Raw genomic sequence first — 112,919 nt, forward strand, 5'->3', positions numbered from 1 at the left:
GTCCTCACCGCGGGCGCGACGAACAGCTCGACGCACACCGCGACGGCGACCGGGTTGCCGGGCAGGCACACCACCGGGATCCCGTCGACCCTCCCCAGGCCCTGCGGCTTCCCCGGCTGGATCGCCACGTTCCGGAAGTCCACGCCGGCGGGAGCGAGTCCCTCCTTGACCGGGTCGTGGTCGCCGACGCTCGCCCCGCCCGTGGTCACCACCAGGTCGGCTGACGCGCCGCGCACCGCGGCGAGCACGTCCGCGCCGCGATCGCCGACCGTCCCGAGCGGGACCACCTCCGCACCGAGCGCCTCGAGCGCCGCCGCGAGATACGTGGCGTTCGACTCGAAGATCTGCCCGGGGCCCAGGGCGCCTCCCGGCGCGACGAGCTCGTCGCCCGTCACCAGGAACGCCACACGCGGCCGCCGCGTCACCAACACCTGGGAGACACCGGACGATGCGGCGGCGGCCAGGTGCCGCGGCCGCAGCACGGCGCCGGCCGGCACCACCAGGTCCCCGGGCGCGGCATCCTCACCGGCGCGGCGGATGTGCGCACCGAGCGGCGCCGGGGCGTCGACGAGGACCGAGGTCGCGGTGGCGGCCACCCGTTCCTGCGGGATCACGGCATCCGCGCCGGCCGGCACGGGCGCCCCGGTCATAATCCGCACCGCCGCTCCCGGCGCCACGGAACCGGCGAAGGGGTGCCCCGCGGCCGACTCGCCGATCACCGCGAGCCCGACCGGCGCCGCCTCCGACGCCGTCGCCACGTCCGCGCCGCGCACCGCGTAGCCGTCCATCGCGGAGTTGTCGAAGGGCGGGATCGCGCCGGCGGCCCGCACATCGTCCGCCAGCACCCTCCCGAGCGCCTCCCCCAGAGGGACGGCCTCGAACTCGGGCTCGCGCACCAGCGCGAGGACCTGGGCGAGGTGCTCGGCCGCGCTACGCACGGACGCCGCCCGACACCGGCAGCGAGCGCCACTCGCCGTCGCGCGCATCGATCACCTGGAGCGTCCCGGCGAGCCCCGGCCCCGCCCCCGTGAGCAGCACCACGGCCTGCGAGGCCATGGCCGCCCCCACCTGCCCACACAGCGGGCCGAGCACTCCGCCCGCGTCGCACACCCCGAAGTCCGGCGCCGGCTCCTCCGGGAACACGTCGCGCACGCTGCGTCCCCCCGAGAACACCGTGACCTGCCCGAACCACCCCTGCACCGCGCCCCACACGAGGGGGATGCCCAGCCCGGCGGCCGCATCGTCCACCGCGAGGCGCGAGCCCCACGTGTCGGTGCAGTCGAGGACCAGGCTGTGCCCCGCGAGCGCCTCGCGGGCGGACGATGCGCCGAGCCGGGCGGGCACGGCCGTCACCTCGACGCCGGGCGCGAGGGCACTCAGGCGGGCCGCCGCCGCCGAGACCTTCGCCTCGCCGACGTCGGACGGGCCGAACAGCACCTGCCGATGAAGGTTGGACACGGCCACCCGGTCGCCGTCGATGAGCGTGAGGCGTCCCACCCCGGCGGCGGCGAGGTACAGCGCCGCGGGGCATCCCAGGCCCCCCACGCCCACGATCGCGACGCTCGCCGCGCTCAGCGCCTCCTGGCCCGCGGCCCCGAACCCCGGCAGGGCGCGTTGCCGCACGTATGCGTCAGCTTCCACCCGCGTCACGGTACCGGTCGAGCACGATCTCCACGAGGCGAGGGTGCGGGGCCAGCGGCGCCGTCACGTAGTCGGCACCCGACTCCATAAGCCGCTTCTGGAAGAACCCGGGCGCCAGCAGGAACGACGCGACCGCGACCACACCGTCCTCGCCGTTCGCTCGCGCCTCCGTCACCGCGTCGGCCACCGTCGGATGGATGCCCGCGGCGTAGCCGATGCGCACCGGACCGCCCCACCGCGCGCGCAGCAGCTCCGCCGCCATCGCAGTGTCGGCGGTGCTGCGGGGATCCGAGGACCCCGCGGCGGCGAGCACCAGGGTCGCCGTCTCCGGCACCCCGGCCTCGTGGATCCGGTCGAGCACGATGTCGATGAGGCGCGCGTCGGGACCGAGCGCGGTCGCGGTCGCGACGTCGTCGCGGTCACGGACCGCCTCGGCGATGTCGTGGTAGACGTGGTACCCGCCGGCGAGCAGCAACGGCACCACCACGGCGGCCGTGCCCTCCCCCGGCGCGACCTCCGCCACCACGTCCTTGCAGTACGGGCCGTGGACGTCGACGTAAGCGTCGCGGATGTCGTGCCCGGGCAGTGCGGCGCGCACGTCCTCGACCACCCGCAGGATGGTCGCCTGACCGTCCGCGTCGCGCGTACCGTGCGCGCAGGCGATGAGCGTGCTCATGCCGCGCTCACCGCCAACGCATAGCCGCGCTTGACCACCGTTCTCACCAGCATGGGCGCCCCCGAGTTCTCCCGCAGCCTGTTGATCGCCGCCTCGACCGCGTGCGGACCCGCCTGGGCGCCCGGCAGCACCGCCGCGAGCTGCTCGCGCGAGAGCACGTTGCCCTTCGCCTCGGCGAGCGCACGCAGGATCTCGAGGCCCGTGGGCGTGAGCGGCAGCACCCTCCCGTCGAGCACCGCCGCGGTGGCGCGCATGACGAGCGGCCCGTCCGGTGTGGTGATCCCCACCGCGGACTCCGTGAACTCCTGCACCAGCATGCGCACGAGCGCGCCCAGCCGCCAGCGGTCCGGGTGCTGCACCACCAGCCCAGCCGCCTCGAGCGGGGCCGCCGTCACCGGCCCCACCGCCGCGACCACCAGCTTGCCGGACGCGGCCCGCGCGGCGATCCCCGCGAGCGCGCCACGCGACCTCGCGGTCGCGAGCCACGACTCGGCGGCGGGCGCGGACGTGAACAGCACCGCATCGGCGCCGCCCGCGGCCGCCTGGTCGATCCATTCGTCGTGCAGCGCGGGGTTGAGCGGGGCGCCCCAGCCGTACACCAGGAGGCTCTGCACCTCGGCACCCGCGTCCGCGAACGCCTCGTCGAGGCCGTCCGAGCCGTTGCCGTGGTGCTGGACCGCCACGCGCAGGCCCGCGACGCCCTCGGCCAGCAGGTAGTCCCGCAGCTCCGCCGCGGTCTCCGACTCCGCGACCCAGTCCGCCTCGAGGCCCGCCTGCTGGATCGCGCCGCGCGCCTTGGGACCGCGCGCGATGAAGCGCGCGTCGCGGATCGCGTCGAGCAGGTCCTCGGCGAGGCCCGCCGCGTCGGCCGCCTCGATCCAGCCGCGGAAGCCGATGCCCGTGGTCGCGACCACGATGTCGGGCGGCGACGCGATGAGCGCCCGCGTGTCCTCGATCAGCCGCGCATCGTCCAGGTGCGGGATGGTGCTGAGCGCGGGAGCGTGCCGCACGCTCGCGCCGCGCCTCTCGAGCGCCGAGGCCAGCTCTCGCTTGCGCCGGTCCGCCGTGATGACCATCACGCACCCCGACAGCGGCTCTCCCACCATCGACACGCGGACCTCCCCGTCACTCGCGCCGCGGCGGTGTCGCGGCGATCTGCGAGGCCAGAAGTCCCGGCCCCGCCACGTTTCCGACGACGATAACGGCGGGAGGTTTCACCCCTGTTTCCCCCGCGATAAGAACGATGTCAGCCAGGGTTCCGTGCGTGACGCGCTCGTCGGCCGTGGTGCCCGACTCGACGATCGCGACGGGCGTGGCGGGGTCCGCACCTCCAGCCAGGCCAGCGGCGACGATGTCCGGCAGCGCCGCGACCCCCATGAGCACCACGACGGTGGTCCCGTGCGTCATCGCCGCGACCGAGGTCGCGTCGGCGCCCGCATGCCCCGACGTGACGAGCACCGCGGTCGACAGGCCCCGCTGCGTCACGGGGATGCCCGCGCGGCCCGGCACGGACAGCGCCGACGTCACGCCCGGCACCACCTCGACCGGCACCCCCGCCTCGAGGCACGCGTGGACCTCCTCGCCCCCGCGCCCGAGCACGAAGGGGTCGCCGCCCTTGAGTCGCACCACCGTGCGGCCCGCCTGCGCGTGCTCCACGAGGATCCGGTTGATCTCGTCCTGCGGCACCGGGTGGCGGTCGGGAGACTTGCCGACGTTGATCATCTCGACGTCATAGGGCACGGACACCAGCAGCTCGGTGGTGCCGAGCCTGTCGGTCACCACCACATCGGCCTCCGCGAGCGCCTGGCGCCCGCGCACCGTGATGAGCCCCGGGTCGCCCGGGCCCGCGCCGACGAGGATCACCCGGCCCGCGCCGTCACGGCGCCGCCGGAGGTCGACCTCGCCCGCGTCGATGAGCGCGGCGATCGCGTCGCGCACCGCGCGGATGCGTCGCGGGTCCGGCCTGTCGGTGGAGATGACCCCCACCGCGAGCTCGCCGTGGCGCGACACCGCCGCCTGACGCGCCGTGCCCCGCGACGCGTCGGAGGCGTCGATGCAGAACACCCGCCGCGCCGCGGCCCACGCCGCGACCGCGTCGTTGACGGCCGCATCGTCCGTCGCCGCAAGCACGAACCAGGCGCCGTCGAGGTCGCCCTCGACGACGGCGCGCGCGTCCCACGAGAGGTCGCCGTGCTGCGCGAGCCGCTGCACGTCGTCGCTCGCGTGGGGCGCGACGACGTGCACCTGGGCGCCCTCCGCGAGGAAGCGCTTGATGCGCCGCGAGGCGACGTGGCCGCCCCCGGCGACGAGGACGCGCCGATTCTTGAGATCGAGTCCGAAGAGAGCCGTCACTCGCCACCTGCCAGGTCGATGATCACCTGGCCATTGTCGATGCTGACGGGGTAGACGACCAAGTCCGCGGCCGCTCCGGCGACAGGTTCCTTGTCCATGGTGACCAGGCAGGACCCGTCGAGGAGCGAGAAGACCTGCTTGTAGATCGGCGATGCCACCGTCGGCACGCCGCCGCGGTCGCCGGTGATCCCGCGCGACATCACCTGCGCGCCCGAGAACGGGCACCGGTTCTGCACGGCGTGGACGCTGCCGTCCCACAGGCGGAACAGGGCGATCTGAACCCCCTCGACGAGCGCGGCGACGCCGAGCTCGGGCGACAGGCGGTCGTAGTCGCAGACCACGACGCGGCTCGAGGCGACGGACGATGCGGCGGTGACGGTCATGCGTGGACCTCCAGTCGGGCGGGGGCGATGAGGACCGCGCCCGAGGCGCGCTCCTCCGCGGTGGCGGGGCGGATCTGGCCGCGCTGCTCGACGTAGGCGAGCGACGGGTCGGCCGTGTCGGGCGCGTTGACGAAGCTGGTGAACTGCTGGAGGCGCTCCGGGTCGCTCAGGACCGCCTTCCACTCGTCCTCGTACGTGTCGAGGTGGTGGGCCATGTGGGCGTCGAGCTCGGCGCAGATGCCGAGCGAGTCCTCGACCACGACCCGCCGGATCTCGTCGAGCCCGCCCTCGTACTCGGCCTGCCACGGCGCCGTGCGCTGCAGGCGGTCCGCGGTGCGGATGTAGAGCATGAGGTAGCGGTCGATGTAGGTGAACGCCTCCTCGTCGGTGACGTCCGCGACCAGCAGCTCCGCGTGGGCCGGCGTGAAGCCGCCGTTGCCGCCCACGTAGACGTTCCAGCCCTTCTCGGTGGCGATGAGGCCCACGTCCTTGCCGCGCGCCTCGGCGCACTCGCGCGCGCAGCCCGACGCGGCGAGCTTGATCTTGTGCGGGCTGCGCAGCCCGCGGTAGCGCAGCTCGAGCGCGATCGCCATCGAGGCCGAGTCCTGGACCCCATAACGGCACCACGTCGACCCGACGCACGACTTCACGGTGCGCAACGACTTGCCGTACGCGTGGCCCGACTCCATGCCCGCATCCACGAGCCGCTTCCAGATCTGCGGCAGCTGCTCGAGACGGGCCCCGAACAGGTCGATCCGCTGCCCGCCGGTGATCTTGGTGTAGAGCCCGAAGTCCTCGGCGACCTCGGCGATGACCTTGAGCCGCGCCGGCGTGATCTCGCCGCCGGGGATGCGCGGGACCACCGAGTAGGTGCCGTCCTTCTGCATGTTCGCCATGACGCGGTCGTTGGTGTCCTGCAGCGCCGCGCGGTCGCCGCCCAGCACGTGCTCGTTGTGGATCGAGGCGAGGATGGAGCCGACGGTCGGCTTGCAGATGTCGCAGCCGTGCCCCGCGCCGAACCGCTCGATCACCTCGGTGAAGGTGCGCAGCTCGGCGACGTGGATCGCGCTGAACAGCTGGGCGCGCGACAGCGTGAAGTGCTCGCACAGGGCGTTCGAGACCTCGAGCCCGGCCTTCTCGAGCTCGCCGGCCATGACCTTCTTCACCAGCGGTAGGCACGAGCCGCACGCGGTGCCGGCCTTGGTGCAGGACTTCACCGAGCCGAGGTCGTGGCAGCCCTCGTGGTTGACCGCGTCACGGATGGTGCCCGCGGTGACGTTGTTGCACGAGCACACGGTCGCGGCGTCGGGGAGCTCGAGCTCGGGGCGCTCGACGGCACCCTCGGGCAGGATCCACGCGGACGGGTCGCCGGGGAGCTTCGCGCCGATCATCGGGCGCAGCGTCGCGTAGGCGGACGCGTCGCCGACGAACATGCCGCCCAGGAGGGTCGACGCATCGTCCGTCATGACGAGCTTCTTGTAGTCGCCGCTGAACGGGTCGGAGTAGACCACCTCGAGCGCGCCCGGCGTCTGCGCGAAGGCGTCGCCGAAGGACGCGACGTCGACCCCGAGCAGCTTGAGCTTGGTCGCCGTGTCGGCGCCCAGGTAGTGCGCGTCGCCGCCGAGCAGGCGGTCAACGGCGACGTCCGCCATCGTGTTGCCGGGCGCGATGAGGCCCACGGAGAGGTGGCCGTCGGCCGCCGCAGCGGCGCATTCGCCGATCGCGCTGATGGCCGGATCCGACGTGAGCGACGTGTCGTCGACGAGCACTCCCCCGCGCTCGCCGATGCCGAGCCCGGCACCGCGGCCCAGGTCGTCGCGCGGACGGATCCCGGTGGCGAACACCACGACGTCGACCAGCTGCTCCCCGCCGTCGGAGAACACGAGGGTCCCGGCGTTGCCGTCGCGGTCGGCGCGGACCTCGGAGGTCGCGGCGCCCGTGCGGACGGTGACGCCCAGCTTCTCGATGAGGCGCTTGAGCGCCTCGCCGCCCGAGTCGTCCACCTGCAGCGCCATGAGGCGGTCGGCGAACTCGACGACGGTGCTGGTGGCGCCCATGGACTGCAGCGCACCCGCCGCCTCGAGGCCCAGCAGGCCGCCGCCGATGACGGCGCCGCGGACCGGTCGGTTGAAGAACCGCTGGCGGGTCTCGACCCACTCGCGCAGCCGGGCGACGTCGTCGACCGTGCGGTACATGAACACACCCGGCAGGTCGACGCCCGGCACGGGCGGTGCCCACGCGTAGGAGCCGGTCGCGAGCACCAGGTGGTCGTACGCAGCGTCGCGGCCGTCGGCGAGGCGCACCGCCCGGGCCTCGCGGTCGATCGCGACCACCGGCGCGTCGCGGTGGAGCGTCACGCTGTCGTGGTCCCAGAGCGAGGGCTCGCCGAGCAGCAGGTCCTCGGGGCTCTTGCCCTGGAAGTAGCTGGTGAGCGCCACGCGGTCGTAAGGGGCGTACGGCTCCTCGCCGTAGACCTCGACCTCGAAGCGGCCGTCCGTGTCGCGCTCCAGCAGGGTGGAGACGAAGCGATGGGCGACCATGCCCGCTCCGACGACGACGATGCGCTCGTTGCTCATCCGGGTGCCTTCCCGTCCCGCACCGGAGAGCATCACGCCGACCCGCCGGGTGCGAGGGGCGATGGTGGGGACCACTGCTCCTCGAGGGTAGAAGGCGCTTCGCATGGCGCCCCGTGACGTCAGTCCCGGGCCAGCGTCACCACGACCGCGTCGCCCTCGGCGGCGACGGCGTGGACGCGCAAACCGGGCGCGAGCCCCTCCTTCGGCTCCTTGTCCATCGTCACCAGGCACGCCCCGTCGAGCAGCGAGAACACCTGCTTGTAGATCGGCGACGCGATCGTGGGCACGTCCCCCCGCGAGCCCGTGATCCCGCGCGACATCACCGACGCGCCCGAGAACGGGTCGAGGTTCTGCACGCAGTGGAGCGAGCCGTCCGCGAGCAGGAAGATCGCGACCTGAACCCCCTCGACGAGCGCGGCCACGCCCAGCTCGGGGGTGAGGTCGCCCAGCGCGCACACGCGGGTCGCGGTGGACGATGCGGTGTCGGGAACGGCGGTCATGACCGGACCTCCAGGGTGGTGGGGGCGATGAGGACCGCGCCCGAGGCACGCTCCTCGGAGGTGGCGGGGCGACGCTGGCCGCGCTGTGGGACGTAGGCGAGCGTCGGGTCGGGCTCCTCGGGGGCGTTGACGAACGACGTGAACTGGCGCAGCCGCACCGGGTCGTTGAGCACGGCCTTCCACTCGTCCTCGTAGGAGTCGATGTGGCGCGCCATGTGGGCGTCGAGCTCCTCGCCCAGGCCCAGCGAGTCGTCGACCACGATGCGGCGGATCTCGTCGAGACCGCCCTCGTGCTCCTGCTGCCACGGGGCCGTGCGCTGCAGGCGGTCCGCGGTGCGGATGTAGTACATGAGGTAGCGGTCGATGACCCGGAACACGTCCTCGTCGGGGACGTCCTCGACCAGCAGCTGCGCGTGCACCGGCGTGAAGCCGCCGTTGCCGCCCACGTAGACGTTCCAGCCCTTGTCGGTCGCGATGACGCCCACGTCCTTGCCGCGCGCCTCCGCGCACTCGCGCGCGCAGCCGGAGACGCCCAGCTTGAGCTTGTGCGGGCTGCGCAGGCCGCGGTAGCGCAGCTCGAGCGCGATCGCCATGCCGACCGAGTCCTGAACCCCATAGCGGCACCACGTCGACCCGACGCAGGACTTCACCGTGCGCAGCGACTTGCCGTACGCGTGGCCCGACTCCATGCCCGCGTCGACCAGCCGCTTCCAGATCTGCGGCAGCTGCTCGAGACGGGCCCCGAACAGGTCGATGCGCTGACCGCCGGTGATCTTCGTGTAGAGCCCGAAGTCCTGCGCGATCTGCCCGATGAGGATGAGGTGCTCGGGCAGGATCTCGCCGCCCGGCACGCGGGGCACCACGGAGTAGGTGCCGTCCTTCTGCATGTTCGCCATGACGCGGTCGTTGGTGTCCTGCAGCGCCGCGCGGTCGCCTCCCAGCACGTGCTCGTTGTAGAGGCTCGCGAGGATCGATCCGACGGTCGGCTTGCAGATGTCGCAGCCGCGTCCGGTGCCGAAGCGCTCGATGACCTCGGAGAACGTGGTGACCTCGGCGACCTTGATGGCGTTGAACAGCTGCGCACGCGACAGCGCGAAGTGCTCGCACAGGGCGTTCGAGACCTCGATGCCGGCTTTCTCCAGCTCGGTCGACATGATCTTCTTCACCAGCGGCAGGCACGAGCCGCACGAGGTCCCGGCCTTGGTGCACGCCTTCACCGCACCGAGGTCGTGGCAGTCGTGATCGTTGACGGCACCGCGGATGGCGCCGGCGGACACGTTGTTGCACGAGCACACCCCCGCATCGTCCGGCAGCTCGATCTCGCCCTTCTCGACGGAGCCCTCGGGCAGGATCCAGGCGGCGGGGTCGCCCGGCAGCGCCGCGCCGACCATGGGCCGCAGCGAGGCGTACGCGCTCGCGTCCCCGACCAGGATGCCGCCCAGCAGCGTGGTCGCGTCGTCGGTGAGCACCAGCTTCTTGTAGACCCCGTTGACCGGGTCCGCGTAGACCATCTCGAGCGCGCCGGGCGTGGTGGCGAAGGCGTCGCCGAAGGACGCGACGTCGACCCCCAGCAGCTTGAGCTTGGCCGCCATGTCGGCGCCCGGGAAGGTCGGCGTGCCACCCAGGAGGCGGTCCACGGCGATCTCGGCCATCGTGTTGCCCGGCGCGATGAGGCCCAGGCAGGCCCCCTGGATGCAGGCCACCTCGCCGATCGCGCTGACCGCGGGGTCCGCCGTGAGGCACGTGTCGTCGACCACCACTCCCCCCCGGGCTCCCAGCTCGAGGCCGGCCGCCGCGCCGAGCTCGTCGCGGGGCCGCACGCCGGTCGCGAACACCACCACGTCGACCAGCTGCTCGCCGCCGTCCGCGAACAGCAGGCTGCCGACGTGCCCGTCCTTGCCTGCTCGGATCTCCTTGGTGGCGGTGGAGCAGCGGACGGTCACGCCCATGCCCTCGATCAGGCGCTTGAGCGCCTCGCCACCACCCTCGTCGACCTGGAGGTTCATGAGCCGGTCCGCGAACTGGATGACGGTGCTGACGGCCCCGAGGTTCTGGAGCGCCCCCGCGGCCTCGAGCCCGAGCAGACCGCCGCCGATGACGGCGCCGCGGACCGGACGGCCGAGCGCCGCACGGCGCTCCTCGACCCACCCGCGCAGCGCGGCGACATCGTCCACCGTGCGGTACATGAACACGCCCGCGAGGTCGGCGCCCGGCGTGGGCGGGGCCCACGCGTAGGAGCCGGTGGCGAGCACCAGGTGGTCGTAGGAGACCTCGCGGCCGCCCTCGACGGTGACGATACGACGGTCGCGGTCGACCGCTGTCGCCCGCGAGTCGCGGTGCAGGGTCACCAGCGGGTCGCGCCACAGCGCGGGATCGCCCAGCTGCAGGTCCTCGGGCGACTTGCCCGAGAAGTAGCTGGTGAGCGCGACACGGTCGTACGGCGCGCGCGGCTCCTCCGCGATGACCTCGACGCTGTAGCGGCCGTCGGTGTCGCGCGCACGCAGCGCCTCGGTGAAGCGGTGGGCGACCATGCCGCCGCCCACCACGACGATGTGCTCGGTGGTCATCGTGCCTCCCCTGCCCCCGCGAGCGCGGGGGTCCTGTCCTCGCTCGTGGCGTGCGCCTCGAGCAGCTCCTTCACCTGCGGCTTGCAGTCGCCGCATCCTGTCGACGCGCGGGTCGCGCGCGACACGTCCTGAGGGGTCGCGCATCCGGCGGCGATCGCGTCGCAGATGCGGCCCTTGGTGACGCCGTTGCACTGGCAGACGGTGTCGTCGTCGTCCATCTCCGCGACGCTGCGGCGCGCCGGCCCGGCGCCCGGGATGGGCCGGACGATGAGGTGCGCGGGATCCGTCGGCACCGGCAGCATGCGCGTGTACAGCGCCTGCAGGTCCGTGGCCGTGGCCTTGTCGCCCACCACCGTCGCGCCCACGAGCAGCCCGTGGGAGACCACCACCTCGACGAAGCGGCCGATCGCCGGGTCGGAGATGCGGACGGCGCGCAGCTCGCGCTCGCCGTGGTCGAACTTGCCCGACAGCCCCATCGTCACCACCTCGAGCCCCGTCGCCTTGACGCGCACCACGGTGGTCGTGGGGGCCGGAGCCTCGCCCGCGGCCGTGCCCGCGCCGTCCCCCGCCCACGCCTCGACCAGCCGCGCGGCCTGGTCCCAGCCCTGCGCCACGAGACCCGTCCCGCCCTCGGGCGGCTGGGCGCAGTCGCCGATCGCGAACACCGCGCCGTCCGCGGGCGAGGCCAGGTCCTCCCCCACCAGGACGCCGCGCTCGCAGGGGAGCCCCGCACGCCGCGCGAGGGCCGTCTCGGGGATGGTCCCGGCGCACATGACGAGCAGGTCGGTGAGCACCTCGGCGCCCGTGCCGAGCTCGACCGCGCTGACGCGGCCGCGACGTTCGATCACGCGCGTCACGGAGGTGGTGGTCACCACGCTGATGCCGAGCCGCGCAAGGGATCCCTCCGCGATCTGCGAGGCGGCCGAGCCGAGCTGGCGCTCCATGAGCCGGTCGGCGTGGTGCACGAGCGTCACCGCGAGGCCTCGCGCCGCGAGCCCCGTCGCGACCTCGAGGCCCAGCACGCCCGCCCCGAGCACCACGGCGCGCCGCGCCTTGGGCAGCGCCGCGAGGATCCCCTGCGCGTCCGCGAGGTCCTTGAGCACCGCCACCCCGCGCACCAGCCCGTCCGGATCGGCGACGTGCTGGATCTGCGGGATCCTCGCCGCCGAACCGGTGGCCAGCACCAGGCGGTCGTACCGGTGAAGGGTGCCGTCGGAGGCGGTGACGATGCGCCGCTCGCGGTCGATCTCGACGGCCGCGACCCCCTGGCGCACGTCGATGCGATCGTGCGCCGGCGCGTCGAGCGCGATCCCGTCGGCCGCCGCCTTGCCGGCGACCACGCTCGACAGGAGCACGCGGTTGTAGGGCGCATGCGGCTCGCGGCCCAGGACCGTGAGGTGCGCGTCCGGGATCCGGGTGACCGCGTCCTGCGCGAACCTCGAGCCGACCATGCCGTGGCCGATGACGACGATCCTCATCGCAGTGCTCCCTTCAGGTCCAGATCCCGCACCGCGGCGCGGATCTCGACGGCCGTGACCTTGAACTCGGGCATCGACGACACGGGGTCGGTCGCGTCGTTGGTGAGCCGGTTCGCGCTGCCGACGCCGGCCCAGTGGAACGGCATGAACACCGTGTCGACGCGGATGTCGGTGGTGAGGCGCACCGGCGCCGCCGCCTCGCCGCGCGCGCTCGTCAGCACGGCGACGTCGCCCTGCCCGAGCCCGAGCCGCTCGGCGAGCAGCGGATGCATCTCCACGAACGCCTCGGGCTGCGCCTGCGCGAGCTCCGCGACACGGCGGGTCTGGGCCCCGGACTGGTAATGCTGGAGCACGCGCCCCGTCACCAGGTACGTCGTGGCGCCCGGCCGCACCTCGTCGGCGGGCCCCCGGTGCGTCACGGGCACCATCCGCGCGCGGCCGTCGGGCGTGGGGAAGGTCGACGTGAAGGGCCGCGGGGTGCCCGGGTGGGCCGGCTCCCCGGCGGACGATGCGGGGCACGGCCAGAACAGCTCCTCGCCGGCGTCGAGACGGGCGTAGGAGATGCCGCTGTAGTCGGCCTTGCCGCCCGCCGAGGCGCGGGCCATCTCGTCGAACATCGTCTCCGGGTCGTCGCTGAAGAGCGCGTCGCAGCCGAGGCGCGCCGCGAGCTCGCGCAGGATCCACAGCTCGCTGCGCGCCTCGCCGGGCGCGGCGACCGCGGTGCGGCGGCGGATCACACGGCCCTCGAGGTTGGTCATGGTGCCGTCCTCCTCGGCCCACTGCGTGACGGGCAGGATGACGTCGGCGAGCATCGCGGTCTCGGACGGGACCAGGTCGCACACCACCAGCAGGTCGAGCGCCCGCAGGCGCTCCTCGACGGCGATCGCGTTCGGCGCGCTCACCACCACGTTGCTCCCGTGCACGAGCAGCGCGCGGGGGCCTCCCGCGGTCCCGAGGGAGGCCAGCAGCTGCACCGCCGGCACGCCGGCACCGGGGATGCTGTCGGGGTCGACGCCCCAGACGCCGGCCACGTGGGCGCGCGCCGCCGGGTCGGTGATCATGCGGTAGCCGGGCAGCTGGTCCGCCTTCTGCCCGTGCTCGCGCCCGCCCTGGCCGTTGCCCTGACCCGTGACGGGTCCGTAGCCCGAACCGACGCGGCCGATGAGCCCGAGCGCGAGCGCGAGGTTGATGGCGGCCGAGACGCAGTCGGTGCCCTGCGCCATCTGCTCGACGCCGCGGCCCGTGAGGATGTACGCGCCGCGGCCGCCGCGCGCGGGCGAGGCGTCGGCGAGGGTGCGCGCGACCGCGCGCAGCGAGTCGGCGGGGATGCCGGTCACGGCCTCCGCGCGCTCGGGCCACCACTGCGCCACCGAGCGGCGCACGGCGTCGAGGCCCTCGACGCGCGCATCCAGGTACGCGGCGTCCTGCAGCCCCTCGGCGAGCACGATGTGCAGCAGCGCGAGCAGCACCACCATGTCGGAGCCGGGCACCGGGGCGAGGTGGATGCCGGCGCCGTCGAGGGTGAGCTTCGCGGTGACGGTGGCGCGCGGGTCCACCACCACGAGCCCGCCACGCTCCCGCACGCCGGCCAGGTGCTGGACGAACGGGGGCATCGTCGCCCCCATGTTCGAGCCGAGGATCAGCACCGCGTCGGCGCCCGCCAGGTCGGACAGCGGGAACGCGAGCCCACGGTCCATCCCGAGCGAGCGGTTCGACGCCGCCGCGGCCGACGACATGCAGAAACGGCCGTTGTAGTCGATGAGCCGCGTCCGCAGCGCGAGCCGCGCGAACTTGCCCAGTGCGTAGGCCTTCTCGTTGGTGAGCCCTCCCCCGCCGAACACCGCCACCGCATCGTTCCCCGACTCCGCCTGGAGGGCGGAGATGCGACCGGCGACCAGGTCGAGCGCCTCGTCCCACGACGCGGAGCGGAAGCCGCCGTCGGCGGTCCTCAGCAGCGGGGTCGTGATGCGGTCGGAGGCCCGCAGGACCTCGGCCGAGGTCCAGCCCTTCTGGCACAGCCCGCCGCGGTTCGTGGGGAACTCGCGTCCCGCCACCGCGACCGGGAGCCGGTCCCCGGGGGTCACGGCCAGGGACTGCGCGCACTGGAGCGCGCAGTAGGGGCAATGGGTGGCCACGGCGGCGGCGGCGAGGGGAGCCGCCGCCACCGTGGTCGGCTGGGGGGCCGTCATGTCAGACGTTCCTCATCGCCGCGCCCTTGCGCAGGTAGAACACCCACGTGATGACGGCCATGGCGAGGAACACCACCACGTAGATCTGCAGCGCGGGGACGATGGTGCCCGTCTGCTCCTTGGCGATCTTGTAGATGAACGGGATCGCGAAGCCGCCGAAGGCGCCCACCGCGGAGATGATGCCGACCGCGCCGGCGGCCTGGCGCTTGAAGTCGAGGCGGCTCTCGTCGGTGTCCTCGCCCTTCGCCTTCTGGATGCGGCCGAAGATCGACGGGATCATGCGGTAGGTCGACCCGTTGCCGATGCCCGTCGCCGCGAACAGCACCATGAAGCTGACGAAGAACAGCGCGAGCGACTCGTGCTGGACCCCGATCACCGCCGTGACGCCCGCGATCGCCATGACCACGAAGGCCGCGACCGTGATGATCGCGCCGCCGACGCGGTCAGCGAGCTTGCCCCCGTACGGACGCGACAGCGATCCGATGAGCGCGCCGAGGAATCCCCAGCTGAGCGCGATGTCGGCGCGCTCGAAGACCACCGTGAGGAGCGTGGGGAACGCCGCGGAGTAGCCGATGAAGGAGCCGAAGGTGCCGATGTAGAGGAAGGCCATGAGCCACGTGTGACCGTGCTGCAGCGAGGCCGCCGTGGGCTTCGGGTCCGCCTTCGCCTCGCGCAGGTTGTCCATGAAGAGGAACGCGAGGATCGCGGCCGCGACGGCGAGCGGGACGTAGACGAGACCCGCGGCGGACAGGCCCAGCGCGCCGATGCCGATGACGAGCGGCACGAGCTTCTGCGCCACCGCGACGCCGATGTTGCCGCCCGCGGCGTTGAGGCCCAGCGCCCAGCCCTTCTCCTTGTCGGGGTAGAAGAACGAGATGTTCGACATCGAGGAGGCGAAGTTGCCGCCGCCGAAGCCCGCGGTCGCTGCGATCGCGACCAGCACCCCGAAGGACGTGTCCGGGTGCTGGACCACCCAGGCGAGGCCGAGCGTCGGGATCAGCAGCAGCAGCGCGGAGATCACGGTCCAGTTGCGACCGCCGAAGATCGGCACCGCGAAGGTGTAGGGGATGCGCAGGAACGCGCCGACGCCGGAGGCGACCGCGAGGAGCGTGAAGCCCTGGCCCGCGGTCAGCGCCCAGCCGCCGGCGCCCGCCGTCACCAGCGCGCCCGACTCGTCGAACGTGCCGTACATGCGCACCACGACGATCGACCAGAGCAGCCACACGGAGAACCCGATGTGCTCGGCGACGATGGAGAACACGAGGTTGCGGAACGCGATGGACTTGCCGCGGGCCTCCCAGAACAGATCGTTCTCGGGCTCCCAGCGCTCGATCCACCGGCCCTTGCCGATGATGCCGGGCTCGACGGCCTCGACGGCGGTCTTGTCGGAGATGGTCATGGTCCCTCCCGGGGGACTGAGGTCCGACCGGGGCGGTCGCCCCGCGGGGAATCGGACGCCTCAGACGCTACGGAGGGGAGGTTTCGACCGTCGTCACGTTCTGTGAAACGTGGGAAAACTCTTTCTCACCCGCGACGGAAGGTGACTGTGAGGACGCTCACCGGCCACCCGCGAGCTGGTGAGCGGTGCGATCTACCAGGGACGATGCGCGTCAGGCGCGCTCACCGTCGGCCCAGGCGGCGACGGTGGCGACGATGTGATCGACGTCCGCCGCGGTGTGCGCGGCCGAGACGAACCATGCCTCGTAGGCGCTCGGGGGCAGCGCGACGCCCTCGCGCCGCACCGCGTGGAACAGCCGCGCGAAGGCCGCGGTGTCCTGGCGGGAGACGTCCTCGAACGTCACCGGCGGCTCCGACAGCCCCAGGAAGAACGAGAACAGCGTGCCCGCGCGGCCCACGGCATGGGTGATCCTGCGCGCGGTCAGCGCGTCCGAGACGCCGAGGGCCAGCGCGTCGGCCGTCGCCGTGACGCGCGCGTGGACCTCGTCGGTCAGCAGGCGCATCGTCGCGAGCCCCGCGGCGACCGCCACCGGGTTCCCCGACAGCGTGCCCGCCTGGTACACGGGCCCGAGCGGCGCCAGCTGCTCCATGAGGTCGCGTCGCCCGCCGAGCGCGGCGACCGGGAGGCCCCCGCCGATCACCTTGCCGAACGTCACCAGGTCCGGCGTCCAGGGGTCGAGGCCCGCCGCGACGTCGTGATCGCGCTCGACGCCCCAGTAACCCGCCGGCCCGGCGCGGAAGCCCGTGAGGACCTCGTCGAGGATCATGACGGCGCCCTCGTTCTTGCACAGCGACGCGATCAGCCGGTTGAAGCCCGCGGGCGGACGGATCACGCCCATGTTCGCGGGCGCGGCCTCGACGATGACGGCGGCGATCGACTCCCCGTGCTCGGCGAAGGCCGCGGTGAGGGCCGCCTCGTCGCCGTACGGCAGCACGAGCGTGTCCTGCGCGGCGCCCGGCGTGACGCCCGCGGAGTCGGGCACGCCCGCGGTGGCGAGGCCCGAGCCCGCCGCGACCAGGAGCGCGTCAGAGTGGCCGTGGTAGCAGCCGGCGAACTTGATGAACGTGTGGCGACCGGTCGCGGCGCGCGCGAGACGGATCGCGGTCATCGTCGCCTCGGTGCCCGTGGACACCAGGCGGACCCGCTCGGCCGGCGCGTACCGATCGCGGATGAGCTCCGCGAGCTCGACCTCCGCCTCCGTGGTCGCGCCGAAGCTCAACCCCTTCGCGGCGGCGGCCTGCACGGCCGCGACCACCTCGGGATGCGCGTGGCCGAGGATCGCGGGGCCCCACGACGCGACGAGGTCGATCATCTCGCGACCGTCGGCGTCGACGATGCGGCTGCCGCGCGCCTCCGCGATGGGCACGGGCTCTCCCCCGACGCCGTTCCAGGCGCGCACGGGCGAGTTGACGCCCCCGGGAAGGATCGCGCGGGCGCGCTCGGCGTAGTCGGACACTCAGTTCTCCTTGAGCCAGGCGGCGAGCTCGAGCGCCGCGTAGGTGACGATGATGTCGGCGCCGGCCCGGCGCATCGACGTGAGGGCCTCGAGGTGCGCGGCGCGGCGGTCCAGCCAGCCGTTCGCGGCGGCGGCCTCGATCTGGGCGTACTCGCCCGATACGTGATAGGCGGCGACGGGCACGCGGGACTGCGCCGCCACCTCGGCCACGACGTCGAGGTACGGCAGCGCCGGCTTCACCATGACGATGTCGGCGCCCTCGAACTCGTCGAGCTCCGCCTCGTGCAGTCCCTGCAGGCCGTTGGCCGGGTCGATCTGGTAGCTCCGGCGATCGCCCTCGAGCTGGCTGTCGACGGCCTCGCGGAACGGGCCGTAGAAGGCCGAGGCGTACTTCGCGGCATACGCGAGCAGCGAGACGTCCGTGAAGCCCTCGGCCTCGAGCGCCTCACGCACCACGGCGACCTGGTGGTCCATCATCCCGCTCAGCCCGAGCACGTGGGCGCCGGCACGTGCCTGCGCGAGGCCCATCTCGGCGTAGACCGCGAGCGTCGCGTCGTTGTCCACGCGCCCGTCGGCGGAGAGCACGCCGCAGTGGCCATGGTCGGTGAACTCGTCCAGGCAGAGGTCCGCCATGATGACGAGCCGCTCGCCCGCGGCATCCGCGGCGGCGCGGATCGCGCGGTTGAGGATGCCGTCGGGGTCGACGGCGCCGGAGCCGCGCGCGTCGCGCACCGCCGGGATCGCGAAGATCATGAGGCCGCCCACCCCCGCCTCGACGGCGGCGTCGACGAGCGCCGGCACCGCGGCGAGGGGGTGCTGGGACACCCCGGGCAGCGATGCGATGGGTCGCGGCTCCGCGAGCTCCTCGTGGATGAAGACCGCCCACACGAGCTCGCCGGGATGCGGGCGGACCTCGCGCACGAGGCGCCGCATGGCGGGCGTGGTGCGCAGGCGGCGCGGGCGGTAGGAGGTCATGTGGTCCTCAGTCCTCGGGGGTCGACGCCAGGGCCGCGTCGAGCGCGGCCCTGATGCCAGCGTAGGTGGGAGTCTCGGCGACGGCGTCCACCCGGAGGCCGGCGGCACGTGCGCCCGCCTGGGTGGTGCGGCCGATCGCGATGATCCGCGTGGCGGGGGCCACGGTCGCGCATGCGGCGGCGAAGCGCTCGGCGACCGAGCCCGACGTCAGCAGCACCGCGTCGACCGCGCCGTCCGCGACCGCGGCGACCGTCGCATCGTCCGGCCCGGGGCCGTCCACGGTGCGGTAGGCCTCGACCGGCACGACGGTCCAGCCCTTGCGCTCGAGCCCGCGCTGGAGCACGGGCGAGGCGAGGTTGCCGAGCGGGACGAGGACCCGGCCAGGGCCGTCGGGGAACTCGGCGACGATGCCGCGCGCGTCGTGGCGCTCGGACGGGACCAGGTCGATGGTCAGGCCCACCGACGCGCATACGCCGCGCGTGGCCTCGCCGACCGTGGCGACCCGCGCCGCGGGCCCCGCGTCGCCGAGCGAGCGACCGTGCGCACGCGCCACGCGGTCCATCGCGAGCACCGCGTTGCGGCTGGTCACCGCCATCCAGTCGTACTCCCCCGCCGTCCAGGCAAGCGTCGCGGACTCGAGCGCCGCGGCGTCGGACGGGCCGTCGATCGCGATGAACGCGACGGGCGTGACGTGCGCGCCCTCGGCCGCGAGATCGTCCGCGAAGGCGGTGCGCTCGGCCGTGACGGGCACCAGGAGGCGCCGGCCGGCGAGGCTCATGCGCGGCCCATGAGGCGCTCGGCGCCTCGGCCCAGCAGCGAGAAGCCGCTCGACCGGCCGATCGCGGCGGCCTCGGCGATCACGCCCGAGTTGCGCTCGTTGAGCGCCAGCGCGCCGTCGTGCCCGATCACCCGCGTGTGGAGCGTGAGCCTGCCGGCCGCGACGGTGGCGTGCGCCGCGACCGGTGCGGCGCACCCGGCGTCGAGGACGCGCAACGCCTCGCGCTCCGCGGTCACGCACGCGCGCGTGTCCGCGTCGTCGAGCGTCGCAAGCAGCTCGCGCAGCTCCGCGGGGGCGTCCTCCCGGATCTCGACCGCGAGCGCGCCCTGACCCGGCGCCGGCACCATCGCCGTGACGGAGAGCGGCTCCGTCGCGTCGGCGGAGCGCCCGAGGCGGTTGAGGCCGGCCGCGGCGAGCACCACGCCGTCCAGGTCCTCGCCGATGTGCCCGAGCCGCGTGTCGACGTTGCCGCGCAACGGCCTCACGTCGAGGTCGGGGCGCACCGCGAGCAGCTGCGCGGCGCGGCGCGGCGAGCCGGTGCCGATCCGCGCGCCCTGCGGCAGCTCCGCGAGTGCGCGGCCGTCCGTGCACAGCGCGTCCCGCGGGTCCTCGCGCACGGGGATCGCCACCACCTCGAGGCCCGGGTAGGGCTGCGTGGGCACGTCCTTGAGGGAGTGGACGATGAAGTCGCACTCCCCCGCGAGCAGCGCCTCGCGCAGGGCCGTGACGAACACCCCGGTCTGGGACAGGCCCACGAGCGAGCCGCGGTCGACATCGCCCTTGGTGGCCACCTTGACCAGCTCGACCGTCGCGTCGACGCCCGCGGCGGCGGCCGCCGCCACCACCGCATCGGCGAACTGCCCCGACTGGGCCGTCGCGAGCGCGGATCCACGGGTGCCCAGGCGGAGATTCATGCGCACCAGGGTAACGAAGCGGCGGCGGGAGGTGGGACTGTGGCGGGATGCTCAGCGCCGGTAGCCGGGGCCGCTGAAGACGAGCACGAGCGCGACGAGCGCCAGCCCGAGCGCGACCCACGCGGGCGCGACGTACCCGAGCCCCGCGCCGATCACCACCGCGCCGAGCCCCGTGCCGACCACGGTCGCCGCGTTGAGCGCCGAGTGGGCGATGGCCGCGCCGAGCGACGGCGACGTGTGCGTCGCGTCCATGAGGTGCGCCTGCGCGGACTGCGAGAACACCTGCACGCACGCGCCGAGCGCGACGAGCGCGATCACCACGGGCCAGCCCAGGGTCCCCAGCAGGCCGAGCGCGAGCAGCATCGCGGCGACCCCGATGATCCCCACGCGCTCCGTGAGCACCGGCGAGCGGTCCGTGAGGCGGCCGCCGATGAAGGCGCCCGCCGTCATGCCGAGCCCGAAGAGCATGAGGATCACGGTCACGGCCTCGGACGAGAACCCGTTGGTGTCCTCGAGCAGCGGGACGATGTACGACTGCACCGCGCCGAGCCCCGCGAACCCGACCGTCACGGTCCCGATCGCGGTCCACAGCACGCGTCCGCGCAGCGCCGCGGCCTCGGTCCGCAGGCTCACCCCGGGGGTGCCGCGCACCGAGGGCACGAACGCCCACATGAGCAGCAGGCCGGCGAGGCCCACCGCGGTGACCACCGCGTAGGAGACGCGCCAGCCGGCCTGCTCGGACAGCCATTGCATGCCGGGCACGCCGACCACCGCGGCCGCGGTGAGCCCGTACATGAGCGTCGCGATGACCTTCCCGCGCCGCTCGGCGCCCATCACGAGGACACCGACGTACGTGGCGGAGCCGAGCAGCGCGCCGTGCGGCAGCCCGGCGAGGAACCGGATCGCGAGCAGGGCGCCGACCGAGGGCGCGAGCACCGTCAACGCCGAGGTCGCCACGAAGACGGTCGACATCGCGAGCAGCAGCCGGCGTCGGTTCCACGCGGCGAGCCCGACCATGATCACGGGCGCGCCGACCACGACGCCGAGCGCGTAGGCCACGATGGTCCAGCCGATCATGTCGACCGTGGTGTCGAGCGAGCGGACCTGATCCTGGATCACGCCCGCGGCGCCCTGCTGCGACAGGCCGATCGCGAAGGCCGCGACCACGAATCCCGTGAGCACGAGCGCGGGATGCGGGGCGTGCGCGGTGCGCGGCAGCAGCCACCGCGGCGTGTCGGCCTCGGAGGCCGGGGGCAGGGCGGTCATCAGGACCCCTGGGCGACGAGCCACACCGCGGAGGCGGTGGCGGTCGGGACCACGATCACCGCCTCCGGCCCCTCCACGCGGATCCCCCCGCCCTCGGCGGCGCCGAGCACGCGGATCGTGGCGTCCACCGTCAAGCCGAGCGACGCGAGGTCACGCAGCACGGCCGGGTCCGCATCGGACAGCCGCGCGACGGTCCAGCCGCCGGGCGACGCCTCCGTGAGGTTGGTGCCGTCGAGGGTGACGATGCGCCCGGTCGCGCTCGGGATCGGGTCGCCGTGCGGGTCGCGCGTGGGGTGTCCGAGCGCGGCGTCGATCGCGTCGATCATGCGCGCCGAGCAGGCGTGCTCCAGCACCTCGGCCTCGTCGTGGACCTCGTCCCAGCCGTAGCCCAGCTGCGTCACCAGGAAGGTCTCGAGGAGCCGATGCCGCCGCACCATGTCGAGGGCGCGGCGCTCGCCCTCGACCGTCAACGTGATCGCGCCGTAGGGCTCGTGATCGAGCAGCCCGGCCGCCACGAGCTTGCGAACGTTCTCGGACACGGTCGGCGCGGACACGCCGAGCCGCTCGGCAAGCGCCTTGGTCGTGACGCGCGCGTCGGACCACTCCGTCGCGCTCCACACGATCTTGACGTAGTCCTGCGCCGTGGGCGTCAGCTGCGGCTCGGTCATCGCGTCACCCTTCGCGCCTCGTGCGGCTCGCGATCGCGAACGCGAGGCCCGCCGCGGCGACCACGCCGATGATGACGTAGATGGCGGGGTTGGGCCCCACCTCCTCGTAGACGGTCACGTGCGGGCTGGGGCTCGCGGTCGCGACCGGCCCCGCTCCCGCGGAGGCCGTCGCGGTCGCGCTCGGGGACGCCGAGGCGCTCGCGCTCGGGGACGCCGAGGCGCTCGCGCTCGGGGACGCGACCGGCTCCTCGGGCGCGTAGGTGAAGGCGATCTCGCCCTCGATCGGGTGCCCGTCGCTCGCGACCACGCGGAACGCGAGCGTGTTGTCCCCCGCGACCAGCGCATCGTCCGGCACCGCCGCGGTCACGGTCTGCGTCACGGGATCCTCGATCTCGAGCGCCGTGCGCGTGCCGTCCGGGGCGACGATCGCCAGCTCGTTGCCGATGTCGAGCAGCTGCTCCGTGAACTCGAGCGACACCTCGGCGAGCTCCGTCACCGTCGCGCCGTCCTCGGGCGTCGACGCGACGAGCGCGGTGTGCGCCCCCGCGGGGGCCGCGAGCGCGAGCGCGCCCACGAGCGACGCGAGCGCGGCAAGGATCCTGGTGATGATGCGGGGCATGGGTCGATCCTCCCACGTGGCAGGTTTCACCAGACCTTCACCCGTTGGCCATGCGACATCCAGCGCCACGCAACCGACGGTTCTTCCTGCCCTCCCACACTCGGGGGCGTGAAGGTCGCGCTGGTCGCAGAGTCGTTCCTGCCGCACACGAACGGCGTCACGCATTCGCTGCTGCGGGTGCTCGATCACCTCGCCGCCCGCGGCGACGAGGCCGTCGTCATCGCCCCCGAGGCGCCGGGGGCGCCCACCGAGGTCGCCGGCGCTCGCATCGTCCACGTCCCCGCCGTCGGGTGGCCGGGGTACCGCGACGTCCGCGTCGCGCTGTCGAGCGTGAGGAGGCTCACGCGCCTGCTCGAGGAGCTCCGGCCCGACGTGGTGCACCTCGCCTCGCCGTTCATGCTCGGCTGGGCGGCGGTGCGTGCCGCCGCCGACCTGGGGCTGCCCACGGTCGCGATCTACCAGACCGACGTGCCGTCCTACGCGGCGGCGTACGGGGCGCCGTGGGGTGAGCCGCTGCTGTGGGCGCGCGTACGCCAGATCCACACGGCCGCGGACGTCACGCTCGCACCGTCGAGCGCCGCGATGGACCAGCTCGCCGCGCTCGGGGTCGACCGGCTCGGGCTGTGGCCGCGCGGCGTCGACACCGTGCGCTTCGCGCCCTGGCATCGGGACGATGCGCTGCGAGCCTCGTGGGCGCCGGCGGGCGACCTCGTCGTCGGCTACGTCGGGCGCCTCGCCCCGGAGAAGCGTGTGGGCGACCTCGCCCGCCTCACGCGCATCCCCGGCGTGACGGTGGTCGTCATCGGCGAGGGGCCGGAGGGCGGGCGGCTTCGCCGGCTCATGCCGGATGCGGTCATGGCGGGCTTCCTCGGCGGCGGCGAGCTCGCGCGCGCGGTGGCGAGCCTCGACGTCATGGTCCACCCGGGCGAGCTCGAGACGTTCGGGCAGTCCGTCCAGGAGGCGCTCGCCTCCGGCGTGCCGGTGGTCGCGCCGCGCCGCGGCGGCCCGGTCGACCTCATCGACCACGGGTCGAACGGATTCCTGTACGAGCCGGGCCGCCTCGATCACCTCGAGGCCGCGGTGCGCGAGCTGGTCGCGCTCGAGGACCTGCGGCTGCTGCAGGGCGCGCATGCCCGCATCTCGGTCGAGGGACGCACGTGGCCGCGCGTGTGCGAGGCCCTCACGTGCCACTACGAGGCGGCGATCGCGGCGCGGGCGGTGACGCGATGAGGGTCGCGCAGGTCGCGAACTTCTACGGGCCCCGCTCGGGCGGCCTGCGCACCGCGCTGCAGGCCCTGGGCCGCGGCTACGTGGACGCCGGCGACGAGGTCCTGCGCATCGTCCCCGGCGACGCCGACGGCTCGCTCTCCACCCCGCACGGGCGCGTGCTCACCGTCCACAGCCCGGTGGTGCCGGCGAGCGGCGGGTATCGCGTCATCACGCGGCTCGGCGCCGTCGCCGACGCGCTCGAGGCCTTCTCCCCCGACGTGCTCGAGGTCTCCGACCGGACCACGCTCGCCGCCCTGGGGCCGTGGGCCCGGGAACGCGGCGTCGCGACCGCCTTCCTCGCCCACGAGCGCGTCGGCGGCGTGCTCGACGCCGCGGTGCGCGGCCGCGTCCCTGGGGTCACGGGGCGGCTCGCGGTCGCCCACTCACGGTGGATCGCCTCGCGCTTCGACACGCTCGTGGCCACGACGGCGTACGCGGGTGCCGAGCTCGCTGCGGTCGGCGCGCGGGTCGAGACCGTGCCCCTGGGCGTGGATCTCGAGCGCTTCCACCCGCGGCACGCGAGCGCGCGGGTACGCCGGCAGCACGCGCCCGACGACGTGCCGCTCCTGGTGATGGCCTCGCGCCTGTCGCGTGAGAAGCGTCCCGACATCGCGATCGAGGCGGTGCGGGAGCTCGTGTCGCGCGGCCGTCCCGTCCGCCTGGTGGTGGCCGGGACGGGTCCGCTCGAGCCGCGCCTGCGGCGCGCGGCGCGCGGGCTGCCGGTCGAGATGCTCGGCTTCGTCGCCGACCGCGCGCGGTTCGCGGCGCTGCTCGCCTCGGCCGACGCGGTGCTCGCGCCGGGCCCCATCGAGACGTTCGGCCTCGCCGCGCTCGAGGCGCTCGCCTCGGGCACCCCCGCGATCGTCAACGCGGCGTCCGCGCTGCCCGAGGTGGTGGGCGATTCGGGCCTCGCCGCCTCGGGCACGGGTGCGGGCTTCGCGCGCGCGGTCGAGGAGGTGCTCGCCAGGGACGGGCGCGAGCGGCGGCTCCGGGCGCGGGCACGGGCGGTGCTGTTCCCGTGGTCCGCGTCGGTCGACGCGATGCGCGCGATCCACGCGCGCTCGCTCGCGGGGGCGCGATGAGCGGGCCGCGCATCGTCGCCCTCGGGGACTCGATCACCCTCGGCGTGGGCGACGGCGTCCAGCGCGCGTGGGGCGAGGTGGGATGGGCGGCGCACACGGCGCACGCGCTGGGTGCCGCGTCGTTCCTCAACCTCGCCGCCAACGGCGTGCGGGCGCGCGAGATGCTCGAGTCCCAGGTCCCTCGCGCCCGCGCCGCGAGCCCCGACGTGGTGCTGCTCACCGTCGGCGGGAACGACGTCCTGCGCGGCGACTTCTCGCCGCGCGACGTCGAGGACGCGCTCGGCGCCGCGGTCGACGCGCTCGCCGCGCCGGGGCGGCGGATCCTCACGGTGTCGCTCGACCGCATCGGCCTGTTCGAGCTCGCGCCCCGGCGCGTCGCGGAGGCGATGGCGCGGCGCATCGGCGAGGCGAACGCCGCGATCGCCCGCGCGGTCGCGGGCACCGATGTCGAGGTGATCGACGGGGCCACGCTGCTGGCCTCGCTCGGCCGCCGCGCGTGGCACATCGATCGCATCCATCCCTCACCGCAGGGTCACCGCGCGCTGGCGGGCGCGGCGGCCGCGCGGCTCGCGGCGGACTGGGCGCGGGTGGCGCCCGTGCCCGAGCCGCCGCAGCCTCCCGGCCGTGCCGCGGTCGCGGCGTGGCTCGCCGTCAACGGCGTGCCGTGGGCGCTCAAGCGCAGCCGGGACCTGATCCCCCAGGTGACCATGGTGGTCGCGCGCGAGCTGCGCGAGGAGCGGCGCGCGCCCCGCAGCCTGCCGTAGGACGCGGCGAGGGGCGAGGCCCGCGGCCCCGCCCCTCGCGCATCGTCCCGCCGGCTAGACCAGCCAGCTCTTCTCGCCGACCATCCCGCGCCACCATCGCCCGAGGCCGATGGTCTGGTGCTCGAGCTCCACCCACACGATGCCGAGGATCGCGAGGATGTAGATGATGTGCTCGTCGAGGAACGGGTTGGTCGACGGCAGCATCTGCGTCAGGTACATGAACAGCAGCATGAGGCCGCCCGACCATGCCGCGACCTTGGTGCCGATGCCGAGCATCAGCGCGAGGCCGACGCCCAGGAGGCCGATCATGAACGGCCAGTCGGTCCAGCGCTGTGCGCCGAGGTCCACGAAGAAGTCGTGGAACGGGCTGTTGACGTTGCCGCCGTACACCAGATAGCCCTCGGTGATGGGCGCGCCATTGATCCACGCCTTGTCGCAAAACGCGTCGATCGTGTAGGTCCCGTCCTCCGCCGTGGTGCGGCAGGTCGAGAATCCGAGGCCGAGGAACTTGTCGAGGAACGCCCAGAGGAAGTAGAAGCCGAGCGCGATGCGCGTGACGCTGAGCATCGCCCAGCCGAAGGCGCTTCGGCCCGCCCCTCCCGACGCCGTAGAGGTGGGTTCGGTCGTGTCCATCACTGCCTCCCGTATGAGATGCCGGTGCTGTTCTTGGCGGCGAACTCCTTTGTCCGCTTCGACCACGCTACCCCCGGGATGGGCGTCTTCGCTGGAATGCGACGAGAACGGGGTCCCGCGCCATGGCGCGGGACCCCGTGAGAACAGCCGGGCGGATCAGACCAGCCAGGCGTTCTGCTTGACGAAGGGCAGGCTCCTCCACCACTTCCCGAGCCCGATGGGCTGGTGCTCGAGCTCGACGTACACGATGCCGAAGATCGCGACGATGTAGATGAGGTGCTCGTCGAGGATCGGGTTGGTGGCCGGCCACATCTGCGTGAGGTACATGAACAGGAGCATGAGGCCCGCCGACCAGGCGCCGACCTTGGTGCCGATGCCGAGCATGAGCGCGAGTCCCACGCCCAGGAGGCCGAGCATGAAGATCACGTCGGTCCAGCGCTGCGCGCCCAGGTTGACGAAGAAGTCGTGGAACGGGCTGTTGACGTTGCCGCCGTAGACCAGGTAGCCCTCGGTCACGTGGCCGCCGCCGATCCAGGCCTTCTCGCAGAAGGCGTCGATGGTGAACGAGCCGTCCTCCGCGACGGTGCGGCAGGTCGAGAAGCCGAGGCCCAGCAGCTTGTCGATGAAGGCCCAGAGGAAGTAGAAGCCGAGCGCGATGCGGGTGACGCTCAGCATGCGCCAACCGAAGGCGCTACGGGTGGGGACCGAGGTCTCGGCGACCTCCGAGTTGACTGCCATTGTCATTCTCCTTTGTCGCGGGCCCTGTGGGCCCTGGGCGCTGGGGTAGCGCTTGGTAAGACCGTAAGGGCGCGCCAAGACGCCTGGTAGGGACCTGGGTCCCGACTCGGTGACATATCAACGATATGCGCCCGCGTGTCAGGCGAGCTGAGCGCGCAGGTGAGCCTCGATCGCGGCGGCCATGTCGACCTCGGGGTCGAGCAGCCACTGCACCTGGAGGCCGTCCATGAGGGCGACCAGTTGGCGAGGCGCAGCCTCTGGATCGACGCGCGGAGCGAGCGCGCCGGCGCGCGCGAGGTCGCGGTAGGCCCGCGTGAGGTGAACGACGAGCGAGGCGTAGCGGCGCTGGAAGTACGTGTGCGCAGGATGACCGGGGCTCGCCGCTTCGGCGGAGAGGGTCGCGTAGAGCTCCACCACGCCGCGCTGGGTCGCGTTGTGGCGCGCGGTCGCCACCAGGTGGGCGAGCATCTCGCGCGCCTCGAGCCCCTCGAACGCATCGCCCCCGTCCGCCTCGTCGCGCCGCGTCAGCACCGCCATGAGCAGGTCGGACTTCGCCGGGAAGTGGTAGAGCAGAGCCGGGTGCGTGAGTCCGCAGCGGGCGGCGATCTCGCGGACCGACGTGCCGCGGAAGCCCGACTCCGCGAACGCCGCGAGCGCGGTGTCGAGGATGAGCGCGCGCGTCTCGGCGCCACGGTCGCTGAGCTCGCGGCCCTGCCGCCCCCCGCCTCGAGTCGCCATCGTCACCCTCCCGGCATCCGCACTTGCAACGTTTCGACCCTTCATTTTACCATGTGGTAAAACTTGTCCGCCGAGACCCGCTCGACGTCGCGTGGAAGGACCCGCCATGACCACCGCCTACCTCGACCCCGCCCAGCCGACCGCCGCGCGCGTCGCTGATCTCCTCGCGCGCATGACGCTGCCCGAGAAGGTGGGGCAGATGATCCAGATGCACACCTACGACGGCGTGCCGCACCTCATCGAGGAGATGCACGTCGGGTCGATCCTGCACGCCTCCCCCGAGCGCCTCGAGCTCGCGCACGCCCTCAACGAGGAGTCGCGGCTGCGGATCCCGCTGCTCGTGGGCGAGGACTGCATCCACGGCCACTCGTTCTTCGAGGGCGCGGAGATCTTCCCGACGCAGCTGGGCATGGCCGCCACCTTCGATCCGGCGCTGCTCGAGCGCGTCGCCCGCGCCACGGCCGTCGAGGTCTCGTCGACCGGCATCCACTGGACCTTCTCCCCCGTGCTGTGCATCGCGCGCGACCTGCGCTGGGGTCGCGTCTCGGAGACGTTCGGCGAGGACCCGTACCTGCTGGGCGAGCTCGGCGCGGCGATGGTGCGCGGCTACCAGGGCGACGGGCTGGCGGACCGCACCGCGATCCTCGCGACCGCGAAGCACTTCGCGGGATACTCCGAGACGCAGGGCGGACGCGACGCGTCGGAGGCGGACATCTCGCGTCGCAAGCTCCGCTCCTGGTACCTGCCCCCCTTCGAGCGCATGGCGCGGGCCGGCTGCGCAACCTTCATGCTCGGCTACCAGTCGACCGACGGGATCCCCATCACCATCAACGACTGGCTGCTGGGCGACGTCCTGCGCGGCGAGTGGGCCTACACGGGCACGCTCATCACCGACTGGGACAACGTGGGCAACCTGGTCCGCGAGCAGCGCCTCTACCCGGACTACGCCCAGGCCGCGGCCGCAGCGGTCAACGCCGGCAACGACATGATCATGACCACCCCCGCGTTCTTCGAGGGCGCGCAGGAGGCCGTGCGTCTCGGGCTCCTCGAGGAGTCGCGCATCGACGAGGCCGTCTCCCGCATCCTCACCCTGAAGTTCGACCTCGGGCTGTTCGAGGACCGCCGCGCCGCCGACCCCGCGCGCCAGGCCGCCGTGATCGCCCAGCCCGCGCATCGTGCCCTCAACCTCGACGTGGCCCGCCGCTCCCTGGTGCTCCTCGAGAACGACGGCACGCTTCCGCTGCCGGACGACCGGCCGCTGCGCCTCGCGATCGTGGGCCCCAACGCGGACGACGAGCACACCACGCTCGGCGACTGGGCCGGCGCATCGGGCCAGGCCGACTGGCTCATGGACGGCCACCCGCGCGAGATGATCACGACGGTGCTCGACGGCCTGCGCGCGCTCGCGCCCGCGGGCTCCGAGGTGGCCTACGTCCGGGGCGCGGAGATCATCACCACCGGGCCCGACCCCAAGGGCGCGTACTTCCCCGACGGCCAGCCGCGCCCCCACATCGCGTTCCCCGTCGAGCCCGACGCCGCCATGATCGCCGAGGCCGTCGCGGCGGCGAGGGACGCCGATGCGGTGGTCGCGGTCCTGGGCGACCGCATCGAGCTCGTGGGCGAGGGGAAGTCCACCGCGACGCTCGAGCTGCTGGGCGGCCAGGTCGCGCTGCTCGACGCGCTCGTCGAGACCGGCACGCCCGTCGTCCTCGTGGTGCTCGCCTCGAAGCCCCACGTGCTGCCGGCGTCGGCCGCGCGCGCCGCCGCGGTCGTGTGGGCGGCGAACCCCGGCATGGCCGGCGGCCGCGCGGTGGCGGAGCTGCTGCTCGGCGCGATCGAGCCGAGCGGGCGCCTGCCGATCTCGTGGCCTCGCCACGTGGGCCAGCAGCCGACGTTCTACAACCAGATCGACGCCCAGCACGGATACCGCTACGCGGACCTCACGCAGGAGCCGCAGTGGGTGTTCGGCGACGGCCTGTCGTACTCGTCCGTCGCCTACGCGGACCTGCACCTCGCCGCCTCGGAGCTGGACCTCGACGCCACCATCGAGGCCACCGTCACGGTCTCCAACACGGGCGAACGCCCCGTCCTCGAGACGGTTCAGGCGTACGTGCGCGACGTCAACACCTCCGCCACCTGGGCGGACCGCGAGCTCAAGGGCCTCGCCCAGGTGGCGCTCGAGCCCGGCGCCTCCGCCACGGTGACGATCGCGATCCCGGTGTCCGAGTGCAGCATCGTGAACGCGCGCGGCGAGCGCGTGGTCGAGCCCGGAGCGTTCCAGGTGCTCGTGGGCCCCAGCTCCCGCCTGACCGACCTGCTGGTCGCGGACCTCAACGTCTCCGCCTCGGTAGCGTGAGGCCATGACCGTCCCCGTCCCCGCGCGCGCCGTCGTGGCGCCGCACCTGCGCCGCGCCCGCATCGGCGTCGCGATGATCTTCTTCACCAACGGCATCGTGCTGGGCGGCTTCGCGCCGCGCGTGCCCGAGATCCGCGCCGGCCTCGGCATCTCCTACGGGACGCTCGGCGTCGCGATGGCCATGTGGTCCATCGGCGCGCTCGCGCTCGGGCTGTTCGCGGCGACGCTCATCCGTCGCTTCGGGTCCGGCAAGGTCGCCACGCTCACGATGGTGGTGAGCGCTGGCGCGATGCTCGCGGCGGGGCTCGCGCAGAACGTGTGGGCGTTCGGCGCCGCGCTGTTCGTGGTCGGCGTCACCGACGCCTGGGTGGACGTCGCCCAGAACGCGCACGGGCTCGAGGTGCAGAAGCGGTACCAGCGGTCGATCCTCAACTCCTTCCACGCGCTGTGGTCGATCGGCGCGGTCACCGGCGGCCTCATCGGCGGCGCGTGCGCCGGGCTCGGGATCGCGGTGCCGTGGCAGTTCACCGCGACGCTCGTCATCGTGATCGCCGCGAACCTCGCGGCGTACCCGCTGCTGCTGAAGAAGGGCAGCGACACCGAGGCGGACGTCGAGCAGGGCGCGAGCGAGGCTGCGGTCCCGCAGCACACCCCGCTTCGCCGCATCCCGCTACGTACATGGGCAGTGCTGCTCGCGCTCACCGTCATCGCGATCGGCGGCGGCTGGGCCGAGGACGCCGCCTCCACGTGGTCGGCGTCCTACATGTCCGACGAGCTGCTGGCGGGCGCGAGCCTCGCCGCGTTCGCGTTCGTGGCGATGCAGGGCGCGCAGTTCATCGGGCGCCTGCTCGGCGACGGGATGGTCGACCGGTGGGGCCAGCGCGCGGTGGCGCGCTTCGGCGGCGCGCTGGTCGCGGTCGGCATGGGCCTCGCCCTCGCGTTCCCGTCGCCGTGGGGCACCATCGCGGGCTTCGCCGCGGCGGGCTTCGGCGTCGCCACGCTCATCCCGGGGGCGATGCATGCGGCCGACGAGCTCCCCGGGCTCCGCCCCGGCACCGGGCTCACGATCCTGTCGTGGCTGCTCCGGCTCGCGTTCCTCGCCTCGCCGCCGCTGGTGGGGTGGATCGCCGACCAGACCTCGCTGCGGGTCGGCCTCGCGCTGGTGCCCGTGTTCGGGGTGCTGATCCTGCTGCTGGCCGGCGCGATGGCGCCGCGGAAGGCCGCCACCCCCGCCGTTCGGGACGCTCAGCCCTCGTCGTAGCGCCCCCATCGCGCCGCTCGGGACGCTCAGCCCTCCAGCGGGGCTGATCCCCGGCCCTCGAGAGAGGCGATGAGACCGTCGAGGCCGGCGATGACGGCGCGGGCGGCGTCGGGCTCGCGGTCCGCATAGGTCCCGACGTCCGACGCCAGCAGCGCCGCATCGGCCGCCCGCACCAACGCGCGACCCGCGTCGGTGAGGGTCACGATGCGCTCCCGCCGCGACGTGGGGGACGGCGCCGTGTCGGCGAGGCCCGCCGTCCGCGCGCCCTCGAGCAGGCGGCTCACGGTGCCCTTGGTCAGGCCGAGCCGGTCCGCGATCGCCTGCTGGCTCCCCATCTCCGGACGGGCATCGAGCACGCTCAGCACCATGTACAGGCCCAGGGACACCCCGGTCTCGCGCGTCACCACGGCCTCGGCACGGCGCTCCATCATCGTGGCCGCCTTGCGCAAGGCGAACCACAGCTGCTCGGGCAGCGTCGCATTCGTCTCCATGGCGCCAGTTTACCGCTCAACCGTTTGACATTCAACCAAAGCCGCGAGATAGTTGAGTATCAAACCTTTGAAGTAGGCCGCCATGAACACCGTCATCGTGTTCGACCACCCCTACACCCGGGCCGCATCGGAGAACATCCCCCACCAGCGCAGCTTCACCGCCGCGATGACCGCCGCCGCCGAGCGCGGCCTGGCGCGCGGGGGCCATACGGTCGACCTCATCGACCTGCACGCCGACCGCTTCGACCCCGTGATGAGCGCGGATGACCTCGCGGCGTGGCGCACCAAGAAGGTCGTCGACCCCCAGGTGGCCAACTACCAGCGCCGCCTCCTCGCCGCCGACCACGTCATCTTCGCCTTCCCCATCTGGTGGGAGTCGATGCCGGCACTCACCAAGGGCTTCCTCGACCGCGTGCTCACCAAGGGCATCGTTTACAGCGAACCCAGGAAGGGCCGCCCGTTCACGCACCACTTCGCCGGACTCAAGGGCGTCACCGCGCTCACGGTGATGAGCACCCCCACCTGGATCTATCGGACCGTGTTCGGCAGCCCGATGACCAAGATGATGTTCCGCGGCACCTTCCGGAAGATGGGCGTGCACCGCCTGAGCTGGGTCAACGAGTCGGACCCCGCGGGCCGGACGCTCGAGCAGCGCCAGGCATCGCTCGCCAGGATCGAGGAGCGGTTCGCGCGCCTCGCCTAGCGGCTACAGCTCTACCGACTCCCCCGGCGCGAGCACCTCGAGCGGCACCACCGCGAGCGACTCGACCACACGGGCCACCACCCCGAGACCCACCGCCGAGGCATGCGCATCGTGGATCGCGATCGCCCGCGCCGGCCGGACCGCGCGCACCAGGTCGACCGCTCCGGCCGCGCGGAACCACGGACCGCTCGCAGGCACCAGCAGCACGTCGACCTCCCCGGGAGCCTCGAGCGAGTCGCCAGGGTGGTACACCCGACCGCCGACCAGGTAGCCGACGTTGACCGGGCGCGGCATGTCGGGATGGATCTCCGCGTGCCGCCCACCGTGGACGGTCACGGCGAGCCCGCCCGCGACCAGCGCCTCACCCGGGGCGACCGCCGACACCTGGCCCGGAAAGCGCCCGGCCCACTCCCCGACCACCGGGTCCGGACCGACGACGCGGAGATCGGGACGGGCGGCCAGGGCCGCAAGGATCGCCTTGGCGTCGACATGGTCGGGGTGCTCGTGCGTGAGGAGCACCGCGCCCGTCGCGGCGATGAGATCGGCGGCGTCCGGCGTGTAGGCACCGGGGTCGATGAGCAGCCGCCCCTCCGGCGACGCGATCGAGACGCAGGCGTGGCCGTGCTTGGTGAGGCGCATGGGGCCAGTCCACCACGACCAGGACCGCGCCTCCCGCCAGCGGGACGCTGCGCGCCGCGCCCCGCACGGAACGTCCCGAACCCGACGGGGCGGGGAGTGCGACGCGAGCGGGAATGAATCCGCGACGGTCGCGTTAGTTACATGCGTACGCATATAATCGGCGGCATCGGCCGGGACGCTCGTCCCGGGCCCGGCGGCACTCGAGTCCCCCACAGGAGGCACACCATGCAGTTCGGCATCATGTCCGTCTCGGACATCACCCGCGACCCCGTCACCGGTCACACGCCCTCCGAGGCGGAGCGCATCGAGAACATCGTGCGCATCGCCACCCACGCCGAGGAGGTGGGCCTCGACGTCTTCGCGATCGGCGAGCACCACAACCCGCCGTTCTTCAGCTCCTCTCCGACCACGCTGCTCGCCCACATCGCGGCGCTCACCACGACCCTCACGGTCACCACGAGCACCACGCTCATCACCACCAACGACCCGGTCCGCCTGGCCGAGGAGTACGCGATGCTCCAGCACCTCGCCAAGGGCCGCATGGACCTCATGCTCGGCCGCGGCAACACCGCGCCGGTGTACCCGTGGTTCGGCCAGGACATCCGCCAGGGCCTGCCGCTCGCGCTCGAGAACTACAACCTGCTCCACCGCCTGTGGCGCGAGGACGTGGTCGACTGGGAGGGCCAGTTCCGCACCCCGCTGCAGGGCTTCACCTCGACTCCGCGCCCTCTGGACGACGTCCCGCCGTTCGTGTGGCACGGCTCGATCCGGACCCCCGAGATCGCCGAGCAGGCCGCCTTCTACGGCAACGGCTACTTCGCGAACAACATCTTCTGGCCCAAGGAGCACTACAAGCGCCTCATCACGTTCTACCGCCAGCGCTTCGAGCACTACGGCCACGGCAGCCGCAAGCAGGCGGTCATCGGCCTCGGCGGCCAGGCGTTCATCGCGAAGAACAGCCAGGACGCCCACGACCAGTTCCGCCCGTACTTCAACGAGGCCCCGGTCTACGGCAACGGCCCGACCATGGAGGACTTCGAGGAGATGACGCCGCTGTCGGTCGGCAGCCCGCAGGAGGTCATCGACAAGACGCTCACCTTCCGCGAGGCCTTCGGCGACTACCAGCGCCAGCTGTTCCTCATCGACCACGCCGGCCTCCCCGTCGACATGGTCCTCAACCAGCTCGACCTGCTCGGCGAGCACGTGGTGCCGGTCCTGCGCGCGGAGCTGGAGTCGCGCCGCGACCCCGAGGCCCCCGCGAACCCGCCGTCGCACGCGGACCTGGTCAAGGCCAAGTACGGCGACCAGGCGCCGCGCCAGCCGCGCCCCAACGCCAACCGCGGCGACAACGTCACGGGTGGCTCGCCGTATCAGGACTCGGAGTCCGCGGCGGACTCCTACCCCACCCTCTAGGAGGGACGATGGCCCCCGCACCCGCGACCCGCGCATCGTCGCGAGGCCGAACCCGCCTCGCGAACGATGCGTGGGAGGCCGCGTTCCACGCGCACTCCACGCTCATGCGCCGCTTCACCGCGGAGGACGTGTGGGACGGCCTCACGATGCGCGAGTACGACGTCCTCTACACGCTGTCCAAGTGCGACACCCCGCAGCGCCTCGGTGACCTGGGCAGCCACGTGCTGCTCAGCCAGCCGGGCCTCTCGCGGCTGGTGGACCGGCTGGTGGACCGCGGGCTGGTCGCCCGCTGCGCCGACCCGCGCGACGCGCGCGCCGCGAATCTCACGCTCACCGAGGAAGGCCGCGCGACCCAGCGCCGCATCGGCCGCGCGCACGGCGCCTCGGTGGCGGCGGCGATGACGGCCCGGCTCTCCGACGAGGAGCTCGCGCTCCTCGAATCACTCTCCCGCAAGCTCGCGACCGACCCCGACAAGGACCGACCATGACCGACTTCCGACTCGCGGTGGTCTCCGCCGGCGTCTCCGACCCGTCGTCAACCAAACTCCTCGCCGACCGCGCCACGCAGCGCGTGACCGCCCTCGCCCGTGAGCGCGGCCACGCCGTCACCGTCACCACGATCGACCTGCGCGAGCTCCTTCAGGAGCTTCCCGCCGCGCTGTCGAACCAGCTGCTCGGGCCACGCTTCACCCGGGCCGTGGACGAGCTGCTCGCGGCCGACGCGATCGTCGCCGCCGCCCCCGTCTACAAGGCCGGCGCCTCGGGGCTGTTCACCAGCTTCTTCCAGGTGCTCGACAACGATCTGCTCATCGGCAAGCCCGTGATCCTCGCGGCCACGGCAGGCACCGCGCGCCACGCGCTCGTGGTCGACGAGGAGATGCGTGCGTTGTTCGCCTACCTGCGCGCGCTGCCCGTCCCTACCAGCCTGTTCGCTTCGACAGAGGACTGGACAGACACGGCGCTCGGCACGCGCATCGACCGCGCCGCGCGCGAGCTCGTGCTGCTCATGGAGTCCGGGTTCGCGCGCGCCGTCCGGGACGATGCGTGGGGCGCCTACCAGCACACCTACGGGTCGGGCGGCGGCACCGAGGTCGACATCGACCTGAACTCCGACCTCATGCGGCTCGCGACGGGCGGCTCGCTGCGCCCCGACCCCGACGAGGACCCGTTCGACCCCCGCAACGGCTGACACCTCTCCCCTGGCAGACCGGCCGCTCGCGAAGCAGGATGGACACATGCCTCTCCACGAGCTGCCGGCCATGCCCGAGCACACCGTCGGGTTCCGCGCGACCGGGCTGGTGTCCGCCGAGGACTACCGCGCCGTATTCGATCCCGCGCTCGACCGCGCCATCGCCACCGGCACGCCGGTGAACGTGGTCTACATCCTGGGTCAGGACTTCGAGCGGTACTCGGTCGGCGCCCTGTGGGAGGACCTCCGCCTCGAGGCGCAGCCCCATGACGCGTGGGGCCACCTGGCCCTGGTGACCGACCACGCCGTGCTGGCCGAGGTGGTCCATCTCCTGTCGTTCCTGCTTCCTGGGCACGTCCGTATCTTTGCGACCGCGGACGAGCGCGACGCGATCGCCTGGGCGAGCGGAACGGAGGGATGACCGCGCCGCAGCAGATCCCCGAGCCGGCGCTCGAGGTGGTCCGTTCCGAGGAGCGCGGCCGGTACGAGCTCCTCGTCGGCGGCGTGCTCGGCGGGGTCGCCGAGTTCCGTCTGCGATCGGGACGCATCGTCTTCACCCATACCGAGATCGCCGCGGAGGTCGAAGGCCGCGGCTTGGGCTCGCATCTGGCCCGCGAGGCCCTCGGCGACGCGGCCTCGCGCGGAGAGGTCATCGTCCCGGTATGCCCGTTCATGGCGGCGTACCTGCGACGCCACACGCTGCCCGATGCCGTCATCGACTGGCCGGAGCCGTGACCCGTCTCGACGCCGGTCCGGTCGCCGAGGTCCTCTGCCCGGGCACGGGGCGCCCGCCCGGGCCGGTCGCGGTGGTCCTCGAGGCGCGCGAGGTCCCGCTGGGCGGGCTGCGTGCCATGAGCGTGCGCCGTTCGCTCCCGCAGCGCGGGCTCACCACGATCGGCGCGTGGTGCTTCCTCGACCGCTTCGGCCCGCAGCTCGCCACCATGCGGGTCGAGCCCCATCCCCACATGGGGCTGCAGACCGTGACCTGGCCGCTGGCCGGCGAGATCCGGCATCGCGACTCGCTCGGCTCGGACGTGGTGCTCCGCCCCGGGGCGCTCAACCTCATGACCGCGGGGCACGGCGTGTCCCATTCGGAGTACTCCGTGGGCGAGGGCCCCGTCCCGCTCGACGCGCTCCAGCTGTGGGTCGCGCTCCCCGGCGGGGCGCGCGGCGTCCCGGCAGCGTTCGAAACCCATGCGACGCTCCCGACGCTCGTCCTCGACGGCGGCGCCACCGCAACCGTGATCCTGGGCACGCTCGCGGGCACCCGCTCGCCGGCGACCGCCTTCACGCCGATCGTCGGCGCGCAGGTCGTGCTCGACAGGGACGCCGACGCCGAGCTGCCGCTCGACCCGACGTGGGAGCACGGCATCATCCCGCTGTCGGGGGACGTCGAGGTGCACGATGCGTCGGGGGCCCTGACCACCCCCGACCCGGGCGGGATCCTCTACCTCGGCGCGGACCGCTCCGCCGTGACGCTGCGGTCGCGCGCGGGTGGCACGCTCATGGTGCTGGGCGGCGAGCCGTTCCCCGAGGACCTGGTGATGTGGTGGAACTTCGTAGGCCGCGATCACGACGAGATCGTCGAGGCTTGGCACGCGTGGAACGGCGACGACGGGCGGTTCGGCACGGTCGACGGTCACGGCGACGTTCGCATCCCCGCACCGCCGATGCCCGAGGTGAGGCTCAAGCCACGCACGCGGGGGTGACGTACGGTCGCCTCCTGACGCGGGACAGAGCTCTCCCCCGGTCATGCGGCCACCCGTGGATCGAGCCGCGCGACACCGCCGCGGATCGGAGTGCGGTCGCGGTCCACCGAGGCGGGAGGGATCAACCACGGTCGGCCGTCCCGCAGCTCCAGCTCCCACTCGGTCGAGTGGAGCCGGACGTGGCATCCCGTGCAGAGGAGCACGCCGTTGTCGAGGTCGGTACGACCGCCGTGGTTCCAGAAGTCGACATGATGGACGATGCACCAGGTTGGCGGCGCGAGGCACCACGCGCATCCTCCGTCACGTTCGACGATCGCCTTGCGCTGCGCCGCTGTGAAGAGTCGCCTGCCGCGACCCCAGTCCAACGGGAGGCTGCCGCCGCCGAGCACGACGGGGATCACCCCGGCGTCGACCGCCATCATCCGCATCGTCGCACCGCTGATCGGGCCCGCGATGGAGTCGCACGAACCCGCACCGAGTCCGGTGGCGAGGGCCTCGTAATCAAGGCGCACCACGACCTCGGTGCGCACGCCGGAGCCGGGCTCGTCGCAGCCGAGACAATGCTGGGCAAGCATCACCAGCGCATCGGCGCGGATCTGTCCAGCGGTGCGGGAGTCGCTTCCGGCAACCACCTCATCGTCCTTGCGACGCTGGAAGGCGTCACGCACCTGTGCGTCGAGCAGCGCGATCACGGGTGCCGCCGATGCGGCATCGAGCCGAGCGCGCAGGGTGACCATGCCCTCATGGTCGCGGCCGACCACAAGCTCACGCTGCTGGCGATGGCGCCTCTCCTGCTCCTCGAGCGAGGCGCGATCATGCATGGCGATGGCCTGCTCGCATGCGCGGCGAAGCTCCCGCAACGTCAGCTGCTCCGCCTTCGCCACCAGCGTCGGCTCGAGCATCGCCGGAGCCTCGGCGATCGCATCGAGGGTGCGCTCGAGCACCTCGACCGCGGCGGCGCCGATACGGCCGTCACGGAACGCCCGGCGGACCTGCGGGTGGCGCGACGCTTCCGGTTCGCCGCCTGCGGCGATGAGTCGCTGCGCGCTGCCCTCATCGATCCCGAGCCGCTGGGCCGTCTCGCGGCGCTGCCCCGCGGCCTGACTGGGCGTCGGCGAGGCGAGGGTGCCGCGCGCGCGACGAGACGACTCGGCGGCGCCAGCCGCCACCGCGACGCCGGCATGCCGGTACACCGCCGCCGACGCCTGCTCGAACAGGGAGAGCTCCTCTGCGGACAGCCCCGCGAGGTCACGACCATCGAACCCGCGCAGCGCGCCGAGCGCCGTCGTGAGCGGGGTCGTGGAGAACGCCATGGAGACATTCCACCACCGGGGTCTGACATCGAGGCCCACTCCTTTCCACAGGTCTACCAGGGTGGATAACTCTTTCCTAACTCGGCCTGTGGACATCGCCTCACGCGAGCACGAGCGACATCGCCGCGGACCTCCATCGGCGCAAGCGCATAGCGACGCCGGACGGGAAATCCCTTGCCCACGCCTCTCGCCCTCCTCGGCGACCGCGCCCGGAACCCGCAGCGCGTGCGGCACGTTGGCTCGCCAAGCGACGCTCGCGCGTCGCGCACACCAGGCCGGATCCGCCCAGCGGAGGCCCGTGCCGCACCGACCCCACCCGAGGAGCAACCCACGATGAAGTGCCCCGTCGACGACGCGACGCTCGTCATGTCCGACCGCAACGGCGTCGAGATCGACTACTGCCCGGACTGCCGCGGCGTGTGGCTCGACCGCGGCGAGCTCGACAAGATCATCGATCGCACGGCCGCGGCCCAGGCCCCGGCTCTCCAGGCACGCGACGCACGCGACCCGCGCGACGCGCGCGGGTACGACGACCGCCGCGACCAGCAGCAGCGCACCTACGACCAGCGCTCCTACGACCAGCGCGGCTACGACACCCGCTACTCCAAGCCGAAGCGCAAGGAGTCCTTCCTGTCGGACCTGTTCGACTTCGGTTGAGCCGCGCTCACCCGATCTCGACCAGCGCCCCGACCCAGAGCGCGGTCCGGCTGAACGGCACCTTGTCCTCCGCATCCCAGGCGGCGGAGCCGTCCCGCCCCGTCCATGCGTTGAGGTTGGCGCCCAGGGTGCCCTCGAGCCGACCGCGCACGCCGTGGTCGCCTGGCTCCGACGTGTCGATGCCGTCGAGATCCCATGAGACGGGGAACGATGCGGCCCCGCCGCCGTGCAATCGCGCCTCGGCGTACGCCGGCAGCGCCACCCGTAGCGCCTCGGCGGACGTGCCGACGGGCGCCGCAACCACCCCGAGGTCGGTCCGCACGGGACCCGCCGCGTCGGCGCGCCGCAGCGCCTCGTGCTGCGCCGGCGTCAGGCCGAGGATCCCCCCGTGCTTGGTCGCGGCCCGCAGCGAGAACCGCGGGCTCTCCAGAGGCTCCCACGGCGTCGCACCATCGAGATCCGTCGAGACCATCGGGCGGTACCCCACGGACGGGATGACGTCGACGAAGAGGTACCAGCGGTCCTCGCCGTGCGCCTTGACCATCGTGGGTCCCTCGACCCCGTGCCCCGCGGCGTGGCCCTCGCCGATGCGCGTCTGGACCTCGCGCCACACGGCGCCGGGCTCCCACCACCGCGGCGCGTCCGTGACCTCCATGAACAGCCCGCGCGCGCTCGCGCCGTTGGACTTGGTCACGCGGTAGGTGCGGCCGGCGTGCTGGATCATCGTGGTGTCGATGGTGTCCTCGCCCTGGTCGAGGAGCACGCCGCCGTACGTCCACGTCGACTGCGTGAAGTCCGTCGTCGACCCCCACAGGATCACCTGGTGGTCGCCCACCGTCGAGGTCCAGTAGACGACGAACGCACCCTCGCCCTCGCCGTGGAAGTCGGGCACGAAGGTAGCCTCGGCGGCCCACATCATGCCCATCTCGGGGGCGTCCGCGTCCCGGGCGCCCGACGGATCGAGCGCCACGTCGATCTGCCGCAGCGGCGACCACGTGATCAGGTCGCGCGACTCCCACACGTTCATGCGCGTCGAATAGCCCCGTGACCACCCGGCCCACCCCGCATCGTCCCCGCCGAAGACCCTCAGGTCGGTTGCGAGGATGTAGTAGATCCCGGCATCGGGGCTGAACGTCAGGTGCGGGTCGCGCACCCCGGTGGTGCCGAGGTGCGAGGCGAGCACCGGCTCGCCCCCGTTGAGCGGCACCCAGCGTTCCGGGTCGTCGCCGTCGGACAGGTCCAGGTAGATCTTCTCGGCGTAGCCCTCGGGGTCCTCGAGGAAGTGGACCATGAGGTAGCCGTAGGGCCGCTCGGTCACCGCACGGCCACCGTGACGCGTACGTCCCGCAGCTCGGGGAGCAGCTCCTCCTCGGTCTCCATGTCGAGCACCGGCATGCCGTCCGACGCGACGTGGACACGGCGCACGAACATGTCGCGCCCGGTGAGGCCCTTGTGGTCGGTGCGCGCGTGGAACACGTACAGCAGGTTGCCGTCCTGGTCCTCCGACCACATGCCGTGGCCCGTGCCCAGCTGCATCTCGCCGTTGAACGGGCCCGACTTCTGGATGGGGTGGCCCAGCCGCGTCCAGGCTGCCGGGTCGGTGAGGTCGACCCCCGCGCCGGCCGTCGCCGTCACGAGCCCCGTGGTGTAGCTGTCGCCCACCGTCGAGCCCGAGTAGAGCATCCACAGGCGGCCGTCGCGCACCAGCACGTTGGGCCCCTCGGCGATGACGTTGTCCCACGCATACTCGGGGGCGACGATGCGCACGGGCTCGCTGGTGAGGCGCGTCGGCTCCGCGGGGTCCATCGTCGCGATGAACACGGAACCGAGCATCTGCCAGGCGTAGTAGTGCGCACCCGAGTCCTCGAGATACGTCATGTCGAGCGAGATGCCCTGGATCGGGTTCAGCGGCGAGCCGTCGGCGCGGACCACGTGGCGCGCGGCCGTCCAGTGCTCGGGCACGGTCGGGTCGAGGTGGTTCCCGGCCTCGTCCTTGCGCAGCTGGACGATGCTCGCGCGGCCCGACCACATGTCGGTGGGCTCGCCGTACGAGGGCATGAACAGGATCGACAGCGTTCCGTCGATGAGGTGGATCTCGGGCGCCCAGAAGCAGCCGGTCATGGGGTTGCCGTCGGCGTCGAGCGAGCCGTGGACCAGCAGGTCCACCTCGGCGACGCGGCCGGCTTCGAGCGCCTCGTCGGACAGGTCCTCGATGCGGTCGGCCATGCGGATCGGCATGCCCACCGGCTCTCCGGCGTTGGTGACCGGGTCCATGTGGAGGTCCTTGGTCGCGATCATGAGGAACGTCTGCACGCCGTTGAAGTCGAAGCGGTACACGCTCGGGTCGGCGCGCTCGTCCGCGAAGGGCGTCGGGTAGACGGCCTGCCGCACGCGGCCCTCCACCTCGTACGCACCCGGCACGGAGGTGTCGATCGCGGCGACGGCGGCGGCGTCCCACGCGATCGCGAGCGAGCCGGTCGAGCCGTCGCTGTAGTCGAGCTCGAGGCGCGCGGGCAGGTCCTCGACCACGAGCGCCGCGCCACGGGCGAGCTCGACCACCGGCAGCGGGCGGGCGCCGATGTTGCGGATCGGGCCGAAGCGGATCTCCAGCGCGCGGGCGACGTCGGCGGGCACCGTGAGCGGCGCACCGTGCTCGAGCCCCGCGACGTGCCCCTCCTCCGCCGCCCCCACGGTGGCGGCGTCGGCGAGGTCGGCGACGGTCGTACGGCGGGCGACGCCCGCATCGTCCGTCCAGGACATCCGGTAGGTCCCGGCGTCGGCGTCGTAGATGGCGGCGGGACGATGCACGCCGTGGGTCACGCCGAGGTCGAGCAGGCCGACCTCGGTGAAGGTCAGCAGGTCGGGCGACGTCGCGACGAGGACGCTGGAGCGCTCGCTGCCGTCGGGGGCGCCGCCGCGCGCGACTCGCGTCGCGATCACGCCGAAGCCGCCGTCGCGCAGGCGGAGCAGATGAGGGTCGACGAGCGATCGGAGGATCTCCTCCGTGGTGCCGGCGGGACCGGGCGTCTCGGACACGCGCGCGAAGAAGATGCCGTAGTCGTCGAACAGCGGCTCCCACCCATCCGGCCCCTCGAGCGCGAGATGCATGCTCAGCGCGGCGTCCTCGTTGTTGGCCTCCGCCGCCGTCGTAGGCGCACGGTGGTAGGCGCGGACGCGGCGCTCGGTCAGGTCGGTCACTGGCGCTCTCCTTCGAGTCGGCTGCGGGCAGACTCGCAATTTACATCGTTTACCCGGCGGGCTCAAAAGGACGAGGACCTGATCGCTCGCGCGCCGCCGCCGCGGCCCGCCCCGCGGCCTCGAGCCACCGCTCCGGCTCGGCCATCGCGGCCTCGCGCGTGCCCGCGAGCGTCGCGAGCGACGCCGACCACACCCCGGGATCCGCCGCGACCTCGCCCGCGATCACACCGACCCGCGGGAAGGCCGCGAGCGCGTGCCCGGTGACCTTGCCCAGGAGGGACTGCGCGTCGAACCTCCCCTCTCCGGTGAGAACCAGGTCCGCGGCGGCCCCCGCCGCGTCGAGGCCCGTGAGGCGAGCGATCTCGGGCGCACCCTCCACGAGCGTCGCGCCCCACGCGGAGAGGGCGTAACCCACCCCGCCCGCGGCCCCCGCACCCGGCACGGTCGGATCCGCTCCCAGGCGCGCCGCCACCGCCTCGAGCCGCGCCTCGAGCAGGGCCACCTCGGCCGCGGACGCACCCTTCTGGGGCGCGAACACCGCGGCGGCGCCCGCGGGGCCGAGCAGCGGTGCGCGGACGTCGGTGAGCACCACCGCGCCCCGCGCGGGAGGCCGTCGATCGCCGAGCGCCTCGAGCATCGGCAGGCCGCCGTCGGTCGAGGCCGAGCCCCCGATCGCCACGACGAGCCGCTCGCACCCCGCGTCGAGCGCGCGCGCCATGACCTCGCCCAGCCCGCGCGACGTCGCCCCGAGCGGGTCGAGGCGGGGCATCAGCGTGAACCCCGACACCATCGCGAGCTCGACCACGGCCGTCCCGTCGCGCATCTCCAGGTAGATGCCGCCGACGTCCTGGCCTGCCGGTCCGGTGACGCGCCCCACGGAGCGCGGCACCGCGTGGGGGATGGCGCTCACGAGCGCCCGCAGCGTGCCGTCCCCGCCGTCCGCCTGAGGGATCTGCACCACGTCGTCGCCGCGGCGCGCGGCCCGCCATCCGTCCGCGATGGCGGCCGCGGCGCGATCGGCGGCACAGGTCCCCTTGAACGAGTCCGGCGCGACCACCACGCGCATCGTCAACCCGCCCGCCCGCGCGCTCGCGCGACCACCCGGCCGCGCTGCGATCGCGGGAACCGGTCGAGCATCGCGCGCAGCTCGTCGGCCGTGGCGCCGGAGCCGAAGGCCTCGGTGGCCGGTTCGACCATCACCCCCGCCGCGAGCGGGCCCGCGTCGACGGGGTCGAAGCCCAGCGCGTCGACCAGGGCCGCGACGGCGGCCCGGTCGCGCGCATCGTCGCCCGCGACCGCGATGCCGCGGCGGTCGGGATGTCCGGGAGGATGCGCGAGGTTGGCGAGCTCCCACACGCTCGCATGGTTGAAGGCCTTGACCAGCCGCGCGCCGCGAAGGAAGGTGGCGACGGTCTCGGAGGTCGACGTGGACGGATCGTCGAGATCGGGGCGCGCACCGTCGAGCTCCCACCAGTAGTTCATGGCGTCGACCACCAGCCGCCCCTCGAGCAGCGTGCGCGGCAGCGTGCGGTAGCGCCCGAGCGGGATCGCCAGGATGACCACGTCCGCGGCGCACGCCGCCGCCGGATCGTCCGCGGACGATGCGGTGGTCACCGGGATGCCGGCGTCGCGGCACAGGCGCGCGAGCACCGCGCCGACCCGACCGGCGCCGAGGATGCCCACGGTTCGCGGCGCGAGCGCCGCACCGTCGAGGCCCTCGCCCTCGACCGCCTCGCCCGCCCGCGCATCGTCCACGCGTTCGAGGCTACCCGCGGCTAGAGGCGCTCGATCTCGATCACGGCGTACACGCCGTCCGCGGTGAGATAGGCCAGCGCATCGGCGACCTCGACGCCCGCCGCGTCGATCAGCGCGGCCGCCTCGGCCAGGGTCCAGAGGCGCCCCGAGGGCCACGCGGCGCGGGCGTCGGGATCGGGACGGTCCGCGAGCATCGCCGAGAAGACGAGCGCCCCGCCCGGCCGTACCAGGGCGAACGCCGCGCCGAGCGCGCGTGCCGCCTCCTCGGGGCAGCGACCCACCAGCAGGTCGAGCGCCTCCACCACGTCCTGCGAGCCCTCGGGCACGGGCGGCTCCTCCGCGACGATCGCCTCGTCGCGCGTGAGGAACGCGTGCTCGGCTGGGTCCAGGCCGTGGCCGCGCACCAGGCGCCGCGTCACGTCGAGCGAGTCGGAGCACGTGTCGATGAAGGTCGCGTGCGCATCGATCCCGGCCTCGTGCGCCTCGGCGAGCGCGGCGACGACGGGAAGCGCGGGGCCGCACGCGAGGCTGGTCCACCGCACCTCGCGCGTGAGGTCGATCGCGGAGCGCACCGCGAGCCACTGGAGCACGCGCGCCCGGGCGCGCAGGGCGCGGGCGTCGATCGCGGCGGTGAGGTAGCGCCGGGTGAGCGGGTCGACGGGCGCCCCCGTGAACACGGCGGCGCCGTGAGGGCTCGAAAGCCGCGGTGCGCCGGGCAGGTACACGTTGGGCATCGCGGCCGCCGTGCCGAGCCGCGCGGCCCACTCCAGGAACGCCGGCGACGAGACCGGCGAGGGATGCGCATCCGGATCCGCGCGACCGGAGTCGGACTCGTCGCCCACCACCAATCGCAGAACCCTCAGACCTGACGGATCGAGCGCGGCCCCATTCACCCGCACGTCGCGCTTGGTGAAGCGCTGCGCGGCCCCCTCAGCCGTGTGCACCATCAGAACCTCCGCATCCCCCGCCGGCCGGCGGTCCCCCAGGACGAGACTGCCGACGGGGTGCACCGTCGGCGTTGGCATCACGATGTTATGGCCGCGTCGGCGAATCGGCAACCGGAGCGCGGCGGCGCGAGATGGAAGACCCCCAGAACGTGGGGCTGACGCGTTGTCGGACCCCTGGCGCACAATGGCGTGATGACCGACGACCTCGCCACCAGGCATCCGGACGCGCCTCGCGCGGTAGACCCCGCGCTCGCGCGCCGGAACACGGCGGTGATCTGGGTGCTCATCGTCGCGGCGTTCGTGGTGATCCTCAACGAGACGGTCATGGGCGTCGCGATCCCCCACCTCATGGAGGACCTCGCGATCACCGCGGTCGCGGCGCAGTGGCTCACCACCGCGTTCCTGCTCACCATGTCCGTGGTCATCCCGATCACGGGGTTCCTGCTTCGCCGGTTCCACACGCGACCGATCTTCCTCACCGCGATGTCGCTGTTCGTCGCCGGCACGCTCATCGCGGCCCTCGCGCCGGGCTTCGAGGTGCTGCTGCTCGCGCGCGTGGTGCAGGCCTGCGGGACCGCGATCATGCTGCCGCTGCTCATCACCACGGTGATGCAGCTCGAGCCGCCCGAGACGCGGGGCCGCCGGATGGGATCGATCTCGGTGGTCATCGCGGTCGCCCCGGCGATCGGGCCCACCATGTCCGGGTTGATCCTGAGCGTGCTGCCGTGGCGCTTCATGTTCGTGTTCGTGCTGCCGATCGCGGCGGCGGTGCTCGCGCTCGGCTGGAGGCTGATGCGCAACGTGACCGAGCCCACCGACGCGCCCATCGATGTGCTGTCGGTGATCCTCTCGGCGCTCGGCTTCGGCGGTCTGGTCTTCGGCCTGAGCCGCATCGGCGAGGCCGGCGGCGACGGCGTCCCCGCCACCACCGTCGCGGCGCTCGCCGTCGGTGCGGTCGCGCTCGGGCTCTTCGTCTGGAGGCAGATCGTGCTGCAGCGCATCGACGATGCGCTGCTCGACCTGCGTACCTTCCGCGTGCCCACCTTCGCGGTGTCGATCGTGATGTTCGCGATCCTCATGATGTCGCTGTTCGGGATGATCATCCTGCTGCCGCTGTTCATGCAGGGCGTGCTCGGGCTCTCGGTGCTGCAGAGCGGCCTTCTGCTGCTGCCCGGCGGCCTGCTCATGGGGTTGTGCGCGCCGGGTATCGGACGGGCGGTGGACCGGATCGGGCCGCGCCCCCTGCTCATCCCCGGAGCCGCGCTCGTCGCGGGCGTGCTGTGGACGCTCGCGTTCACCATGTCCCCGGCGACGCCGTGGTGGGCTCTGCTCGCCTGCCACGTGGTCCTGAGCGCCGGGCTCGCGCTGATGTTCACGCCGCTGTTCGCCGCGAGCCTGGGTTCGCTCCCGCCGCACCTGTACGCCTACGGATCCGCCACGGTCTCGACGGTGCAGCAGGTGTCGGGCGCCGCGGGCACCGCGCTGTTCGTCTCGACCATGGCGGCCGTCGCCGCGTCGCGGACCGCCACCGGCGTCGACGAGCTGGCCGCGCAGTCGGCCGGGATCAGGGCCGCGTACCTCATCGCCGCGATCCTCGCGTCGGGCGCGGTGGTGGCCGCGTTCTTCATCCAGCGCCCCGTCGACGCGCCGGGGCCGGGACACGCGGCACACTGACGCGCGCTTGCCGGCAGCCCGCCCGCGAAATGGGGCACCCACGGTCGCTCAGCCGCACCCGCCGCCTCCCAGGGGGCGCTCCCGGTCGCCCGCCCGAGCCAGGCGCGCGCGCCCGCCGGCCGCAGTGCCAACGACCGCCAGCGTCCCATGCGAGGCAGCAGGCTCGCGGAAACGACGCTCAGCGCCCCATGGCGCGCGGCGTGCGGCGGGCCGAGCGACCAACGCCAGACGGCGGACAGCGGACGCCGGACCCGACCGCGCTCAGCTCTCGAAGCGCGTGACCTCGTCGCCGGCGAGCACCGCCGCGACCCGGCGCTGCATCTCGAGCGAGAGCGGCGGGAGCGCGTCCTCGTCGAACCACGCGACCTCGGAGTTCTCGCCGTCCGCCGCATGCGCCTCGCCACTGACGTAGCGGAAGCGGAACGTGAGGTCGAGGAACTGGACCCGATCGCCGTTGGGGTACGTGGCGGGCGCCTGGACGTGGACCCACGCGAGCGCCTCGGGCTCCCCGACCACGCCGGCCTCCTCGAGGCACTCGCGCGCCGCCGCGATCGCGGGCTCCTCGCCGGGGTCGATGATGCCGCCCACGGTGGCCCAGACGTCGAAGTCGGGACGATGCGCGAGGAGCACCTGCCTGATGCCGGCGCGGTCGGGCGAGGGCCGCAGCACCACGGCAGTCGCGCTCATCAGCCACAGCGGATGGGTCCCCACCCGCTCGCGCAGCGCGAGGATGAAACCGGGCGTCGCCATGCGGTCACGCTACCGTGCGCCCGCGCCGGCGCCCAGGGCCTGTCGGGCTCATGCCCGAGCTCACGCTCGACACCGCGCTAGAACGCCCAGCGGCACACGTCCCCCGGCCCGACGCCGGCCACCACGCGCGCCGACATCTCGGCGTTCATCGGCGGCAGCGCGTCGAGCTCGAACCACGCGGCCTCGAGGTTCTCCCCGTCCGCCGGGTGCGGCTCCCCGCTCACGTAGCGGAAGCGGAACGTGAGGTCGAGGTACTGCGACCGGTCGCCGTTCGCGTAACGCATCGCCGGCAGCGCGTGGACCCAGACGAGCGCCTCCGCCTCGGCGACCACGTCCGCCTCCTCGAGGCACTCGCGCGCGCCCGCGGCCGCGGGCTCCTCCCCGGGGTCGATGATGCCCGTCACCGGGGTCCACTGACCGTTGTCCGCGCGCCGCACGAGCAGCACCTGGCGCGCGCCCTCACGATCGGGCGAGGGCCGCAGCACCACGGCGGTCACGCCGGGCAGCCACAGCAGGTCGGTGCCGATCTTGGCACGCAGATCGAGGACGAAGTCGGGCGTCGCCATGCGGCCACGCTACCGTGCGCGCGTCAGGGCGCCGGCGCCTCGATCCTGGTCCACGTCGGATGCTTGGGCACGCGGCCGTCGCCCGACGAGCGCCCCGTGAGGCGCCTCCCGATCCACGGGAGCACGTAGCGGCCCACGTAACGCGCCTCCTCGACGATGCCCGGACGGCTCGCATCGCCCTGCGGCGCGGCGGGCAGGTCGGTCGCGACCCCCATGGCCGCGAGGACGCGCGACGCGACGCGCGAGTGCCCCAACGGATTGAGGTGCAGACGGTCCTCGTCCCAGTAGGCGGCGCGGCGCATCTCCGGGTCGCGGTAGTTGTCGACGAACGTGACGTGCGGGGTCTCCGCGGCGATCGCGTCGATCAGCCCCATGAGGGCGTCCGCCCGGTCGGAGAACGTGCGCCCGCGCGGGAGGCGCTCGGTCGGGTCGGGCCCCGAGAGGATCACGAGCGAGACGCCGGCCTCGCCCGTGAGGTCGACCACGCGACGCGTGAGCGCCTCGATGCGCGCCGCATCCCACCCGGGCCGCATCATGTCGTTGCCGCTGCCGTTGAACGTCATGACGTCGGGCCGCGGGTCGAGCGCGAGCGCCGCGTCGCACTGCTCGGTCGCGATCGGCTCGAGCAGCCGTCCGCGGATCGCGAGGTTCGCATAGTCGACCCCGCCATGCGCCTGTGCGAGCCCGATCGCGACGAGGTCCGCCCAGCCGCGCACCCCTCCGCCGGGCTGCGGGTCGCCGACCCCCTCGGTGAAGCTGTCCCCGATCGCCACATATCTCACGACAGTCGACCCTAGCCCGTCGCGAGCGGACGCCCTGACGAGCCGCGGCACGCGACCACGCCCGCAACCGCGCCCGGAACCGCGGCGCGCGCCCACGCCAGCAGCCGCCGCCCGGGGCCGGCGGTCGCGTCGCGCGCGGCCGCCGGCCCCGGCACGTCATCCCGCCTGCACCTCCTGGACGGGCTCGCCCACGGCGCGGTCCGCGGCGTCGGCGATGGCGAGCTCGGTCGCCCGGGCTGCGGCGTGGCGGCCCGCGAGGTACCCGAACACGAGCGCGGGTCCCAGGGTCGACCCCGCCCCGGGGTAGGTGCGCCCGGCGACCGCGGCGGAGCAGTTGCCCGCCGCGTACAGCCCCTCGATCACGGCACCCGAGGTCGACACCACCCGCGCGTGCTCGTCCGTGAGGAGCCCGCCCTTGGTGCCGAGGTCGCCGAGCACGATCTTGATCGCCGTGAACGGACCCTTCGCGATCTCTCCGAGGTTGGGGTTCGGGCCGTGGGTCGGGTCCCCGTAGTAGTTGTCGTAGGCGTCGTGGCCGCGCCCGAAGTCCTCGTCGACCCCTGCGCGTGCGAACGCGTTGAAGCGCTGGATGGAGGCCTTGAAGGTGGCCTTGTCCACGCCCATCTTCTCGGCGAGTTCCTCGAGGGTGTCCGCCTTGACCGCGACGCCCTCCTCGAACAGCGCCTTCTTCCCCGCCAGGAACGCGTTGTTGAGGTACTTGCGGCCGAACCGCACGTCGAGGACCATCCACGAATGGTTGGTGCGCTCGAGCCCACGCTCGAGCATCGCGTGGCCGAAGTCGACGTACGAGGTCGACTCGTCGACGTACCGGCTGCCCTCCTGGTCGACGACGATCGAGTGCGGCATCGACCGCTCGGACACGATGAAGACGGCCGGCGTCGTGGAGGTGGGCGCGACCGACGGCCCCCACCACGCATCGTCCATGAGCGCCACGTCCGCGCCGTGACGCCGGCCGATCTCGATGGCGGTCCCCGTGTTGTAGGGGTTGCCCGACGAGTGCTCGACGTCGATCCCCTGGTGCTCCTTGCGCCATTCGAGGTTGTGATCGAACCCGCCCGCGCCGAGGTGGACGCCCACGCGGGCGCGGATGCGGCGCTCTCCCTCGGGTCCCGTGACGACGGCGCCCACGCACGCTCCGTCCTCGATCACGAGGTCGGTGAGCGGGGTCTCGAGGCGCACCTCCGTGCCCTGCTCGAACTTCGCGATCCACATGAGGCGCGACGACAGCGACGCCCCGAGACCCGTGAGCCTGCGACCGGCGACCAGGCCGCCGAGCGTGCGGAACACCATGCGCGCCCCGCCGACGAACCCCGAGGGCGTCGACCACGCGCGCGCCAGCAGGTAGGTGTCGCCCGCGAACAGCGGCAGGCCGGCGGGCATGGAGAAGCGCGCGCGCCCCCACCAGTCGCCGAACTTCTTGACGTCGAACGGTGCGGGCTCGACGGTCCGTCCACCCGCGATGCCACCGGGCAGGTCCGGGTAGTAGTCGGGGTACTTCTCGGCGGTCTGCCACACCATGCCGTGGCCCTCGAGCCACGAGTGGACCACCGGCGCCGTCCTCACGAACGCCTGGCGGCGCGCGAGGGACGATGCGGGACCCACCTCCTCCGGGGTTCCCACGCACGCATCGAGGTACGTGAGCACCGCCTCCTCGGAGTCCTCGACGCCGATCTCCTTCATGCCCGGATGGGTCGGCAGCCAGCACCCGCCGCCGCTCATCCCGGTCGACCCGCCCCACTTGTCGGATCCCTCGACCACCAGGACATCGAGCCCATCGTCGGCCGCCGCGATCGCTGCGGACATCGCCGCCGCGCCTGTGCCGACCACCAGGAGGTCGACCTCCTCGTCCCACTGCGCCATGACACTCCCCTTCGAGCCTCAGCACCGGACAACGTTGTCCGGTCGCTTCGGCCGACTCTACCGGACACCTCTGTCCGGTTGAAGGGCGCACGGACTCCCACTGACAGAGGTGAAGCACGGGTCGCGAGGGACCGGCCGTGCGCGTGCCGCAGCCGCATGCGTCGCTCGCGCCCCATCCGTCAGTGGGAATCGAAGGGCGGACCGGCGGGCTCAGCCCATGCGGATCACGAGCGAGCCGCGGGCGCGCCCCGCGCGCAGGTCCAGCAGCGCATCGTCCACCCCGTCGAAGCCATACGTGGTGACCGCGGGCGCGAGGCGCAGGTTCCGCGCCAGTGCGAGGAACTCCGCACCGTCCGCCCTGGTGTTGGCGGTGACCGAGCGCAGATCCCGCTCGTAGAACAGCGAGCGGTCGTAGTCGATCTCGGGGATGGGCGACATGTGGATGCCCGCGCTCACCACCGTGCCGCCGCGCGCCGTCGCGTCGAGCGCCTGCGTGAGGATCGCGCCGACGGGCGCGAACACGATCGCCGCGTCGAGCACCTCCGGGGGCACCGCGTCCTCGCCGCCGACGAAGTCCACCTCGAGCTCGCGCGCGAGCGCCTGGTTGCGCGCGCCGCGTGTGATCGCCATCACGGTCGCGCCTGCCGCCTTCGCGAGCTGCGCGGTGATGGACGCGCTCGACCCGAAGCCGTAGATCCCCAGCACGCCGCCGGACGGAAGGTTGGCGCGGCGCAGGGCGCGGTAGCCGATGATGCCGGCGCACAGCAGCGGCGCGAGCGCGAGCGCCTCGTCGTCGCGCGGCAGCGGATAGGCGTAGGCCTCCGGGACCGTGAGCAGCTCGGCGTAGCCGCCGTCGTGATCCCAGCCGGTGAAGGTCGCCTCGGGGCACAGGTTCTCGCGGCCCGAGCGGCACCAGCGGCACGCCCCGCACGTCCGGTGCAGCCAGGCGACCCCCACGCGGTCCCCGAAGCCGACCGACCGCACCGCGTCGCCCGCGGCGACCACCGTCCCGACCACCTGGTGGCCGGGGACCACCCCGGGACGATGCACGGGCAGGTCCCCGTCGATGACGTGCAGGTCCGTACGGCACACGCCGCACGCCTCCACGCGCACGAGCAGCTCGTCGCGGGCCGGCACCGGCTCGGGCGCGGACTCGCGGCGTAGCGCCCCCTCACGCACCCTCCAGGCGTCCATGGCACACCTCCGCCACCAGTGAAGCACCGCGCGGGCCGGCCTGCCGAGGCCCCCGGCGCACATGCCGCAGACCTCGTCAAAGTTCCCATTGCACGCCCCGTTACATCGTTGTAGAGTCGCCGCGTCGGAGGCGAGGAAGCCTTCGCACCCATCTCTGTCCAACGATGAACAGGAGACGATGTGGCCCTCAGCCGCAGCACACGCCTCAGCCTCGGGGCGCTCGCCGCCACCGCCGCGCTCACCGCCTCGGCCGCCGCGGCCCCCGCATGGGCCGGCAAGCCCGCGCCGGCCCCGACCACCCCCACCTTCACCGACGTCACCGTCCACGACCCCTCGATCGTCACGTCCGGCGACGCGATCTGGGCGTTCGGCTCTCACGGCGCCTCGGCGTACACGACCGACCTCATGAACTGGACCCAGAACTCGGTCGACCTGAGCCAGGACGCGAACAACCCGCTCTTCGACGACGTCTACTCGGAGCTCGCCGAGACCTTCGCGTGGGCCCAGACCAGCACCCTGTGGGCGGCGGACGTGATCCAGCTCGCCGACGGGAAGTACTACATGTACTACAACGCGTGCAAGGGCGACTCGCCCCGGTCGGCGCTGGGCGTCGCCGTGTCCGACGACGTCGACGGCCCCTACGAGGACCTCGGGATCATCCTCAAGTCGGGGATGTGGGACGAGGAGTCCGAGAACCCGGGTGAGATCTACGACGCGACCGTCCACCCCAACACGGTCGACCCGGACGCGTTCTACGACGCCGAGGGCAACCTCTGGATGGTCTACGGCTCGTACTCGGGCGGCATCTTCATCCTCCAGCTGGATCCCGCCACGGGCCTCCCCCTGCCCGACCAGGGCTACGGCACCCACCTCGTGGGCGGCAACCACGCCCGCATCGAGGCGCCCACCGTCCGCTTCGACGAGGAGACCGGCTACTACTACCTGTTCCTCTCCTACGGGGGTCTCGACGCGAACGGCGGCTACGAGGTACGGGTCGCGCGCTCGGAGCACCCCGACGGCCCCTATGTCGACGCGAACGGCCACGACATGTCCACCGTGAAGGGCGCCGAGGGCACCCTGTTCGACGACGACTCGATCGAGCCGTATGGCGTGAAGATCATGGACGGCTACACGTTCACCCGTGAGGTGGGCGATCCCGGCACGGGCGAGGGCACCGGCTACGTCTCCCCCGGCCACACGTCCTGGTACGACGACCCCGCCACGGGCGATTCGTACATCGTGCTCCACTCCCGCTTCCCCGGCACCGGCGAGAAGCACAACGTCCGGGTGAACCGGATGTACATGAACGAGGGCGGCTGGCCCGTGGTCGCGCCGTTCCGCTACGCGGGCGAGCGCGACCGCCGGATCAAGGGCAACGAGGTCACCGGCACCTGGCAGATCATCGACCTCGGCACCGAGATCAGCGCCGAGCCCGACCTGCCGGTCGACGTCACGTTCGCGGCCAACGGTCGCATCTCGGGCGACCTCACGGGCACGTGGAGGCTGTCGGGCGACAGCACCGCGACGCTTCGCACCTCGGATGGGACCTACACGGGCGTGTTCGCGCCCGTCTGGGACGACCAGCGTGAGACGTGGACGGTGGGCCTCACGGTGCAGGACGCGACCGGCGACTCCCTGTGGGGCCGCCAGGTCGACGTCCTCAAGCCCAAGGACGCGGTCGCCGCGGTGGTGGCGGACCTCGACCTGGGCGACACCTCCGCGGTCACGGCGGACCTGACCCTGCCGACCACGGGCACCAGCGGCACCACCCTCTCGTGGGCGTCCTCCGACGAGGCGCACCTGTCCGGCACCGGCGACGTCACGCGCCCCGCCGCCGGAGAGGACGACGCGACGGTGACGCTCATGGCGACCATCGTCAACGGCAAGGTGAGGACGACGGTCGCGTTCACCGTCGTGGTCCTGGCGCGGCCGGCAGCCGTCCAGATCGGCGGCTGGTCCTTCGACGGCGACCTGGCCGACTCCACGGCACACGGCGGCACGGCGTGGACCACAGGCAACCGCATCGACACCACCGGCGGCGACGCCGCCTTCGTCGAGGACGGCGTCTCGGGCCAGGCTGTCCACCTGGACGGCGCCAGCGGCATCCAGCTGCCGTACGGGCTCGTGCAGGGCGACACCTACACGGTCAGCATGTGGCTGCGCCCGTCCGCGCTCACGCAGTACACCACCGCGTTCTTCGCGGCGGCGGACGGCGACCACTGGGTGAGCCTGGTCCCGCGCGGCCACGACGGCGTCAGCCAGAGCACGATGCTGTGGTCCGGCTCCGCGTGGTACGACGCGGGTACCGGCGCGCAGATCCCCGTGGGCGAGTGGACGCACGTCGCGTTCACGGTCGACGGCGGCGACGTCAGCGTCTATCTCGACGGCGAGGCCGCCTTCACCGGCACCGGCTTCCCGAACGTCCTCACCAGCCCTGATGGCCGCTTCGCCATCGGCGTCAACTGGTGGGACACACCGTTCGCCGGCGACGTCGACGAGGTCGCGGTGTGGACCTCGGCCCTGACCCCGGAGGAGATCGCAGCCCTCGCCACGGCCTGATCTCCCCCGTCCCCAGGAGCGGGGGGCGCCTCCCCCGGCGCCCCCCGCTTCGCCATGCTCGGACCCGGGCGCGCAGCCTCCCGGCGCACCGGCCTGCGGTTTGACCCGCCCATTTACAACGTTGTAGGGTCGCGGCAGCCCTCGGCGCGGTCCCCGCCGAGCACACTGTCCGACGACGCACAGGAGCCCTCCGTGACCCGCACCCGAGCCGCCGCCGCGGCCGCCACCCTCGCCGCCGCAACCCTCGCGCTGTCCGCGTGCAGCGCATCGTCCGGCGGCCTGCCCGAGCTCGAGGCGCCCACCTTCGCCGAGGTCACCGTCCACGACCCGTCGGTGGTGACGTCCGGTGAGGAAATCTGGGTCTTCGGCTCCCACGCCGCCTCCGCGTACACGACCGACCTCATGTCGTGGACGCAGCACAGCACGAGCGTCGACGATGCCGACGCGGCGGGCCTGTTCGACGACATCCGCGCGGAGCTCGAGGAGACCTTCGACTGGGCGCAGTCCGGCACGCTGTGGGCGGCCGACGTGGTCCAGCTGCCCGACGGCCGCTACGCGATGTACTACAACTCGTGCCGGGGCGACTCGCCGCTGTCCGCGCTCGGCCTTGCGATCGCCGACGAGGTCGGGGGCCCCTACGAGGACGAGGGCATCCTGCTGCGGTCGGGCATGTCCGACGAGGAGTCGGAGAACGCGGGCGAGATGTACGACGCGACCGTCATGCCCAACGCCGTCGACCCCGACGCGTTCTACGAAGCCGACGGGAACCTCTGGATGGTCTACGGCTCGTACTCCGGCGGCATCTTCATCCTCGAGATGGACCCGACGACGGGGATGCCGCTCGCGGGCCAGGGATACGGCACGCACCTGCTCGGCGGCAACCACGTCCGCATCGAGGGACCGACCATCCGCTACGACGAGGAGACGGGCTACTACTACCTGTTCCTGTCGTTCGGCGGTCTCGACGCCTCCGGCGGCTACGAGCTGCGCGTGATGCGCTCCGAGAACCCCGACGGGCCGTACCTGGACGCCGAGGGCAACGACGCGTCGGCCATCGCGGGCCCGGACGGCTCGTTCTTCGACGACGCGGCGATCGAGCCCTACGGCGTCAAGCTCATCGGCGGCCACGAGTGGGCGGACGGCCCGGGCATCGGCGGAGACGCCGGCTACGTGTCCCCCGGCCACAGCTCGTGGTACGACGACCCGGACACGGGCGAGTCGTTCCTGGTGTTCCACTCGCGCTTCCCCGGCACGGGCGAGATGCACGAGGTCCGCGTCCACCAGATGCACATGAACGCCGACGGCTGGCCCGTGGTCTCGCCCGAGCGCTACGCCGGCGAGAGCCTCGTCGAGGTGAGCGCGGACGATGCGGTGGGCACGTGGCAGGTGGTGACCTTCGACAAGGTGATCTCGCCGCTCGCGCCCACGTCCGCTCCCGCGACGCTCGAGGCGGACGGCACGGTCTCGGGCGGCGTCGAGGGTACGTGGGAGCTCTCCGGCGACCAGGACCTCACCATCACGACGGCGGATGCCACGTTCACCGGGGTCATCACGCCCGCGTGGAACCCGACCGCCGAGGCCTGGACCTGGGGGCTCACCGTCACCTCCGAGCAGGGCGTGCCGCTCTGGGGACGGCAGGACGTGGCGTCCTCATAGGGTGAGGGGGTGACCTCCCCCACCGCCGCATCGTCCCCTCGCGCCATCTTCCTCGACGTCGACGGGACATACGCCCACCACGGCGTAGTGCCCGAGGAGCACGAGCGCGCCGTCCGCGCCGCACGCGCGGCGGGCCACCTGGTGCTCCTCTGCACCGGACGCCCCGTGTCGCTCCTGCCGGAGCGCATCACGGCTGCGGGCTTCGACGGCTACGTCGCCGGCGCCGGCGCGTACGTGGTCCTGGGCGACGAGGTCCTGCTCGACACGCGGTTCCCGGCCACGCTCGCGACGCGTGCGATCGCGGCGCTCGACCACGCCGGGGCCCTCTTCCTGCTCGAGGGACCGCACTCCACGCACGCCCGCCCCGCGACCCTCGCCGCGATGAGCACGCACCTGCCCCAGCGCGGCGAGGCGGCCACCGGGCGCAGCGACATCACCGCGGCGATCACCGCGGCCGAGGACCTCGCCGACGTCGCGTTCGGGAAGATCACGACCTTCCACGCCGAGGTCGCGGTCCACGAGATCGCCGCGGCGATCGGCCCCGAGGTCGCGGTCATCCCGTCGTCGATCCCCGACCTCGGCCCGGGCGCCGGGGAGATCTTCCTCGCCCACGTGCACAAGGCCGTGGGCATCGCCGCCGTGGTCGCGCGGCTCGGCCTCGCACGCGAGGACGTGATCGCGTTCGGCGACGGGCTCAACGACGTCGAGATGCTCGCGTACGCGGGCCTGGGCGTGGCCATCGAGGGCGCGGACGATGCGGTGCTCGCCGCGGCCGACCGCGTCACCCCGGGCCCCGAGCGCGGCGGGATCGCGTCCGCGTTCGCGGAGCTCGGCCTGCTGGGCTGACGGACCCGGGCGGGCCGCGCGTCAGCCCTCGTCCACCGCCGCCCGCACGAGCGCGGCGAGCGCATCCGCACCCACCCCGAGCTCCCTGCCGCGGGCCGCGAGCGCCCTCGCCTCGCCCCTCAGGGCCGCGAGCGCACGCGCGTGATCGGAGACGACCGCGCCGCGCCCGCGGCGCATCTCGACCAGGCCCTCGTCGCGCAGGACCTGATACGCCTTGAGGACCGTGTGGAGGTTGACGTCCAGGGCGGCCGCGACCTCGCGCGCCGAGGGGAGCCGGTCGCCGGCCGCGAGCGTGCCGTCGCTCGCCTGGCGGCGCACATCCGCCGCGATCTGGTCGTAGAGCGGCGACGCCGCCCCCGGGTCAACCCTGAGCAGCATGGGCGTTCTCCGCGGATGCGGCGAGCACGGCGGCCGCGGTGGCGGCGTCGTCGACCGTCACCACGAAGCGCCTGCCGGAGCGTCGCGTGACCTCGAGCGCGGGACCCGACCGCAGCACCACGGCGGTCGCGCCCGGGATCTGACGGATGCCGTAACCGCCGTACTCGGCCAGCCCGGTCACCTCGACCGCCGCGGCCTGGGCGACATCCTCGGCGGGCACCCGCATCCGCACGAGCCGCGCACCGGACGTCACCGTGAGCCCGGCGGCGTCGACCCGGACGGTGAACGCCGTGAACGTCATGAGCAGCAGGCTCACGAGGGCGGCGACGCCCGTGAACACGCCCGCGGCCGCGCCGTCCCCGATCACCCACATCGCGACGGCGGTGACCCCGAGCGCCACGGCGACGAGCACGAGGAAGGCGACCAGGCCGCGTCCCATCTCGGCGCGGCCGAGCCACGCGGCTCGCTGCCCCGCCTCGAGCACGATCGCCTCGGCGGGCGCCGCGGGGCGCCGCGTCCACGGCTCGCGCGCCTGGACGAGCCAGCCCAGCACGCCGACGACGGCGCCGGCGCCCAGCCCGAGCGCGATGACGCCGCCCACGCCCGGCGCCGCGGTGGCGTCCTCGAGGCCGCGTTGCATCACCAGGGACCCGGCCAGCAGCGTGCCGAGGAACACCGAGAGGCCTGCGGCGACCGCCGGCAGCAGGTCGAGCGTGAAGCCGCGCAGCCCGCGCCGGAGCGCCGGGAGCGCGGACGCGCCGAGCACGAGCGGCAGGACGCCCGCGACGAGCGCGGTCATGAGCGGCACCGCCCAGGCCGGCGAGAAGCCGTCCGGACCGGAGCCGCTCCAGTGGGTCGCGACAGGGTCCGGCAGCTCGGCCATGACGGCGAGCTCGACCCCGACCGCCGCGAGGCACGCCACCGCCGGAACCACGACACCGACCACGAGGGCACGCGATACGGCCTTGCTCATCTCAGCCTCCCAGAAAGCACAGTTGTTATAGATGAACTATAACACTTGGGGGGACGGCTCGGCGCGGACCGGACCGTCGCATCATGCCCGGGAAACACGAAAGGCCGCCCCGAAGGGCGGCCTTTCGATCAAGTGCTGTCTCAACACTTCGTGGAGCTGAGGGGACTCGAACCCCTGACCCCCTGCATGCCATGCAGGTGCGCTACCAGCTGCGCCACAGCCCCGTCATCCTTGCGGATTCCGTGCTCTTGAGAGCGAGATAGATACTAGCCCAGATCCTTGACCAAGTGTTAATCGGCCTCGGGCAGCGACTCTGCCAGGGACGATGCGGCGGAGTGGCCGTAGCGGACCATCGACCAGCGGCCGTGCATGCCCTCGAGCACGTTCCAGTGCGCGTGCGGGAGCTTGCCGAGCACCTGCGAGCGGACGTCGAGCCCGAGCAGTGCGAGCGAGCCGAGCATGATCGCGGAACCATGGCTGACTGCGACCACCAGCCGCGCGCCCTCGCATGCCTCGACCAGGCCCGCCGCGACGCGCGCGGCGACGTCCGGCGCCTCGCCCCAGCCGGCGATCTCGGGGTCCAGGCCCCGCATGCGCCGCTCGTAGCCCTCGGGCCAACGCTCGCGCACCTCGTCCCACGTGAGCCCCTCCCACGCCCCGTACGAGCGCTGGGTGAGCCGCGAATCGGGCCGTGCGGGCACGCCCGTCACCGCGGACAGCTCCGCGGCGGTGTCCGCGGCGCGCAGGAGCGGCGAGGTGACGATGCGGTCCGGGATGCCGTAGGCGCCGACGAGCGCCCGTGCGGCGTCCCGGGCGTCGGCCCGCCCCTGGTCGCCGAGCGGCACGTCGAGCGAGCCCTGCAGCCGGCCCTCGGCGTTGAAGGCGGTCCGGCCGTGGCGCATGAGCACGAGGACGGTCACAGCGACCTCCCCGGGGGCGGCGCGCCGACGTTGTGGGCCTCGAGCGACCAGCCGCCGCTCGCCGCGGGGACCAGGCGCGACCACGCGGCGTTGTGGAGGCTGCCGAGCGTGCGGCCCTCGAAGGGGAGCCCGAGCAGCGCGAGCAGGAGCATGCGTCCCGACGAGCCGTGCGCGACCAGCACGAGGTCGCCGCTCACGCGCGCGGACCACTCCTCCGCGGCGACGGTCATGCGCGCGGCCACCTCGGCGTGCGTCTCGTAGCCGTCGAAGTCGGGCTCGTACCCTGCCCGCCAGGCGGCGTCCTCGTCAGGGAAGCGCTCCGCGCGCTCGTGCCCCAGGAGCCCCTCCCACGGGCCGTAGCGCCGCTCCGCGAGACGCGCGTCCCGGTGGAGCGCGACCGGTCGGTCGCCCACGATGATCCGGGCCGTCTCGGCCGCGCGGTCGAGGTGCGAGGACACGACCACCGCATCGTCGCCGAGCGCACGCCACAGGGACGATGCGGCCGCATGGGCCTGCGCGCGCCCCGTCGCGTTGAGCGGGATGTCGGTCGACCCCTGAAGCCGGCCCTCGCGGTTCCAGTCGGTCTGGCCGTGACGGACCAGGAAGATCCGGGTCACTCCCCCAGCCCGAGGTCGATGACCGGGCAGTCCTTCCACAGGCGCTCGAGCTCGTAGTAGCCGCGCTCCTCGTCGTGCATGACGTGGACGATGACGTCGTTGAAGTCGAGCAGCGCCCAGCGTCCCTCGCGCACGCCTTCGCGACGGACGGCATCGGCGCCGAGCTCGCGGAGCTCCTCCTCGATCGCCTCGGCGACCGCGGCGACCTGGCGTTCGTTCGACGCCGAGGCGATGACGAACGCGTCCGCGAGCGGCAGGTGCGCCGAGACGTCCAGCGCGACGATCTGCTCGGCCTTCTTGGCATCCGCGGCACGCGCGGCGGCGTGCACCAGGGCGAGCGCCCGCTCGGTGGCCGTCATCCCGCGTTCCCCGTGAGGTGCCACACGAGCACTCCGAGCAGGAACGCCACCGCCCCGATCACCGCGAGGTGCGCCCACGCGAAGTGGTGCGCGCCCTCCTCGTGCTCCTCGGGAAGCGGGCGCCGGATCGGCTCGGAGAGGGGGACCTCGGTCGCGCTCGGACCGTCGCCGACCTGGCCCGCGGGCGCCGTGCCCGCCGAGGTCTCGCTCGACGCGTAGCCGTGCATGATCTTGGTGAAGTCGGGGACGGGGATGTCCTGCGACGGCGCGTAGTCGGCGACCTCGCGCGGCTGCGCCTGCGCGAGCGGATGCGAGTCCCACACCGTGGGAGCGGACGCCGCCGCCGGCGCCACGGGACGGAGCCCGGCGGGGACGATGGGCGCGCCGCCCGTCGGCGTGCGGACGCCGGCCGGCACGGGTGCCTCCGCGGGCGCCTCGTCCTCCGCGGCGTCCTCGACCTCGACGGGCGCGGCGACGGTCTCGCCCAAGCCGAGAGCCGCCTCCTGCGCCGCCTGCGCGTAGACCTCGGCGGGGTCGAGCGCGTCGGAGCGCTGCTCATCGAGCACGTCGGCGACGTCGCCATCGTCCTCGGCGGCGTCCGGCTCGTCGTGCATGGACAGGTCGCCGTCCTCGGCGGGCGCGTCGACCCAGGCCGGCGCGCGGTGGATCTGCTGCGTCGCGTTGATGCCCGCCATGGCTTCCGCGGTCAGGCGGCGGATCTCGGCCGCAGGGTCCTCGGCGGGAGCGTCCGCGAACGCGGAGTCCTCACGCGCATCCTCGTGGGCGTCCTGCTGCTGCTCGGGCTCGGAAGCGGGCTCGGTGTCCTGCACGGGCGCGACTCCGCCGTCGCCCGTCTCAGGCGAGCGCTCCTCGAGGCGCTGCGCCTGAAGCGAGCCCGGCGGGAAGAGGTGACGGTACTCCTCCGGGATCGCTTCGATGGCGCCGGTGGGGGTCGGTTCCGTGACGAACTCGTCGGTCGGCTCGGGTTCGTCGTCGGGCTCGGGCTCGTCGTCGACGACAGGCTCGTGCGCGGCCGCGACCTCGGCGGCGAAGCCCTCCCACGGCGACGTCAGCTGCACACGGGCGGGCTCGGGCTCGGGCTCGGGCTCGGGCTCGGGCTCGGGCTCGGGCTCGGGCTCGGGCTCGGGCTGAGCATCGTGGACCTCCGCCTCGGGCTCAACCACAGCATCGTCCGCGGCCGGCTCCGCGTCGGCATCGACGTCTACGTCGACCGCCGGCTCGGGCTCGGGCTCGGGCTCAGGCTCGACTGCATCCGCAGGCGCCTCCGGCTCGACCTCCTCGGCGGGCTCGCTGCGGCGCCGCATGACGAGCTCCTGCGCATCGAGCATCTCGGGCGTCATCGCAGGCAGCTGCCCGGTCGCGATGAGCTCCTCCTCGCGGGTCCACGTCTCCATGGGCCGCTCGGCGCGCTCCATCTCGCGGCGCTCCTTGCGGGTGAGCGGCGTGCCGTCGGGGTGCGTGGCGGGTCCTGCGACGGCGGACGGGATCGGGGTGGTCGGCTGGTCCGGGGCGGCCATCCTGGCCTCGACCTCGCGACGCTCTCTGCGCGACAAAGGCCTGCCCTGGTCAGTCATCAAGTCCTCCGTAGTAGAGCCCGTTCACTGCGATGTAGTCGGCCACGGACCGCGGTACAAGGTAGCGGATAGGCAACCCGGCCCTCACCCGGCGGCGCACATCGGTAGACGATATCGCCAGAGCGGGGACCTCCACCAGGATATGCGGCGACGCACTCTCAGCCAACGCATGTCCGGGCCGTGTCACCCCCACGAACGTGGCGAGCTCGACCAGCCTGTCCGGTTCGCGCCACTCGTCCAGGCGCGCGATCGCGTCCGCGCCCGTGATGAAGAACAGCTCCGCATCGGGACGCTGCTCGCGCAGGTCCGCGAGGGTGTCGACCGTGTACGTGACGCCGCCCCGCTCGATGTCGACGGGAGACACGGCGAACCGCTCGTCCTCGGCCGCGGCGAGCTCGCACATCGCGAGCCGATGCGCCGGCGTCTCCGTGTCGTAGCCCTGCTTGAACGGCTGCGCATGCGCCGGGGTCAGCAGGATCTGGTCGAGTCCCAGCCGCGCGCATACCTCCGAGGCTGCGGCGAGGTGGCCGTGATGGATCGGGTCGAACGTGCCGCCCAGCACACCCACGCGAGCGAGGGGCGCGGTCACGTCAGTGGCGCGTGCCGACGCTCCGGAACGCGTACGTCACGAAGAGCAGGCCCATGAGGCCCACGAAGGCGAGCAGGCCGATCGCCTCGGCCGGGATGGGCAGCTCGGTGACGACGTGCGACGTGGTCTCGACGGCCTCGGTGATCATAGGGACTCCTCCTGTTGTCTCCCGCGATTATGGCACCTGCGAAGGCCCCGCCGATGCGCCGCCGGAGGTCAGGGACGGATGTGACCCTCGCCGTACGCGACCCAGGTGGTCGTGGTGAGCTCGCCGAGCCCCATGGGCCCGCGCGCGTGGAGCTTCTGCGTGGAGATGCCGATCTCCGCTCCCAGCCCGAACTCGCCGCCGTCGGTGAACCTCGTCGACGCGTTGACCATGACGGCGGCGGAGTCGATGTGCGCGACGAACCGCTGCGACGCGTCGATGTCGTTCGTGACGATCGCCTCGGTGTGGCCGGTCGAGTAGCGCGCGATGTGCTGGATCGCCTCGTCGATCGAGTCGACCACCTTGACCGCGAGGTCGAGCGACAGGTACTCCGTCGCCCAGTCCTCCTCCGTGGCGGGAACCGTCGGGACGTTCGCCGGCGCGAGGTCGGCCGCCGCATCGTCCGCATGGATGGTCACGCCCGCCTCGTGGAGCGCCTCGAGGATCACCGGAAGGTTGTCCGCGGCGTCCTTGTGGACCAGGAGCGTCTCGGCCGCGTTGCACACCCCTACGCGGTGCGTCTTCGCGTTGAGCACGATCGCGAGCGAGCGCTCGAGCGGCGCCGACGCGTCGAGGTAGACGTGGCAGTTGCCCTCCCCCGTCTCGATCGCGGGCACCGTCGACTCGCGCACGACGGTCTGGATGAGGTCACGTCCGCCGCGCGGCACGAGCACGTCGACGAGCCCTCGCGCGTTCATCAGCACCTTCGCCCCGGCGCGCCCGTACGCGTCGATGGACTGGACGGCGTCGCGCGGCAGGCCGACCTCCTCGAGCGCGTCCTGCAGCACCTCGACGATGACCTCGTTCGATGCGGCGGCCGCCGAGCCGCCGCGCAGCACGGCCGCGTTGCCCGACTTGAGCGACAATCCGGCGGCGTCGACGGTCACGTTCGGGCGCGCCTCGTAGATCATGCCGACCACGCCCATCGGCACGGCCTTCTGGATGATCCGGATGCCGTTGGGGAGCGTCGAGCCCCGCTTTACCTCACCGACCGGGTCGGGGAGCGTCGCGACGTACCTCAGCGCCTCGGCGATCTTCGCGATGCGGTCCTCATCGAGCGCGAGGCGGTCGAGCAGGCCCGGGCTCATGTCGTTGCCAAGCCCCCGCGCGAGGTCCTCGGCGTTGGCGGCGACGATGCGCGGCGCCTGCGCGACGAGCGCGTCGGCCATGGCGTGGAGCGCATCGTTCTTCGCCGTCGTCGTGGCGGTCGCGAGCGCGCGCGACGCGAGCTTGGCGCGCCGGCACGCCTCGAGGACGGCGGATTCGACGTCGGTGGGGATCGCGGTCTCGGTCATGTCTGTCGAGTGTAGAAGCCCCGAAGGTGCCTGCCCAGGCCCGTGTGGCACCATCCCCGCCCCACTCCCTGACACCAGCAACGGAGTTGGTCCCGGGTGCGCGGCGTGTCGCCCGAACACGGCCGCGACACGCCCGCGAACCGGGACTCGATCCGTTGGAAGTGTCGGACAGGGCGGGGCGGGGCGGGTCAGAGCACCACGAGGTGGTCGATGTGGATGAGCTCGCGCGCGTAGGCCTCGCCCAGCACCTCGCCGAGCGCCTCCGTCGACAGCCCCTTCATGCGGTCCGCCTCGTCCGACGAGAAGCCCGCGAAGCCGCGGGCCACCAGCGCGCCGTCCGGCGCGAGCAGGTCGACGGGCTCCCCCGCCTCGAAGTCGCCGCGGATCTCCACCACGCCGGCCGCCAGCAGGGACGCCTGGCGTCCACGCAGCGCCCGCACCGCGCCGTCGTCCAGCACGATGCCGCCGCGGGTCTTGGCGGCGTCCGCGAGCCACTGCAGACGCGTGGTCTCGGCCTTGCCCGTGGGCAGGAACAGCGTCCCCACGTCCTCGCCGGCGACGGCGCGCGCCGCATCGTGCGCCGCCGCGAGGACCGCGTGGACGCCCGAGGCCGTCGCGAGCGACGCCGCCTCGATCTTGGTGATCATGCCGCCGGTGCCCACGGCGGAGCCGCGGCGCGAGATGTCGATGCCGTGCAGGTCCTCCGGACCCGCGACGGAGACGATGCGGCGGGCGCCCGGGGTGCCGGGAGCCGCCGTGTAGAGGGCGTCGACGTCGGTGAGGAGGACGAGCGCGTCGGCTCGCACCGCGGTGGCGACGAGCGCGGCGAGGCGATCGTTGTCGCCGAAGCGGATCTCGTCCGTCGCCACCGTGTCGTTCTCGTTGATGATCGGCACCACGCCGAGCGCGAGCAGCGACTCGAGCGCGCGGCGTGCGTTGCCGTAGTGCGCGCGACGCACCATGTCGTCCGCGGTGAGCAGGACCTGACCGACCGTGAGGCCGAACCGCGCGAACGCCACCGTGTACGCGTGGACCAGCTTGCCCTGACCCACCGAGGCGGCGGCCTGCTGGAGCTCGAGGTTGGTGGGGCGGGCCGCGAGCCCGAGCGGGCCGATGCCCGCCGCGATCGAGCCGGACGTCACCAGCAGCACCTCGCGGCCTTCGCGCCGCGCCGCGCCCAGGACGTCGACGAGCGCGCCGAGGCGCGCCTCGTCGAGCTGCCCGCCCGGTCCCGTGAGCGACGACGACCCGACCTTGACGACGATGCGCCGTGCCTGCGCCACCGCCGTGCGCGCCTCGCTCACATGACCTCCCGGGGGACGGATACCTGCGAGAAGGCTACTCGTCGTCCTGGGAGGGATCGGTCCAGTGGCCGGCGTCGCGCTCGGTCCACAGCTCCTTGCGGGCCTCTGCGCGGGCGTCCATCTTCTCCTTGAACTCCTGGCGCTTCTCCGCGCGCGTGGCGCGGTGGTGACGCTCGTGCTGCTCGATGCGCAGGTCGGAGCCGCGCTGACCGAGGAGCTCGGCGCCCGCCATCATGGTGGGCTCCCAGTCGAACATGATGCCGCCCTGGCGCGGGCCGATGACGACCTCGCAGCCGGGGGTCGCGCCGGCCTTGAACAGCGCGGTCTCGACGCCCGCCTTCGCGAGACGGTCGGCCAGGTAGCCCACGGCCTCGTCGTTGGCGAAGTTGGTCTGCTTGACCCAGCGCTCGACCTTGGCGCCGCGCACCTGGTAGTAGTCCTCCGCGCCGTCACGCACGTGGGTGACGGTGAACCCGGACTCGTCGACGGCCTTGGGCCGCAGGACGATCGGCGCCTTCTCCAGCACCGGCACCTTCGCGCGCTCCTCCGTGACCATCGCGGCGAGGGCGAAGCCCAGCTCGCGCAGACCCTCGTGGCTCACGGCGCTCACCTCGAAGATGGGCATGCCGCGCTCTTCGAGATCCGGGCGCACGATGGCGGCGAGGTCCTTGCCGTCCGGGATGTCGACCTTGTTGAGGATGACGATCTGGGGGCGCTCGGCTAGCGGGACGCCGCTGATCGCCTCGTCTCCCGAGTAGGCGCGCAGCTCCTTGGAGATGATGTCCAGGTCGCGCAGCGGGTCGCGCTCTGTCTCGAGGGTCGCGGTGTCGAGCACGTGCGCGATCACGGAGCAGCGTTCGATGTGACGCAGGAAGTCGTGGCCGAGGCCCTTGCCCTCGGAGGCGCCCTCGATGAGGCCGGGCACGTCGGCGATCGTGTACTTGGTGCCGCCGGACTCGACCACGCCCAGGTTGGGGACCAGCGTGGTGAACGGATAGTCGGCGATCTTGGGGCGCACGCGAGACATCGCGGCGATGATCGAGGACTTGCCGGCGCTCGGGAAGCCCACGAGCGCGACGTCGGCGATCGACTTGAGCTCGAGGACGGCCGACGCCTCCTCGCCCGGCTCGCCGAGCAGCGCGAAGCCGGGGGCCTTGCGCTTCTGGGTCGCGAGGGCCGCATTGCCCAGCCCACCGCGGCCGCCCTGAGCCAGCACGTACTCCGCGCCCTCGCCCACGAGGTCGGCGAGGAACTCGCCCTCGCGCGACTTCACGATCGTGCCGCTGGGCACGCCCAGGCGCAGATCGGCGGCGTTGGCGCCGTGACGCATGTCGCCGGCGCCCTGCTTGCCGTTCTCGGCGGTGCGGTGCGGCGCGTGGTGGTAGTCCAGCAGCGTGGTGACCTGCGGGTCGACCACGAGGATGACCGAGCCGCCCCGGCCGCCGTTGCCGCCGTCGGGGCCGCCCAGCGGCTTGAACTTCTCGCGGTGCACGGAGGCGACGCCGTGGCCACCGTTGCCCGCCGTGACGTGCAGCGTCACGCGGTCGACGAACGATGCCATGAGTGCCTCCTGAAGGCGGCCGGACCGGACGATGCCGCGGGTCTCCCCCGCATCGTCCCCAGCCTAGAGATGAGTCAGGGGCGGTGCCTTGCGGCGCCGCCCCTGACTGGAAAAGCTTGTGTGCGAGGTGCTTACGCCTCGACGATGTCGATGACCTTGCGGCCCCGACGCTGACCGAACTGGACCGCACCGGCGGTCAGCGCGAACAGGGTGTCGTCCTTGCCACGACCGACGTTGAGGCCGGGGTGGAAGTGGGTGCCACGCTGGCGGACGATGATCTCGCCGGCGTTGACGACCTGACCACCGAAGCGCTTCACGCCCAGGTACTGGGCGTTCGAGTCACGACCGTTGCGCGAGGAGCTCGCGCCCTTCTTGTGTGCCATGAGTGTCTCCTCGCTTACTTGATGCCGGTGACCTTGAGGCGCGTGAGGTCCTGGCGGTGACCAATGCGCTTGCGGTAACCAGTCTTGTTCTTGTACTTGAGGATGGTGATCTTCGGGCCCCGCTCGTCGCGGACGACCTCGGCGGTCACCTTCACCTTGGCCAGCGCCTTCGCGTCGGCGGTGACCTTGTCACCGTCGACGAGCAGCACCGGAGCGAGCTCGACGGTCGAACCGGCGTCTGCCTTCAGACGGTCGACCACGACGATGTCGCCCACGGAGACCTTCTCCTGGCGGCCACCGGCCTTCACAATCGCGTACACCATGATTTTTCCTCGTGAAACTCGTTGATGAACCCCGAACGGGGTCAGATTTCCTGCCGCAGCCGCTCCCCAGAGGGCGCAGGCAGGGCCTCAGCGCTCGGCGCGCCGACGTACAAATGTACCCGCTGCACCCGGCCCCGGTCAAACCGGGCGGCCCCTTCGGCGGGTCGCTCCCCGCACCGCACCGACGGTGCGGATCGCGTGGAGCCCGACACGCCGCCGATGGCGTGCACGTCGACGATTCTACCGGCTGGCACTCGACCGCGGACGCACCGTTCGACGCGGGTGCGCCCACGCCATGCGACAACGGTGGGATCCGCACGAGGCAGGCCCGCAGGTCACCACGGCATCGGCTTGGTCGTGCAGAGCGTGGCGTCCTTGAGCTTGGGGTCGTCCAAGGCGCTTCCACGGACGATGACCAGGTTCACACCCACCTTGATGCACGACTTCGCTGTCGTGGAGTCGGGCCACACGGCCACGGTGTTGGCCGAGGGCAGCGGCAGCTTGCCGAAGTTGAGCGTGATCGACTTGCCTGTGTTGTAGAAGGCGTACGAGGACAACGCGTTCCGGTTCACCTGGTTCCTCGACGCCGACTTCGTGGAGGTGCATGAGTAGGTCGCGGACGCACCGATGCTCCACGGCGCCGAGGCGCTGAGCGAGAGCCCGCTGGGCTTGCACTCCTGGTGCCGCACGACCATCTTCGACTCCAGGCTCGAGAGCTTCACCGGGGTCGTGCTCGAGCAGGTGGTCGTCGCCCACACCGCGATGCGCGGATCAGCAACGACGGTCTTGGGCGACTCGACGATGTACGCCTCGTAGGGGCTGTACGGCCGGGCGTAGGCGCGGAACGTGGACGTCATGTTGGCGCCGACGCGGTAGTGGATGCATGCCTTGACGCTCGAGAGGTAGATCGACTGGGTGTGCGACCGGTACTGCGTCACCGTCGTGGTCGTCGAGCTGAACGACGACGACGCCGCTCGCCCCTCGGGCGCCACGGACACGGCGACCACGAGCGTCATCACCATGGCGACGAGCACTGCGATGAAACGCGTTCTGGTGTGCGACATGACTTGGCATCCCCCCTGGTCCGCGCGCATCCGCCCGACCGGCGATCACAGTTGACCGACGTGGCAGATCGAACGGTATCGGCGACGCTCGCGCGATGTCAACGGAGCTTGCCGGCGATCGTGCGAGGTGAGGAGCGCCCGACCGCGGGGCGATCCGAGCGCCGAGGACCTCGCAGGGCGCAACCCCCAAGAAACGACGAGGCGCGCCCCTCGCGGGACGCGCCTCGTGCACAGAAGGCGGCGGACCTACTGGTCGTCGGCCGCCTGCTCGGGCTCCGGCAGGACGATCGGCACGTCGATGACGCGCTCGGCGTCCCCGGCGTCCGTCACGACCTCGTCGTGGTGGTGCGCCTTCTCGGCGGCGGCGGCGATCGAGGCGAGCGTCGCCTTGACGGCGGCACGGGCTTCCTCACGGTCGTCGAGCGCGTGGGTCTCCCCCTGCACCGGGCCGTGGTGCTGCTCGGGCTCGGGCTGCTTGGGCTCCGGCTGCTGCTTCGGCTGCTGCTGGCCGCCCTGCGAGCCGCCCTGCTGCTTCTGCTGGTGCTGCTGGCCGCCGCGCGAGCCGCGCGAACGGCGCGTCTCGGGCTGCTTCTCGCTCGCCTCGGCCACGGGCTCGCCGTGGACCAGGAAGCCGCGTCCCTTGCAGTGCTCGCAGGTCTCGGAGAAGGCCTCGACCAGCCCCTGACCCACGCGCTTGCGGGTCATCTGGACCAGGCCGAGCGACGTGACCTCGGCCACCTGGTGCTTGGTCCGGTCGCGGCCCAGGCACTCGATGAGGCGGCGCAGGACGCGGTCGCGGTTGGCCTCGAGCAGCATGTCGACGAAGTCGATGACGATGATGCCGCCGATGTCGCGCAGCCTCAGCTGGCGCACGATCTCCTCGGCCGCCTCGAGGTTGTTGAGCGTCATCGTCTCCTCGAGCGTGCCGCCCTTGCCCACGAACTTGCCCGTGTTGACGTCGATGACCGTCATCGCCTCGGTGCGGTCGATGACGAGCGAGCCGCCCGAGGGCAGCCAGACCTTGCGGTCCATGCCCTTCGCGAGCTGCTCGTCGATGCGCGACTCCGCGAACACATCCCGGTCGCCCGCGAACTTGTGCAGGCGCGGCATGAGGTCCGGCGCCACCTGGCCCACGTACATGGACAGCGAGTTCCACGTGTCGTCGCCCTGGATGGTGAGCGAGTCGAAGTCCTCGTTGAAGATGTCGCGGACCACGCGGATCGCCATGTCGGGCTCGCCGCGCAGGAGCTTGGGCGCCTTGGTGCCCGGCTTCGACTCGTCGAGGATGGTCTGCCACTGGCGCTTGAGACGCTCGACGTCGGCGCGCAGCTCCTCCTCCGAGGCGCCCTCAGCGGCGGTGCGCACGATCACGCCGGCGTCGGACGGGATGACCTCGCGCAGCAGCTTCTTGAGGCGGTTGCGCTCGGTGTCGGGGAGCTTGCGGGAGATGCCGGTGACGCCGCCGCCGGGCACGTAGACCAGGAAGCGGCCCGCGAGCGAGATCTGCGACGTGACGCGAGCGCCCTTGTGGCCGATCGGGTCCTTGGTGACCTGCACCATGACCGTGTCGCCGGGCTTGAGCGCGAGCTCGATGCGCTTGGCCTTGCCCTCGAGGCCCGCGGCATCCCAGTTGACCTCGCCGGCGTACAGCACGGCGTTGCGGCCGCGGCCGATGTCGACGAACGCGGCCTCCATGCCCGGCAGCACGTTCTGGATGCGGCCCAGGTAGACGTTGCCGGCCATCGACTGCTGCGCCTGGTGCGAGACGTAGTGCTCGACCAGCACATCGTCCTCGAGCACGGCGATCTGGACGCGGCTGTCCTTCTCGCGCACCACCATGGAGCGCTTGACGGACTCGCGCCGCGCGAGGAACTCGGCCTCGGAGATCACGGGGCGGCGGCGCTGGCCGTCGCGCGAGTCGCGGCGGCGCTGGCGCTTGGCCTGCAGGCGGGTCGAGCCCTGGAGCTGGTCGTCGTTCGAGGACGATGCGCCGGTCGAGCCGGAGCCCGACCCGGAGCGCGAGCCGCGGCTGCGGCGGCGCCGGCGACGGGAGCCGCCCTCGCCTTCGCCGTCCGCACCGGAGCCGTCGGCGCCCTCGTCGTCGGCCTCGTCGGACTGCTTCTCGGCCTCGGCCGTGTCGGCGGGCGCGTCCTCGGCGCCCTCGGCCGCCTCGCCAGCCTCGCCGGGCTTCTTCTTGCCGCGACCGCGACCTCCGCGGCGGCGGCGACGGCGCGCCGCCCCGTCACCGTCGGAGTCGTCGTCGGAGCCGCCCTCACCCTGGGCAGGGGCATCGGCCGCATCTGCCGCGGCCTCGACCGCGTCGGGCTGCTCGGCAGCGCCGTCCGCCGGCTTGTCGGCCTTGGGCTTCTTCTTCGCGCTCGAGCGCTTGCGCTTGGGCTTGTCCTCGGCGTCGGCGGAGGACGATGCGGCGGGCGCCGCGGGCTCGGGCGCCGAGAACGGCGACGCCGCGGGCGGCGTCACCGCGACGGGTGGGCCGGCCGGCGCCGAGGCGCGGCGCGAACGGGTGGGCTCGGGCGCCTGGAACAGGGGCGCGGCCACGGGGCTGTCGGGGGTGGTGTTTTCCTCGCTCACGCGGGTACCTCGAATCGAGACCGCCCACACGCGGTCCCGACATCATCGTCGTTCGCGGCTCACGATGCGTGGCCACGGAAGTCTGCTGGTCGCGGCGGACAGCGGCGATGGTGAGCGCCTATCCCCGATTTCCCGCCTCCGGCCTGTAGGCCGGCGAGATCGGTCGAGACTGGCTGCTGCGTCCTTGCTGCGTCTGTCGCGCGGTTGGCGTCCGGTGTGGCTGGACGTCTGACCTGCCCGCCATTGTGTCACAGGCCGCTCGGATCCCGGGCATCCGCGTGTCGGCGTCGCGGATCTGCGCGCCGCCACAACGGCGTGATCCCTGCCAGAGGACGTGCGCCACGCGACGATGCTGGTGCGTGCGGGAGAGCCGGGACCATCGTCCCGATGCGGTCGGCCGCTCTCCGCACTAGTTTCTCTGCTTAAGCAACCTAGGAGGTCCCCGCCCATGGAAGCGCTCGAGCTTGCGCGCTGGCAGTTCGGCATCACCACCGTCTATCACTTCGTCCTGGTGCCGCTCACGATCGGTCTGTCCCTCCTCGTCGCGATCATGCAGACGGCATGGGTCCGGACCGGCAAGGAGAAGTGGCTCCGCCTCACGAAGTTCTACGGGAAGCTGCTGCTCATCAACTTCGCCCTCGGCGTCGCGACCGGCATCGTCCAGGAGTTCCAGTTCGGCATGAACTGGTCCGAGTACTCGCGGTTCGTCGGCGACGTGTTCGGCGCGCCGCTCGCGATGGAGGCGCTGCTGGCGTTCTTCCTCGAGTCGACGTTCCTGGGCCTGTGGATCTTCGGGTGGGACCGACTGCCCAAGAAGCTGCACCTGCTGTCGGTGTGGTGCTTCTCGATCGGCTCCCTGCTGTCGGCGTACTTCATCATCGCCGCGAACTCCTGGATGCAGCACCCCGTCGGCGCCGAGTACAACCCCGAGACGGGTCGCGCCGAGATGACCGACATCGGCGCGGTGCTCACCAACAACACGACGCTGGTCGCGTTCCCGCACGTCATCGCGACGGCGTTCCTGGTCGCCGGCACGTTCGTCGCCGGCATCGCCGTCTACTGGATGGTGCGCCGCCACCGGGAGGCCGCGGATCACGCCGATCTCCCGATGTACCGCACGGCCGCGCGCTTCGGCGCGGTGACGATGATCCTCGCAGGCATCGCCGTGATCATCACGGGCGACGTGCAGGCGAAGCTGATGTTCGAGCAGCAGCCCATCAAGATGGCCGCGGCCGAGGGGCTCGTCGAGACCGAGCAGCCTGCGCCGTTCTCGTTGCTCGCGATCGGCAATCTCGCCGGAGACGACCCCTCCTCGGTGACGCACCTCATCGAGATCCCCGGCCTCACCTCGTACCTGGCGACCGGCGACTGGAGCGCGGAGGTCACCGGCCTCGACGACCTCCAGGAGATCTACGCCGAGCGCTACGGCGCCACCACGCCCGACGGCGAGGAGATCGAGTACAGGCCCAACCTCGCGGTGACGTACTGGTCCTTCCGCCTCATGATCGGGCTCGCGGCCTTCTCCGCGGCGCTCGCCCTGGGGATCCTGTGGTTCACCCGCAAGAAGGGGGTGGTGACGCAGGGCTGGATGAAGATCCTGGCGCTCGTGTCGCTGCCGATGCCGTTCCTCGCCGCCAGCTTCGGCTGGATCTTCACCGAGATGGGCCGCCAGCCGTTCGTGGTCGCGCCCAACCCGACAGGGTCCGATCAGATCATGCTCATGACGCTCTTCGGCTACTCGAGCTCGGTCAGCGCCGGCGAGGTCCTCACCTCGATGATCACGTTCACCGTCGTGTACGCGATCCTCGCCGTGTTCTGGTTCCGCCTCATGCAGCGGTACGCCAGCGAGGGCGCGCCGCACGTCGAGGAGCCCACCGTCCGAACCGACGACGACGCGTTCAAGCCGCTGTCGTTCGCGTACTGAGGAGTCCCCGCTCATGGAACTTGCAGAATTCTGGTTCATCCTCATCGCGGTGCTGTGGACCGGCTACCTGGTCCTCGAGGGCTTCGACTTCGGCGTCGGCATGCTCATGCCGATCATCGGCCGGTCCAACAAGGGCCGCCGCGTGGTCCTCAACACCATCGGCCCCGTGTGGGACGGCAACGAGGTCTGGCTGCTCACCGCGGGCGGCGCGACCTTCGCGGCGTTCCCCGAGTGGTACGCCACCATGTTCTCAGGCTTCTACCTGCCGCTGCTGCTCATCCTGGTCGCGCTCATCGTGCGCGCGGTGGCGATCGAGTACCGTGGGAAGATCAACGACCAGACGTGGCGCACGCGCTGGGACTACGTGATCATCGGCTCGGCGTGGGTGCCCTCCATCCTCTGGGGAGTCGCCTTCGCGAACCTCGTGCGGGGCGTCGAGCTCGACGCCGACCACCAGTACGTGGGGAACTTCTTCGACCTGCTCAGCCCGTTCGCCCTGCTCGGCGGGCTGGTGACGCTGTCGCTGTTCCTGTCGCACGGTGCGATCTTCCTGTCGCTCAAGACGGACGGCGAGATCCGTGAGCGCGCGGAGGCCTTCGCGCGCAAGGCGTCGCTCGTCGCGATCGCCGTCGCGGGCGCCTGGGCCGTCTGGGCCCAGCTCGCCTACTCCCGCAACACGTGGACCTGGGCCGCCGTGGCGCTGGCCGCGGTCGCGCTGGTCGGGGCGTGGTTCTCGACCCTCAAGGGTCGCTTCGGCTGGGCGTTCATCGCCAACGCGATCGCGATCGTGGGGGCCGTCACGCTCATCTTCGGTGCGATGTTCCCCAACGTCATGCCGGCGCTGGACCCGGCGAACTCGCTCACCGTCGACAACGCGTCCTCGACCGACTACACGCTCACCGTGATGACGTGGGTCGCCGTCATCATGACCCCGGTGGTGCTCGCGTACCAGGCATGGACCTACTGGGTGTTCCGCAAGCGCCTGTCGCTCGAGCACATCCCCGAGCACACCGAGCTGACCTTCACGAAGGGCTGACGCTCCTTGAAGCCGCTCGATCCGAGGCTCATCCGTCGGATCGGCCCGGCCCGCCGTTACATCCTCGTGACGGCGGGCCTGGGCTTTCTGACGGCCCTGCTCATCCTCGCCCAGGCGCTGCTGATCGCGCGCCTGCTCGCACCGGTGCTGGCCCCCGCCCCGCTCACGGAGGACGGCCTGCACTGGTGGGGTCGCCTGATCCCCGAGGGGACCCGCACCCTCGCGACGGGCCTCGCCGCCCTCGCCGCGGTGGTGCTCGCGCGCACCGCCATCGCGTGGCTCCAGGAGCGTCTCGCGCACCGCGCGGGCGTGCGCGTGGTCGCCCGGCTGCGCGAGATGGTGGTGGCGCACGTCGCGTCACGCGGACCCCGCTGGGACACGGGCGGCCGCACCGCCCAGGCCGCGACGCTCGTCACGCGCGGGCTCGACGACCTCCTCCCCTACTTCGTGCGGTACCTGCCCCAGCTCGCGCTCGCGCTCACGGTGACCCCCGTGATGATCGTGGTGGTGCTCGGCCTCGACTGGCTCTCTGCGGTCATCGTCGTCGCCACGCTGCCCCTGGTGCCCGTCTTCATGATCCTCGTCGGCCTCGTGACGCAGGAGCGCTCGGAGCGCCACCTCGCGGCGATGCAGCGCCTCGGGGCGCGCACGCTCGACCTCATCGAAGGGCTGCCCACGCTCAAGGCGCTCGGGCGCGAGCGCGGCCCGGCCTCGCGCGTGCGCGAGCTCGGCGACGCGCAGCGCCGCGCGACGATGGGCTCGCTGCGCGTCGCGTTCCTGTCAGGCATGGTGCTCGAGCTGCTCACCACGCTCGCGGTCGCGATCGTCGCCGTGACGATGGGCTTCCGCCTGGTCGCGGGCGGCATCGGCATCGAGACCGCGCTCGCCGTGCTCGTGCTCGCGCCGGAGGTCTACCTCCCGTTGCGCAACGTGGGCATGCACTTCCACGCCTCCGCGGACGGCCTGGCGGCGGCCGATGCAGCGTTCGCGCTGCTCGACGAGGCGGACGCCGCGCCCTCCAGGGCCACGCTCGGCCCGGCGCCCGACCCGCGGGGCCTCCCGCTCACCGTGACGGGCCTCTCGGTCGCGACCCCGGCGGGCACACGCCTGGCGCCGGCCGCGCTCTCGTTCACGGCGTCCCCCGGCACGATCACCGCGCTGCGGGGCCCCAACGGCGACGGCAAGTCCACCGCCCTGCTCGCGCTCACCGGGCTGCTCACGCCGGATGCCGGCGCCGTCAGCGTGGACGGCACGGCGGTGCTGAGCGCCGACGCCGCCGTCGACGAGCCCTCGTGGCTCGCGCACGTCGCCTGGGTCCCTCAACGGCCCGACCTCGGACCCGCCGGGCGCACGCTCTCGCTGGGCCAGCGTCAGCGCACCGCGCTCGCTCGCGCCTTCGAGTCCGGCCGGGCCGTGGTCCTGCTCGACGAGCCCACCTCGCACCTCGACCGTGCCTCCCGCGCCGAGGTCATCGCCGGGATGCGGGCGCTCGCCGACGGCGGCGCCACGGTCGTGGTCGCCACCCACGAGGCGGAGGTGCTCGCCGCCGCCGATGCGGTGGTCGACGTCACCGCCGCCCGGCTTGAGGCGACGGCATGAGCGCGGCACCACGCTCCGACCTCGCCGTCCTGCGCGACGCGATCCGCGACACCGGCGTGTCCCGCTGGGCCGTCGTGCGCGCGGTGCTCGCGGGGACGATGGCGCTCGGCTCCGCGGTGGGGCTCGCCGCCGTCGCCGCGTGGCTCATCGCGAAGGCCGCGCAGATGCCCTCCCCCGCGGACATCGCGCTCGCCGCGACCGTGGTGCGATTCTTCGGGATCTCGCGCGGGCTGTTCCGCTACCTCGAGCGCCTCGCCAGCCACGACGCCGCCCTGCGCGGCGTGGTGACGCTGCGTGAGCGCGCCTACGATCGCCTCGCCCGCTCCGACGCGCGCGTGATCCTGGGCCTGCGCCGCGGGGACATCGTCGCGCGCATGGGTGCCGACCTCGACGCGATCGGCGACGTGCTGGTGCGTGCGGTCATCCCGCTCGCGGTGGCGGTGTCCGTCTCCGCGATCGCGGTCGCGATCGTCGCGGTCATCCTGCCCCCGGCGGGAGCCGTGCTGGCGCTGTGCCTCGTCCTCGCGGGCGGGGTCCCGGCGCTGCTGACGGCGCGGTCGGCGCGCATCGCGGCCGTCGTCGGCACCCGCGCCCGCGCCGAGGTGTCGGCGGCGGCGTTGTCCGCCATGGACGGCGCCACCGAGCACCGCGCCTGGGGCACGGCGCACGAGGCGACCGCCGCCCTCGCCCGCGCCGACCGGGAGGCCGAGCACGCCCACGAGCTCGCCGCCCGCCCGGCGGCGTGGGCCGCCGGCTCCCAGGCGCTGTTCTCCGGGATCGCGCTGGTCGCGCTGGTCGGGCTCGGCGTGCTGGCGGTCCAGGCGGGCGAGCTCGACGGCCCGCTCGCCGCGGTGGTCGCCCTGCTCCCCCTCGCGGCCTTCGAGGCCGTGGGCACGGTGCCGCCCGCGGTGCAGCAGTACTACCGCTCGGCCGCCGCGGCGCGCCGGCTCGCGGAGCTCACCGAGGACGCGGGTGCCGCGACCACGGGCGCCGCCGGTGACGCCGCGGTCCCGGCGCCCGGCGCATCGTCCCTCTCCCTCGACGCGCTGAGCGTCGCCTGGCCCGGGATGACGCCCACGCGGCCCGTGACGGCGCACGTCGCGCCGGGCGAGGTCCTCGCCGTGGTGGGACGCTCAGGTGTGGGGAAGACGACGCTGCTCGCCACCCTCGCGGGCGCGTTGCCGCCGGCGAGCGGCACGGTGCGCGTCGGCGGCGCATCGTCCTCGCCCGCCCTCACCGGCGCGGTGGTCGCGATGACGGCCGAGGACGCCCACGTGTTCGGGACCACGGTGCTCGAGAACCTGCGCGTGGCGCGCGGGGACGTCGACGAGACCCAGGCGTGGGACGCCCTCGCGCTTGTGGGGCTCGACGGCTGGGTCGAGGGCCTGCCCGACGGGATCGACACCGAGCTGGGCGCCGGGGGGCGCACCGTGTCGGGCGGCGAGCGCCGGCGGCTGCTCCTCGCGCGCACGAGCCTCGTGCCGGCGCCCGTGATCCTCATCGACGAGCCCGCCGAGCACCTGGACGATGCGGGCGCGGACGCGGTGCGGGCGATGGTGACCCGGATGCGCCGCGAGGGCCGTACGGTTGTCCTCGTCACCCACGACCTCGCGCTGCTCGACCTCGCGGATTCGGTGGTGAGCCTCGATGACTGAACCGTCCCCCCGCAAGGAGCCCCGCTTGTCGGACGCGATGACCGATGCGATCGTGTCGCTCAACCTCGAGCTCGACCTCGATCACACGCTCGACATGCTGCTGACGGCGCTCGTCGCGCAGACCGGCGCGAAGTTCGCCGCGATCAACGTGCTCGACGACGAGGGCATCAGCGTCGACTTCCACTACACGGGCATGCCCGAAGGGGTGTGGGACCACATCCGGCGCGCACCGAACGCCGTCGGCGTGCTCGGGCAGATCCCCGACGAGGGCACGCTGGTGCTCGCCGACCTCACGCAGCATCCGGCGTTCCAGGGCATGCCCAAGCACCACCCGCCGATGGGCTCGTTCCTGGGCACGGCGCTGCGCGTGCGCGGCAGCGTGTTCGGCTACCTCTACCTCGCGAGCAAGCCCGGCGAGTTCACGCCGGAGGACGAGGCCGCGGTCGCGGCGCTCGCCGCCGCCGCCGCCGTCGCGATCGACAACGCCGTGCTGTACGAGAAGGCGCTCGCGCGCGAGCGGTGGCTCACCGCCTCGCAGGACATCACCACCGCGCTGCTCGCGGATCCGGGCGACGAGGAGGTCTTCGAGACGATCGTGAGGTCGGCGAAGGACCTCGCGGGCGCCGTGAACGTCGCGCTCGTGCTCCCCGGCATGGACGAGACGTGGACGATGGAGATCACCGCCGGCCCGCGCGCCTCCGAGCTGCTCGGGCTCGAGCTGCCCCAGGAGGGGCGCGCGATCGAGGCGATCCGCTCGGGCGAGGGCGTCATCGCGACCGAGCCCCCGGGGAGCATCGTCCTCGAGGCGGTCCAGTCATTCGGCCCCACGATGTACGCGCCGCTGTCGGCCGAGCATCGTCCCGTCGGGCTCCTCATGCTGTGGCGCGACCGCGGCATGCCCTCCTTCTCCTTCGAAGACCTCGAGATCGCGCAGCGCTTCGCGACGCAGGCGGCCATGGCGCTGTCCGTCGCCGAGCTCCAGCACGTGAAGAGCAAGACCACGCTCCTGGAAGAGCGGCAACGGCTCGCGGACGACCTTCACGACTTCGTGTCGCAGGAGCTGTTCGCGACCGCGATGCAGATCGAGTCGATCGCGGGCGACCTCGAGCCGCGGCTGTCCACGCGCCTGCTCCGCACGCTCGACCACGTCAAGCGCGCCCAGCGCGAGGTCCGTGGCGTCATGAGCTCGCTCGCGGGGCACCGCACCTCGGAGCCGATCTCGGAGCGGATCCGCCGCGAGATCGTCATGGGGACGGACTCGCTGGGCTTCGCGCCGCGCATCCAGGTCGACTGGGCGCAGGTCTCCCACGCCATCGCGGGCGACCCGTCCCTGTCGGACGACGTGGTCGCGGTGGTCCGCGAGCTGCTGTCCAACGTGGCGCGCCACTCCGAGGCGACCTCGGTCTACATGGCGATCTCGGGCGACGAGGGACGTGTGGCGGTCACCGTGTCCGACGACGGCATCGGCCCCGGCGGCGCGACCAACCGGCACTCCGGCACGTCGAACCTGGCGAACCGTGCGCTGCGCCGCAACGGCACCTTCACGCTCGCGCCCTCGCGCCCCGGCGCGGCGCGGCCGGGCACGGTGGCGGAGTGGAACGTGGAGGCGGCGGGCCGCTAGCCCTCCGCTTGACACTCACAACGGAGTGAGTCCCGGTTCGCCTGCGTGTCGCGGCTCCCGGCCCGGTCTGTGCCGGCGTGTCGCGCCGAACTCCGTTGCCTCTGTCAGGTGGGGGTCAACCGCGGAAGGAGTGCGCGCGCTTCGCGGTCGCCCACGCGACCACCTGCGTGCGACGCTGCAGGCCCATCTTCGCGAGCACGCTCGTGACGTGGTTCTTCACGGTCTTCTCCGCGATGCCCAGCTTCTCCGCGATCTCGCGGTTGGCCAGGCCCGCGCCCACGAGGTCGAGCACGCGGCGCTCCATCGGGGTGAGGCGGGCCACCACGTCGTCCTCGTGCACGCTGATGTGCTGGCCGTGCTCACGGCCGCTGGCGGCGTCGCGGACGGCCTTGAGGACCTCGTGCGAGTCGGCGGTCTTGGCGAGGAACACGTCGGCGCCGGCGTTGCGGGCCGCGGCACGCGCCTCGTCGTCGTCGTAGCTGGTCAGCACCACGATGTGGGTGTCGGGCAGCTTCGCGCGGACGTGGTTGATGACGTCCAGGCCCGTGCCGTCCGGCAGCCGCAGGTCGGACAGGATGACCTGCGGGCGCACGGCCTCGGCACGGCGCACGGCCTGCGCCACGGTCGAGGCCTCGGCGACGACGGCGATGCCGTCCGCGCGCTCGAGGATGTCGCAGATTCCGCGTCGGACGACCTCGTGGTCGTCGAGCACCAGCACCGTGATGTCAGACATAAGGGAGATGCTACAGCGGTCCTAGGACCCAGGACCTGCGCGACGCGCAGACCAACGCCGCTGGCAGCGCGCGCACCAGTGGGTCGAGCGACCCCCGATGGTCGCGCGGCGCAGCGGCGAGCCGCACCGCGAGCACGGCTCGCCCTCCCGCCCGTACGCCTCGAGCGAGCGCGAGAAGTAGCCCGACTCACCGTTGACGTTGACGTAGAGCGCGTCGAAGGAGGTGCCGCCCTGTGCGAGGGCGCGCGACATGACCTCGCGCGCCGCGCCCAGCAGCGTGCGGGCGGACGATGCGGTGACGGCCTCGGCGGGACGCTCGGGATGGACCCGGGCGAGCCACAGCGCCTCGTCCGCGTAGATGTTGCCGATCCCGCTCACGACCGTCTGGTCGAGCAGCACCTGCTTGATGCCGCGCGTGCCGCGCCGGAGCGCGCGCGACGCTTCAGCGTGATCGAGCGCGGGGTCGAGCGCGTCCCTCCCGATGTGGGCGACCGAGAGGGGCAGCAGCGGGAGCACGGTGCCCTCGCCCCCGGGTCCGCCGTCGGGCGTGGCGACCAGCGGCTCGACGTGGAGGTAGCCGAACGTGCGCTGGTCGAGGAAGTCGAGCGTCAGCGCCGGGTCCGTCAGGGTCAGGCGGGCGCGACAGTGCCGGTGCGGCTCAGGGGCGTCGACGTGGACCCGGAACTGCCCCGACATGCCCAGGTGGGCCGACAGCGCGAGGAGGGGCGCATCGTCCCCGGGTTCGGGGGCGAGCTCGGCCCACAGGAACTTGCCGCGGCGTACGAGGCGCGACAGCGTCAGGCCGCGGACCTCGGCGGCGAACTCGGCGGGGCCACCGGGAAGGAGCCGCACGCATGAGTCGCGGCGGATGTCGACGTCGGCGATGCGCGCGCCCGCGACAAGCGAGGCGAGGCCGCGACGGACCACCTCGACCTCAGGCAGCTCAGGCATGCGGCCGCGTCAGTCGGCGGTGGTGAGGGCGGCGTACGCCTCGGCCGCGGCGTCCTGCTCGGCGTGCTTCTTCGCCGTGCCTGTGCCGGAGCCCTTGGGCTCGCCCGCGATGAGGACCGTGGCGGTGAAGCGGCGCGCATGGTCCGGCCCCTCGCCGGTCACGGAGTACACGGGGCTTCCGAGGCCGCGCTCCGCGCAGGCCTCCTGCAGCGACGTCTTCCAGTCGAGCGCGACGCCCGACGTGGCTGCGGCCGCGAGGCTCGGGCCCAGCAGGCGGAGGATGACCTCGCGCGTGACGTCGATGCCGTGGCTGAGGTAGATCGATCCGAGGACCGCCTCGAAGGCATCGCACAGGATCGAGTCCTTGTCGTTCCCGCCGGTGGCGCGCTCGCCCTTGCCCAGCAGGATGCAGGGGCCGAGCCCGATCTCACGGGCGACGACCGCGAGGGCCCGCTGCGAGACACAGGCGGCCCGCATCTTCGCGAGCTCGCCCTCGGGCAGGTCGGGGTGGGCGTGGTAGAGGCGGTCGGTGACCACCACTCCCAGGACGGAGTCGCCCAGGAACTCCAGTCGTTCGTTCGTCGGGAGGCCTCCGGCCTCGTACGCGAACGAGCGGTGCGTGAGCGCGAGCACCAGCAGGTCGGGGTCCACATGGACACCCAACCTGCTGATCAGGGCGTCAGCTGACTGCTGCCCCGGAATGCTCATACGCTCGCGTCACGCCACCGCGCGCGGGCGTCAGCCCGCGTGCTCGGTGCGCAGCGCCTCGACGTACTGACGCCCGTTGTAGGCACCGCACGTGGGGCACGCAGTGTGCTGCAGCTTGTCGGCCTTGCACTGGGGGCACGTCGAAAGGTTGGCAGCGGTCGTCTTCCACTGCGAGCGACGTGCACGCGTGTTGCTGCGCGACATCTTGCGCTTCGGAACAGCCACGGCTAACTCTCTTTCTCGTCGGTAAAACTCTGGAGTGCGGCCCACCTCGGGTCCAGCACCTCGTGCGCGTGGTCCGGATCATCCGCGAGCCGCGCGCCACACTGGTCGCACAGGCCCGGGCAGTCCGGGCTGCACAGCGGTGTGAACGGGAGGCTCGTCACCACCGCGTCTCGCACCACTTCTTCGAGCTCGAGGTTCTCACCATCGAATCCGAAGACGTCCTCCGAGTCCTCGTCCTCGCCCGCGTTGCGCGCGTCGGGGTACTCGAACAGCCCCTGCACCGGTGCGGCGATCTCCTGCCGCACCTGGTCCAGACATCGTCCGCACTCCCCGATCGCCGTCCCGTTGACGGTTCCGGAGACCCAGATGCCCTCCTGCACGGATTCGAGGCTCAGGTCGAGCCGCACCTCCGCGCCTTCGGGCACCCCGATCAGATCGGTGCCGAGGACCGCGGGGGCCGGGAACACCTCAGAGACGATGCGCTGCGCGCCCGGGCGCCGCACGATGTCTCGAACAGAGAAGGTGTACGGCGAGGGTGCAGGGCGTGAAGTGTGAGCCACACGCGCCTCCTGGTCGTTCCGGTCCGCGGGGACCTCGGCCTCGCCTGTCGGCAGGGCCAGCCCACAACTGTACGCGATGCGGGCGGTTTCGGCCAACCCGGGTGGGCCGGCCGACGGACCATTCTCGCATGCGCGCGTGCTCCGCGGCGCCGCGCCTCGCGCCACGCCTCGCGCCGCCGGATCTCCGAATGGGGCGCTCAGCGTCGCTATCGCGCCACCGCTGCCTCCCTTGGGGCACTCGCAGTCGGCCGCGCCTCGTCCCCCGACACCCGGCGCCCGATGCCCCATGGCGCGCACGCGGCCGGGCGAAGCGACCATCACCGCCCCATTCCGGCGGGGGGCGGGGATGCGGGGGGCGAGGCGCGCTCGGGCCTCAGGCGCGCCCGGCCTCAGGCGCGCTCGGCCGCGAGCGCCGCCGCGACCGCGTCGACCACGCCGTCCGGCACGTACCGGCCGATCGCGCCCCCGTGGCGCGCGACGTCGCGCACGAGCGAGGAGGCGACGTGGCTGAGCGCGTTGTCGCCGGTGATGAACACCGTCTCGATGCCGGTGAGCGAGCGGTTCATGAGCGCCATGGGGCGCTCATAGTCGTAGTCGGCGCCGCCGCGCAGCCCCTTGACGATCACCCCGGCGCCGATGTCCTTGCAGAAGTCGACCAGCAGCCCGTCGACCGCGGTCACCTCGACTCCCTCGAGCGGCTGGACCGCCCGGCGCGCGAGCTCGACGCGCGTGTCGAGGTCCAGCAGCGGCGACTTGGTCGAGTTGTGCGCGACCGCGATCACCACCTTCGAGAACATCGAGCGGGCACGCGTCGCGATGTCGACGTGGCCCCAGGTCATCGGGTCGAAGGAACCGGGGAACACTGCGGTGGTCATGGCTCGACGCTACCGCCGTCGCCCTCGCGCTCCAACCGGGCGGCATAGTGGATCGCCGTCTCGCCGTAGGCCTTCGAGGCGACCGGCTCGAGGGTCTCCGGCCATGGTGCGTCGCCCGCGCGGGACGCCCACTCGAGGACCACGACGCCGCCTTCCGCGAGCCTGTCGCCCACGGCGACGAGCACCGCGGCGAGGTCCTCGCGCGCGATGTCGTAGGGAGGGTCGAGCAGGACCACGTCGAACGGCTCCCCCGCGCGCGACAGGTACGGGCGTACGCGCTCCTTCACCACGGTCACCGCGCCCGCCGCACCCAGATCGCGCACGTTGCCGCGCAGGACGGAGACGGCACGCGCATCGGCCTCGACCAGGGTGGCCGAGGCGGCACCCCTGCTCACCGCCTCGAGCCCGAGCGCACCCGAGCCCGCGAACAGGTCGAGCACCCGTGCGCCGCGCAGGAGGTCCTGGTGGTCGAGGCGGCTGAACACCGCCTCGCGCACGCGGTCCGTGGTGGGCCGGGTGCCGCGCGGCGGCACGGCGATGCGACGTCCGCCCCAGCGGCCCGCGATGATCCTGGTCACGCGACCAGCCTAGGGGTCACGCGTCGATGCGGCGGAGCACCTCCAGGCACGCGCGGGCGTTGTGATAGGGGCACTTCCATGGCCCCATCTTGAGGTCGCCCGTCCCTCCAGACAGCGGCCGGTTGCGCTCGTCGAGGCGCGCGTGCCACTCGCCGTGCTCGCGGTCGACCACGTGCTGCTCGATGAAGTCCCACGCGCGGATCGCGGCGCGCCGGTCCTCGGAGCGCCCGGCGAGCTGGAACGCGTTGAGCCAGCCCACCACGCCCTCGGCCTGCGGCCACCAGTGCCGGTCACGGTCCGTAGGCCCGTCCGGCCCGCCCGCGTAGAGCACCGCGCCGTCCGCGGCGACGCCGTGCGTGCGCACGGCCTCCGCGAGAGCGAGCGCGGCCTCGCGCGTGCGCCACTCGAGGTCTGCGTCCTCGAGCCCGTGCGCGGACAGGGCCTCCCACGCGTCCCACAGCAGCCACGACGTCTCGATGTCGTGGCCGTAGGACACACCGTCGGAACGACGGTCCCAGTCCTCGTCGAAGTAAAGCGCGCAATGCGCGAACGGCGCCTCGGCGACGATGCAGTCGAGCGTGGTGCGCAGGAGCGTCTCGAGCGCCTCCGCCACGGCGGGGTCGACCGAGGCGCGCAGCAGCTCCGTGAGCGCCTCGAGCACGTGGAGGTTGGTGTTCATCGACTTCGGCACGTCGGGGTCGAGCTCCGACAGCGCGGTGCGCTCCGTAGGCGTCCAATCGCGCGCCCGTGCCTCGGCGTAGCCGCCGAACTCGCGGTCGCGTGCGGCGCCGTCCAAGGTCGAGGCGAGCCAGAGGGCCCGCGCGAGCGCGTCCGCGTCACCGGCGACCCTCGCCCAGCGCGCGAGCGCGTACATGGTGAAGGCCTGCGCGTAGATCTGCTTGCGCTCGTCGAGCACCGCTCCCTGAGCGTCGACCGACCAGTACACGCCGCCGAACTGCGCGTCCCACATGGGGCCCGTGAGCTGATCGAGCGCGCGGCGCGCGGTCGCGAGGAGACGGTCGCGCCCGTGCGGAACCGCATCCGCGGCGGCGGAGAAGGTCCACAGGATCCGCGCCGCGAGGACCGCGTGGCGCGGGAGGTCGTCGAGATAGTCCAGATCGTCGCTCACTCCGCCGCGCAGGGTCCCGTCCTCGGCGAAGGCATGCGCCTCCCAGAACGGCAGGATCCCCTGGACCAGCTCGCGCTCGGCGAGGTCGCGCAGGGCGGACAGCTGACGATCGGCGCTGATGGCTTCCGTCATGCAGAGAACTGTAAACGCTGTCATGCGGGACCACGGCACGCGATGACACCGGCGGCGTCACGACCGCGTCAGGAAGTCCTCGCGTTCCGGGTCGAGCAGATCCGCGATCGCGTCCGCGAGCCCGGGATGATCGGCCAGCGTCGGATCGGCGCCCACCAGGGCCGCCGCCTCCGCGCGCGCCTCCTCGATCACCTTCGCGTCGCGGACCACGCGCAGCAGGCGCAGCGAGTTGCGCCCGCCCGACTGCGCGGCGCCCAGCACATCGCCCTCGCGGCGCAGCTCGACGTCCTTCTCCGCGAGCGCGAAGCCGTCCGTGGTGGCCGCGAGCGCGCCGAGGCGCTCGTGCGCGACGGTGCCCTCCTGCGCGTGCGAGACGAGCAGGCAGACGCTCGGCTTGTCGCCGCGGCCCACGCGACCGCGCAGCTGATGGAGCTGGGAGATGCCGAAGTGCTGAGCGTCGAGGATCACCATCGCCGTCGCCGCGGGTACGTCGACGCCCACCTCGATCACGGTCGTGGCGACCAGCACGGGGGCCTCACCCGAGGCGAAGGCCGCCATCGCGTGGTCCTTCTCCTCGGGCGTCAGGCGCCCGTGCATGACGCCGATCCCGATCCCCGCGAGCGCGTCCGTGGCGCGCAGTGCCTCGGCCACGTCGAGAACCGCCGCGAGCGGCGGCCGGGACGATGCGTCGGGCGCCTCCCCCGCATCGTCCGCGAGCGCGTCGAGCGGCGTCTCCTCGGCCTCCTCCTCGGAGTCGCCGTCGATGCGCGGGCAGACCACGTAGGCACGGCCGCCCCGGTCGACCTCCTCGCGGACCCGCGCCCACACCCGGTCGATCCATGCGGCGTTCCCTGCCGGCACCAGGTGGGTGAGGGTCTCCTGCCGGCCCGCGGGCCGGTCCGCCAGGACCGAGGTCTCGAGATCGCCGAACACCGTCATGGCGACGGTGCGCGGGATCGGGGTGGCGGTCATCACGAGCGTGTGCGGCACCTGACGGCCGCGCGCCCGCAGCGCGTCGCGCTGCTCGACGCCGAAGCGGTGCTGCTCGTCGACCACGACGAGGCCCAGGTCCGCGAACTGCACCGTGTCGCCCAGCAGCGCGTGCGTGCCGACCACGATCCCCGCCGCACCCGACGCCGCCTCCGCGAGCGCAGCACGCCGCTCCCGGAACCCCTGCGACCCCGTGAGCAGCACCACGCGCGTCGCGTCGTCTGCCGCGGTGAGCATCCCGCCGTCTCCCAGCGGTCCCAGGAGGTCGCGCAGCGACCTTGCGTGCTGCGCCGCGAGCACCTCCGTGGGTGCGAGCAGCGCCGCCTGGCCGCCGGCGTCGACCACCTGGAGCATCGCGCGCAGCGCGACCACGGTCTTGCCGGCGCCGACGTCCCCCTGCAGCAGCCGCAGCATCGGGGTCTCGCGCGCCAGGTCGGCCGCGATGGTCGCACCCACCTCGTGCTGGCCCGCGGTGAGCGCGTACGGGAGCCGCGCGTCGAGCGCGTCGACCAGACCGCCTGCGCGCGCGGGCCGTGCCGTGGCGGACAGCGCATCGTGATCCGCGCGGCGGCGGGCGAGCGCGGTCTGGAGCACGAGCGCCTCCTCGAAGCGCAGCCTTTCGCGACCCCGCCGGTGATCGGCGTCGCTGTCCGGGACATGGACCAGGCGCAGCGCCTCGAGCAGCGTGGAAAGCCCCCTCCGCTCGCGCAGCTCCGCGGGGATGGGGTCGGGGACGTCGGCCTCCGTGAGCGGGTCGAGCACGGCGCGCACCGCCCGGCCGATGCGCCACGTGGGCACCGCGGCGGCCGCCGGGTACATCGGGATCGGGCGGGAGGCCTCCGCCAGCGCCTCGTCCTCGTCCGCGGCGTCGACCCCCACGATGAGGTAGTCGGGGTGCGTGAGCTGCCGGCGACCGCGGTAGTCGCCCACGGTGCCGGTGAAGAGCCCGCGACGGCCCGCGCGGAGCTTGTCCTCGTGGAGCCGGAGCACGCCCGCGCGCTTGGCGAAGAACGTCAGCTGGAGGGTGTCGTGCCCGTCCGTCACCACGGCCTCGAGCATCGCGCCGCCGCGCGACCGCATCTGCCGCACGGTCGCGGTCCGCACCTGCGCTATCACCGTGACGTGCTCGCCCTCCCGGAGCTCGCCGAGGCGCGTGAGCTCGCCCGGAGCGCCGTAGCGGCGCGGATAGTGGCGGAGCAGATCGCCGACCGTGGCGAGCCCCAGCTTCTCCAGGGATCCGGCGGTGCGGGTGCCGAGGACCTTGCTCAGCGGCTCGTCGAGGCGCCCGGTCACGCCGGCGCCCTCTCCACCCCGATCAGGACAGGAGGCCATTCCTGGCCGCCCCGGTAGACGGCGACCTCGGCGCCGGGCGCCCGGGCCTCGATCGAGGCGCGCGCCTCGTCGGCCACGGACGGGTCGATCCCTCGCGCGAGCACGAGCGTCACGACGTCGGTCTGCGGGCCGACGAGCGCATCGAGGTTGCTGTCGAGCGCATCGCCGGTGCTCTCCCCCACGACGGTCGCGTCGACCGCCGCGCGCATGAGCGCCTCGATGTCCTCTCCCGGCGTCGCGAGCGCCGACGCCGCGACCGCGGCGATCAGGTGCGCCTCATGCGTCGCGTCGATGATGACCAGGTCGGGCTTCCCGCGCTTGTCGGCGAGCTCGTGCGCGGCGCCGCGGAGCGCGGCGTCGCCGGCGATCACGATGGCCTCGGCGCCCGAGGCGTCACGCACCGCGCGGCGCAGGTCGCGCTTGCGCAGCGCGCCCGGATCCGGCACGACGAGCACCACCGCGCCCGCATCCGCGAGCGGCTCGGCGAGGCCGGGGCATGTGGTCAGCGCGACGACGCCCGTGGCGGCGCGGTCCTGCACCATGCTCATCGCGATCGACCGCACCACGATTTGGTGCGCCTGCACGTCCTCGGCGATGGCGACCGCCTGGGCCGGCGTGTCGCTGTGCACGTGGGCATGCAGCAGTCCCATGCCGGAGGTCACGGTGACAGAGTCGCCCACGGCGCGCAGACGCTCGACCATCTCGGCGCGCGAGCCCTCGTCGCGGTCCGCGACGAACATGACCTCGTAGGCTCCGCCATGCTCGTCGCCGTGACCGGGGTGGCCCGGCTGAACCCGACGGTGGCGGTGGCCCGGCAGCTCCCACGCCACCTCGGGGTGGTGCGCGAGCGCGTCGGCGCCCGCGATGGTCTCGGCGAGCATCTCGAGCTGGAGCACGAGCGCGGCCGCGCCGGCGTCGACGACCCCGGCGTCGCGCGCGCTCGGCAGCTGCTCGGTGGTGAGCCGCAGACCTTCCCGTGCGCCGTCGACCGCGGCGACGATCGCCTCCTCGCGCGAGCCTCCGCGTGCCGCGACCGCGGTCGAGGCACGCGCGGCGGAGCGCGCGACCGTGAGGATGGTGCCCTCGACCGGCGTGCCCACGGCCGCGTACGCCGCCTCGGACGAGCGCGAGAGCGCCTCCGCGATCCCGGTCGCGTCCACCGTGTCGAGCCCGCCGTGCGCGTCGACCACCCGCAGCAGGGCGGACAGGTACTGGCTCACGATGACGCCGGAGTTGCCGCGGGCGCCGAGCAGAGCGCCGCGAGCGAACGCCGCGGCGACGTCACGATGCGACGCGTCGGCGGGCAGGCGCGCGATGGCCCGGTTGCCCTCCTGGAGGGTCAGGTAGACGTTCGTCCCGGTGTCCGAGTCCGCCACGGGAAAGACGTTGATCGCGTCGAGGTGGCCCCGCGAGCGGCGGACGGCGTCGAGGCCCGACCCGAGCCAGCGGCGCAGCGCATGCGCTTCGCTCACGGGTCACCTCCGACGCTGGGGCGGCACGGGGTCGCCGCTCGCGTACTATCGTGGCACGGCCCACCGACACCGTGGACATCCCTCCCGGTACGCGCCTCGCGCATCGTCGGGTTTGCCGTGATCCGGGTTCTTCGGTTAATCTATTGCGGTTGCCCGAGCACCCGGGCCCCCAAGCTTTGCGGTCCGGATCACCGGTCCGCGCCAGAAACTAGGAGAACTATCGTGGCTGCCACCTGCGACGTCTGCGCCAAGGGACCGTCCTTCGGTCACAGCATCTCGCACTCGCACCGCCGCACCAAGCGTCGCTGGAACCCGAACATCCAGCGCGTGCGTGCCGTGGTCGCGGGTACCCCCAAGCGACTCAACGTGTGCACCTCGTGCCTCAAGGCCGGCAAGGTCCAGCGCGCCATCTGATGGATGCGCGCTCCGGCGCGTATCGGCGCGGCTGACAGCCGACCCCACCCCGAGACGGGCGTCCTCTCCTCCGAGGACGTCCGTTTTCGTTTGCCCGACCGCAGGCCGTGGCGATGGCGGGGTGACGCGGTGCCGCACGTGCATCGGTCTCGGCTCCGCGGCGGCGGACCCGCCGCCGCCTGGTCCGTCATGCGTGCCGCGACCGACCGCCCCGCCGGATCGGTGCACGAACGCCCCGACATGCGTGTCGGCCGCGCGCGGCGACGCGCCCGCGAGGCAGGCCCGGCCCGAGCTCAGCCGCCGAAGTGGTCCCACCCGAGGGAGTCCGGGACCGCGCCGTCGAGCCGCACACCCGCGAACGCGTCCGTGGTCTCGCCCACGACCGTCCAGCCGGCGGGTACGGCGGACTCCCGCGGGAACACCGCGAGCATGTGGTGGTCCTCGCCCCCGGTGAGCGCCCACGGCCGCGGATCGATCTGCAGCTCGAGCGCCGCGAAGCGCGCGCCCTCGTGCACCGGCACGCCCTCCGCCCGGATGTCGATCCCGACCTCCGACGCGCGCGCGATCCGGGTCGCATCCCGTAGCAGGCCGTCGGAGATGTCCATGAGCGCGGTCGCGCCGTGGAGCGCCGCCTCGAGCCCGGCGCCGATGCGCGGACGCGGACGCAGGAACAGCCCGATGGTCTCCTCGTCGATGCGACGCCCCTCGGTCAGCTGCACGTAGCCCGCCGCGGCCGCGCCGAGCGGGGCGGACACCGCGACCACCTGGCCGGGCAGCGCATCGGCCCTGGTGACCGGCTCGGTGCCGTGCGTCTCCCCCAGCACGGTGACGCACACCGAGACCTCGCGGGCGCCGGACAGGTCGCCGCCGACGACGCCGACGCCGTGGGGCTCGCATGCCTCGCGCACGCCGTCGGCGAAGCGCATCACCCAGTCGGCGTCCAACGACGATGGCGCGGCGAGCGTGATCTGGAGCGCCGTCGGCACGGCGCCCATGGCATCGATGTCGGCGAGGTTCTGCATCGCCGCGCGCCACCCGACGTCCTCGGGGGTCGACCAGTCCATCCGGAAGTGGCGGTCCTCGACGAGGATGTCGGACGAGACCACCAGGTCGCCATCGACCGCGACCACCGCCGCATCGTCGCCCGGGCCGAGGATCTCGGCATCGGACACGGGCAGCCTCGGGGCGAAGGCCGCGATGAGCGCGTCCTCCCCCATCTCGCCGATCGTCGTCATGGGTCAAGGCTACGGGCGGCGGAGGCCGCCGCCGTGCGGGCGGCGGGACGATGCGCGAGCACGTCGCGCTGTCCCCAGAAATAGGGGTGGCCGACCACCACAAATGGGGGCATTCCCGGCATTGACCACGTCCTCGCGACCGCCGATCCTGAGTGGCGCGGGCCGAGGCGCCCGAGTCTCCGGCGGGCACCAGATCCCGCGCTCGCGCCTCCTCCCGCGGGGGGAATCGATCATGCGCACCACCTACCGCGCGCTCACTCTGCTGCTCGTCGCTTTCGCTGCGGTCCAGGTCGCCGCGCTCGCCTGGTTCATGGGCGGAGCGATCACCTGGACCGATGGGGGCGGCACGCTCACGCGCGACCTGATGTGGGGCGACGCCGTTCCGTTCATCGAGGTCCACGGTCTCGACATCGCCTGGTTCGTCGGGTCGGTGATGGTGCCGTGCGCGGCCCTCGCCACCGTCGTGGTCGCCCTCGCCTGGCGCAACGAGCTCGCGATCCTCGCCTCGCTCGCGATCCTCGGGCTCGCATTCGCCGAGGCGTTCGTCCTCAGGGGGGTCGTCACCGGCCTCGCCGCCCCCGCGCTCCAGGGGGCCGCCGTGGTCGCCATCGCGGCGCTCGCCGCCGTCGCTCCCAAGGGAGCGGCCTGGGCCACCCGGAACCGCGACAAGGTGCGCGCGGTCTACGCCCACACGCCGCTCGCCGCCTGATGGCACCTCGGTGGGCCGGGATCGCGCCCCGGCCCACCGCGGCATCAGGCCACCTGTACCACCAGCTTGCCCGCGACATGCTGCGCCTCGAGCCGCGCGAACGCCTCGGCGGTGCGCTCCAGCGGGTACGCGCCGGCGATCACGGGGCGCACGCAGCCCTCCTCGATCCAGGCCGCGACCCTGCTCAGGTGCTCGGTGGTCGGCTCGGTCCCGACCACGACCACGCGGCGGCGGGCGAACGGGCTCGCCGCCTTCGCGGAGAAGATCGCCCACGCGGGGCCGAGCAGCGGCCCTCCGCCCAGGCCTCCGGCCGCGAGGTACACGCCGTCGGAGGCGATGATCCTCTTGAGCCGCGTGAGGCGCGTGGTCCCGACCGTGTCGTAGACCACGTCGAAGACCTCGCCGCAGTCGAGCACGTTTTCACGCGTGTAGTCGATGACGCGGTCCGCGCCGAGCAGGGACACCATCGCGGCGTTCGCGCCCGAGCACACCGCGACCACCCGGCGCGCGCCGAGGACCCGTGCGATCTGCACCGCCAGGTGGCCCACACCCCCCGACGCGCCGATCACCAGGACGCTCCTGCCCTCGCATCCACCGCCGTCGGCGAACCCGCCGAGCGCCGTGACCGCGGCGATCGGCACCGCGGCCGCCTCCTCGTCGGTGGCGCCGGCGGGGGTCCGCGCGATCTTCGACGCCTCCGCGACCGCGAAGTCGGCGCACCCGCCGAAGCCGAGGAAGCCGAACACCCGGTCGCCGACCGCGAGCCCCTCGACGCCTGGACCGAGCGCGTCGACCTCGCCCGCCGCATCGGCCCCCACCACCCGCTGTCCGGGCGAGCGCAGCCCGAAGCTGACGCGCGCGAGCCACGGGTCGCCCCGATAGATGTGCCAGTCCCAGGGGTTGAGCCCGGCGGCGGTGACGCGGATGCGCACCTGCCCTTCGCCCGGCTCGGGAATCGGGATGTCGCGCAGCTCGTGCGACTCGGGTCCTGCGTAGCTGTCGTAGGTGACGGCCCTCATGGGACGCTCACCGCCTTTCGTGGTCCGGCCGCCGAGGGCCGTGGGAGGGTGCGCTTCGCCCCGGCCGCGGCGCGGCCGTGCGGGGCGTGCGGTGACGAGCGGCTAGGCCTGCTCCGCCTCGGGGTACTGGAAGACCGCGTCGAGGGGCACCTCGAGGGCCCGCGCGATCTGGAAGGCCATCTCGAGCGAGGGCGAGTAGCGCCGCTGCTCGATGGCGATGACCGTCTGGCGCGTCACGCCGATGCGTGCCGCCAGCTCGGCCTGGGTCATCTCCCCATGCGCGAACCGCAGCGCGCGGATCGCGTTGGTGACCTGGGTGGACCGGCCCATCACAGCCCGGTCCGGTACGCGTGGATGCGGCTGCCCGCCGCGATGATCCCGGCGAGCAGACCCGCGAGGAACAGCGCGTTCGCCGCCCAGAAGCGGTCGACGTCGAGCATGAGCAGGACGGTCGCGGCCATGCCTCCGAACGAGGCCATCGTGTACGCGCGGGCGTTGCCGATGCGCTCGATCTCCTTGTCGCGCACGTCGCCGTCCTCGAAGTCCGGCTTCTCCCCCGCGACCTCCGCGCGGACGCCCGTGGCGATCGCCGAGGCGATCACGCCGGCGATGATGAGCACGATGAGCGCGCCCCAGGCCCACAGCATCGGCGCGACCCAGGAGACGTCCTCGATCGGCCGGTCCGCCGCCTGCGTGAGGATCACCGTGAAGTACACGATGCCGACCAGCGGGAACACGACGAGCGTGGCCCACACGGTGCGTTCGGTCATGGTCATGGCGACTCCCGATGTCAAAGGTTCTTGACATCTCGAACGTAAGCCGGACTTGACATGATGTCAAGACTTCTTGACACCCCCGCCTGACAGCGGCAACGGAGTTCGCCGCGACACGCCGCGCTCACGGCCGAGAGGGCGCCCCCGCCCCCGCGTGTCGGGACCAGCTCCGTTGGCAGTGTCCAGGCGGGGAGGGTCCGGCGGGGAGGGTCAGGCGTGCACGGCCGCGAGCCACGCCCCGCGGCGCGTCACGCGGGCGTAGGCGATCGCCAGGAACGCGCCGCGGGCGACGTTGAACAGCAGGAACGCGCGCCACACGTCGTCGTTGCGGGGGTCGCCGATCCACGCGATGCCCGCGGCCAGCGCGGGCACGAATACGAGCGCCGCGGAGGCCGCCATCGTGACCGCCATGGCGCGCGTGCGCCCCGATCCCAGGAACACGCCGTCGAACAGGTAGGCGAGGGACGATGCGAGGGGCAGCCACACGACCCAGCCGACATAGCGGTCGGCGGCCTCCGTCACGGACGGGATCGAGGTGAGGACCCCGATGAACGGCCCCGAGGCGACGAGGTACAGGAGCGTGAACGCCGCGCCGATCGCGACGGCGGGCAGGGCCGATGCGGCCACCGCGCGATGGAACGCCGGCACGTCGCGCCGGCCGATCTCGCGCGACACCATCGCCTCGGCCGCGTGGGCGTAGCCGTCCTGGCCGTAGCTGGCGAGCAGCATGAGCTGCATGAGGATCGCGTTGGCCGCGAGGATGTCGGGGCCGAGCCGCGCGCCGTACGCCGTGACGAACGTGAGCACCGCGTAGAGGATCGCGGTCCGCACCAGCAGGTCGGTGTTCATCGAGGCCAGGCGCCTCCACCCCGACCTCAGCCCCCGTCCGCGCCACCGCCGCGCCGCGGCCCGCGTGGACGGCCCCGCCGCGCGCCACCACAGCACGACGGCGACGGCGAGACCCAGCCATTCCGCGATCACCGTCGCGGCCGCGGCGCCGGCCGACGCCCAGCCGAGCCCGCCGACGAAGGCGACGTCGAGTCCCAGGTTGACCACGTTGACGGTCGCGACGATCGCCAGCGGGCGCCGCGTGTCGCCGGCGCCGACGAACCAGCCGGAGATCACGAGCGTGACCAGGGCGGCCGGCACGGAGCCGACGCGGATCCACGCGTACTGGATCGCGAGGTCGCGCACCTCGCCCGCGGGCGCCAGCAGCGCCATGACCGCGGGGACGGCGACCCACTGCGCCGCGAGCGCCCCCGCGCCGAGCGCGAGCGCGAGCAGCGCCGAGCGTTGCGCGTGGGCGACCGCCGCATCGTCCTGCCCCGCGCCGAGCGCGCGGCCCACGAGCGACGTGGTGCCGGTGCGCAGGAAGCCGACGAGCCACATCACCGCGCTCAGGACCGTGGAGCCGAGCGCCACCGCGCCGATGTGCGTGGCGTCCGAGAAGTGGCCGAGCATGGCGGTGTCGACGAGCCCGACGAGCGGCACGGTGACATTGCCGACGATCGCGGGCCACGCGAGCGATAACGCGCGCCGATGCGGGAGAGAGCGGAGCGCGATCACCAGGCGACGCTACACCGCGCCCCGGGGTGTGACCTGGCTCATACCCGGCGGGCACGGGTGCGGCTAGGGTACGGCCGTGCTCGATCCCTTGACGCTGCGTGTCGCGCTGGCCGCCGTGGCGGCGACCCTGCTCGTGCTGTCGTACGTGGGGGTGTACCGGCGCGACCGCTCGAGGTACTCGGCGTGGTGGACCGCGTCGCTCGTCACCTCGGGCGTCGGCACCGCGCTGTACCTGTTCAACGGCACGGACGCCCAGGTCGCCGCCAACCCGGTGGCGAACATCCTGTCGGCGCTCGCCGCCGCCTGCACCTGGGGCGCCGCCCGCTCCCTCAGCGGTCGCGCGACCCCGTGGCGCGCGGTGGCCGTCGGCCCGACGGTGACGGTGCTCATGTCGATGCTCGAGCATCCGTCGACCAACGTCTGGGCGGGCAACGCCGCCCTCTTCGTGAGCATGGCGACGTATCTGTGGCTCGCCGCGTTCGAGATGCGTCGCGTCAGCCGCGAGCGCCGCGAGAGCGGGGGACGCTACGCCGGGTCGCGGGCGGATCGCGCGACGGTCGTACTGGGGATCGGCGTGTGCGCCCTCGCCGCCTTCTACACGCTCCGAGCGCTCCTGTACCTGGTGGTCGGTCCTCACGATCCGGTCTTCGCGTGGACCGTCGGGACCACCCAGACCACGATCGCGCTCATCATCGCGCTCGTGGTGGTGACCTTCACCATGTCGGAGATGAGCCTGGCGGAGAGCGTGTTCGACCTCGAGATCCGGGCCACGAGCGACCCGCTCACCGGCCTGTGGAACCGCGCGGAGTTCGAGCGTCGGGCGTCGGCCCGCGTCGCCGCACGGCGCGGCCGCTCGACCATGGTCGTCGCCGATCTCGACCACTTCAAGAGCGTCAACGACGCGCATGGCCACGAGGCGGGCGACCGCGCGCTCGAGGCGTTCGCCTCGGCCGTCCGCCATGCGATGGGACCGCGCGACATCGCGGGACGCGTGGGCGGCGAGGAATTCGCGCTCCTGCTCGCCACGTCGGACGTGCAGGTGGCCACCGCCCGCGTGGAGGCGCTGCGGCGCGAGTACGGAGAGGCCGGCGATCCCGCCGCACCCGACTTCCCGACGGTGAGCTACGGGGTCACGGTGGTGGCCGAGGGCGACGATCTCGCGTCGGCGCTGCGCCGAGCCGACGCCGCGATGTACCGCGCGAAGCGCGAGGGCCGCGACCGCGTGGTGGTCGACGGCGCGAGCTGACACGGCGGCGTCCCGCGCATCGTCCCGCGACGCCTAGGCTCTCCCCATGGCCCGCCCTCTCGCCCTGCTCGCTCCCGTGCTGGCGACGGCGACGCTCGCGGCCTGCGCGAGCCCCCTGCCCGTGGATCCCGCGCCGTACGCCGCGGACCCGGACTGTGCGCGCGTCATGCTCGCGGTGCCCGACGTGGTGGGCGGGCTCGAGTACCACGAGACCACCTCGCAGGCGACCGCGTCGTGGGGCGAGGACTATCCGTTGGTGATGCGCTGCGGCGTCGAGCCGCCCGGTCCCACCACCGACGAGTGCCTCGCGATCGACGCGTCGGGGGTCGCGGTCGACTGGCTCGTCATCGACGACGGCGACCGGTGGCGCACCGTGAGCTTCGGCCGCTCCCCCGCCGTCGAGCTGCTGGTCCCCAAGGAGCGGGCTCAGGACGCGCTCGGGGACGTCCTCGCCGAGGTGTCGCCGGCCGTGTCGCGCGCGCCGTCCAACGGCCTCGAGTGCCGCTGAGCCCCCTCCCCTCCCCGTGACACTCGCAACGGAGTGAGTCCCGGGTCGGCGGTGTGTCGCGTGGGTGTGGCCACGGATCGCCGGCGTGTCGGTCCGAGATCCGTTGCCAGTGTCAGGGCTTTGGAGCGGTCAGCGCAGCCCGACGGGCCTCTCGAGCGCCACGGTGAGCAGCGTCTCGATCAGCTCGCGGTAGGAGATCCCCGCCGCGGCCGCCATCCGCGGGTACATCGACGTCGTGGTGAAGCCCGGCATGGTGTTGATCTCGTTGACCACCACGCCGCCGGCGTCCGTAACGAAGACGTCGACCCGGGCAAGCGACTCCGCGCCGATGGCCCGGAACGCGCGCTTGGCGTAGTCGGCCACCGTCGCCGCCACCGCGGGCTCGAGCGACGTCGGGCACAGCAGCGTCACCGCGGCCTCGTCCAGGTACTTCGCGTCGAAGTCGTAGAAGTCGTGGTCCCCACCCGTGATGATCTCCCCCGGCGGCGAGGTGAGCAGCCCGCCCGGGGTCGCGAGCACCGCGGTCTCGATCTCGCGCCCGACCACGGCGGCCTCGATGAGCACCTTCGGATCGTGCTTCTGCGCGTCGGCGACAGCGGCCTCGAGCGCGTCCCACGAGGACACCTTCGAGATCCCCATGGACGATCCGGCGCGCGCGGGCTTCACGAACACCGGCAGCCCCAGCGCCTCGATCCGCTCACGCTGCGCGGCCACGCCGTGCACGGGCGTCACCACCACGTCGGGCGTCACGGGCAGCCCCGCGTCGGCGAAGATCGTCTTCATGAACTGCTTGTCCATGCCCGCGGCGGACGCGAGCACGCCCGAGCCGACGTAGCGCGCGTCGACCAGCTCGAGCGCCCCTTGCACGGTGCCGTCCTCACCCCACGGGCCGTGAAGCAGCGGGAACACCACGTCGATCTCGCCGAGCGACCGCATCGTGCCGTCCTCGACCACGCGCCACTCGCGCGATCCCGCCTCGAACGGCGGGAGCACCACGGCGTGCGAGCGCGGCACGTCGGGCATGGCGCCGTCGACGATGCGCCAGTCGCCCGGCTCGGTCGAGGCGAGCGTCCAGCGGCCCTCGCGGGTGATCCCGATGGCGACGACGTCCCAGCGGTCGCGGTCGATCGCGCCCAGCACGCCGCCCGCGGTCACGCACGAGACGCCGTGCTCGGTCGACCGGCCGCCGAAGACGATCGCCACGGTGGGCTTGGCCATCAGTCGACCTCCGCCTTGCGCGGCCGGGTGATGAGCGCCTCGATGACAGCCTCGACGGGAGCCTCGCCCGCGAGCATCGTCACGACGCCGTCGCAGATGGGCACGTCGACGCCGGCCTCGCCGGCGAGCTGCTGCACCGCGGCGGCGGTCTTGACGCCCTCGGCGGTGCCGCGCGTGAGCGCGATCGCCTCGTCGAGCGAGCTGCCGCGCCCCAGGTGCGCGCCCAGGGTGTGGTTGCGCGACAGCGGCGACGCGCAGGTCGCGATCAGGTCCCCCATGCCGGCGAGCCCCGAGAAGGTCTCGGGTCGGGCGCCGATCGCGAGGCCCAGCCGCGTGATCTCCGCGAGCCCTCGCGTGATGACGGTCGCCGTGGTGTTGTGCCCGAAGCCGAGGCCGTCGGTGATGCCCACGCCCACGGCGATGACGTTCTTGTAGGCGCCGCACAGCTCGACGCCCACGAGGTCGTCGTTCGTATAGGGCCGGAAGTAGGACGATGCGGTGGAGGCGGCCACCAGCTCCGCGGCTTCGGCGTCGGCGGCGGCCACCACGGTCGCGGTGGGCTGACGCTGCGCGATCTCGCGTGCGAGGTTCGGTCCCGACACGACGGCGACGCGCTCCGGTGCGAGCGACCACACCTCGGAGAGGACCTCGGACATGCGTGCGTGGGTGCCCCTCTCGATGCCCTTCATGAGCGAGACGGCGACCGCGCCCGACGGCACCAGGCCCGCGAACGGCGCGACGATCTGCCGGACGTGCTGCGCCGGGACTGCGACCGCGACGATGTCCGCGTCCGCGAGCGCCTCCTCGATGTCCGTCGTCGCGTGGATGCCCACGGGAAGCTCGACGCCGGGGATGGAGGCCTCGTGGCGCCGATCGTCACGGACGGAGCGGATCACCTCCGCGTCGCGACCCCACAGCGTGACGTCGGTGCCCGCATCGGCCATGACCGCCGCGAAGGTGGTGCCCCAGGCGCCCGCGCCGAGCACCGCCGCCCGCGTCATCGGGCGGGCCTCCCGTCGCCCTTGGCGCGCATGTCGTACGGCTTCTCCGGCGGCGTCTCCCCACGAATCTCCGCGACCATGCCTGTCAGCGTAGCCATGATGCGGTCGGTGGCCTCGCGCAGGGTGGCGGTGTCGAGATCGCCGCCGCGCAGGTCATCGAGGTCCACGGCGGGGCCGGCGACCACCGTGATCGTCTTGCGCGGGACCGGGTGGATCATCTTGCCGTAGCGCGGCAGCAGACGATGCGCGCCCCACTGGGCGATGGGGACCACGGGCACACCCGTGGACAGCGCCATCCGCGCCACGCCGGTGCGCGCGGCCATCGGCCACAGCTCGGGGTCGCGCGTGAGGGTGCCCTCGGGGAACATCGCGATCATGTCGCCGCGCTCGAGCACGTCGACGGCCGCGTCGACGGCCTCGGCCGCACGGGACGTCCCGCGGTGCACGGGGATCTGGTCGAAGCCGCGCAGCAACCAGCCGATGAACGGCGCGCGGAACAGGCTCTCCTTCGCGAGGATGCGCGGCGGGTGGCCGTTGTTGTAGAGGAAGTGCGCGAGCGTGAGGGGGTCCGCGTAGGACACGTGGTTCGACACGGCGATGAAGCCCGTGTCCATGGGCAGGTGCTCGGCACCGTGCCAGTCCTTGCGGGTCGCGGACGTCAGCAGGGCCTGCAGGGGCCTCGCGGCGTTGCGATAGAAGCGTGACGGAGGGGTGGGCACGGGTTACTCGACCTCCGCCCCGAGCGCCGCCAGCTTGCCGCGGAAGTTCTCGTAGCCGCGGTCGATGATGCCGATGCCCCGCACGGTCGAGGTGCCCTCCGCCGCGAGCGCGGCGATGAGGTGCGAGAAGCCGCCGCGCAGGTCCGGCACCTCGATGTCGGCCGCCCGCAGCGGGGTCGGGCCCGAGATGACCGCCGAGTGCTGGAAGTTGCGCGCGCCGAAGCGGCACGCGACGTCGCCGAGGCACTCGCGGAACAGCTGGACGTGGGCGCCCATCTGGTTGAGGGCGTCGGTGAAGCCGAAGCGGTTCTCGTAGACGGTCTCGTGGACGATGCTGAGGCCCTTGGCCTGCGTGAGGGCGACCACGAGCGGCTGCTGCCAGTCGGTCATGAAGCCGGGGTGCACGTCGGTCTGGAGCGCGATCGAGCTGAGGTCGCCGCCGGGGTGGTAGAAGCGGATGCCGTCGCGCACCACCTCGAACTCGCCTCCGACCTTGCGGAAGACGTTGAGGAACATGCCCATCGTGCGCTGCTGCGCGCCGTGGACGAAGACGTCGCCCGCGGTCGCGAGCGCCGCGGCGGCCCACGAACCGACCTCGATGCGGTCGGTGAGCGCCGTGTGGTCGTAGCCGCGCAGCCGGTCGACGCCCTCGATGGTGATCGAGCGGTCGGTCGACACGGAGATGATGGCGCCCATCTTCTGGAGCGTGTCGATGAGGTCCTTGATCTCGGGCTCGACGGCCGCGCCCTCGAGGTGCGTGATGCCCTCGGCCATCACGGCGGTGAGGAGCAGCTGCTCGGTCGCGCCGACCGAGGGGTACTCGAGCTTGTGCTTGATGCCCGTGAGCCCGTTCGGCGCCGTGAGATAGAGGCCATCCTCCATCTGCGTGACGGTCGCGCCGAACTTCTGGAGGATCTCGAGGTGGAAGTCGATGGGACGGTCGCCGATGCGGCAGCCGCCGAGGTCGGGGATGACGGCCTCGCCGAGGCGGTGCAGGAGCGGCCCGCACAGCAGGATCGGGATGCGGCTCGATCCCGCGTGCGCCGCGATCTGCGCGGCGTCGGCCCGCACCAGGCTGGACGTGTCCATCGCGAGCACGCCGGAGTCGACGTCGTAGTCCACGCCCACGCCGTGCAGGCGCAGGAGCGAGGAGACGACGGCGACGTCCCGGATATCAGGCACGTTGCGCAGGGTCGAGGGCGTGGAGCCCAGCAGCGCGGCCACCATCGCCTTGGAGACGAAGTTCTTCGCGCCACGGACGGTGATCTCGCCCGTGAGGGGGCGTCCGCCGGTCACCCGGATCGAGTCGGTCATGGCGCCTATCTTCCCCCATGCCCGCCGCCCAGGCCGCATCGTGCACGGTCGCTACGCTGACGGCGTGACCGCCACCGCTCTCTTCGCCGGGCTCGCGACGCTCGACATCGTGCAGCTGGTCGACCGGCTGCCCGCCGCGGACGAGAAGGTCGCCGCGCTCGACTTCCAGGTGTGCGCGGGCGGGCCCGCGGCGAACGCGGCGGTGGCCTTCGCGCGCTGCGGCGGCGCACCCACGCTCGTCACCGCCCTGCCGCGTCACGAGCTGACCGAGGTGATGCGGGCGGATCTGTCCCGCTGCGGGGTCGCCGTCGTCGAGGCCGCGACCTACGACGGCCCTCCCGTCACCGCCTCGATCATGGTGACGCGCGCCACCGGGGACCGCGCGGTGGTGTCGCCCTCGGGGGTCGCGACCGGCGGCGGGCTGCTCCCCACGGTGGGGCCGCCGCTCGACGGGTTCGGCGCCCTGCTCATCGACGGCTACTTCCCCGAGATCTCGCTTCCGCTCGCGGCGCGCGCCCGTGCCGCCGGGATCCCCGTCATCCTCGACGCCGGCAGCCACAAGCCGCACACCGACGCCATGGTCGCGGCCTGCGACATCGCGGTCGTCTCGGGCGACTACGCGCCACCGGGCACCTCCGGCGAGCCCGCCGCGGTGCTCGCGCACCTGTCCCGGCTCGGAGTCGGCGCCGCGGTGATCACCCGCGGGGGCCGCTCGATGCTGTACCGGACCGCGGCGGGCGACGGCGAGGTCCCCGCGGTCGCCGTCTCCCCCGTGGTCGACACGCTGGGCGCCGGCGACTTCTTCCACGGCGCGCTCGCGTGGCGCATCGCCGCGCACGGGAGGGACGATGCGCGGCTTCCGGAGGACCTCCGGGTCGCCGCCTCGGTGGTCGCGGAGTCGCTCGGGTCGTTCGGCACCCGCGCCTGGCTGGACGGACGCTAGACGAGCAGATCCGCCTGCGTCCGGGTCGCCGCGACGAGTCGCGCATTGGCCGCGTCCACCGCGTCGACCCAGGCCACCGCATCGTCCTCCGCCCGGCCGGTCGCGACCCTGCGCGCGACCAGCCGCTCGCGCGCGACGGCCCACGTCACGTCGAGGAGCCACAGCTCGTCGAGCAGGGGCCGCACCCGCGGCCAGAGGCCCAGGTAGTTGCCCTCCGTGACCACCACGCGTGCCTCCGCGGGCACGGGGAGCCGCTCCGGGGCCACGTCGTGGATCTCGCGGTCGTAGTCGGGCGCGAGCACCACCTCCCCCGCGCGGACCCGTGCGAGCAGCGCGACGTAGGCGTCGACGTCGAACGTGTCGGGCGCGCCCTTGCGGTCGGTGAGGCCTCGCGCCGCGAGCGCGGCCGCGGTGAGGTGGAAGCCGTCCATGGGGAGGGAGGCGGCCGGCACCCCGTCGGCCTCGAGCGCCGCGACGAGCGCCCGCGCGAGCGTCGACTTGCCCGCGCCCGGGATCCCCGTGAGGCCGACGATCGCACGGCGCTCCGAGGCGAGCCCGGCCGCGCGCGCCACGAGCACGTCCAGGCTCGTCACGGCGCGGTGACGAACACGTCGAACAGCTCCGGGTGGTGCGCGTGCACGAGCACCGCGAAGACGACGGCGTCGAACAGCAGATGCACCGTCACCACGTACGGCAGCGACTTCGTCCGCGCGAAGATCCATCCCTGGACCAGGGCGAACGGGATGGTGATGAGCGGTCCCCACTCGCGGTAGCCGAGCTCCCAGAGGAAGCTGACGAACACGATCGCCTGCAGGACGTTCGCGAGCGCCATCGGGAAGTGGCGGCGCAGCAGCGCGAACACGACGCAGATGAAGAACAGCTCGTCCCACAGCCCCACCGCGTTGACCCCGACGAACAGCCGCGCGATCTCGCCGCCGCCGTCGAGCTCGGGCCAGTTGAGGTACGCGCCCGAGGAGATGAAGTAGAACGGCAGGAGCAGGTACCCGACCGCGACGACCACCGCGAGGTAGGTCCACATCGTGCGTGTCCACCGCCGGCCCGTCGCGACGGGGAACGTGATCGCATCGTCGCGGAAGCCCCACCGGCTGATCGCGGTCGGCACCAGGACGGCGAGCGACAACGCGACGGCGAAGCGCAGCATCCCGGCGTCCGAGAGGTCCGCCTCCAGGGAGATCGTCGCGATGATCACCTGCCCCAGCGCGACGAGCCCCAGGTCGCGCCCCAGGCGGCGGTCCTCGGCGAACCCGAGCGCCACCCCGAGCGCGAGCGCGATGAAGCCGAACGGCGCGAGCGGGGTCGCGTGGAGGAGCACGGCCGCGCCGCACACCAGCACGGCGGCCGTCACGCGAGACGCGGTGCGCGCGTCCGCTCGCAGCATCGGCACCTCGGGTGCGACCGGCGTCATGCCCCGACTCTGCCAGACGCGACGAATCCCGATGACGCATGGGACGGGAGCGCTCCTGGGTGAAGGCCGGGGCAGCCCCAGCCTTCACACCGGAAGACCCGCGTCACATCCACCATCGGGATTCGACGGGACGATGCGGCGGCTACGCCTCGACGGGACGCGCGGCCTCGATCTCGACGCTCGGCAGGTGCTTCGCCGGCAGCGTCGTCGGGCGCCAGGGCGCGCGGGTCGCCTCGAACGCGGTGATGTCCTCCTCGTGCTGGAGGGTCAGGCCGATGTCGTCGAGGCCCTCCATGAGGCGCCAGCGCACGTAGTCGTCGATCTCGAACGGGACCGTGAGCTCGCCGCAGGTGACCGTCCGGTGCTCGAGCGAGACGGTGATCTCCTTGCCCGGCTCGGCGTCGAGCAGCTTCCACAGCAGCTCGATGTTCTCCTGGGACACGACGGCCGCGAGGAGGCCCTGCTTGCCGGAGTTGCCGCGGAAGATGTCCGCGAAGCGGGAGGCGATGACCACCTTGAACCCGTAGTCCTTGAGCGCCCACACGGCGTGCTCGCGGGACGAGCCCGTGCCGAAGTCGGGGCCCGCCACGAGGACGCTGCCGTTCTTGTAGGCCTCCTGGTTGAGGATGAACTCCGAGTCGCCGCGCCATGCCGCGAACAGCGCGTCGTCGAAGCCCGTCTTGGTGACGCGCTTGAGGTAGACGGCGGGGATGATCTGGTCGGTGTCGACGTTCGAGCGACGCAGCGGGACGCCGACGCCCGTGTGGGTGGTGAACTTCTCCATGTCGGTTCTCCTTACGGTCAGACGAGCGCCGCGGGGGCGTCGACCAGGTCGGCGGGGCTGGACAGGGTGCCGCGCACGGCGGTGGCGGCGGCCACGAGCGGCGACACCAGGTGGGTGCGGCCGCCCTTGCCCTGCCGCCCCTCGAAGTTGCGGTTCGACGTGGACGCCGAACGCTCCTGCGGACGCAGCTGGTCGGGGTTCATGCCGAGGCACATCGAGCAGCCGGCGTTGCGCCACTCCGCTCCGAAGTCCTTGAAGATCTGGTCGATGCCCTCGGCCTCCGCCTGGAGGCGGACGCGCGCCGAGCCGGGGACGACGAGCATGCGCACGCCCTCGGCCTTGGTGCGGCCCTGGATGACCTCGGCGGCGGCACGCAGGTCCTCGATGCGGCCGTTGGTGCACGAGCCCAGGAAGACCGTGTCGATGGCGATCTCGCGCAGCGGCGTGCCGGGCGTGAGGCCCATGTACTCGAGCGCGTTCGCGGCGGCCTCGCGGTCGACCTCGTCGGCGATGTCGTCGGGGTTCGGGACGTCGGCCGACAGCGGCAGGCCCTGGCCGGGGTTGGTCCCCCACGTGACGAAGGGCTCGAGGTCCGCGGCGTTCAGGTTCACCTCGGTGTCGAAGACCGCGTCCTCGTCGGTGACGAGCGTCTTCCAGTACTCGACCGCGGCGTCCCAGTCCTCGCCCTCGGGGGCGTGCGGGCGCCCCTCGACGTAGTCGAAGGTGGTCTGGTCGGGGGCGATGATGCCCGCGCGGGCGCCGGCCTCGATCGACATGTTGCAGACCGTCATGCGCGCCTCCATCGAGAGCGCGCGGATCGCGTCGCCGCGGTACTCGAGCACGTAGCCCTGGCCGCCGCCGGTGCCGATCTTCGCGATGATCGCGAGGATGATGTCCTTGGCGGTGGAACCCTCGGGCAGCTCGCCGTCGACGTTGATCGCCATGGTCTTGAACGGCTTGAGCGGGAGCGTCTGGGTCGCGAGCACGTGCTCGACCTCGGACGTGCCGATGCCGAAGGCCAGCGAGCCGAACGCGCCGTGCGTCGAGGTGTGCGAGTCTCCGCACACCACCGTCATGCCAGGCATCGTGAGGCCGAGCTGCGGGCCGACGACGTGCACGACGCCCTGGTCGGCGTCGCCGAGCGAGTGGATGCGCACGCCGAACTCGGCCGCGTTGGAGCGCAGCGTGTTGATCTGGATGCGCGAGGTCTCGTCCGCGATCGGCAGGTCGATGTCGAGCGTCGGGGTGTTGTGATCCTCGGTCGCGATGGTGAGGTCCGGCCGGCGGACCTGGCGGCCCGCGAGGCGCAGGCCCTCGAAGGCCTGCGGGCTGGTCACCTCGTGGCACATGTGAAGGTCGATGTAGATGAGGTCGGGCGCGCCGTCCTCACCCTTCCTGACCAGGTGGCTCTCCCACAGCTTCTCGGCAAGGGTGGTTCCCATCGCGCTCTCCTTCGCCCACGTCGACATCTCATGTTTTGAGACGCTAGTATCGGTCCGTGGACAATCATAGCGGAGTCGGAGTCATTGACAAGGCGGCGGCGATCCTCGGCGCCCTCGAGCAGGGGCCTGCGACCCTCGCCGAGCTGGTCGCCTCGACGCACCTCGCGCGGCCGACCGTGCATCGTCTCGCCCTCGCGCTCGAGCACCACCATCTGGTAGGCCGCGACGCGTCGGGCGCCTTCGTCCTGGGACGACGCTTCGCGCAGCTCGCCGCCTCGGTGAACGAGGACCGCCTCGTGTCCGCCGCGCAGCCCGTCCTCACGGTCCTGCGCGACCGCACCGGCGAGTCCTCGCAGCTCTACCGCCCGCACGGCGACGAGCGCATCTGCATCGCCGCGGCGGACCGCCCCATCGGCCTGCGCGACTCGATCCCGGTCGGCACCACCATGACCATGACGGCCGGCTCCGCGGCGAAGATCCTGCTCGCATGGTCCGAGACCGAGCGCATGCACCGCGGCCTCGCGACGGCGAGGTTCACCGCCGCCGAACTCGAGCGCGTGCGCCAGAACGGCTACGCCGAGAGCGCCGGCGAGCGCGAGCCCGGCGTCGCCTCGGTCTCCGCCCCCGTCTGGGGCGCCGCCGGCACCGTGATCGCCGCCGTGTCGATCTCGGGTCCCGTCGAGCGGCTCACCACCGCCCCCGGGGCCGTCCACGCGGGCGCCGTGGTGGACGCGGCGCGTCAGCTCACCGAGGTGCTCCAGCGCACCGTCATCGCGTAGAGCCACCCCTCCCGCTCCCCCGCGGCGGGCCGCGGTGACCTTGGTCCCTGTCGCGCGCGCGCTGCACGGCCCACCCTGACGGCATGGACGTGGTGGTCTTCGAGTCGCTCTACGGCAACACCGCGGCGATCGCGCGCGCGATCGCCGCTGGGCTGGGCGAGGGAGCCCGCGCCCTGACCACCTCGGACGCCACCCCCGACGTCGTCCGGTCCGCACACCTGGTGGTCGCGGGCGCACCCGTCCACGGCCTGGGCCCGCCGTCGGAGCGCTCGCGCGCCTCCGCGCGCGCGAAGCCGCAGGGCGAGCTGCGTCTCGAGGCGGACCTCGGACACGTCTCCATGCGCGCGTGGCTCGACACCCTCCCGCGCGGCCCTCGCCTCGCCGCCGCGTTCGACACCCGCGTGCGCGGGCCCCTGGGACACGGGGCCGCCACGGCGATCGCGCACGCGCTCGCGGCCGACGGGCTGACGCTGCTCGACGAGCCTCGCGGATTCACCGTGCACCTGCACACGAGCTCCTCGCAGCCCGGCGCGCTGCTGGGAGTCGGCGAGCTCGACGCGGCGCGCGCGTGGGGTGCGCGGCTCCGCGCGCTCGCGGCCGCCGCCTGAGCCACAACGGCGCCGCCCGGGACTAGCCTGGGACGATGCACACGATCGTGGTCTTCGACGGCGAGTGCGGCCTGTGCAACGGCTTCGTCGCCTGGCTGCTGCCCCATGACCGGGACGGCGCGTTCCGGATCGCGGGATCGGCCGGCGAGGTGGGTCGCGCGGTCCTGGACGTCGCGGGGCTGGACCACGATCTCGCCGGCTCGACCATCGTCGTCTGGGACGGTCGCCGCGCCCTCATGCGCACCGACGCCCTCGTCGCGATCGCCCGGGGCCTGCCCTGGCCGTGGCGCGCCGCGGCCGTGATGCGCATCGTCCCGCGGCCGTGGCGCGACTCCGCGTATCGAGCGATGGCCAGACGGCGTGCGCGTCAGCACGCCGACGACCCGGCGTGCGGCGTGCCGCCGGCGCACCTGCGGGAGCTGTGGCGCACGCGACTCGCGACGCTCGAGGACGTCGCTGTCCGCGCGACCTGACTCGGATCAGCGCGCCGCGGCGGCCCGCTCCTCCGCGCGACCGCCGCGAGCGGCGTCGGAGACCCCGCGCTCGCCGCGCCGGTCCGCCCACGACCGATCGACGGTGCCGTTCCGCTCGCCCGCCTTCTTCTGCGCGCTCTTGCCCTGATCCTGGCGCGTCGCGCCGGAGCTCTTCTCGAAGGCATCCGCGCGCTCGGGCTCGCCGGCGGCCTCGCGGCGCTCGGTCGCCTTCGGCTGCGACGTGACGGCGTCGCGCTCGGCGGGATCGGCGGCCTCACCGTCGACGCCCTCCGCATCGTCGCCGTCGGCCGGGGCTGCCACCTCCGGCGAGGCCACCGCCTCGACACGGTCACGGCGCTCGCCGTGCTCGCGGTACTCGCGGTCCTCGCGGTCCTCGCGCCACGCGAGGTGGAGGTCGCGGTAGCGCTCCGCCACGCCCTGGCCGAACTCGCGGCCCTCCGCGTCCGTGGTCGACATCCAGTCGAGGATGTCGCGCAGGCACTCGTGGACCTGGTCGGACACGCCGTGCCCGGTCTCGGCTCCGGCGGCGGCATCGCCCTCGGTCGCCGTGCCGGCGTCATCAGCGTCGACGTCGTCAGCCTCGTCTGCGGGGGCGTCGAGCGCGGCGAGCTCGTCCTCGGACAGGACCTCGGCGACGATCTCGTCGACGAGCGCGAGCGCGTCCTCGTCGGCACCCTCGTCGGTCACGCGACGCGCCTCGGCGAGCCGCTCCTCGGTACCGCCGCCGCCGAGCCCGACGCGCTCGAGCGCCCGGTCGAGCCCGTAGAGCGCGTCTCCCGGGGCCGCGCCGTCCGCGGCGGCGGCGCCACCCACGAGGCCAGCGACCAGAAGCGCGGCCGCGCCTGCCAACGCGGCGCGCACCCGACCCGTGGTCCGGCGGGACGATGCCGGCGCCGGGGGCGCCTCGACGGCCTGGGCGGCGGCGATGCTCGCGAGCGCCGCTCCGGCACGCGCCGCATCGTCGTCCGTCGGCGCGACGTTGAGGGCGCGCAGGGCCTCCAGCTCGTCGGCCACGCGGTCGAGGCCCGCGGGGCGATGGCCGTCGAGCAGGCGTGCGGCGTCGCGCTCGTCGAGGTTGTCGTGCGTCATATCCGGTTCATCGCCGGGCACGGCCGAAGTGTTACACCAGCGATGCGACGGCGGCGCCGAGCTCGCGCCGCAGGACCGCGAGCGCGCGGTGCTGGGTCACGCGGACGGACGCCTCGCTGATGTCCAGCGCCGCCGCGACCTCGCGAGCGGACAGGCCCGCCACGACGCGCATGAGGAGCACGTCGCGCTGCCGCTCCGACAGGGGCGCAAGGATCTGCGAGACCGCCTGGCTCTGCTCGACGAGCAGCGCCTGCTGCTCGGCGCTCGGCACCACGTCGCGCAGCGCGGTCGCCAGCGCATCGTCGTCCACCGCGGCCTCGGGTCGCCGACCGGCGCGCCGGAACGCGTCGATCATGCGCCGGTGCGCGATCGAGAACACCCAGGCGCGCAGGTCGGACTCGTCGCCGACGAAGCTGGCGAGAGACCGGGCGACGTGAAGGAACGTGTCCGCAGCCTCGTCCTCCGGCGACGGGGACCGTCGAGCGGCGAGGTAGCCCCGCACCGGGCCCGCAATCTCGCGGTAGAGCGCGGCCCATGCCCACTGTTCGCCGTGACGCGCGGCCGCGAGCACGGAGTCGAACGCCGGACCGAGGCTCATGCGCGGGCCGCACGCGTGCGGTGGAGGGCGGAACGAGGTCGAGGCATGGCCGCAGACGCTAACACGGCCCGGCCCGAGTCCCGCAATCCGGACGGAACGCCCGGACCGGATCGGCCCGGCACACGACGGCGCCCCGGGACCTGCCGGGTCCCGGGGCGCCGGAGCGGTGCACTCCTACGGCTGATTTGGGGAAAACGCCTGATCGGAGCCGCTCTGGTGGTCGGGCATGGGGGATGCGCCGACACCTCCTGATGTTCGTGATGTCCGGGAGCCCTCCCAGCGACCGTCCCAGTCCTGTGCATCGCCGCCGGACCACCCGCCGTCCCAGCCGTCCGCACCCTGGCGCCACGCCTCGCCGTCGGGCTTCCAGGCCGCCGGCGCCTCGGCCGCGTCCTCGGGAGCGACGCCGTCCGCCTGCGGAGGCGCGACGGGGTCGGGGGGCTCCGCTCGGTCCTCGGCCCGGGACCAGGTGCGAGGCTCCTCCGCCACGGGCGCGGGGGCGACGTCGTCGTCCGCCGCGGGCGCATCGACCTTCGGTGCGGGGATCCGCCTGGCCCGTTCGATCACGCCCGAGTCGAAGTCCTCGACGGAGAAGTCCGGCGCGGAGAAGTCCGCCTCCGCCATCCAGTCGAGCAGGTCCTTCACGCTCGCGCGCACCTCCTCGGACGTCTCGGACGCATCCGCGCGCAGCCGCCGTGCCGCGGCGAGGAGCTCCTCGCTCGCGTCTGCGTCGACCTCGGCCACGCCCGCGGCGTGCTCGACCGCACTCCCGAGGTCTCCCCTGCCGTCGAGCCGCAACGACTCCGCGAGGCGCTCCGCCGGTCCGCCCCGGCAGATGCCGAGGCGCTCGAAGGCGAGGTCGATCTCGTAGAGCGGGTCGCCTGGTGCCGCCGGGTCGGCCGCCGCCGCGCCCGCCGCGACGCCGCCGATCAGCAGCGCGAGCGCTCCCGCCGACGCCGTGCGCGACCGCCAGCGGCCGCCGGTCGCCGCGGACTCGCGACTGAGGGGGATGCGCGAGTCCGCGGCGACGGTCGCGAGGGCGATCCCGATGCGTGCAGCATCGGCCTGTGCGGCACCGGGCGCGAGACGCCGAAGCGCCTCGATCGCTGGGACGGCATCGGCCAGCGCGGCGGGTGCGTCGCCCCGCAGCAGCCTGTCGATGTCCCGGTCCTCGCCGGTGGATCCCCTCACGGCACTGCAATCGCACGCGTCGCCGGAACGGTTACATCCCGGCGTCACACCTGCCGGTCGAGCGCCCTCCTGAGCGCGCCGATCGCACGATGCTGCGCCACCTTGACCGCGGACTCCGACTTGCCGAGCACGTGCGCCGCCTCGCGGACGGACAGCCCTCCGACCACGCGCAGGAGCATGATCTGCCGCTGGTCGTCGCTGAGGCCCGCGAGGATCTCGCGCGCACCGTCGAGGCCGTCGCGCAGCAGCGCCTGCTGCTCGGCGCTGGGCGCGAGCTCGGCGGCGGAGACCTCGTCGGCGGAGCCGGCCGCGGCGACGGGGCGCACGCGCGCGCGCCGATGCGCGTCGACCATCCGTCGATGCGCGATCGAGAACGCCCAGGCGCGGAACTCCCGCTCGCCGCCCTGGAATCCGCCCAGGTTGCGGGCGATGTGGAGGAACGTCTCGGACGCCTCGTCCTCGGGCTCGGGAGAACCCCTGCCGGCGAGGTAGCCGCGGATGGGTCCCGACAGGTCGGCGTAGATCGCCGTCCAGGCCCAGTCCTCTCCTGAGCGGGCGGCCGCGAGCACGGTGTCGAACGCGGGGCCGAGCGTCATGCGCGGGCTCCCGCGGCCTCTTCCACGCGAGGGCACGGCATGGTTCCCGACGCTAACACGGGCACCCTGCGATTGGGCAGACCCGACATTTCCAACGTGGCAGGACGATGCACGAGGTCGCCGGGGAAGCAGAGAACCCCCTCGCCGGCGAGGGCGAGGGGGTTCGGATGGTAGCCCCGACGGGATTCGAACCCGCGCTACCGCCTTGAGAGGGCGGCGTGCTAGGCCGCTACACAACGGGGCCCCTAGCTGCTTCAGTCACCCTTACCGGGCGGCTGGCGCGAGATAAAACTTTACAGCATGGTCCGCGCAGATTCCAAATCCGCGCCCCCGTGCCGCCCAAGTCGGCTTCGCACCAGGGGCGATTCTATCCCTAAGCGCGAGCGGTACACCCATGCGGGCGCGACCCGCCGCGCGCGACGGTCGCGCCAGCCGCCAGCCGCCCGCCGTCCGCACCGGCCGCCCTCTCCCTCCGACCACAAGTCACAGCCAGCGAGCATCCCAGCGAGCACTCACGCGGCAGTCCCGAGTCGACGGCCTCGAGGGCCGTGACTTGGCACGGCGCGCAGAGGCGGCGCACCCTCGCGCGCGGGCGTCACAACCGATCGAGCACTCGACGCAGCGCCGCGACGTCGACCCTGAAGTTCGCGTGCGCCTCATCGCCGATCGATGCGCAGTCGAGGGCGCGGTACCGCTGCCCCGAAGCGATCGCGAGCGTCGCGAAGTACGGATGACGATGTCCGTCGGGCATGAGCTCGACCACCGCGGTACCAGGAGGGCTCGCGGGCGCGTCGGCGAGCGCAGCACCGTGAGCGGCGACGATGAGCTCCGCCGCAGCGAAGTCGTCGAGCGCGAACCGCGATGCGCGGGGATCGTAGAGCTCGAGGTCGAACTCGTCGCACAGCCCAGCCACCTCGTCGCGGTTCTCGACGGTGCGCCTCTCCCCCTCCCGCAGGATCATGAGCCGGCGCCGCGCGCCCGAGAGGTCCGGCCGTGCGGCGGCACGCATCATCGTGGCCGGCGCGCTGCTGTAGTTGCGCGGACGCCCGGGGAACGTCGTCTGGACCAATCGGTCGCACACCAGGTTGGCGCCGCGCTCCAACGTGATCACGCGCTCGCCTTCGAAGCCGAGACGCGCGAGCATCAGATCGATCCCCGCCGTGCGGAACTGCGGCACCGCGATCCGATCGACACGATCGAGCTCGAATCCGGCCTCGAGCAGCACACCGAGGCGGGAGAGACCGTCGAGGACCGCATGGCCGAAGTTCTTGCGCGTGAAGATCGAGCTGAGGTTGACCGTCACACCCGGGAGCCGCGCTGGCGCCGACAGCCGCATCTCGCGCTCATAGTCGCGCCCCGCGGATCGCTCGTGAACATTGACCGCATCGATGAGCAGGTCGCCGCCGCGGGTCGTCGGGAAGCCCAGGTCGGTCAGGATCCGGCCGTCGCGGAACACGCCCAAGCCCACCTCAGGCATACGCGAGATCAGCGGCGTCGCGAACGGGATGGCACGCCCGTCCTCGAAGACGGCCGACGACAGATCACGCACATGCGCAGGTGTGGCCATGCGGTAGCTGCGCCCAGCGAGCGCGCGCACCCGCCCCGCAGTCGGCGGCCTGGGGACCGGACGGCGACCCTTCTTCCCCGGAGGCCCGGCTGCGTCGATCGCCTCACGCCACCGCGCCCTCGCCTCGCGCAGGCGCCGCACCCGGCGCATTGCTGACCCCACGGAAACCCCGCTTCCTGCTCGAGCACAAGTCACCCGCCACAGTACCGCCGCGCCGCAGCGGCCTCGAACGGTCATCATTGCCAACGTTCGCGGAGTTATGTAAAGTTGAGCGTAGTTGACTCAAGTAACGAGATACCGGCATTCCATCAGGAGGTTCACATGACCGCACAGCCCGCGGCTCCCGTCCAGCAGGAGCAGCAGAGCGCGCTCGAGCAGTTCGGGCAGGACTTCACCGCCCTCGCCGAGCAGGGCGCGCTCGACCCCGTCATCGGACGCGACGAGGAGATCCGTCGCGTCATGCAGGTGCTCACGCGCCGCACCAAGAACAACGCCGTGCTCATCGGCGAACCCGGCGTCGGCAAGACCGCCATCGTCGAGGGCCTGGCCCAGCGCATCGTCGCCGGGGACGTCCCCTCCTCGCTCAAGGACCGCCGGGTGATCGAGATCGCCATGAGCTCGATCGTCGCCGGCGCGGCCTTCCGCGGCCAGTTCGAGGAGCGCCTCAAGTCCGTCCTCAAGGAGGTCGAGGAGTCCGAGGGGAGGATCATCCTGTTCGTGGACGAGCTCCACACGATCGTCG

General features: G+C 73.0%; 109 protein-coding genes and 2 tRNA genes (2 of these 111 only partly in view). 31 read left to right on the plus strand and 80 right to left on the minus strand.

Annotation, left to right across the window (positions count from 1 at the left end; all coding sequences use genetic code 11):
* The 19 genes from AOM09_RS11060 to AOM09_RS11150 all read right to left on the minus strand — a co-directional run.
* A protein-coding gene (locus AOM09_RS11060) for a molybdopterin molybdotransferase MoeA (RefSeq protein WP_062388279.1) crosses the window boundary here: on the minus strand, positions 1–938 show its 5' portion. The gene continues 250 nt to the left of window position 1, outside the view; only the first 938 of its 1,188 coding nucleotides appear in the window; its start codon is at positions 936–938; the stop codon falls past the left edge of the window.
* The gene (locus AOM09_RS11065) at positions 931–1,641 is read right to left on the minus strand and encodes a HesA/MoeB/ThiF family protein (protein WP_169747653.1); all 711 of its coding nucleotides are present in this window, start codon (positions 1,639–1,641) and stop codon (positions 931–933) included. Before AOM09_RS11065 ends, AOM09_RS11060 begins: the two co-directional genes overlap by 8 nt.
* Entirely contained in the window at positions 1,631–2,317 is a 687-nt protein-coding gene (locus AOM09_RS11070) for a sirohydrochlorin chelatase (RefSeq protein ID WP_062388285.1), read from the minus strand. Before AOM09_RS11070 ends, AOM09_RS11065 begins: the two co-directional genes overlap by 11 nt.
* Positions 2,314–3,423, minus strand: coding sequence for a uroporphyrinogen-III synthase (locus AOM09_RS11075; protein ID WP_062388642.1), 1,110 nt, complete (start codon positions 3,421–3,423; stop codon positions 2,314–2,316). Before AOM09_RS11075 ends, AOM09_RS11070 begins: the two co-directional genes overlap by 4 nt.
* Positions 3,424–3,442: 19 nt before the next feature.
* Complete coding sequence (gene cobA, locus AOM09_RS11080) at positions 3,443–4,669, minus strand: uroporphyrinogen-III C-methyltransferase (RefSeq protein ID WP_062388289.1); 1,227 nt, start codon at positions 4,667–4,669, stop codon at positions 3,443–3,445.
* A complete protein-coding gene (nirD, locus tag AOM09_RS11085; RefSeq protein WP_062388292.1) occupies positions 4,666–5,052 on the minus strand; it encodes a nitrite reductase small subunit NirD in 387 nt (128 codons plus the stop codon). Before nirD ends, cobA begins: the two co-directional genes overlap by 4 nt.
* Complete coding sequence (nirB, locus tag AOM09_RS11090; protein ID WP_062388643.1) at positions 5,049–7,628, minus strand: nitrite reductase large subunit NirB; 2,580 nt, start codon at positions 7,626–7,628, stop codon at positions 5,049–5,051. The genes nirD and nirB (AOM09_RS11090) overlap by 4 nt, the downstream gene beginning before the upstream one ends.
* Before the next feature lie 119 nt (positions 7,629–7,747).
* Positions 7,748–8,128: a nitrite reductase (NAD(P)H) small subunit gene (locus AOM09_RS11095; protein ID WP_062388296.1), complete on the minus strand. Its 381-nt coding sequence runs from the start codon at positions 8,126–8,128 to the stop codon at positions 7,748–7,750.
* On the minus strand, positions 8,125–10,695 hold the full coding sequence (gene nirB / locus AOM09_RS11100; RefSeq protein ID WP_062388301.1) for a nitrite reductase large subunit NirB: 2,571 nt from the start codon (positions 10,693–10,695) through the stop codon (positions 8,125–8,127). The genes AOM09_RS11095 and nirB (AOM09_RS11100) overlap by 4 nt, the downstream gene beginning before the upstream one ends.
* The gene (locus AOM09_RS11105; RefSeq protein ID WP_062388304.1) at positions 10,692–12,173 is read right to left on the minus strand and encodes an FAD-dependent oxidoreductase; all 1,482 of its coding nucleotides are present in this window, start codon (positions 12,171–12,173) and stop codon (positions 10,692–10,694) included. Before AOM09_RS11105 ends, nirB (AOM09_RS11100) begins: the two co-directional genes overlap by 4 nt.
* Positions 12,170–14,362 carry a molybdopterin oxidoreductase family protein gene (locus tag AOM09_RS11110; protein WP_062388309.1) on the minus strand — a complete coding sequence of 731 codons (2,193 nt, stop codon included), beginning with the start codon at positions 14,360–14,362 and terminating at the stop codon, positions 12,170–12,172. Before AOM09_RS11110 ends, AOM09_RS11105 begins: the two co-directional genes overlap by 4 nt.
* Before the next feature lies 1 nt (position 14,363).
* Positions 14,364–15,761, minus strand: a complete 1,398-nt coding sequence (locus tag AOM09_RS11115) for an MFS transporter (RefSeq protein ID WP_062388312.1) — start codon at positions 15,759–15,761, stop codon at positions 14,364–14,366.
* Positions 15,762–15,972: 211 nt separating this feature from the next.
* Positions 15,973–17,277, minus strand: coding sequence for a glutamate-1-semialdehyde 2,1-aminomutase (hemL, locus tag AOM09_RS11120; RefSeq protein ID WP_062388316.1), 1,305 nt, complete (start codon positions 17,275–17,277; stop codon positions 15,973–15,975).
* Positions 17,278–18,252, minus strand: a complete 975-nt coding sequence (gene hemB / locus AOM09_RS11125; RefSeq protein ID WP_062388319.1) for a porphobilinogen synthase — start codon at positions 18,250–18,252, stop codon at positions 17,278–17,280. It lies immediately after the preceding gene.
* 7 nt (positions 18,253–18,259) lie between these two features.
* A complete protein-coding gene (locus AOM09_RS11130; RefSeq protein WP_062388322.1) occupies positions 18,260–19,030 on the minus strand; it encodes a uroporphyrinogen-III synthase in 771 nt (256 codons plus the stop codon).
* Positions 19,027–19,944, minus strand: a complete 918-nt coding sequence (hemC, locus tag AOM09_RS11135; protein WP_062388325.1) for a hydroxymethylbilane synthase — start codon at positions 19,942–19,944, stop codon at positions 19,027–19,029. Before hemC ends, AOM09_RS11130 begins: the two co-directional genes overlap by 4 nt.
* Positions 19,945–19,995: 51 nt before the next feature.
* A complete protein-coding gene (locus AOM09_RS11140) occupies positions 19,996–21,210 on the minus strand; it encodes an MFS transporter (RefSeq protein ID WP_062388327.1) in 1,215 nt (404 codons plus the stop codon).
* Positions 21,210–21,878, minus strand: a complete 669-nt coding sequence (locus AOM09_RS11145) for a metal-dependent transcriptional regulator (protein ID WP_062388329.1) — start codon at positions 21,876–21,878, stop codon at positions 21,210–21,212. The genes AOM09_RS11140 and AOM09_RS11145 overlap by 1 nt, the downstream gene beginning before the upstream one ends.
* A gap of 4 nt (positions 21,879–21,882) precedes the next feature.
* Positions 21,883–22,497 (minus strand): copper resistance CopC family protein, encoded by a 615-nt coding sequence (locus AOM09_RS11150; protein ID WP_062388331.1) that lies wholly within the window; start codon positions 22,495–22,497, stop codon positions 21,883–21,885.
* Between the two features lie 108 nt (positions 22,498–22,605).
* Here AOM09_RS11150 and AOM09_RS11155 point away from each other — a divergent pair, with 108 nt between their 5' ends.
* From AOM09_RS11155 to AOM09_RS11165, 3 genes are read left to right on the plus strand one after another with little or no spacing between them, the layout of a single operon-like run.
* Positions 22,606–23,727, plus strand: coding sequence for a glycosyltransferase family 4 protein (locus AOM09_RS11155; protein ID WP_062388334.1), 1,122 nt, complete (start codon positions 22,606–22,608; stop codon positions 23,725–23,727).
* Positions 23,724–24,848 (plus strand): glycosyltransferase, encoded by a 1,125-nt coding sequence (locus AOM09_RS11160; RefSeq protein WP_062388337.1) that lies wholly within the window; start codon positions 23,724–23,726, stop codon positions 24,846–24,848. Before AOM09_RS11155 ends, AOM09_RS11160 begins: the two co-directional genes overlap by 4 nt.
* Positions 24,845–25,612: a GDSL-type esterase/lipase family protein gene (locus AOM09_RS11165; RefSeq protein WP_156162343.1), complete on the plus strand. Its 768-nt coding sequence runs from the start codon at positions 24,845–24,847 to the stop codon at positions 25,610–25,612. The genes AOM09_RS11160 and AOM09_RS11165 overlap by 4 nt, the downstream gene beginning before the upstream one ends.
* A gap of 54 nt (positions 25,613–25,666) precedes the next feature.
* Here the strand turns inward: AOM09_RS11165 and AOM09_RS11170 are convergent, their stop codons facing one another.
* From AOM09_RS11170 to AOM09_RS11180, 3 genes are all read right to left on the minus strand, one after another.
* Positions 25,667–26,245 carry a hypothetical protein gene (locus AOM09_RS11170; RefSeq protein ID WP_156162344.1) on the minus strand — a complete coding sequence of 193 codons (579 nt, stop codon included), beginning with the start codon at positions 26,243–26,245 and terminating at the stop codon, positions 25,667–25,669.
* A gap of 156 nt (positions 26,246–26,401) precedes the next feature.
* Positions 26,402–26,983, minus strand: a complete 582-nt coding sequence (locus tag AOM09_RS11175) for a hypothetical protein (protein ID WP_062388346.1) — start codon at positions 26,981–26,983, stop codon at positions 26,402–26,404.
* A 138-nt stretch (positions 26,984–27,121) separates the two neighbouring features.
* Entirely contained in the window at positions 27,122–27,721 is a 600-nt protein-coding gene (locus AOM09_RS11180; RefSeq protein WP_082099061.1) for a TetR/AcrR family transcriptional regulator, read from the minus strand.
* 106 nt (positions 27,722–27,827) lie between these two features.
* On the opposite strand from AOM09_RS11180, the gene AOM09_RS11185 reads away from it, so the two are divergent.
* Positions 27,828–30,077, plus strand: coding sequence for a glycoside hydrolase family 3 N-terminal domain-containing protein (locus tag AOM09_RS11185; protein WP_062388350.1), 2,250 nt, complete (start codon positions 27,828–27,830; stop codon positions 30,075–30,077).
* Positions 30,078–30,081: 4 nt separating this feature from the next.
* Positions 30,082–31,338, plus strand: coding sequence for an MFS transporter (locus AOM09_RS11190; RefSeq protein ID WP_062388353.1), 1,257 nt, complete (start codon positions 30,082–30,084; stop codon positions 31,336–31,338).
* A gap of 26 nt (positions 31,339–31,364) precedes the next feature.
* Here AOM09_RS11190 and AOM09_RS11195 read toward each other — a convergent pair whose 3' ends face one another.
* Positions 31,365–31,829 (minus strand): MarR family winged helix-turn-helix transcriptional regulator, encoded by a 465-nt coding sequence (locus AOM09_RS11195; RefSeq protein ID WP_062388356.1) that lies wholly within the window; start codon positions 31,827–31,829, stop codon positions 31,365–31,367.
* Between the two features lie 82 nt (positions 31,830–31,911).
* Here AOM09_RS11195 and AOM09_RS11200 point away from each other — a divergent pair, with 82 nt between their 5' ends.
* A complete protein-coding gene (locus AOM09_RS11200; protein ID WP_062388358.1) occupies positions 31,912–32,532 on the plus strand; it encodes an NAD(P)H-dependent oxidoreductase in 621 nt (206 codons plus the stop codon).
* A gap of 3 nt (positions 32,533–32,535) precedes the next feature.
* Here AOM09_RS11200 and AOM09_RS11205 read toward each other — a convergent pair whose 3' ends face one another.
* Positions 32,536–33,171 carry an MBL fold metallo-hydrolase gene (locus AOM09_RS11205; RefSeq protein WP_062388361.1) on the minus strand — a complete coding sequence of 212 codons (636 nt, stop codon included), beginning with the start codon at positions 33,169–33,171 and terminating at the stop codon, positions 32,536–32,538.
* 225 nt (positions 33,172–33,396) lie between these two features.
* Here AOM09_RS11205 and AOM09_RS11210 point away from each other — a divergent pair, with 225 nt between their 5' ends.
* From AOM09_RS11210 to AOM09_RS11235, 6 genes are read left to right on the plus strand one after another with little or no spacing between them, the layout of a single operon-like run.
* Positions 33,397–34,584, plus strand: a complete 1,188-nt coding sequence (locus tag AOM09_RS11210; RefSeq protein ID WP_062388364.1) for a CE1758 family FMN-dependent luciferase-like monooxygenase — start codon at positions 33,397–33,399, stop codon at positions 34,582–34,584.
* Positions 34,585–34,592: 8 nt separating this feature from the next.
* Positions 34,593–35,072: a MarR family winged helix-turn-helix transcriptional regulator gene (locus AOM09_RS11215; protein WP_062388367.1), complete on the plus strand. Its 480-nt coding sequence runs from the start codon at positions 34,593–34,595 to the stop codon at positions 35,070–35,072.
* Entirely contained in the window at positions 35,069–35,773 is a 705-nt protein-coding gene (locus tag AOM09_RS11220; protein ID WP_062388368.1) for a CE1759 family FMN reductase, read from the plus strand. Before AOM09_RS11215 ends, AOM09_RS11220 begins: the two co-directional genes overlap by 4 nt.
* 46 nt (positions 35,774–35,819) lie before the next feature.
* Positions 35,820–36,194: a SpoIIAA family protein gene (locus tag AOM09_RS11225; RefSeq protein WP_062388371.1), complete on the plus strand. Its 375-nt coding sequence runs from the start codon at positions 35,820–35,822 to the stop codon at positions 36,192–36,194.
* Positions 36,191–36,508 carry a GNAT family N-acetyltransferase gene (locus tag AOM09_RS11230; RefSeq protein ID WP_062388372.1) on the plus strand — a complete coding sequence of 106 codons (318 nt, stop codon included), beginning with the start codon at positions 36,191–36,193 and terminating at the stop codon, positions 36,506–36,508. Before AOM09_RS11225 ends, AOM09_RS11230 begins: the two co-directional genes overlap by 4 nt.
* Positions 36,505–37,482 carry a pirin family protein gene (locus AOM09_RS11235; RefSeq protein WP_062388375.1) on the plus strand — a complete coding sequence of 326 codons (978 nt, stop codon included), beginning with the start codon at positions 36,505–36,507 and terminating at the stop codon, positions 37,480–37,482. Before AOM09_RS11230 ends, AOM09_RS11235 begins: the two co-directional genes overlap by 4 nt.
* A 41-nt stretch (positions 37,483–37,523) precedes the next feature.
* Here the strand turns inward: AOM09_RS11235 and AOM09_RS11240 are convergent, their stop codons facing one another.
* A complete protein-coding gene (locus tag AOM09_RS11240; RefSeq protein ID WP_156162346.1) occupies positions 37,524–39,029 on the minus strand; it encodes an HNH endonuclease in 1,506 nt (501 codons plus the stop codon).
* A gap of 99 nt (positions 39,030–39,128) precedes the next feature.
* Between AOM09_RS11240 and AOM09_RS11245 the strand changes: the two genes are divergently transcribed.
* The gene (locus tag AOM09_RS11245; RefSeq protein ID WP_062388380.1) at positions 39,129–39,452 is read left to right on the plus strand and encodes a TFIIB-type zinc ribbon-containing protein; all 324 of its coding nucleotides are present in this window, start codon (positions 39,129–39,131) and stop codon (positions 39,450–39,452) included.
* Between the two features lie 7 nt (positions 39,453–39,459).
* Here AOM09_RS11245 and AOM09_RS11250 read toward each other — a convergent pair whose 3' ends face one another.
* The 5 genes from AOM09_RS11250 to AOM09_RS11270 are packed head-to-tail and all read right to left on the minus strand — an operon-like array spanning position 39,460 to position 45,352.
* Positions 39,460–40,770 (minus strand): glycoside hydrolase family 43 protein, encoded by a 1,311-nt coding sequence (locus AOM09_RS11250; protein WP_228375128.1) that lies wholly within the window; start codon positions 40,768–40,770, stop codon positions 39,460–39,462.
* Entirely contained in the window at positions 40,767–42,650 is a 1,884-nt protein-coding gene (locus AOM09_RS11255) for a family 43 glycosylhydrolase (protein ID WP_062388383.1), read from the minus strand. Before AOM09_RS11255 ends, AOM09_RS11250 begins: the two co-directional genes overlap by 4 nt.
* 49 nt (positions 42,651–42,699) lie before the next feature.
* Positions 42,700–43,716, minus strand: coding sequence for a glycerate kinase (locus AOM09_RS11260; protein ID WP_062388386.1), 1,017 nt, complete (start codon positions 43,714–43,716; stop codon positions 42,700–42,702).
* 2 nt (positions 43,717–43,718) lie between these two features.
* On the minus strand, positions 43,719–44,405 hold the full coding sequence (locus tag AOM09_RS11265; RefSeq protein ID WP_228375129.1) for an NADPH-dependent F420 reductase: 687 nt from the start codon (positions 44,403–44,405) through the stop codon (positions 43,719–43,721).
* Between the two features lie 20 nt (positions 44,406–44,425).
* Positions 44,426–45,352: a hypothetical protein gene (locus tag AOM09_RS11270; protein WP_156162347.1), complete on the minus strand. Its 927-nt coding sequence runs from the start codon at positions 45,350–45,352 to the stop codon at positions 44,426–44,428.
* 192 nt (positions 45,353–45,544) lie between these two features.
* Here AOM09_RS11270 and AOM09_RS11275 point away from each other — a divergent pair, with 192 nt between their 5' ends.
* Positions 45,545–47,026, plus strand: a complete 1,482-nt coding sequence (locus tag AOM09_RS11275; protein WP_062388391.1) for a DHA2 family efflux MFS transporter permease subunit — start codon at positions 45,545–45,547, stop codon at positions 47,024–47,026.
* A 261-nt stretch (positions 47,027–47,287) separates the two neighbouring features.
* On the opposite strand, the gene AOM09_RS11280 is transcribed toward AOM09_RS11275, so the two are convergent.
* The 5 genes from AOM09_RS11280 to AOM09_RS11300 all read right to left on the minus strand — a co-directional run bounded on the left by AOM09_RS11280 (position 47,288) and on the right by AOM09_RS11300 (position 52,199).
* Positions 47,288–47,776: an NUDIX hydrolase gene (locus AOM09_RS11280; RefSeq protein WP_062388392.1), complete on the minus strand. Its 489-nt coding sequence runs from the start codon at positions 47,774–47,776 to the stop codon at positions 47,288–47,290.
* A gap of 77 nt (positions 47,777–47,853) precedes the next feature.
* Positions 47,854–48,342 carry an NUDIX hydrolase gene (locus tag AOM09_RS11285; protein WP_062388395.1) on the minus strand — a complete coding sequence of 163 codons (489 nt, stop codon included), beginning with the start codon at positions 48,340–48,342 and terminating at the stop codon, positions 47,854–47,856.
* Positions 48,343–48,365: 23 nt separating this feature from the next.
* Positions 48,366–49,115, minus strand: coding sequence for an SGNH/GDSL hydrolase family protein (locus AOM09_RS11290; RefSeq protein ID WP_267127882.1), 750 nt, complete (start codon positions 49,113–49,115; stop codon positions 48,366–48,368).
* A 165-nt stretch (positions 49,116–49,280) separates the two neighbouring features.
* Positions 49,281–51,005 (minus strand): FAD-binding protein, encoded by a 1,725-nt coding sequence (locus tag AOM09_RS11295; RefSeq protein WP_082099064.1) that lies wholly within the window; start codon positions 51,003–51,005, stop codon positions 49,281–49,283.
* 210 nt (positions 51,006–51,215) lie between these two features.
* The gene (locus AOM09_RS11300) at positions 51,216–52,199 is read right to left on the minus strand and encodes a zinc-binding alcohol dehydrogenase family protein (protein WP_062388402.1); all 984 of its coding nucleotides are present in this window, start codon (positions 52,197–52,199) and stop codon (positions 51,216–51,218) included.
* A gap of 180 nt (positions 52,200–52,379) precedes the next feature.
* On the opposite strand from AOM09_RS11300, the gene AOM09_RS11305 reads away from it, so the two are divergent.
* The 3 genes from AOM09_RS11305 (at position 52,380) to AOM09_RS11315 (ending at position 57,260) form a co-directional block, all read left to right on the plus strand.
* Positions 52,380–54,758 (plus strand): LamG-like jellyroll fold domain-containing protein, encoded by a 2,379-nt coding sequence (locus AOM09_RS11305; RefSeq protein WP_062388405.1) that lies wholly within the window; start codon positions 52,380–52,382, stop codon positions 54,756–54,758.
* A 192-nt stretch (positions 54,759–54,950) separates the two neighbouring features.
* Positions 54,951–56,414 carry a glycoside hydrolase family 43 protein gene (locus tag AOM09_RS11310; protein ID WP_062388408.1) on the plus strand — a complete coding sequence of 488 codons (1,464 nt, stop codon included), beginning with the start codon at positions 54,951–54,953 and terminating at the stop codon, positions 56,412–56,414.
* A 9-nt stretch (positions 56,415–56,423) separates the two neighbouring features.
* The gene (locus AOM09_RS11315; RefSeq protein ID WP_062388411.1) at positions 56,424–57,260 is read left to right on the plus strand and encodes an HAD-IIB family hydrolase; all 837 of its coding nucleotides are present in this window, start codon (positions 56,424–56,426) and stop codon (positions 57,258–57,260) included.
* A 21-nt stretch (positions 57,261–57,281) separates the two neighbouring features.
* Here the strand turns inward: AOM09_RS11315 and AOM09_RS11320 are convergent, their stop codons facing one another.
* From AOM09_RS11320 to AOM09_RS11390, 16 genes are all read right to left on the minus strand, one after another.
* On the minus strand, positions 57,282–57,638 hold the full coding sequence (locus tag AOM09_RS11320) for a GntR family transcriptional regulator (protein WP_062388414.1): 357 nt from the start codon (positions 57,636–57,638) through the stop codon (positions 57,282–57,284).
* Positions 57,622–58,611, minus strand: coding sequence for a DUF1648 domain-containing protein (locus tag AOM09_RS11325; RefSeq protein WP_062388417.1), 990 nt, complete (start codon positions 58,609–58,611; stop codon positions 57,622–57,624). The genes AOM09_RS11320 and AOM09_RS11325 overlap by 17 nt, the downstream gene beginning before the upstream one ends.
* A gap of 151 nt (positions 58,612–58,762) precedes the next feature.
* A tRNA-Ala gene (locus AOM09_RS11330) sits at positions 58,763–58,835 on the minus strand.
* A 66-nt stretch (positions 58,836–58,901) separates the two neighbouring features.
* Complete coding sequence (locus AOM09_RS11335; RefSeq protein ID WP_062388419.1) at positions 58,902–59,531, minus strand: histidine phosphatase family protein; 630 nt, start codon at positions 59,529–59,531, stop codon at positions 58,902–58,904.
* Positions 59,528–60,148 (minus strand): histidine phosphatase family protein, encoded by a 621-nt coding sequence (locus AOM09_RS11340; protein WP_062388421.1) that lies wholly within the window; start codon positions 60,146–60,148, stop codon positions 59,528–59,530. The genes AOM09_RS11335 and AOM09_RS11340 overlap by 4 nt, the downstream gene beginning before the upstream one ends.
* Positions 60,145–60,507: a ribosome silencing factor gene (rsfS, locus tag AOM09_RS11345; protein WP_062388423.1), complete on the minus strand. Its 363-nt coding sequence runs from the start codon at positions 60,505–60,507 to the stop codon at positions 60,145–60,147. Before rsfS ends, AOM09_RS11340 begins: the two co-directional genes overlap by 4 nt.
* A complete protein-coding gene (locus AOM09_RS11350) occupies positions 60,504–62,102 on the minus strand; it encodes a hypothetical protein (RefSeq protein ID WP_156162349.1) in 1,599 nt (532 codons plus the stop codon). Before AOM09_RS11350 ends, rsfS begins: the two co-directional genes overlap by 4 nt.
* The gene (nadD, locus tag AOM09_RS11355; protein WP_062388429.1) at positions 62,095–62,691 is read right to left on the minus strand and encodes a nicotinate-nucleotide adenylyltransferase; all 597 of its coding nucleotides are present in this window, start codon (positions 62,689–62,691) and stop codon (positions 62,095–62,097) included. Before nadD ends, AOM09_RS11350 begins: the two co-directional genes overlap by 8 nt.
* A 1-nt stretch (position 62,692) precedes the next feature.
* Positions 62,693–62,839, minus strand: coding sequence for a hypothetical protein (locus AOM09_RS15380; protein ID WP_169747654.1), 147 nt, complete (start codon positions 62,837–62,839; stop codon positions 62,693–62,695).
* Between the two features lie 68 nt (positions 62,840–62,907).
* Complete coding sequence (locus AOM09_RS11360; RefSeq protein WP_062388432.1) at positions 62,908–64,191, minus strand: glutamate-5-semialdehyde dehydrogenase; 1,284 nt, start codon at positions 64,189–64,191, stop codon at positions 62,908–62,910.
* Positions 64,192–64,379: 188 nt separating this feature from the next.
* Positions 64,380–65,495, minus strand: coding sequence for a glutamate 5-kinase (gene proB, locus AOM09_RS11365; protein WP_062388435.1), 1,116 nt, complete (start codon positions 65,493–65,495; stop codon positions 64,380–64,382).
* A 34-nt stretch (positions 65,496–65,529) separates the two neighbouring features.
* Entirely contained in the window at positions 65,530–67,056 is a 1,527-nt protein-coding gene (obgE, locus tag AOM09_RS11370; protein ID WP_062388438.1) for a GTPase ObgE, read from the minus strand.
* Between the two features lie 131 nt (positions 67,057–67,187).
* The gene (gene rpmA, locus AOM09_RS11375; RefSeq protein WP_062303964.1) at positions 67,188–67,439 is read right to left on the minus strand and encodes a 50S ribosomal protein L27; all 252 of its coding nucleotides are present in this window, start codon (positions 67,437–67,439) and stop codon (positions 67,188–67,190) included.
* A gap of 14 nt (positions 67,440–67,453) precedes the next feature.
* Complete coding sequence (gene rplU / locus AOM09_RS11380; RefSeq protein ID WP_062388441.1) at positions 67,454–67,762, minus strand: 50S ribosomal protein L21; 309 nt, start codon at positions 67,760–67,762, stop codon at positions 67,454–67,456.
* Between the two features lie 335 nt (positions 67,763–68,097).
* Entirely contained in the window at positions 68,098–68,826 is a 729-nt protein-coding gene (locus AOM09_RS11385; protein ID WP_156162350.1) for a hypothetical protein, read from the minus strand.
* Positions 68,827–69,072: 246 nt separating this feature from the next.
* Positions 69,073–71,418 (minus strand): Rne/Rng family ribonuclease, encoded by a 2,346-nt coding sequence (locus tag AOM09_RS11390; RefSeq protein WP_439644985.1) that lies wholly within the window; start codon positions 71,416–71,418, stop codon positions 69,073–69,075.
* A 448-nt stretch (positions 71,419–71,866) separates the two neighbouring features.
* On the opposite strand from AOM09_RS11390, the gene AOM09_RS11395 reads away from it, so the two are divergent.
* The 5 genes from AOM09_RS11395 to AOM09_RS11415 are packed head-to-tail and all read left to right on the plus strand — an operon-like array spanning position 71,867 to position 79,253.
* Positions 71,867–73,342, plus strand: a complete 1,476-nt coding sequence (locus AOM09_RS11395) for a cytochrome ubiquinol oxidase subunit I (protein WP_062388455.1) — start codon at positions 71,867–71,869, stop codon at positions 73,340–73,342.
* A gap of 13 nt (positions 73,343–73,355) precedes the next feature.
* Positions 73,356–74,378, plus strand: coding sequence for a cytochrome d ubiquinol oxidase subunit II (gene cydB / locus AOM09_RS11400; RefSeq protein ID WP_062388457.1), 1,023 nt, complete (start codon positions 73,356–73,358; stop codon positions 74,376–74,378).
* A gap of 6 nt (positions 74,379–74,384) precedes the next feature.
* Entirely contained in the window at positions 74,385–75,977 is a 1,593-nt protein-coding gene (locus tag AOM09_RS11405) for an ABC transporter ATP-binding protein/permease (protein WP_062388460.1), read from the plus strand.
* Positions 75,974–77,632, plus strand: coding sequence for a thiol reductant ABC exporter subunit CydC (cydC, locus tag AOM09_RS11410; RefSeq protein ID WP_062388463.1), 1,659 nt, complete (start codon positions 75,974–75,976; stop codon positions 77,630–77,632). Before AOM09_RS11405 ends, cydC begins: the two co-directional genes overlap by 4 nt.
* A gap of 25 nt (positions 77,633–77,657) precedes the next feature.
* Complete coding sequence (locus AOM09_RS11415; protein WP_062388464.1) at positions 77,658–79,253, plus strand: GAF domain-containing sensor histidine kinase; 1,596 nt, start codon at positions 77,658–77,660, stop codon at positions 79,251–79,253.
* Between the two features lie 115 nt (positions 79,254–79,368).
* Here AOM09_RS11415 and AOM09_RS11420 read toward each other — a convergent pair whose 3' ends face one another.
* From AOM09_RS11420 to AOM09_RS11465, 10 genes are all read right to left on the minus strand, one after another.
* Positions 79,369–79,986, minus strand: a complete 618-nt coding sequence (locus AOM09_RS11420) for a response regulator (protein ID WP_062388467.1) — start codon at positions 79,984–79,986, stop codon at positions 79,369–79,371.
* A gap of 21 nt (positions 79,987–80,007) precedes the next feature.
* Positions 80,008–80,937 carry a bifunctional DNA-formamidopyrimidine glycosylase/DNA-(apurinic or apyrimidinic site) lyase gene (gene mutM / locus AOM09_RS11425; RefSeq protein ID WP_062388470.1) on the minus strand — a complete coding sequence of 310 codons (930 nt, stop codon included), beginning with the start codon at positions 80,935–80,937 and terminating at the stop codon, positions 80,008–80,010.
* 9 nt (positions 80,938–80,946) lie between these two features.
* Positions 80,947–81,645 carry a ribonuclease III gene (rnc, locus tag AOM09_RS11430; RefSeq protein WP_062388472.1) on the minus strand — a complete coding sequence of 233 codons (699 nt, stop codon included), beginning with the start codon at positions 81,643–81,645 and terminating at the stop codon, positions 80,947–80,949.
* A gap of 30 nt (positions 81,646–81,675) precedes the next feature.
* Entirely contained in the window at positions 81,676–81,870 is a 195-nt protein-coding gene (gene rpmF, locus AOM09_RS11435; RefSeq protein ID WP_062388475.1) for a 50S ribosomal protein L32, read from the minus strand.
* Positions 81,871–81,872: 2 nt separating this feature from the next.
* Positions 81,873–82,430, minus strand: coding sequence for a YceD family protein (locus AOM09_RS11440; RefSeq protein WP_062388651.1), 558 nt, complete (start codon positions 82,428–82,430; stop codon positions 81,873–81,875).
* Between the two features lie 389 nt (positions 82,431–82,819).
* On the minus strand, positions 82,820–83,305 hold the full coding sequence (gene coaD / locus AOM09_RS11445) for a pantetheine-phosphate adenylyltransferase (RefSeq protein ID WP_062388478.1): 486 nt from the start codon (positions 83,303–83,305) through the stop codon (positions 82,820–82,822).
* Positions 83,302–83,883: a 16S rRNA (guanine(966)-N(2))-methyltransferase RsmD gene (rsmD, locus tag AOM09_RS11450; RefSeq protein ID WP_062388481.1), complete on the minus strand. Its 582-nt coding sequence runs from the start codon at positions 83,881–83,883 to the stop codon at positions 83,302–83,304. Before rsmD ends, coaD begins: the two co-directional genes overlap by 4 nt.
* A 16-nt stretch (positions 83,884–83,899) precedes the next feature.
* Complete coding sequence (locus tag AOM09_RS11455) at positions 83,900–85,144, minus strand: AGE family epimerase/isomerase (protein WP_062388484.1); 1,245 nt, start codon at positions 85,142–85,144, stop codon at positions 83,900–83,902.
* A 57-nt stretch (positions 85,145–85,201) separates the two neighbouring features.
* Positions 85,202–87,466, minus strand: a complete 2,265-nt coding sequence (locus AOM09_RS11460) for an ATP-dependent DNA helicase RecG (protein ID WP_062388487.1) — start codon at positions 87,464–87,466, stop codon at positions 85,202–85,204.
* Positions 87,424–88,938, minus strand: coding sequence for a DAK2 domain-containing protein (locus tag AOM09_RS11465; protein ID WP_062388490.1), 1,515 nt, complete (start codon positions 88,936–88,938; stop codon positions 87,424–87,426). Before AOM09_RS11465 ends, AOM09_RS11460 begins: the two co-directional genes overlap by 43 nt.
* 222 nt (positions 88,939–89,160) lie before the next feature.
* On the opposite strand from AOM09_RS11465, the gene rpmB reads away from it, so the two are divergent.
* A complete protein-coding gene (gene rpmB, locus AOM09_RS11470; RefSeq protein WP_042216526.1) occupies positions 89,161–89,352 on the plus strand; it encodes a 50S ribosomal protein L28 in 192 nt (63 codons plus the stop codon).
* 293 nt (positions 89,353–89,645) lie between these two features.
* Here the strand turns inward: rpmB and AOM09_RS11475 are convergent, their stop codons facing one another.
* The gene (locus AOM09_RS11475) at positions 89,646–90,587 is read right to left on the minus strand and encodes a thiamine-phosphate kinase (RefSeq protein ID WP_062388493.1); all 942 of its coding nucleotides are present in this window, start codon (positions 90,585–90,587) and stop codon (positions 89,646–89,648) included.
* 232 nt (positions 90,588–90,819) lie between these two features.
* On the opposite strand from AOM09_RS11475, the gene AOM09_RS11480 reads away from it, so the two are divergent.
* Positions 90,820–91,296, plus strand: a complete 477-nt coding sequence (locus tag AOM09_RS11480) for a hypothetical protein (protein WP_062388496.1) — start codon at positions 90,820–90,822, stop codon at positions 91,294–91,296.
* Positions 91,297–91,340: 44 nt separating this feature from the next.
* On the opposite strand, the gene AOM09_RS11485 is transcribed toward AOM09_RS11480, so the two are convergent.
* The 4 genes from AOM09_RS11485 to AOM09_RS11500 form a co-directional block, all read right to left on the minus strand.
* Positions 91,341–92,315 (minus strand): NAD(P)-dependent alcohol dehydrogenase, encoded by a 975-nt coding sequence (locus tag AOM09_RS11485; RefSeq protein ID WP_062388499.1) that lies wholly within the window; start codon positions 92,313–92,315, stop codon positions 91,341–91,343.
* A 102-nt stretch (positions 92,316–92,417) separates the two neighbouring features.
* Positions 92,418–92,645 carry a helix-turn-helix transcriptional regulator gene (locus tag AOM09_RS11490; protein WP_062388509.1) on the minus strand — a complete coding sequence of 76 codons (228 nt, stop codon included), beginning with the start codon at positions 92,643–92,645 and terminating at the stop codon, positions 92,418–92,420.
* Positions 92,645–93,091, minus strand: coding sequence for a hypothetical protein (locus AOM09_RS11495; protein ID WP_062388512.1), 447 nt, complete (start codon positions 93,089–93,091; stop codon positions 92,645–92,647). The genes AOM09_RS11490 and AOM09_RS11495 overlap by 1 nt, the downstream gene beginning before the upstream one ends.
* Positions 93,092–93,298: 207 nt before the next feature.
* Positions 93,299–94,654 (minus strand): MATE family efflux transporter, encoded by a 1,356-nt coding sequence (locus AOM09_RS11500; protein ID WP_062388515.1) that lies wholly within the window; start codon positions 94,652–94,654, stop codon positions 93,299–93,301.
* 76 nt (positions 94,655–94,730) lie between these two features.
* Here AOM09_RS11500 and AOM09_RS11505 point away from each other — a divergent pair, with 76 nt between their 5' ends.
* Positions 94,731–95,900 (plus strand): GGDEF domain-containing protein, encoded by a 1,170-nt coding sequence (locus tag AOM09_RS11505; protein ID WP_062388517.1) that lies wholly within the window; start codon positions 94,731–94,733, stop codon positions 95,898–95,900.
* A 46-nt stretch (positions 95,901–95,946) separates the two neighbouring features.
* The gene (locus AOM09_RS11510; protein WP_062388519.1) at positions 95,947–96,408 is read left to right on the plus strand and encodes a DUF3515 family protein; all 462 of its coding nucleotides are present in this window, start codon (positions 95,947–95,949) and stop codon (positions 96,406–96,408) included.
* A 129-nt stretch (positions 96,409–96,537) separates the two neighbouring features.
* On the opposite strand, the gene AOM09_RS11515 is transcribed toward AOM09_RS11510, so the two are convergent.
* The 4 genes from AOM09_RS11515 to murA are packed head-to-tail and all read right to left on the minus strand — an operon-like array spanning position 96,538 to position 100,660.
* Positions 96,538–97,626: a D-alanine--D-alanine ligase family protein gene (locus tag AOM09_RS11515; protein WP_062388522.1), complete on the minus strand. Its 1,089-nt coding sequence runs from the start codon at positions 97,624–97,626 to the stop codon at positions 96,538–96,540.
* Positions 97,626–98,627, minus strand: coding sequence for an NAD(P)H-dependent glycerol-3-phosphate dehydrogenase (locus AOM09_RS11520; RefSeq protein WP_062388525.1), 1,002 nt, complete (start codon positions 98,625–98,627; stop codon positions 97,626–97,628). Before AOM09_RS11520 ends, AOM09_RS11515 begins: the two co-directional genes overlap by 1 nt.
* Positions 98,624–99,346: a lysophospholipid acyltransferase family protein gene (locus AOM09_RS11525; protein ID WP_062388528.1), complete on the minus strand. Its 723-nt coding sequence runs from the start codon at positions 99,344–99,346 to the stop codon at positions 98,624–98,626. Before AOM09_RS11525 ends, AOM09_RS11520 begins: the two co-directional genes overlap by 4 nt.
* A 3-nt stretch (positions 99,347–99,349) precedes the next feature.
* Entirely contained in the window at positions 99,350–100,660 is a 1,311-nt protein-coding gene (gene murA / locus AOM09_RS11530; protein WP_062388530.1) for a UDP-N-acetylglucosamine 1-carboxyvinyltransferase, read from the minus strand.
* A 64-nt stretch (positions 100,661–100,724) separates the two neighbouring features.
* On the opposite strand from murA, the gene AOM09_RS11535 reads away from it, so the two are divergent.
* Positions 100,725–101,603, plus strand: coding sequence for a PfkB family carbohydrate kinase (locus tag AOM09_RS11535; protein WP_062388653.1), 879 nt, complete (start codon positions 100,725–100,727; stop codon positions 101,601–101,603).
* Here AOM09_RS11535 and AOM09_RS11540 read toward each other — a convergent pair.
* From AOM09_RS11540 to leuC, 4 genes are all read right to left on the minus strand, one after another.
* A complete protein-coding gene (locus tag AOM09_RS11540; RefSeq protein ID WP_062388533.1) occupies positions 101,600–102,196 on the minus strand; it encodes a nucleoside/nucleotide kinase family protein in 597 nt (198 codons plus the stop codon). The two genes, AOM09_RS11535 and AOM09_RS11540, sit on opposite strands and share 4 nt — an antisense overlap.
* A complete protein-coding gene (locus AOM09_RS11545) occupies positions 102,193–103,029 on the minus strand; it encodes a CPBP family intramembrane glutamic endopeptidase (RefSeq protein WP_062388536.1) in 837 nt (278 codons plus the stop codon). Before AOM09_RS11545 ends, AOM09_RS11540 begins: the two co-directional genes overlap by 4 nt.
* Before the next feature lie 142 nt (positions 103,030–103,171).
* Positions 103,172–103,813 (minus strand): 3-isopropylmalate dehydratase small subunit, encoded by a 642-nt coding sequence (leuD, locus tag AOM09_RS11550; protein WP_062388539.1) that lies wholly within the window; start codon positions 103,811–103,813, stop codon positions 103,172–103,174.
* Positions 103,814–103,830: 17 nt separating this feature from the next.
* Positions 103,831–105,255, minus strand: a complete 1,425-nt coding sequence (leuC, locus tag AOM09_RS11555) for a 3-isopropylmalate dehydratase large subunit (protein ID WP_062388540.1) — start codon at positions 105,253–105,255, stop codon at positions 103,831–103,833.
* Between the two features lie 56 nt (positions 105,256–105,311).
* Here leuC and AOM09_RS11560 point away from each other — a divergent pair, with 56 nt between their 5' ends.
* The 3 genes from AOM09_RS11560 (at position 105,312) to AOM09_RS11570 (ending at position 107,115) form a co-directional block, all read left to right on the plus strand.
* Entirely contained in the window at positions 105,312–106,034 is a 723-nt protein-coding gene (locus tag AOM09_RS11560; RefSeq protein WP_062388543.1) for an IclR family transcriptional regulator, read from the plus strand.
* A gap of 83 nt (positions 106,035–106,117) precedes the next feature.
* Positions 106,118–106,642: a hypothetical protein gene (locus tag AOM09_RS11565; protein ID WP_062388546.1), complete on the plus strand. Its 525-nt coding sequence runs from the start codon at positions 106,118–106,120 to the stop codon at positions 106,640–106,642.
* 35 nt (positions 106,643–106,677) lie between these two features.
* Entirely contained in the window at positions 106,678–107,115 is a 438-nt protein-coding gene (locus AOM09_RS11570; protein WP_062388549.1) for a thiol-disulfide oxidoreductase DCC family protein, read from the plus strand.
* 6 nt (positions 107,116–107,121) lie between these two features.
* On the opposite strand, the gene AOM09_RS11575 is transcribed toward AOM09_RS11570, so the two are convergent.
* From AOM09_RS11575 to AOM09_RS11600, 6 genes are all read right to left on the minus strand, one after another.
* Complete coding sequence (locus AOM09_RS11575; RefSeq protein WP_062388551.1) at positions 107,122–108,225, minus strand: hypothetical protein; 1,104 nt, start codon at positions 108,223–108,225, stop codon at positions 107,122–107,124.
* Positions 108,226–108,256: 31 nt separating this feature from the next.
* A complete protein-coding gene (locus tag AOM09_RS11580; RefSeq protein WP_062388553.1) occupies positions 108,257–108,823 on the minus strand; it encodes an RNA polymerase sigma factor in 567 nt (188 codons plus the stop codon).
* A gap of 174 nt (positions 108,824–108,997) precedes the next feature.
* Positions 108,998–110,014 (minus strand): hypothetical protein, encoded by a 1,017-nt coding sequence (locus AOM09_RS11585; RefSeq protein WP_062388556.1) that lies wholly within the window; start codon positions 110,012–110,014, stop codon positions 108,998–109,000.
* Positions 110,015–110,058: 44 nt separating this feature from the next.
* Positions 110,059–110,610: an RNA polymerase sigma factor gene (locus tag AOM09_RS11590; RefSeq protein ID WP_062388558.1), complete on the minus strand. Its 552-nt coding sequence runs from the start codon at positions 110,608–110,610 to the stop codon at positions 110,059–110,061.
* Between the two features lie 168 nt (positions 110,611–110,778).
* Positions 110,779–110,854 (minus strand) — tRNA-Glu (locus AOM09_RS11595).
* Positions 110,855–111,205: 351 nt separating this feature from the next.
* A complete protein-coding gene (locus AOM09_RS11600) occupies positions 111,206–112,159 on the minus strand; it encodes a glycosyltransferase family 61 protein (protein WP_169747655.1) in 954 nt (317 codons plus the stop codon).
* 339 nt (positions 112,160–112,498) lie between these two features.
* Here AOM09_RS11600 and AOM09_RS11605 point away from each other — a divergent pair, with 339 nt between their 5' ends.
* Positions 112,499–112,919 carry the start of an ATP-dependent Clp protease ATP-binding subunit gene (locus AOM09_RS11605; RefSeq protein WP_062388563.1) on the plus strand. The gene runs 1,733 nt beyond the window's last position, so the window shows 421 of its 2,154 coding nt (coding positions 1–421); the start codon lies at positions 112,499–112,501; its stop codon lies off the right edge, out of view.

The sequence above is a fragment of the Demequina iriomotensis genome, from assembly GCF_000971395.1.
GTDB lineage: Bacteria > Actinomycetota > Actinomycetes > Actinomycetales > Demequinaceae > Demequina > Demequina iriomotensis.

Excerpts from the sequence above, each read along its gene's own strand:
- AOM09_RS11590 (WP_062388558.1), bottom strand. The coding sequence starts at position 110,610 with ATGACGCTCGGCCCCGCGTTCGACACCGTGCTCGCGGCCGCCCGCTCA.
- AOM09_RS11520 (WP_062388525.1), bottom strand. The coding sequence starts at position 98,627 with ATGACGCGGGCGGCGGTGCTCGGCGCGGGCGCCTGGGGCACCACCTTC.
- AOM09_RS11300 (WP_062388402.1), bottom strand. The coding sequence starts at position 52,199 with ATGGACGCCTGGAGGGTGCGTGAGGGGGCGCTACGCCGCGAGTCCGCG.
- AOM09_RS11515 (WP_062388522.1), bottom strand. The coding sequence starts at position 97,626 with ATGGCCAAGCCCACCGTGGCGATCGTCTTCGGCGGCCGGTCGACCGAG.
- AOM09_RS11195 (WP_062388356.1), bottom strand. The coding sequence starts at position 31,829 with ATGGAGACGAATGCGACGCTGCCCGAGCAGCTGTGGTTCGCCTTGCGC.
- AOM09_RS11280 (WP_062388392.1), bottom strand. The coding sequence starts at position 47,776 with ATGGCGACGCCCGGTTTCATCCTCGCGCTGCGCGAGCGGGTGGGGACC.
- leuC (WP_062388540.1), bottom strand. The coding sequence starts at position 105,255 with ATGGGAACCACCCTTGCCGAGAAGCTGTGGGAGAGCCACCTGGTCAGG.
- AOM09_RS11215 (WP_062388367.1), top strand. The coding sequence starts at position 34,593 with ATGGCCCCCGCACCCGCGACCCGCGCATCGTCGCGAGGCCGAACCCGC.
- AOM09_RS11150 (WP_062388331.1), bottom strand. The coding sequence starts at position 22,497 with ATGCCCCGCATCATCACCAGGATCCTTGCCGCGCTCGCGTCGCTCGTG.
- AOM09_RS11460 (WP_062388487.1), bottom strand. The coding sequence starts at position 87,466 with ATGGCCTCCTGTCCTGATCGGGGTGGAGAGGGCGCCGGCGTGACCGGG.
- AOM09_RS11580 (WP_062388553.1), bottom strand. The coding sequence starts at position 108,823 with ATGAGCCTCGGTCCGGCGTTCGACTCCGTGCTCGCGGCCGCGCGTCAC.
- AOM09_RS11420 (WP_062388467.1), bottom strand. The coding sequence starts at position 79,986 with ATGTCTGACATCACGGTGCTGGTGCTCGACGACCACGAGGTCGTCCGA.
- obgE (WP_062388438.1), bottom strand. The coding sequence starts at position 67,056 with ATGGCATCGTTCGTCGACCGCGTGACGCTGCACGTCACGGCGGGCAAC.
- AOM09_RS11260 (WP_062388386.1), bottom strand. The coding sequence starts at position 43,716 with ATGCGCGTGGTGGTCGCGCCGGACTCGTTCAAGGGGACCTGTGCCGCC.
- AOM09_RS11160 (WP_062388337.1), top strand. The coding sequence starts at position 23,724 with ATGAGGGTCGCGCAGGTCGCGAACTTCTACGGGCCCCGCTCGGGCGGC.
- AOM09_RS15380 (WP_169747654.1), bottom strand. The coding sequence starts at position 62,839 with ATGATCACCGAGGCCGTCGAGACCACGTCGCACGTCGTCACCGAGCTG.
- leuD (WP_062388539.1), bottom strand. The coding sequence starts at position 103,813 with ATGGAGAAGTTCACCACCCACACGGGCGTCGGCGTCCCGCTGCGTCGC.
- AOM09_RS11105 (WP_062388304.1), bottom strand. The coding sequence starts at position 12,173 with ATGAGGATCGTCGTCATCGGCCACGGCATGGTCGGCTCGAGGTTCGCG.
- rpmA (WP_062303964.1), bottom strand. The coding sequence starts at position 67,439 with ATGGCACACAAGAAGGGCGCGAGCTCCTCGCGCAACGGTCGTGACTCG.
- AOM09_RS11170 (WP_156162344.1), bottom strand. The coding sequence starts at position 26,245 with ATGGACACGACCGAACCCACCTCTACGGCGTCGGGAGGGGCGGGCCGA.
- AOM09_RS11495 (WP_062388512.1), bottom strand. The coding sequence starts at position 93,091 with ATGACCATGACCGAACGCACCGTGTGGGCCACGCTCGTCGTGTTCCCG.
- AOM09_RS11320 (WP_062388414.1), bottom strand. The coding sequence starts at position 57,638 with ATGCTGCTCAGGGTTGACCCGGGGGCGGCGTCGCCGCTCTACGACCAG.
- AOM09_RS11275 (WP_062388391.1), top strand. The coding sequence starts at position 45,545 with ATGACCGACGACCTCGCCACCAGGCATCCGGACGCGCCTCGCGCGGTA.
- AOM09_RS11285 (WP_062388395.1), bottom strand. The coding sequence starts at position 48,342 with ATGGCGACGCCCGACTTCGTCCTCGATCTGCGTGCCAAGATCGGCACC.
- AOM09_RS11190 (WP_062388353.1), top strand. The coding sequence starts at position 30,082 with ATGACCGTCCCCGTCCCCGCGCGCGCCGTCGTGGCGCCGCACCTGCGC.
- AOM09_RS11350 (WP_156162349.1), bottom strand. The coding sequence starts at position 62,102 with ATGACTGACCAGGGCAGGCCTTTGTCGCGCAGAGAGCGTCGCGAGGTC.
- AOM09_RS11385 (WP_156162350.1), bottom strand. The coding sequence starts at position 68,826 with ATGTCGCACACCAGAACGCGTTTCATCGCAGTGCTCGTCGCCATGGTG.
- AOM09_RS11165 (WP_156162343.1), top strand. The coding sequence starts at position 24,845 with ATGAGCGGGCCGCGCATCGTCGCCCTCGGGGACTCGATCACCCTCGGC.
- AOM09_RS11130 (WP_062388322.1), bottom strand. The coding sequence starts at position 19,030 with ATGAGCCTCGCCGGCCGGCGCCTCCTGGTGCCCGTCACGGCCGAGCGC.
- AOM09_RS11220 (WP_062388368.1), top strand. The coding sequence starts at position 35,069 with ATGACCGACTTCCGACTCGCGGTGGTCTCCGCCGGCGTCTCCGACCCG.
- AOM09_RS11485 (WP_062388499.1), bottom strand. The coding sequence starts at position 92,315 with ATGAGGGCCGTCACCTACGACAGCTACGCAGGACCCGAGTCGCACGAG.
- AOM09_RS11480 (WP_062388496.1), top strand. The coding sequence starts at position 90,820 with ATGCGCACCACCTACCGCGCGCTCACTCTGCTGCTCGTCGCTTTCGCT.
- AOM09_RS11175 (WP_062388346.1), bottom strand. The coding sequence starts at position 26,983 with ATGGCAGTCAACTCGGAGGTCGCCGAGACCTCGGTCCCCACCCGTAGC.
- hemC (WP_062388325.1), bottom strand. The coding sequence starts at position 19,944 with ATGAATCTCCGCCTGGGCACCCGTGGATCCGCGCTCGCGACGGCCCAG.
- AOM09_RS11185 (WP_062388350.1), top strand. The coding sequence starts at position 27,828 with ATGACCACCGCCTACCTCGACCCCGCCCAGCCGACCGCCGCGCGCGTC.
- AOM09_RS11075 (WP_062388642.1), bottom strand. The coding sequence starts at position 3,423 with ATGGTGGGAGAGCCGCTGTCGGGGTGCGTGATGGTCATCACGGCGGAC.
- AOM09_RS11110 (WP_062388309.1), bottom strand. The coding sequence starts at position 14,362 with ATGACGGCCCCCCAGCCGACCACGGTGGCGGCGGCTCCCCTCGCCGCC.
- AOM09_RS11205 (WP_062388361.1), bottom strand. The coding sequence starts at position 33,171 with ATGCGCCTCACCAAGCACGGCCACGCCTGCGTCTCGATCGCGTCGCCG.
- AOM09_RS11270 (WP_156162347.1), bottom strand. The coding sequence starts at position 45,352 with ATGGTGCACACGGCTGAGGGGGCCGCGCAGCGCTTCACCAAGCGCGAC.
- AOM09_RS11140 (WP_062388327.1), bottom strand. The coding sequence starts at position 21,210 with ATGACCGCCCTGCCCCCGGCCTCCGAGGCCGACACGCCGCGGTGGCTG.
- nirD (WP_062388292.1), bottom strand. The coding sequence starts at position 5,052 with ATGACCGTCACCGCCGCATCGTCCGTCGCCTCGAGCCGCGTCGTGGTC.
- AOM09_RS11570 (WP_062388549.1), top strand. The coding sequence starts at position 106,678 with ATGCACACGATCGTGGTCTTCGACGGCGAGTGCGGCCTGTGCAACGGC.
- hemB (WP_062388319.1), bottom strand. The coding sequence starts at position 18,252 with ATGACCTCCTACCGCCCGCGCCGCCTGCGCACCACGCCCGCCATGCGG.
- nirB (WP_062388643.1), bottom strand. The coding sequence starts at position 7,628 with ATGAGCAACGAGCGCATCGTCGTCGTCGGAGCGGGCATGGTCGCCCAT.
- AOM09_RS11230 (WP_062388372.1), top strand. The coding sequence starts at position 36,191 with ATGACCGCGCCGCAGCAGATCCCCGAGCCGGCGCTCGAGGTGGTCCGT.
- mutM (WP_062388470.1), bottom strand. The coding sequence starts at position 80,937 with ATGCCTGAGCTGCCTGAGGTCGAGGTGGTCCGTCGCGGCCTCGCCTCG.
- AOM09_RS11455 (WP_062388484.1), bottom strand. The coding sequence starts at position 85,144 with ATGACGGAAGCCATCAGCGCCGATCGTCAGCTGTCCGCCCTGCGCGAC.
- cydC (WP_062388463.1), top strand. The coding sequence starts at position 75,974 with ATGAGCGCGGCACCACGCTCCGACCTCGCCGTCCTGCGCGACGCGATC.
- nirB (WP_062388301.1), bottom strand. The coding sequence starts at position 10,695 with ATGACCACCGAGCACATCGTCGTGGTGGGCGGCGGCATGGTCGCCCAC.
- AOM09_RS11225 (WP_062388371.1), top strand. The coding sequence starts at position 35,820 with ATGCCTCTCCACGAGCTGCCGGCCATGCCCGAGCACACCGTCGGGTTC.
- AOM09_RS11475 (WP_062388493.1), bottom strand. The coding sequence starts at position 90,587 with ATGACGACGATCGGCGAGATGGGGGAGGACGCGCTCATCGCGGCCTTC.
- cydB (WP_062388457.1), top strand. The coding sequence starts at position 73,356 with ATGGAACTTGCAGAATTCTGGTTCATCCTCATCGCGGTGCTGTGGACC.
- AOM09_RS11490 (WP_062388509.1), bottom strand. The coding sequence starts at position 92,645 with ATGGGCCGGTCCACCCAGGTCACCAACGCGATCCGCGCGCTGCGGTTC.
- AOM09_RS11565 (WP_062388546.1), top strand. The coding sequence starts at position 106,118 with ATGGACGTGGTGGTCTTCGAGTCGCTCTACGGCAACACCGCGGCGATC.
- AOM09_RS11115 (WP_062388312.1), bottom strand. The coding sequence starts at position 15,761 with ATGACCATCTCCGACAAGACCGCCGTCGAGGCCGTCGAGCCCGGCATC.
- AOM09_RS11360 (WP_062388432.1), bottom strand. The coding sequence starts at position 64,191 with ATGACCGAGACCGCGATCCCCACCGACGTCGAATCCGCCGTCCTCGAG.
- AOM09_RS11395 (WP_062388455.1), top strand. The coding sequence starts at position 71,867 with ATGGAAGCGCTCGAGCTTGCGCGCTGGCAGTTCGGCATCACCACCGTC.
- AOM09_RS11545 (WP_062388536.1), bottom strand. The coding sequence starts at position 103,029 with ATGACGCCGGTCGCACCCGAGGTGCCGATGCTGCGAGCGGACGCGCGC.
- murA (WP_062388530.1), bottom strand. The coding sequence starts at position 100,660 with ATGACCGACTCGATCCGGGTGACCGGCGGACGCCCCCTCACGGGCGAG.
- AOM09_RS11510 (WP_062388519.1), top strand. The coding sequence starts at position 95,947 with ATGGCCCGCCCTCTCGCCCTGCTCGCTCCCGTGCTGGCGACGGCGACG.
- AOM09_RS11070 (WP_062388285.1), bottom strand. The coding sequence starts at position 2,317 with ATGAGCACGCTCATCGCCTGCGCGCACGGTACGCGCGACGCGGACGGT.
- AOM09_RS11200 (WP_062388358.1), top strand. The coding sequence starts at position 31,912 with ATGAACACCGTCATCGTGTTCGACCACCCCTACACCCGGGCCGCATCG.
- AOM09_RS11210 (WP_062388364.1), top strand. The coding sequence starts at position 33,397 with ATGCAGTTCGGCATCATGTCCGTCTCGGACATCACCCGCGACCCCGTC.
- AOM09_RS11575 (WP_062388551.1), bottom strand. The coding sequence starts at position 108,225 with ATGACGCACGACAACCTCGACGAGCGCGACGCCGCACGCCTGCTCGAC.
- coaD (WP_062388478.1), bottom strand. The coding sequence starts at position 83,305 with ATGACCACCGCAGTGTTCCCCGGTTCCTTCGACCCGATGACCTGGGGC.
- AOM09_RS11295 (WP_082099064.1), bottom strand. The coding sequence starts at position 51,005 with ATGGCGCAGTGGGACGAGGAGGTCGACCTCCTGGTGGTCGGCACAGGC.
- AOM09_RS11145 (WP_062388329.1), bottom strand. The coding sequence starts at position 21,878 with ATGACCGAGCCGCAGCTGACGCCCACGGCGCAGGACTACGTCAAGATC.
- AOM09_RS11180 (WP_082099061.1), bottom strand. The coding sequence starts at position 27,721 with ATGGCGACTCGAGGCGGGGGGCGGCAGGGCCGCGAGCTCAGCGACCGT.
- AOM09_RS11245 (WP_062388380.1), top strand. The coding sequence starts at position 39,129 with ATGAAGTGCCCCGTCGACGACGCGACGCTCGTCATGTCCGACCGCAAC.
- AOM09_RS11325 (WP_062388417.1), bottom strand. The coding sequence starts at position 58,611 with ATGAGCAAGGCCGTATCGCGTGCCCTCGTGGTCGGTGTCGTGGTTCCG.
- rnc (WP_062388472.1), bottom strand. The coding sequence starts at position 81,645 with ATGAGCATTCCGGGGCAGCAGTCAGCTGACGCCCTGATCAGCAGGTTG.
- rplU (WP_062388441.1), bottom strand. The coding sequence starts at position 67,762 with ATGGTGTACGCGATTGTGAAGGCCGGTGGCCGCCAGGAGAAGGTCTCC.
- AOM09_RS11095 (WP_062388296.1), bottom strand. The coding sequence starts at position 8,128 with ATGACCGCCGTTCCCGACACCGCATCGTCCACCGCGACCCGCGTGTGC.
- rsfS (WP_062388423.1), bottom strand. The coding sequence starts at position 60,507 with ATGACGGCCACCGAGCGGGCGCTCGCCCTGGTGCACGCCGCCGCGCGT.